Below are 115,343 nucleotides of genomic sequence, written 5' to 3' on the forward strand. Positions count from 1 at the left end.
GGTAATTCATATTTCTGCCTGCAAAGATACGAAGAAGCAGTATATGCATACGACAAAGCCACAGACATCGACCCGGAATCTGAGTTCGTTTGGTCCAATAAAAGTAATGCTTACACCCATCTGAAAAAATATGAGGATGCAATAAAAGCATACACCAAAGCACTGGAATTAAAGCCAAATGACAAGAATGCCTGGGCCAACAAAGGAAATGCATATTCACACCTGAAAGCATACGATGATGCTATCGTAGCTTACGAGAAAGCATTGCAGATCGATCCCGAGGATGAAAAAACCTGGATCAATAAAGGAAACGCATATTCTCAGGTGAAAAAATATGAGAATGCGATCGAGGCATATGAGAAAGCTCTTCAATTGAACTCTAAAGATGCGAATGTGTGGATTAGCAAAGGAAACGTCTACCATCATTTGAAAAAATACGAGAAAGCGATAGAAGTCTACAATAGAGCCCTTGAACTGAATCCGGATGCTGAAGACATATGGACCAATAAAGGAAAAGTATTTTCCCATATGAAAAAATTCGAGGAATCGAGTGAAGCTTACAATAAAGCTCTGAAGATAAACCCAGAGAATGTGGCTGTACACCTTAATTATGCAAACACGCTAAGGGAAAACAAAAAGTTCAGTGAAGCTGAAACTGAAGTAATGCTTGTACTTCAGATGAATCCATCAAATTCATTCGCATTGGGAGCTTATGGAGATATTCTCTCAGATGAAGGCTATTTCGAAAAAGCGATTGAGGAATATGAAAAAGCACTTTTCAATTCAGAGGAGATGCACCCATCCTCGATCTCGGAGATCTATAACAATATGGGTAGAGCATATGGACAACTGGAAGATTACGAGAAAGCTGAGAAATATTTCCGGAAGGCTCTGTCAGAAGATGAATATAATGTAAAAGCAATAAGGAATAGTCGAATTCTTGAGAAGATGAAAGATTCCCGGGGCTTGTTGAAGAAGATGTTCAAAATTAAGCGTTCAAATGAAGCAAAACCTGAGTTTGAGCTGAGCAGCAGTTATGGCCTTATCGAGACAAAGAACCAGATCCATGAGAATACTCTTGAAATTGAATACTGATACTCGCACGTATTCAAAGAGTTATTTGAGACATATTACACAAGATAGTTGTCAGATATGTTCGGAAGGTCTCTTAACCGAGATCTTCTAAATATCCCTGAAAATGAGATTCTTTCAGGACAGCATTTTTTTGAACATTCTCCTGAGCAGAGTCTTCTTTAGAAGAAAATAGTCCTGAGTGGCATTCATGATCGCACGTTTCTCCAGCATTTTACGATCCTCAGGCCACTGGGACATTACCTTTTCCAGAGTTTCAATCAGAAGAACTCTTTTTTCTTTTGGAAGTTTAGTCAGAAGATCGATACGAGTAGTTACTATCTTGAACATATCCTCTTCGGATAATCCACCCTCAGCGTCGAGCATTTCACTTATTGCTTCTAGTCTTTCATCATCCGGCATGCCGTAAAACTCATCCAGATTTTTGCATATTGCATCACACCGCTCCTCCTCAGACTTTGAAGCAATGTTCTTTATTGTTTCTGTAATACAATAGACAGTTTCAGCCTGCTCTTTGTAAAGCTTACAGACAGGACATTTTTCAAAATGATCATCTATAGAACCAGAGTCCTCACCAATACATTCCTCACAAGCTTTTGCAAGCTTCTCCAACTTCTCTTCTGCGATCATAATTCAGTATCTCCAATAATAGATTTAGATGCGCTTTTATATATATTTGAGCTTTTGATCTTCTGGCCGATACCCTTACAGAGAACTGCTATTCGATTTAAATTTTTAAAGTGTAGCTCAACCTTCATACAATAGATATCTGTTCAATTTAGACCAGTTCAAGTTTGTTATTCTGAATTCAATTAATATATCCAGAAACGTCAGCAAATTTAAAAAGTATCTCGTTTAGATAATAACCAGTGCAAATATCGAAAGGCTTATATGAAGATATTTTAATTGGGTACAAAATTCAAAGAATTATATTTAAAAGATATAAACTCCAAGCATAAATTTTGATCTCTGGGAGCGCAATGCATGACTACTAACCTTAAAAAGCATATATCTACTTTTGAAAAAGAACTATCACTAAAAAACCAGGCTATCGAATCAAGTATTAATGCTATTGCTTTAACAGATCTAGAGGGAGAGATTCTCTATATAAACAGTTTTTTTTTGAAAATGTTCGGATTTGATAATAAAAATGATTTTTTGAGTACAAATGCAACCAATTTCTGGAATAAACAGACTAAAGCAACAGAAATAATAAAAATTGTTCAGGAAATGGGTCATTGGTCTGGTGAGCTCACAGTTAAAAAGAAGAATGGTTCAAAGCTCATAACACTTTTTTCTGCTAGTATCATAAGGGACAATTCTAAGAAGCCAGTTGCTATGATGATATCTTTCATAGATATTTCCAAGCAGAGGGAGTTGGAAAACGATCTTGAAACGATATTTAATTCCATTAACGATGAAATTGCTATATTTAACCTTGAAGGACAGTTCTTAGAAGCAAACCAGATCACGTTTGATAAATTGGGATACACAAAGGATGAATTAATGCAAATGACGGTGATGGATATAACACCACCTGAATTTAGAGAAACACTGCGTGAACAAGTTTTTGAAAAATTAGAACAGGGAGGCGGAATCGTCGAAACTGTCAGTAAGCACAAAGATGGTTCTTTGGCATCAATTGAACTTAACATTCGTCCGATCGAATACAAAGGAAATCCTGCAGTCATAACCATTGCCAGGGATACAACCGAAAGAAAGAAAACAGAAACTGCATTGAAAGCGAGTGAAAAGAAATACTCAACTCTGGTTGAAAATGGAAATGATGGAATTTTTATAATTCAAGATAATTTACTTAAATTTGTAAATCAAAAATTCATAGATATATCCGGGTTTTCAAAGAACGAATTGATCGGAAGCCCATTTTTTAATCTCGTTTCAACTGAATATAAAGAACTCTCACTGAAAAGACATACACAGAGATTTAGCAGTGATAATGTTCCAAACAATTATGAGATCGAAATCTTGTCAGAGAATGGTAGCCTTGTTCCAGTGGAGATCAGTGGGTCTGTTATCGAGTATGAAGGCAAACCCGCAAATATGGCAATAATCCGTGACATTACTGAACGCAAAACAATGGAAAAAAAGCTGAGAGAAACTGACTTGAAAAACCAGGCAATTTTGAACGCTTTACCTGATTTAATATTCCAATGTACTATAGATGGAATCATTATTGATTATCGCCCATCACCTGAAATAAATACATATGCCCAACCTAAAGACTTTTTAGGTAAAAAAGTTAATGAAGTCCTTCCTAAAGAGATTGCAGACAGGATAATTTACTCAATTAAACAAGTAATCCAATCAAAAGAATTGCAACGTTTTGATTACCAGCTTCCAATAAATGGAAAAATAAACGATTTTGAAGTTCGTATGGTTGTTAGCGGAGACGATTCTATATTGGCCATCGTTTCAGATATTACAGAACGTAAGCTAGCAGAGAATGAATTGAGAATCAGTGAGGAGAAATACTCAACTCTGGTAGAAAAAGGAAATGATGGAATTGTTATTACCCAAGATGGCTTGTTTAAATTTGCAAATTCTAAAATTTTGGAAATTATGGGATATAGACCAGAAGAATTAATTGGAAAACCATTTTTAGATCATGTCTGCGAAGGACAGCGAGACTTGGTTCTTACGAGACATAATGATAGAATGAATGGTAAGAATGTTCCATCCAGATATGAATTCGATATTCTTTCTAAAGATGGAAATCGGATCTCATTAGACATCAGTGCTTCCAATATTGAATACGAAAATAGACCTGCAGTTATGTCAATACTGCGTGATATAACCAAGAGTAAAGATATGCTAAATAAACTGAAATCATCAGAGAAGAAATTCAGAAATGTTTTTAACAACTCCAATGATGCAATTGCTATATATGACCTGACCGGTAACGTCCTTGAAGTAAATAAAATTGCTTGCGAATTCACTGGTCACGATCGAAATGAAATATTACAAAACCCAATTACTGATCTGGTTTCGCCCGGATATAGAGCAAAGTTGACTGAAGATCTAAAGCAACTTTATAAAGACAAATACTCAATATTTGAAACATCTATTCTTTCCAAAGATGGAGTAAGCATCCCTGTAGAACTGAGCAATCGTATTATTGAGTATGAAAACCAAACAGTTGTATTGAGCATCGCCAGAGATATAACTGAGCGCAATAGGTTAAACGAAGAACTGAAGAGGAAAAATAAATTACTTCAGGTGAAACTCGATTATATATCTTCATCTGAAAGTGACTTGGATGACCTATCACTACTAGACATAATAGACTTTGAACATCTTCAAAAGATACAGGATGCCTTTTCAAAGGCCCATGGAGTAGCTTCCATAATTACCGAAACTGATGGTAATCCTATAACCAACCCAAGTAATTTCTGCAAAATCTGTCAGATAGTGCGTAGCACAAAAGATGGAGAAAAGAACTGTCAAAAATCCGACATGATATTGGGAGAAAAGGCGAATAAATTTAGAAAACCCATCTATGAAAGATGCCATAGCCTTGGATTGACGGATTCTAGTGCACCTATAATCGTAGGTGGAAAACATATTGCCAACTGGCTTATCGGACAAGTCAATGTGGGAAAAATTGATTCTAAATCGATAGAGAAATATGCCAGGAAAATTGGTGCTGATGTGGGTGAAATGCTGGATGCATATAATGATGTCCAACAGATGCCTCCGGAAAAATTCGAGAATGTGCTACATTTGTTGTCACTCTTTGCAAAAGAGATATCCACGCTAGGATATAACAATCTGAAACTGATAAAAGAAGTAAATGAACGTAAGCTGGCAGAAAACAAAGTAAAAGAAAGTGAAACGAAATACAGGGAAGTAGTTTCATCTATTGATGCCCTCTTCTGGAAAGCTGATATAGCACCAGATGGCAGCTTCATTAATACATATGTATCTCCTTTTATAGATAAGCTGCTAGGAGTAGAAACAGGAACTAATGACACTAAATGGCAAACTCTTTTAAGCCATATTCACCCAGATGACATCCAAAGTGTATTACAAAAACTAGACGAAACCATCAAAGAAAGATATTCTCTTAATTATTACAAATATAGGATCATAAGACCCGATGGGACTCAATTGTGGGTATATGAAAAAGCAATATCACACATCAATTCAGAAGGTACCGTGCAGATATTCGGGACTACAGTCGATATAACAGAACTTAAAAGTGTACAGGATAAAGTTATAGCCGAAAGAGATCGGTCACAAAAGTATTTTGACGTTGCTAAAGTTATGATGTTAGTCCTTGATATTAATAGTGAAGTTGTTCAAATTAATAAAAAGGGTTGTGAGATCCTTGGTTATGAAGAAGAAGATATTGTTGGAAAGAATTGGGGTGAGAACTTCCTTCCAGAATACTTCCGTGAACAAGTTGAAAAACAAATGGAATATTTACTGTCAAATAGTAAGACAAAAATAGAATACCATGAAAATCCAATTTTGAATTCTGTTGGTGAAGAAAGGTGGATAGCATGGAACATTTCTATATTAAGTAACAAAAATCGTGATATTGAAGGAATTCTATGCTCGGGACAGGATATTACAGAGCGAAAGCTATTCGAAGAGAATTTAGTGGATGCGAAAATAACTTCTGAGCTTGCAAATCGCTCCAAGAGTGAGTTCCTGGCAAATATGAGCCATGAACTAAGAACTCCGCTTAATTCTGTAATTGGTTTTTCGGATGTTTTGTGCAATGAGACTTTCGGAGAGCTTAATGAAAAACAAAGGAAATATACAGAAAATATCCATAAAAGCGGACAGAATCTTTTGAAGATAATAAATAACATACTTGACCTCTCGGCCATAGAAGCAAGATCAACTGAGATAAACTGTGAGAAGTTCCTGCTATCCGACGTTCTCAAAGAGATCAGGAAAAATGTTATTTCACTTGCAACACCGAAGAACATATCCATTGATATCGATATTGACGATCTGATCTTGATTGATGCTGACAGAAACAAAGTTAATCAGATAATGAACAATCTGGTCAGCAATGCAATTAAGTTTAACAATAATGGTGGTTCGATTCTTATCAAAGCACGAAACATTGATAATGAGATAAACATCTCGGTTAAAGATACAGGAATTGGCATCCCTGAAAAAGAGATAGGGAAACTGTTCGACCCATTCTATCAGATAGATGGTTCATCATCCCGTGACTATGGAGGAAATGGAATTGGTCTTGCTCTCGTGAAACATTTCGTTGAAATGCATAAAGGAGATGTCTGGATAGAAAGTCAAGAAGGAATGGGAACTGAAGTTCATATTAAACTTCCTGCTGAACAAAGGATTTGATTCATGAAAATACATATTTGATTTCACTTGTCGATCTACTCACTTATTGATGGGATATAGAGATTATTTTGAAATTAATAACAATCATTCAAAAATAAAAAAGAACCCTGACAGGCTAGTTTGTCAGGGTTATTCTTCTTTAGCCAAAACTTTTTAGATAAAAGCCATCTATTCAGTTCTCTTGTTTCTTCCGATAGATAACAAAGAGTATAGCCAGAGCAGCAATTAATGATACACCTAGGACCATCATGAAATTGCCACCTTCTTCACTATTAATGTTTGTACTGTCACTATATTCCGAGCCATCGAAATCAGCGTCAACTTTATCCTGTGAATCTGAAAGATCATTGACCTCAGAAGTAATCGGAACTTCAAGGTATTCCTCATCTACAGTAGCTTCTGCCCCTTCTTTGAACATCAACCATTTGAGATATGCTGGAAGACCATCATCAGAACTTGATGTTGAAGCCGATGGATAATCATAGTCACAGGTCACTGCAAATGGGGAGAATCCGGAAATATTTCTGACAATGAAATATGAATAGGTTCCATCGTTGTCAATAAGCTCAGGTGTGTAGGACTCCCATGTTGAGCTGTTCAAGTGTCGGAGTTTCACGGTTTTTATCACCAATGTACCGCCGTTGAGGTCATTTCGAACCTTGAACTCTATACTTCTATTCCCACTGCCTTCGTTTGCCAGGGTTTCGTTGTTGAAGCTAATATCAAGGTACTGATATACTAAATCCTTAGAGAAATCTATTGCGGACTCATTCAATGAAGATACATTAAGCACTTCGACCTTGATCTGGACACCAGCCGTCTCGTTCGTTGTATTGAATGATACAAAACTTATGCTGCATTCAATTTCATTGTCCCCTGAGTTCTCATCATCGGTTGTGTTAAACCGCACATGCTTTTCTCCACTACCATCTTCCGTTACCTCAGGAGTTTTATTGATCACGAGATCGACCTCTTCACCATCATTTGCAGATGAGTTTGTGACAGTCCATTCCCATGAGAATGTATCCGTCCGCCCAATGCTCTCATTACTGACATTTAGTACAACATGGTACACGTCCATAAAGAAGTCATCCTGAACAATATACTGACTTGTGTTTATATTACAGTATGAAATTCTGGAGGAATCATCTGTGTTGTTGAACATATCAAATCCGGAACCAGTAACAGTATTGCCATTAATGAACCATTCATAGCTTGAGAATAGGGTAGAATTTACACTGAAATTCATTTCTTCGCCATAAACGGAAATCAACATAACATCTTCTGGCAACAATGTATATACCGGCTCCTCTGCAGCCCTTACTTTGAGGTATTTGGTTGAAGTACCATTGACATTTGATACTGTCAGGTTCACAGTGAAATTGCCTGCACCAAACTCATGGACCGGACTTTGCTCTTCAGATGTATTTCCATCTCCGAAATCCCAGTGCCAGTTGTCTACAAGTCCTGATGAGTTGTCCGTGAAGTTCACTGTCAATGGAACAGTACCCCTTGTTGCATTTGCTGAGAAGTCTGCAATTGGAAGAATTGTTACATCGACACAGACATTGTCAGTACTGTTTGTGTTGCCTGCAAGATCACTGAAAGTACAGTTATAGATAATTGAACTTACAAGAGTGCCGGAATCACTTGCAGGAATTGATATGTTGTATGAATAGCTTCCCGAATCTTCGTTCATCTGGTATTCATCACCATCAGCTGTGATGTTACATGAAGCCAGCTCAATATTATCAAGAACATTGAGTTCTATGGTAATATTATCACCTGTGTTTGCTTTTGTAGGACCCTTTACCCACTCATAAGTAGGTTCCTCATTGTCAAATTTGAAAACATTTGAGATGGAATAGTTTACGTTGGTTGTATTGTCAGTAGCTTTTACATGAAGATACCAGTCACCATTAACAGAATCTTTTGTGAGAATATCCCCACTATTGAATAAAGTCCATGAATCCACAGAACCTTCCGTGTTACTCTGACTCCAGGAATATTCAAGGCTTTGAAGGCCTGAAGGAGTATCTGTAACAGTTACTGTTGTACTGTGGCTGTTTGAATATGTACTGTTAACATTTTCAGTGAGTTCAATTACTGGGACTGAATTGTCCAGTTTAAAAACATTTGAAACTGAATAATTTACATTGCTTGCATTGTCAGTTGCTTTCACATGAAGATACCAGTCCCCACTTACAGAATCCTTTGTTAGTGCATCTCCGCTGGTGAATCCAGTCCAGGAAACCACAGATCCTTCGGCATAATCCTGGCTCCATGAATATTCAAGTGTCTGAATTCCTGAAAGTGCGTCTGTAGCAGTTACTATCGTACCTTGAGCTTTTAAATATGTGCTGTTTCCATTTGTTTCAAAATTGACCTCAGGAGATGTCAGATCAACAAGAAATTGAAGTGTTTCTTCCTCAACAGCCCCCTCAGAGTCCAATGTATAGACTGTTATATTGTGTTGCCCTTCAACAAGTTGAGGTAATGTAGTTTTCAGAGAGGTTGTATTGGTTTGATTAGTTCCATTAATTCCATCCAGAACATACCATGTAAGAGATGCTTTTTCGAAAAAACTTGCCTCTAAGAGAGGAGTACTGTCGTTAGTAATAGTGAGTGGTGAACTGATCTTTATTGGGTTTGCTACATAGTTCACACAATTAAGCCAGAGGTTGATCATATCATCATTGATATCGGGGTCATCTGCCGCGTCGAAGAATATAAGGACAACACCTCCCGAACCGCTAATATCGGAAGGATAACTTAACAGGGATCCTTTTTCAGCTATTGCGATCGCAGGCCATGTACCTCCATGTCCAGTGTATTCCGCAACCACATCCAATCTGGGATCAAGTTCTTGTGATGAATAAAAATATTCTGTTGCACCCTGACCGACAAAACCATCTGTTACGTTCTCAAATATCGGATGTTCGTTGTCCAGGATATCAATGGGTGTATTTCTAGCAACACTTCTACCATGATCAGCCATTCCTTCAAACAATCCCCATTGTCCATTGACGTAATAAATATTTGGGCCAGTTTCATTTAGGAGTACAGCTGAAGATGACCATTCGGCAACCATTCCCCCACCATTACCAAGGAATGTTTTTACAGCTTCTTCAAAGGCCGGGGAGTTTGCCCCCGAATCGTGAGCATATATAAAGACATCATATTGTAATAAGTATCCAGCTTCGATCTGGGTTACAGTGAGATAGTCTGCCTGATATCCATTAGACTGTAACATATTTTGGATACTATACCTATTAGGATAGATGGCCACTTTTGGAATGTTGGACTCTGCACCAGATGCTGTAAAAGAAACAGAGGATAAAACAATGTTCGTTTCTGATAATGTACTATATTCATCGTTATTTTCTGATGTAGGATTTGTGACAGGTATTTCCATAACTGAACTATCACTTTCAGCTAATGCCGTAGAAGATAGTAGTGAAACTAGCAAAACCAATGTGCAGCAGATGCTAAGGAAGCCCCAGCCTACTTTTTTAAAGCCAATAGCCTGTTTATCAATCATAATTTATCAGCAACCAATAACATATATATAAATAAATATAATTATAGTATGTTTTTTATTGATTTCAATTCAACGTATAATCATTTATCAGTATCAATAAAATGAACAGTCATCATATAAACTTCAAATATATAAATAGATGTATTTTAAAATATTTTTTGCCTTATATTGATATCGTTAAATTAGCTTTAACTTAGTTTAGAGAAAAAAAGTCTGCAACGCCAAATAAATTATATAGTTGAAAATAACTAGATTATAACAGTGATTATATATGATGCAATATTCAGGGGAATCGAGCATCATTGAAAACAAATAAGGTATAGATTCCAACCAAATTGCCGATAAATTACAAAGTTCTACCTTCTTATAAAGGGATTCGGCAGCATGTTGAAGATAAATTCTCAAGACCGCATACAAAAATAGATGTAATGAAAGAGAGATGAAATAATTAATAAAGCCTCAAACTGAGGTTTTCACCCCCATTTCTTCAAAGTGACCCAGAAAATACTTCCCCGGCCTTCAGGATTATCCTCAACCCTAACACTTCCACCATGAAGATCAACTATCTTCTTAACAATGGCAAGCCCAAGCCCCGTTCCCTTGATACCTTTTTTCGTGACACGCTTGAAACGCTCGAACAATTCGGTCTTGTTCTCGTCAGGAACACCTTCACCACGATCCGTTACCGAGACTTTCCATTCATCATCGGCATCGGAGATGTTAATGATGATCCTTTCATTTTCAGGACTGTATTTAATCGCATTCGAAAGAAGGTTTGAAAACACATCTTCGATCATCGGATTCGCCTTTACAGGATAACTTCCTTCGTGATCAAATTCAACTTTCATCTGATTCTCATCAATGTTAGGCCTGAAGTTGCCGACGACACTTTCAATCACAAGAGCGAGATCCATTTCCTGAAACTCGATGTCTTCAAAGGAATCCAGTTTTGCAAACCTTGCAGCGCTCTCTATCATGTCGATCAGTTTTTTGTTGTTGCGATCGATGGTGCGGACCATATCCTGCTTCTTCCCATCAGTCTCCATCTCAAGAAGCAGCTCGGCATAACCCTTGACAATACCTGCAGGATTTAAAAGATCATGACGCATGATATCGGTAAAAAGCTCTTTCAGTTCGTTCGAATGTTCAAGATCTTCCGCATACTTTTTGAGTTTCTCAAGAGATTCCCGGCGCTGGACAAGCCTCCACAAGCCCTGCATCAGCAATGTCAACTGGCGAACATCGGAAGCATCATAGTCGCCTTCTTTGTTGCTGACCCCTGCGGTTGCAACGATCCTGTCACCTTCAAAGACAGGAACTGCCATGTAGTTACTGAGTTCTACATGACCTTCCGGATAACCTTTTTTAAGAGGATCCGGGGCATTGTAATCATTGATAATAACAGGTTGTCTCTGCCTTATCGGCTCACCCCACAGGCCGATCTTGTCCACCTCGTAGATGAACTTTCGATCCGGCACAGTGCACCCTTTCATGACACTGTTCGACCAGGTATGCATTATGAGAGACGACTCATCTTCGTTCAAAAAAGCGAGGTAACCGATATTGCTGCCGGTAAGCCTGACAGCTTCTTCATGAACAAAGTCTGCTATCTCCTGCATAGGCGCATCCATCATCTGTTCAAGTTCTAACAGCGCCTCAAGGCGGGATTCATCAATTTTCAATGTATCTTCAAGGCTTCTTCTCAGTGAGATATCCTCGATAATGCATATCCCGCCCAGAAGTGAGCCGTCTTCCGATACATCAGGACTGCAATGCACCTCCATCTGAACAGATTGAGCTTCTGGAGAAGATAAATGCTCACCCTCATACTGAACAGGTGTTCCTGAAAGCACTGCTTTAATAGCAAAAGCCATTTGCTCGTCACTAAAAATAGACAGTATGTCTGATCCGATGATATATTCCTTCTTTTTGTCAATGATCGCAGAAGACCGTTCATTACAAAGAGTAACGATACCATCACGGTCAAAATAGATGATCCCCAGAGGAGATTGTTCAAATATCATACGATATTCTTTTTCAGATCCCATTGAAGCACTCCATTCTTCATATGATAGAACTTTCAGCAAATGTTCCCTGTTAATATATTAGCTGGATACAATTTAAACGTTTTTAGAACTTGCATTAGACATTTAAAGTTCTAGTAAAGGAAGGAATTAATAGATCATTATAAGGTTTTGAGCACTTCATACATCGTTAGTATTGCAATTTGGACCTTGAATTAAAAACATTGAGGGGAGAATGCTCTTCAGCTGTGTATTTTCCATTCGATCTCTCCTTCTCTAAAAATCATATCTGCCTCAATAAGCATTTATGCTTTCTTCACTGTCACCCAGAACACACTGCCATGTCCTTCCGGATTGTCTTCCACACCCACATCTCCATTATCAGATCCATATTTCAAGGCATTTGATATGTAATTGGCAAATACTTCCTCGACCATTGGTTTCACGAGTACAGGAAATGTAAACAGATTTATATTTTTGTAATGAGATATCTTGAACCAATATCCATAACTACTGTAAAAATAATATTTTGTGGGAACAGAAGACCCAATACGTGACGAACATAGATTCAGGAAATTATGCGCATATCATTTGATCTTTTGAAATATGGTAGGTATCTACATGGGCAAATATTCAAAGTTAAGGATGTATCTTGGCGATCAGAACGAAACTCGAATTCAACTTACTTTTTCAGAAATTGGTGAAATTTTGGGTTTTCCATTACCACCTGCTGCCAGGAATCACCCTGCATGGTGGACCAATGATGAAAATAGAACTCATGCAATGGATGGATGGCTTGCCCAGGGATGGAAAGCCAAAGTAAACTTTGAATTGCAGCAAGTTAGTTTCCTCAATACGGGAAATACCGTATCTACAAAAGATAAAATGGGAGACATAAGGACATCTGCAACAATAAATGCATCTGATTTTGAAAATAAAGTGCGTACTGTAATGTCTGATTTTTATTCAAAAGAATTGGTTACAGGCCAATTCCCGGGATTTTCAAAGTCTTTTTATATGATATCTGATGAAAACGAAATCGTTGGTGATATTAAGTACTTCACGATGACCAATGAAGGATCCCTACCACCAGCAGAGTTCTCGGTCATTGCTGAACATGTGTGGTTGTTAGAAAAAACTACTGCTTTGCATAAGTTTTTGGTCTTCGGAAATGAACGCCGCGTTCCTGAGGAATGGTTAAAGATATATGGAAATCTCGTACATGATGTTGATTTTTTCTTTTATAACTATGAAGATGATAGGTTAGAAAAATTTGTTTTAAAATGAATCAACAAATTTAGATACATTTCAACTTCCCTATAAATTTCTCATCCAAAAAAGAGATGGGAAATTAATTAAAAAGGGGTTATGATAAAAATAAAAATGCGTATGTAAAGCCGTCGGGGGAACTTATACCCCTCCATAAGAGGGTAAAAACGTCACCTAATAACGAAATTCATAAATTGAAAATCAAGATTGAAGTGAATTTAGTTTCGTAATTCCTTAAGAATTATATGATTCTTTATTTCTTCAAGAAACTTACTTTCAGAAGCTTTTTAACTATAAATTATTAATTCTTCCTTTGCTCTGATTACTGCGTACGCCTGAGTGGGATAGTTGAAATCACTTTCAGGTGATACCATATATCAGCATGGTTTTCAAATGTGCATATCCTAAATACAGAGCATAGGAAGCGGGATAAATGTCGAATTTCTTTAAGGATTAAATATGCTTGTCCAGTTCTGGTGAAGCGTTTGCCACTCCATTTGTATAAGTCATGTACAATGGTAAGCCCCTCTTATAATGAAACTCTCTTACCATTCCCATAAATGTATTGAAGAGCTGCATCCTTTTATATCGTCATTGGCAGCACCCATCGTCCTCGCCACAACAACACGCATCGCTATCCATATCCTTACCTTTGAGTGCTGCACTGATCATTGCCCACGCACATCCCACACCACTCTCTACTTCAATTGCCTGCACAGGACAATTGCCTGCACAAGCTCCACATTCCATACATGAAGCAGGACTTTTGAGTTCTACGTGTTCCTTTCCTCCGGTAAACACTCCATGAGGACAGACCTGTATACACATGAGGCAGTTGATGCATTTCTCAGGATAATATTGAAGGGTGTTCTCAAGATATGAGTTGAACATCAGATCACCTCTATTAAAGATATACCCAGAATGATAAGAACCAGTAGCCCCAGACCTCCCATAAGTGCCATGAGCGGTACATATCTGAATATCTCTTTTTTGACACCGGTTCTTGAAGTGTAGGTTGTGCATCCTGTAAAATTAAGGGCAATATATGCAATCACTGCGGTCGGTATGAGGAAGGCAGACAATGCTGTAAGTATATTCTCCAGGGGCGACATCGCAGAGTTAATCATAGAATTCGTTGCAACAACGACTGCAAATGGAATCGTTACAATTCCTCCCAGTATCAGCCCCTTTGTACTGAAGTCATGTGTCGGTATGAAAGGAAGTAGAGCAGGGAACAGTACGGTTCCTGTAAATGCTGTGACGACCGCAATGAGTGCTGCAAAAGGACCTACTAACAGGTAGAGGATGATTGCAGCAAGTAATGTTGGTTTGATCACATGAACCAATTCCACAGGAGTTAACACCAGCCTATCCTTGAATGTGAATCGGATCCTGCGCATTTCAGCTGTTGCGGTATGAGTCCGGAGATATTGCGGCAGGTCTTCGGCACGAACAGGTCCGTATTCTACCTTAAAACCAGACCTGCGTTTGACATCATGTGCAGAAACTCCCGGTGCACTGAGTTGTGGTAAAATGAGATTTCGATGGTTGATGATCTGGTCAAGTCCTGACCATTTGATGCGGTAGATTATTTCATCAGTACCGAATGTTCCTTTGCCAGCAGCACACCAGACGTTGATACCTTTGGTATCTATGACAAGGATATAACAGTCGATACCTGCGAGTGAATTGCGGAGTGCATCGAAACTGAGTGTATAGTTCGCCGAGACAAAGACAGAAGAATCTGGAGTAGGATTTCCCAGTTCATAGATTCCCGGACTTACAATGTGTTTTTCTCGTTTGACACCACACCGGGCAAGAATATGATCAAACCTGTCACTGAAGGTGATCACACTTGTGGTCTTGCGGATCTCAGGAGGAGAGATGTTTCGGTCCAGACCTACCATTGTGATGAAACAGGATGTGTCCTTTCCGCTATCAGATGAGCAGCATGAACCTGTATCCCTGTCATTATTCATGTTATTTCTCCTTGTGATGATGGGGCATCAAATTGATTTGAACAAGATTAGTATAACAGGAAGCTGCACATATATCTATCCGATAGATGAGTGAAAAGGTGTTATTTTTTTGTTCAAAGCAGATAGTGATTTTTCTATCTTTTGGAGAGGGTAACTGGATGATGTGAGATCAGAATGAACATTTTTACTTAGTTTGTTATCATATTATCTCTTAAACCATACTTTCTACATAAAAACATAAAGTTCCGTTTTTTCTTGCTTTCCTATATCCCCCATTCTATGTGCGGGGGAGTAAGATTTGAACTCAAAGTAAGTATAAGACAAATAAAAATAAGAAGGGGCTTACAACCCCGTATTCCATAGCCGTCGGGGGGACTTGAACCCCCGGCCTGCTGATTACGAATCAGCCGCTATACCACTAAGCCACGACGGCACATTGAACTTACACCTAATAAGGATTTAATGATTTAATCGTTTCGCCCAGAATTCAGTCTATCCGGACCTCGATACATACATTATACTGATGCGGTGCATACGAACGAACTGTTCTGCACTCCACCACTTCAACACTCCGACCCACCTTTTTTGCTGCTGCTTCTATCAGACCTATGGAACTGTCAAAAAGATCATCTTCGTGGGTCATTCCATAGTAATGGATAATCCCTTGCGGAGCCGTCACAAAAATTGCAGCGTCCAGAAATGCATCGGCACTGTGAGGGAGATTCATGATAACATGATCTGCAATTCCCTCGAAATTTAGGGCAATCTCGTTCGCATCGCCTTCGAAAACCTCGATATTTTCGATGGAATTGAGATCCACGTTCTCTTTCAGGAAATGGATAGCATCAGGGTTCTTGTCCATGGCAATGACCTTTTTGCATTTTTTGGCGATCGGAATGCTGTAGGGACCGACGCCTGCGAACATGTCGAGAACAACATCATCTTCACCGATCTGTAAAACAATGCGCTGGCGCTCTGTTGAAAGACGTGGAGTGAAATATGCGCGTTCGAGATCTACCTTGTACTTGAAACCGTGATCCTTATGAACTGTTTCCGTCCTATCCTCGCCAGCAAGTACTTTGAACCTGCGAGTTCGGAACTCTCCTTCCACAGCTGACACTGCACCAAGCACGGTCTGCACATTCTTGTGTATCTGAAGGAGTGCATCTGCGATCTTTTTTGCATCCGGTTCGTCAGCTTCGATAAGTGCAATATCACCTACGACCTCGTAGCCCGGGGTGAAACCCAGGATGTCCTCAAGTGTAAGGATTTTTTCATGGGATTCGAACTCACGTTCCACCTGTTTTGCACCTTTGGGAAGCTCATCGAGCTCTTCCGGAGTCAGCTCCCTTTCAATAGGAAGATATAACTCACCATCCTCACTGGAGATCTTCAGGGTCTTGTCAAGGATGGCAAGTTCCAGAAGGAACTTTCTGGCAGGTTCGCCTTTCTTTATCGGGATTGCAATACAGGGACACTTCAAAATACATCTCTCCTTGAAAATATCGGCATATTGGCTGTCAGGATCATCCTATGGCGAACCATGAGCCGAACAATATCAGGAATAGTCCGCATGATACAAGAATATGCCTGTAGGTCTTCGGGGAGAACATACCCCTGCCACGGCTGAAAGATAGCGATACAGCAGTGAACCAGCCAAGGTCCGCAAGCCAGTGACCGACTATGAAGAACACCACAGCAACCATTCCGAGTTTCATGCTCTCAAGCACAAGAGCACTACCTGCTGCCAGCCACCAGAGCCAGAAATAGGGATTTGAAGCAGAGGTCACAATTCCTGCGATCAGCGAATTGGAAACCACTTTGTCCTGTCCGTGAAGTTCTGCGGCTGAAGATTTTGCCCCCCGTATCGTCATGATACCAAAAATTATCAGGACTATGCCGCCAGCCATCGAGATGAAGGACATCTCACGCTCACCCACAAGTGTGTTCATACCTAAAAGTATCAGCACAAGCACCGCGCTTTCGATGATAGCATGGCCCAGGAACACTTCAGGTCCTGCCGTCCAGCCTTTCTTCAGTGTGCCGTCAATGGTCACAAATAGCATGGGACCAGGTACAAGGGCACCGGTCAGGCCTACTATGAAACCAATGAACAACATCTCGAACAGTTCTAACATGGTCACTAGAAAATTACGTTACTATATAATGTGATCGATTAGGTCCAATAGGTCTATCAGGTAAACTAAATCGATAGATCAATTAATAAGTCAGTCAGAAAAGCTATAAATTAAAAAATTATGGAACGCAAAGACAGAATTTGTCTTTGCAGTCCTTTATTTTTGTTCTTATTTTCAATACAAGATCAGAGAATGATCTCGATGTCCAATTCTTCTGCGAGCTCTTTGTACCTGTTACGGATAGTGACCTCGGTCACACCTGCAACATCAGCGACCTCACGCTGGGTCCTGCGCTCACCGCAGAGAATTGATGCAATATAGATCGCAGCTGCTGCCACACCGGTTGGACCACGGCCACTTGTGAGTTCCTTTTCAGATGCCTGACGAAGGATCTCGACTCCTCTGGACTGTACCTCACCTTTAAGGTTCAGACCTGAGCAGAACCTTGGGACATAGTCTATTGGGGAAGTTGGCATAAGCTTGAGTGCAAGCTCACGGGAAATGAAACGGTATGTTCTTCCGATCTCTTTCCTGCTTACCCTTGAAACTTCTCCGATCTCATCCAGGGTTCGTGGAACACTGCACTGGCGACATGCTGCATAGAGTGCTGCTGCTGCCACACCTTCAATACTCCTTCCACGGATGAGGTTCTTGTCAACTGCTTTCCTGTAGACCACCGCAGCAGTCTCACGTACAGTACGTGGAAGACCTAATGCGGATGCCATACGGTCAAGTTCTGACAAAGCGAATGCAAGGTTCCTTTCGGTAGCATTGCTTACGCGTATCCTACGCTGCCATTTTCTCAACCTGTATAACTGAGCACGGTTCTTGGAGGAAATTGACTTTCCGTAGGAATCACGGTTCCTCCAGTCGATCATAGTAGAAAGACCTTTATCGTGTATGGTGTACGTCATTGGTGCACCCACACGAGAACGCTTCATACGCTGGTCATGGTCAAAAGCACGCCACTCCGGACCTTCGTCAACGAATTCAGCATCCACTACGAGACCACAATCTGCACATACCAGTTCGGCACGTTCATAGTCCTGCTCAAGATTTCGGCTTCCACATTCCGGACACTCGATAACCTTGTTCTCGACTTCAGCGGTCTTTTCTTTCTCTTTACGTGCCTTGATCATTGCACGTATCTTTTCTCTCTCTGAAGTATCAGAATATCTTACTCTTTCAACTTCCACCATATTATCATTGCCTCGATTTTCCCAAAATTGCTAATTGTCGATCCACTTAAAATAAATGTACAAATGTACTAATAAATGTGATAAATGGACTTATTTGATGTACACTTTCTCATTGAGGTACTTCTTCAATTCAGATCCCGAAACATCTCCAAAGACCTTAATAGTAATATAAGGAGAATTGACAGGACCGATAACACCATTCACTTTACCGATGCGTTTAACAGATTTGTCAACAACAAACGTATTGATACGAGGAAGATCCCTCAAAGATGTATCTGGTCGTATGTTGTCCCCTCTAACAAGCAAACCCTGATGTGCAACTACTTGCACTACCGTTCCAAGTCGTTTCATGTATCTCTTGCCATCAATATATAAGTTAAATTGTTGATATATATACATACCATACGTAGTATATAAAGTTATCGCAATCTCTTTAATAATCCATAAAAGTCCATTACAAAAAGATAATCACATCCAAATCATAAATATGGCAAAAAATGCTAACTAATGACACATATTTACAGGAATAAATTAAATCGTGCGTATATCAGGCATGTCAATGCCTCACACGGTTATATATCATTTTCTGACAATATTTAGCATCACAAAATGCCGCAAATTTTGAAATAAGAAATATTATAATTGACAAAGTTTAAAGAAAGCATATATAGATTTTGGTTAAGCATTCATAAAATTTACACATATCTTGAACATTACCATAAATTAACAAAAAACAACGATAACACTTAATACCAATCACACAATAAACGGCAATGTCGTCTGGATATGTCCAATAAGACAGAATCTAGAAGACCATGGATATTGAAACTGATTTCAGCCATATATCCGGATCATTAAATACATAATAACGCTAGCCTAACCCATAATCAAAATATCTTCCCGTGGGAGGAAAACTTAGTGGCAGATAATAAATTTGTGTACCTTTTCGGAAACGACGAAACTGAAGGCAAAAATAGTATGAAAGACCTGCTTGGGGGCAAAGGAGCCAACCTCGCAGAAATGTCAAATCTGGGAATACCAGTTCCGGTTGGGTTTACGATCACGACCGAGGTCTGTACTCTTTATCTTAAGGACGAACATTATCCTTCAGGTCTTGAAGAGCAGATCAATAATGCCATAAAGGAGCTGGAAAACACTACAGGGAAGAGATTTGGAGATCTTAACAATCCATTACTTGTTTCTGTACGCTCAGGTGCCCGCGTGTCCATGCCTGGTATGATGGACACTGTACTGAACCTGGGACTTAACGATAGCTCAGTAATAGGCCTTGCCAATAAGACCGGCAATGACAGGTTTGCTTACGACAGCTACAGAAGATTCCTCACAATGTTCGCAGACGTGGTGCTTGGCATCGAACACGAGAAGTTCGAGTCCACACTCACTGCTAAAAAGAAGGATAAAGGCGTCAAACAGGATACCGACCTTGATGTAGATGACCTAAAGGAACTTGTTGAAAACTTCAAGGGAATTATAAAGGAAGAAACCGGAAAGGACTTCCCCCAGGGAGCAAGAGAACAGCTCCAGATGGCCATTGATGCAGTGTTCGGTTCATGGAACAACCAGCGCGCAATCACATACAGGCGCCTGAACGGCATCCCCGGCAAATGGGGAACTGCAGTTAACGTTCAAAGCATGGTCTATGGTAACATGGGAGAAAGCTCCGGAACAGGAGTAGCATTCACAAGAGACCCTGCAACAGGTGAAAAGAGATTCTTCGGAGAATACCTCATCAATGCACAGGGAGAAGATGTCGTTGCAGGTATCAGGACACCTCAACCGATCAAAACCCTGAAGAACAACATGCCCGAGGTCTACGAGCAGCTTGTGGACATCTACATGAAACTGGAGGATCACTTCAAAGACATGCAGGATATCGAGTTCACCATTGAGAAAGGCAAGCTTTTCATGCTGCAGACAAGGACCGGAAAGAGAACTGCAGCTGCAGCCATAAAGATCGCGACCGATATGGTCGAAGAAGGACTTATCGACAAGGAAACAGCCCTTACAAGGGTAGAACCTGCACAGGTTGACAGGCTCCTGCATCCAAATATTGACCCTGACGCAACACCGGACGTAATTGCTAACGGTCTCCCTGCATCCCCGGGAGCTGCTGTGGGTGAAGTAGTTTTCACAGCAGAACATGCCGAAGAAAGAGCAAAGAAGGGCGAAAAGACCATCCTTGTACGTGCTGAGACATCTCCTGAGGACATCGGCGGTATGAATGCTGCAGAAGGTATCCTCACAGTACGCGGAGGAATGACCTCACATGCAGCAGTCGTTGCAAGAGGCATGGGGAAGCCATGTGTTGCAGGCTGTGGCGAAATTGTAATTGATATGAAAGAGAAGGTTTTCCACATTGGAGAACATTCCATCAACGAAGGTGACATGATCTCCATTGACGGATCCACAGGAGACGTCATTCTTGGAGAGGTTGACCTTATCCTGCCGGGTGTTACCGGTGAACTTGAACAGATACTCTCATGGGCTGATGAGGTCCGAACCCTCAAGGTCAGGACAAACGCAGACACTCCACACGATGCACAGGTCGCACGCGACTTTGGTGCAGAAGGTATTGGACTCTGCAGAACAGAGCACATGTTCTTCGGAGAGGACAGGATCCCTGCTGTACGTGAAATGATCATGGCAGAAGAGATCGATGTAAGAAAAGCAGCATTAAAGAAACTTCTCCCAATGCAGAGAGAGGACTTTATCGGAATATTCAGGGCAATGGAAGGATTCCCCGTGACCATCAGGCTGCTTGATCCACCACTCCACGAATTCCTGCCAAACCACGAGGAAGCAATTGAAAAGCTGGCAGAACTGAATGCCAATGATGCCACACAAACCGAAATTGACAGGGTGAAGAAGGTCATCGAGCGTATTGAATATCTCAAAGAGATGAACCCAATGCTCGGTCACAGAGGATGCCGCTTAGGGATAACATATCCTGAGATATATGAGATGCAGGCACAGGCCATCATTGAAGCAGCATGTGAGCTCACAAAAGAAGGTATGACGATCGTACCTGAGATCATGATTCCCCTGATAAGCAACATCGAGGAACTTGAGTTTGTCAAAAAGCATGTGATCGGAGCCGTAGAAGCAGCTATGGAAAAGGAAGGCATCAAACTTGACTACATGGTCGGAACAATGATAGAACTGCCAAGAGCAGCACTCACAGCCGACAAGATCGCAAAGGAAGCCGAGTTCTTCTCCTTTGGTACCAACGACCTGACCCAGACAACCTTTGGGTTCAGCAGGGATGATGCAGGCAAGTTCTTACCATTCTACTTAGAGAGTGGCATACTCGAGGACGATCCATTTGCAGTGCTTGACCAGGAAGGTGTGGGACAGCTTGTCAAGATCGGTATCGAGAAAGGACGTGCTACAAGACCGGACATCAAGATCGGCATCTGTGGAGAACATGGAGGAGAGCCTAAATCAGTGAAGTTCGGACACAACGTCGGACTGAACTATGTAAGCTGTTCACCATTCCGTGTGCCAATTGCAAGACTTGCAGCAGCACACGCTGTGATCGAGAACAAGCAGTAAACGTATTACACAATATCGTGTGGAAACACACGGTATTGGAAATCTTTTTTTACTTACATTTATCAGTTCACTTAGTTGGAACTAATTAATACCAGCTGAACTTAGCTACCGCTGATCAACTTAGTCAATACTAACCACTTCAGCTCCACTTTAGGTTAAATAAAAAAGAGAAGAACATTCACCCATCGAGTGATGGGAATGCTCCGAATTTACCTTCGTACCTGGAAACCATATCATCCCATGTGGGAAGGTCTGTCTGACAACCAACGGATTGCACCGCAAACGATGCCACCGTAGCACCGGCCTTGCCACAGACATCCAGCGGATATCCACGGGTGTATGCCACAAGGAATCCTGCACGATATGCATCTCCTGCACCTGTTGGATCCACTGCTTTTACAGGAACAACGGGGATTGAGTGTTCCTCATCGGATGTGAATATCTTACTGCCTTCCGCATCGTAGGTAACGATCACGATCGGCACCTTTTCCTTAATATCCTCAAAAGTGCTTTCGGTCATCTCACAAACACGCTTGATCTCATGCTTGTTAGTGAAAAGAACATCAGTGTTCTCAAGGATGACTTCCAGATTCTCTCTTGAATAAGTGATAAGATCCTGCCCGGGATCAAATGACACGAACTTTGCTTTCTGTGCGATCTTAGCATTAAAGTTTGGCTCAGATGTTGCAAGGTGAACAAAATCAACTTCCGGAGGTTCTAGCTCCTTCATTTTTGCAGATGCTCCCCAATAGAAGTAAGTTGACTGGTTGTGAAAAGGATCTGTGAAAACATAAGCTGCAGTTCCTTTCTCGCCTTCGAATCTGAAAAGCAGGGAAAGGTCTACTCCAAGCCCTTCAAGGTGCTCTTCATACCCGGAGGTAACAAAATCATCACCAACCGCAGAGATCAGCTGAGAGTTTCCACCAAGAATGGAGATCGCTGCAACGATATTTGCAGCCCCGCCTCCGAAGAACCTCTGGTAATCGACTATCGGATATGATTCGTTCTGTGTTGCAATGCCTTCCACATCAAAGAGAAGATCGATCGCAGCATGTCCTACTACAGATATCACATCAGACATCCAGACACCTTTTTATTCAAAATCTTCAACATCCACTACATGGAGTGGTACATCACGTAATGCCTTGCCTATTACGGACTTTGCGATCCTTGAGGCGTGCTCTGCACTCTCTGCATCGAAAACCTTCATTTCAAGGACAAGACCGACAATTGCGGTATTCGCTGCAATAAAAACGCTGCCAAAAGGCTCATTGCAAGCAGGACAGAAAGTAGTTCCGACATCGACCTCTACAAAATCGAGTTGTGGGTTCAGTCTTTTTCCAGCTTCTGCAATGGCAACTCCAATAGCATCGTCTGCAGTATTTACGTCTCTTACCAACCAGGCAGCTTCAAGTGTAACATGATAATTTGTCATCGTTTAATTCTCTCCAGATATATCTTATCTTAAACCTTCATTGTCTTCTTTAATCTAATTTATTGAATGATGATCATATGGTGAACAGCACATCGTCGTCAACATCGAAAACACCCAGGCGTGCACCTGCATCCAGCCAGGCATGACCATAGCTGAAACAGATAAGTGCATTTACCGGATCCTCAGACCTAATGAAATGTATCCCGTCCTCATAGTAGGAACGTGCCATATTCTTATAATCCTCGGCAACCTTACGCATGTGGGATCGCTCAATTGGACTTATGTCCGCCTTTTCAAGTGCTTCTCTCAACAAACGTTCGTATCTTTCAACCTTTTCGTTCAGATCTGCTGCCACAATTACACCATCTACATATAATATATTAATAAACCCATCCGTTGAAAAGTCACTTTTCGGAACCAAAGATCTTCTTGAAAAGTCCTCCACCCTCAGCCTTAGGCTGTCTATCAGCTTGCCTGCTGGGCTGCCTTTTCGGAGGTGGACTACCTGATTCAGTAGATCCTTCCGCCTGCACAGGTGTCGAAATTGCCGGTGGCTGGCTGACAGGTTTAGGAACACTTTTCACAGGAGCCGGAGACGATGTCTGGGCACTTTTAAGAACGTTCACAGACTCACCACCATGCTTTGATTTCCTTACCCTGACATCAATAAGAACAGGCCTCTCGATATCGTTGCTTACAAGCATGGCAACACCCGGAGGCAGGCGCATAAGTTCATCCTCCACAAAGGAGTTAACACCTTCAAGTCCTTTACTGATGGATTTAAGGTCGTTGGGGTTGGTCACCTTCATGATCACCTGAGTCCCGCACTGGGAAAGCACATTCTTGTCGATCCTTGCAGGACGCTGGGATATTACCAGCATACCAAGACCGAACTTACGCCCCTCTGATGCAATGGTACGCAGGACCTCAGAACTTGCAGTCTTACTGAACCCACGCTCCGGAGCAAAGTTATGTGCTTCCTCCACAACAAGCATACCCGGCGGTATCGCATTCATTTTACGTGCTTCAAAGAGCGCACTGCAAAGTTGTGCTACGATCATGCTCTGGAGATCCGGAGCCACGCCTTTAAAATCGATAACTGCGGCCTTGCCTTTCTGCATAAGCTCTTCCAGGGATGTTGGAGAAGAGGACAGGAGATCTGAATCCCGAATATCCTCAAGGAGGCTCATAACATTCCAGCGGGCTTTGCTCTCATTATTACTTACTTCGAATATTATGTCGTCAAGAGTATAGGTTTCCATTTCCGCACGGAGCTTCTGTATCGATTCGTACAAGATACCAATATGAGTGCTGTTGAAGTTCTCCGGGAAGATGGAAGCAAGGTCCTTTGCGGTCAGATTGTTACCGTTCAACCTGAACAGCTCATCAGCATTCGGATTTATTGCCTTGTTAGCAGGAGTATATATTGTTACATTGGAACCGTAACCTTTTGGAGATACACCGAACTTTTTGAAATCAGCCGATGAGGATGCAGGTTTTTTCATAGAAGCATATTCGCTATGAGGATCAAGTATTAAAAGAGGAACCTTGCGGTCAAGCAGCTCCTCCAGCAACACTGCTGCTGTGTATGATTTCCCACTTCCGGTCTTCGCAAGGATACTGCAATGTTTCTGTACAAGGCTATTCACGCTCAGGTGCACCGGAATAGTAGTGCCATCAAGCAGACCTATGTACATCTCATTACCAGACAGGCCCAGCACAGAGCTTATCAGGTCATTGTCTGCCTTAAAAACATCATCCCCGGGACTGAAAGGAGTTTTAGGAGCTCTTAAAAGCCCGGAAGGATCACGACTTCCTATAACAGTAGCCTCTGCAACTATACGGTCGGAACTCTTCCTGTCCTTACCATCCTTCTTCAATTCCTCAAAGGCTTTCTTAGCTTCATCAAAGGACTTTTTTACACTAACCTTATCACTGAACCTTTTGATCGAAAGCACCTGGCAAAGCACCCATCCATCGCCCTCATGCCAGGCCTTTACATATTCCCCTCGATGTACAGCCGTGCTGTCAGAAATCAAGAACTTAAAATCAAACGATCCGGTCTCACCTGAAATTATACCTACTGAGCCGCGCATCATATCCTCTCACCAAAAAAAGGGACTTCAGACTTATATCTATTGTGCTTTATGCCATTGCTATTGTTTACGAGAAGAAAAAAGGAAAGACTGAAAGTCGACCCCCTGATTTACTTACTATCGCAGAGGCTCCCAGGCACCATAAAGCCTGTTCATCACCAATGATCAGTCCACATCTTCAAGGATCGTTTCAGGTGCACCTGCAAGCTTCACAAGGGCTTCAGCCTCAACAAAGTGCAGTGATGCAGGAATTATCAATATGTGTAAAGGTTCACCAAAATCAAAACTTTTTAAAGACTGGGCATAGTCCGCCTTCACCACAGGTGACGGGGAACCTGCACGTGCTATACCGACAGAGATACGATCGGTCATTACACCTTCACCGCGTTTACCTTCCACCTCGAGCAGGATCTCAAGAGCTTCATTCACTGTCATGTAGCCCTTATCTTTATCAATATCAAGGAACACCGCCGTATGAAGGCCGTTATCCATGTTCATCTTTATAGTATCATACGGTGTTTCGGACACCACCCTGCTGCCACGGCTGGTGACATAAGGATGAGGAACAGTTGCCGCTTTTCCGAAGCGATAGTTCTGGAGACCTGAGAGACCGCATATTGCAGATGCTATGGAAGCACCGTGAACAAGGGAAGTCTCAATACCCATATCAAGTGCACGAAGACGTAAGTCCACATGAGTTGTGGATACCATGGTGTCACCGCCGGTCAGGAACACGACATTCATATCTTTTGCATCGGCAATCCATTCCTCAGCATGCTGTTCCACATCTTCCCTTGAAAGGACTGTGATCTTTTTCTGGTAGAGCTCTTCCATCTTTTCAAGGTCAGTCCCCATAAGAATGGAAGTATAGAATTCCACATAGACCTTATCCGCATTATGGATCTTCTCAAGTCCTTTTAGTGAGATGTCTTTTTCATCAAAAAGTCCGAGTCCTACAAAGTTGAGCATAAATACGCTTAAAACCAGCTTGTATGTTAAAGTTTTTGAGTATCAAATATAAAGCCAGTATAATCGTTCGAAATGCTTTTATAGAACCATACACAGTTAGTTTCAATCAACTTTAATAAAATCACTATACCAGTTCATATATTAGATCATCAGGAGGTTCATATCCAATGGTAGGTCAGCCAGCAATTATAACAGATCCAAGGAAAGAACATACGCAGGGCAAGCAGGCTCTCTTCGCAAACATCGGTGCAGCAAAAGCAATTGCAAATATCGTAAAAACAACACTTGGTCCAAAAGGAATGGACAAGATGCTTGTAAATGCGGTCGGAGATATTGTACTCACCAACGACGGTGCAATGATCCTTAAGGGTATGGAGATCGAGCACCCAGCTGCAAAAATGATAGTGGAGATCGCAAAGACACAGGAAGACATCGCAGGTGATGGTACAACCAGCGCAGCTGTCCTTGCAGGATCACTTCTTGAGAAAGCAGAAGAATTGGTCATTTCCGGAGTTCACCCTACAATAATAATCAAAGGTTTCCTTGCAGCTGCAGGTAAAGCTTCAGAACTTCTTGACAACTATGCCATAGATGTCACAAAAGAGAACAAGGATGTCCTTTTAAAGATCGCAAAGACCGCAATAGCAGGCAAATCCGCAGAAGCTTACGGTGACCACATTGCACAATTATGTGTAGAAGCAGCACTGGAAGTCGCAGTTAACGGAAAGGTCAATGTAAAGGAAAATATCCTGATCACACAGGACCCTGGTCACAAGATCAGTGATACCGAACTTCTTGAAGGTATCGTCATCAACAAAGCACGTCTTCATTCTGCAATGCCAGCTATCGTCGAGAATCCAAAGATCGCACTTCTGGCTTCAGACGTTTTAGTTCAGAAAACAAGGAATAAATCAACTTTCCAGATCAGTTCCCCAGAGCAGTTGACACAGTTCGCTGCCCAGGAAGAAGCAGATTATAAAAAGATGCTCGACACGATCATAGACACCGGTGCTACTGTAGTGGTCGGAACAAAGAACATCGACCAGCATGCTGCAGACTATTTCCAGAAGAAGGGGATATTTGCTATCAGACGTGTCAATGAAGATGACATGAAGAACATCTCAAAAGCAACAGGTGCACACATCGTCAACAACATCACTGACATCACCGAAAAGGACCTTGGAACCGCAGGCATCATTGAGCAGATCGGAGCATTCGATCTCGGTAAGACATACATCAGAGATTGCCACAACTCAAAGACTGTAACCCTTTTCCTTAAAGGCGCTACAGAGCACGTTACTGACAACCTCGAACGTACAGTTGATGATGTATTACAGGTGCTCAAGGATGTTATTGAGGATGAAAAGATCGTCCCTGGCGGCGGTGCATCCGAGATAGAAGTTGCACAGGGACTCCGCAACTTTGCAGCCAGTATCGGTGGTCGTGAACAGCTTGCAATCACAGCATTTGCAGAAGCAATGGAAGTAATACCAAGAGAAATTGCAGTAAATGCAGGAATGGATGGTATTGACACGATCCTCGCACTTCGTGCAAAACATGCTGAGATCAAGAATGCAGGTCTTGATGTTTACACAGGTGACATCAGTGACGCTCTCGAAAAGGGAATCATCGATCCTCTCAGGGTAAAGAAACAGGCTATCAAATCAGCTTCAGAAGTTGCCAACATGGTACTTCGTGTTGACGACATGCTCAAAGCACAGAGAAGAGAAATGATGGACGTCAACCCAGAGCACAACATTCACAACTACGACGCTCTTGGATTGTAATTTGAAATAAAATGGATTGTAAGGGAAACCTTACAACCCATAGAACTTTTTATAATCTTCTATCGCTTTTTTTGCTACTTCAGGATAATGTCCCATCATATATCCAATGAAACCATCCCTTGAATTGCAGTCTTTTACAATATCGATCATCCCTGAAGCAAATTCCTGCGACCGAAGGTTGTCCTTTTCAATCTCAAAGGTCAGGCAGAGAGCTTCGACAGGAAAATGTTCTCTCCGGATATGAGGCGATACCGACCCCATCAGCACACCACTTTCAAGAGTACTGAAACCAGGGACACCCACATTGCTTAACCTGTCTTTAGAGATCAGTTTGCAGAAATTCTCTTTAGAATAGGAATGTAGTTCCACATAGATGTCTGGCCTGTACTTCTCAACAACGTCAACAATTGCTTTCCCGACCCCGGAATAGTAATCAATGTCAAGTGTAGAAATGTATTGCCCCCTGTTAACTACCAGCAGGAGTGCTAGAGTACCTGAAACGGGTCTTTCGAGGTTTAGCAGGACAGATGATGTATCACGCCACTCCGAGCCATGCAGACCTGCAACGAAAAGCCGGAAAGGGCGCCCCTTTCCATATAGCTTCAAAAGCATTGATAACCTTTCCCTGGCGAATGAATTTAATCCATAGCTTCCCGGACACCTGTCTTCTGGCCAACAACATAGATCTCCTGCTTATGGGATTCCAGAACATGCAAGATCTCGATCCCAAGTTCTTCCACCTTTGAAAGCAGTGGTGTTCTGTCACATTTCTTTGTCACCTTGATGACCTGAAGAACTTTACCCCCATCCTTCAGCAGTGGAAGCACCCGTTCAAGAGCTGACAAGGAGACCATAGGTTCCAGTGTCATATCACTCAGAATTACATCCACAGGTTCCTCTGAAAGCTCCGCAAGAGGAACACTAAAGACATCATCGAAAATTACGGATACGTTCTCATTCTCATGAGCAAGCTGGCCAAGCTCGGACCTGAAGTCATGACTGAACTCCAGACCATGTATCTTACCGGCGATCTCTGATGCGAACGTGATGAAACCGCCTGCACTTGACCCAAGATCAATGATACTGTCACCTTCACTGATGAGTCCTGTTTCTTCCTGGATCCTCTTTAACTTGAAATAACCTTTTGGCATATCGAGACCTTCATCGACCTCGATATTATCATCTATAGAAACATCCTTTGAAGGTTTTGTTACAATATTACCATCCATCCTCACATGACCGCCCTTAATAGCCTGTTTGGAGCGAGCACGGGACTTGAAATGACCCATTTCAACGAGATATGCATCCAGTCTCATGAATTAATGAAGGTAAAGAAACTATAAATAGATACGACCAACCAACCAAAAAATTAAAAAAAGGGATTAGGCGGAATTACCAAAATCATAATTGCAGCGAATTCCATTGTGATCAAAACATCTGTTGCAGGACACACATCTTACCCTGTCAGATATGCCATCCCTTAACTTTACCACAAGATCAGGCTCACTTATGAACGGCCTGCTGAACGAGACCATATCAGCATATCCATTTAAGATAGATTCCATAACTTTCTTCGACCTGATACCCCCAACCAGGATCACCGGGATGCTTACGGTATCACTTATCATCTTCGAATAACGCTTGAAGTATGCCTCTTTTTCCTCAGAATCAATATTCGGCTGGGACATCACATCCCCTGCTTCAAATATACCGCCACTTACCTCAATGGCACAGATCCCGGCCTTCTCGAGAAGGCTTGCGATCTCTACGCATTCCGGGGCATCAAGCCCGAACTTACCTGAAGATACATCAAATCCGTCCGTTGCGTTCAGCTTCACCATGATCGGGAAATCCTCGCCAACCTTCTCACGAATAAGCCTTGTTATCTCTGCTATTATTCTGGTACGGTTCTCAACAGAACCACCCCATTTGTCAGTTCTGTGATTCGTATAAGGAGATATGAAACTGCTCAAAAGGAAGCCATGTGCACAATGTATCTGCACACCATCAAAACCTGCCTCCTTTGCACGCCTGGCAGCTTCCACAAAGTCCTCAATGGTGTTGAGAATATCATCCTCAGTCATTTCTACAGGCTTTTTCCCGGATGAAGCATCTTCAACAGCTGAAGGTGCGAGAAGAGGAAGTCCTTCCTGTACCACAGACTGACGACCACCGTGCACGATCTGTATGAAGATCTTGCTGTCATACTTGTGCACCCTTGATGTGATCTCACTGTAAGGACCGATGAACCTGTCATCGTATATGCCCTGCTGCTTATCGTTGCTCTTTCCCTGCACATTCACATAGGAATAGCCGGTGATTATCAAACCCACATCATTGCGTGCAAGTTCCTCATACATATCACCAATGGCAGTAGTAGGGGTGCCATCTTCCTCTGCAAGCCATTCATTGGTAGCTGAACGCACAAAACGATTCTTCACAGTAAGATCTGCTATGGAAATTGGTTCGAAAAGCATGCTACCTAATCGGCACCTATTCGTTTATATTTTTTGCCATATGAAGAAGAGAAGAAGATAAAGAGGAATGCAAAGAAAACAAGAAATTAAAAATAATTAATGAAGAATAAAATGTGAAAAATGAAATATACAAAAAAAGAAGGGAAAGAAGGATGATATTATCACCTGAAAGATGATCTCAATGAACTGACTTCCTCTTCAAGGTTCTCATTACCTATCTTGTATGAGACTATAGCTGCAAAAAGAAGGATGAATGCAATTATGTTAACAAGCAATGTCAACTGAAGAGATGTGCCTTCAAGCCCGCCGCCTGATCCGGAAGCAGCTTCACCGAACATTAAAGGATGAGCTGAACGCCACAAACGTATAGACAAAAAGCTCAGGGGCACCGAAACAAAACCGAGTATGCCAAACACGGCTGCAAGGCGTGCACGCTTATCCGGAACATCGACTGCCTGACGTAACAACAGGTAAGCTACATAGACAAGGAAAAGTGCAAGGGAAGTGGTCAGGCGTGGCTCCCATATCCAGTACCATCCCCATGTTGCCTTTGCCCAGATGGAACCTGTTACCAGCACAAGTAAAGCAAAGATAACACCCACCTCTGCAGCAGAGCGTGAAATAATATCCCATTTATAGTTACCATTCTTCAAATAGAGAACACTGGACACAAAAACAACTGCGAATGCAAGATAGGATGTTATTGCAATAGGCATATGGAAATAGAATATCCTGAAACTGCTATCCAGGACCTCGCCTGACTCGCCTTTCATCTCAGGCAGGTAGAAGAATATCATACCAATGGCCAGCAACATTGTTGCAGCAGCCACCAATGGCAAGACCTTACCTGTTAAACTCTTATCCGACATTTGGAGACCTCAATAATATGATTAAATGATGTAGGTAGTACTAACTCTCCGCTATATAAGCCTTAATCCTGTTAGCATTGATCCTGCATTCATCCATTGGCAAAGAATATGCAAGTCTTAATCCTGTATCACGTATTCGAAGACAAGCTGCCCCACAAGGAAGAATACAACATCATAAACAAGCAACAGCCTCAGCTCCTGTGATATATCTCCCACAGATGCACCAGAAAGTGCACTACCCGTTGCCATCACAGCAGGTATCAAGACCGGAAGTACCAATGGTAAGAGCAATACGGGAAGCAGTATCTCACGAGTGCGAGTATTTACCGTCAGTGCTGAGAGTAGTGTGCCCACACAAACAAAACCGATAGTTCCCAGAGCGATCACCAGGCCCGGTAAAAGAAGTCCACCGAGGTTATAGTTGAACAGGATTACGAAGAGAGGGATAGTAACAATTTCAACTATCAGCATCAGGATGATGTTTGCAATGGCTTTTCCTGTATAGATAGCAGACCTGCTCACAGGACATAGCTTCAAAGCTTCGAGACATCCATTTTCCAGCTCAGCCACAAAGGAACGGGACAGACCTATAGACCCTGCAAAGATGAATGCGATCCACAGAACACCCGGGGCGATCATCTCCACATTTTCTGAAGAACCAAGTATCGAGCCGAAGGAAATACTAAAGATCACAATAACAAGCAGCGAGAAAATCACCATGGAATTGAGCATCTGCTTGGTACGAAATTCCTCTTTAAGGTCCTTTGCTGCGATGTCAAAGATGCGTATCATTGAAAACTCCAGATCATATAGAATTATGGCTGCTTACATGAGATAGGTAGATCTCTTTTAGGTCTTCTGCTGAACTCAAATCAGATATAGGACTGTCGAATACGACCTTTCCGTTATCCAGTATTAGAACACGGCTGCACATTTTGAACGTGTTTGTAATATCATGAGTGACCATCACCCTTGTAGTATCCTCGGGATCCAGGTCCCGAAGAACATTCTCAAATGTCCGGCTTGCATGCTGGTCCAGCCCTGTATATGGCTCATCAAGGAAGAGAAGTTGCGGTTCATGTATCAGTGCCCTTGCAATGGAAAGACGCTGTTTCATACCTCTGGAAAAAGTGGCAACTCTGTCATCAGACCTGCCGGTAAGTTCTACCTGCTCCAGAAGTTCATTTATGCGATCTTCGAGATCTCCTGCACTTATGCCATACATCTTTCCGAAGAAACGTAAGTTTTCCTCTGCTGAGAGGTCGTTGTACAGATGTGTTTCATGAGAGATCATACCGATCATGCTTCTTACTGAAACCGGATCATCTGCAACGTCATGTCCATTGATCTCAACTGACCCTTCCGAAGGAGAGGAAAGTGTCGACATGATCTTAACAAGAGTTGTCTTGCCTGCCCCATTGGACCCGAGTATCGCAAGGAATTCTCCTTTTTTTATGTCAAGATCAATGCCTTTGAGAACAGGAACATTGCCGTAACTTTTAGAGACATTGCTGAGTGACAGTATGCTATCCATCGGAATAAGATTACATTATGTGTAAATTAACGTTTTGATGTGGAACCAACGAAATGGTTACAAATATGACTATAATAAATATATCGAGATCACCCTTCAAACCCCAAAGTTCTAATATCATCGTTTCTTTTGAGAAAGAAAGGAGCTCTACCCAATGCCCATTAAATGCATGAAATGTAACAAGGATGCCATTATTTTCCAGAAATACTCCGGCATGCACCTTTGCAAGAAACATTTCATTGAAGATGTGGAACGCAAGATCAAGCTGACTATCAGAAAGCAATACAATGTCGAAAAAGGTGACATCGTTGCCGTTGCACTTAGCGGAGGAAAGGACAGTGTTGTCCTGTTACACATACTTCATAAGATCTTTAGCAAGAGGCGGGATGTGGAGATCGTTGCGATCACTATTGATGAAGGCATTGAGGGCTACAGGGAAGTTACTCTTGAAAAAGCAAGAAAGCTAACATCCGAGCTTGGCATCAGGCATATTGTGCGTTCTTTTAAGGATGAATATGACAAAACGCTTGATGAGCTGGTCGCACAGGAGAGAAAACTTGGAGCATGCAGTTACTGTGGTGTCCTGAGAAAATCCCTGATGAACAAGATAGCAAATGAAATCGGTGCTACAAAGCTTGCCACCGGCCACAATCTGGATGATGAGGCCCAGACCATAATGATGAACCATCTCGGAGGAGATGTGGACCGTATGATACGCCTTTCTCCACCACGAGCGCTGGAAGGTCTCGTGCTTCGTGCGAAACCTTTACGCAAGGTTCCTGAGAAAGAGGTCGCTTTGTATGCCATCGTTAACGACCTTCCATTCGATATGAGCGAATGCCCATATGCCCATGAAGCCCTCAGGGGAGAGGTAAGGGATATGATCAACGAATTTGAGGTAAACCATCCAGGAACCAAGTACTCTATTATGAGAGGGTTTGACAAGATGGTAGGAATACTTGGAAAGGAGTTCCCACAGGCCAGCCTCACGGAGTGCAGGGTGTGTGGCGAACCATGTACAGCTGAGCTTTGCCAGGCGTGCAAGCTCCTTGGCCGAAACTAACTCATTTTGACATAAATAGCTCTGATAGCTTGATAGAGAAATATTAAGGATGGAACATTTCAAGAGTGATCCATCTTGGAGACCACACGTTAAGTGCGGTCCACTTTAAGGATAGTCCAGCAACTCGCTGATATCATACAGTTCTTTTTCTGACCTGGACATGTAAAGGCGAGTCCACCAGACTGTAATCAGTGGTTGGATCACGGCGAAGGACAGAATGAAACTGATAAAAGCCCAAATCGCCCCTAATGCTTCTATGGTAGACATAACTTCGCTGAGAAGATTGTTCAGGACAGATATGCTGATCATTACAATGAAAAGCAGGAATACGTCCATCTTGTTTTCCATGAAAAACCCATAGGCTTTTTTGAGAGCTGACATTGGGTCAAGATTGTCCACCACCAGGCAGAACTCCAGAGGACTGAGTACCAGACCAACGATTATGGCATAAATTACCCACAAGAGAAAACCGAAAAGCAGCATCATACTTGTGATGACAGCATTCTCGGGATTGGACATCAATGTCCCAAAGTCGTTCGTAACAAGTGCCCCGGGCACAATAAAAATTACGCCTGCAAGGCTTATGAGGAACACCATGATCTTTGCCATTAGCAAGCTGATCACATTATCATTCCCATAACGGAACATATCGGAAAGAGTTGTGTGTCCGGACTCTGATGCTACTTTTGCCATTCCTACAGCACCAGCAGTGAAATATGACTGGATAAATGCCAGTACCAGCATTGTCAGAAGACCAAATATTATGACAACACCAATGCTTTCACTGAACAGAGGCATTATCATCTCCATTGCATCTTCCGGAGAAAGGGTAGAAGGATCAGCTATTTCTGAAACAGAAGGAGCTATGACAAGGAAGGAAAGGATAATGACAGCCATTACCAGAACGAGCATGCTTAGAAGCATGTTAAAGATGAACGGGACGGCTATTCCAAGATTACGCTTCCATGTTCCAAATCCCTTATTGAGAACTTTGCCCAGATCTTCATGCATGTTTTTTATCTCCTCGAGATAGATTTAAACCGTTTCTGACACTATATAAATATTGCTTAGATATGACAGTCATACCTGAACATTTTATGAAGCATGTGAAGAATATTAGATAAAAGACATAGGTTAGTGAGGAGTTCGTATCATGCAAGAAAAGAATGGAAAAGAGATACTGGTTATTGGGCATTGCCTGGCAAATGTATATTCCCGTCTCAAAGGCATCAAAGCCCCACCTAAAATGGAGATATGCAGCAGGAACGTGATCCAGCTTCCATGTCCTGAAATGATCTACCTTGGAAGTGCACGAAGGGAAATAACAAAAGACCAGCTTGAGACCCCGAACTACAGACGCTTTTGTCGATCTCTTTTCGAACCCTTTGCAGATATGCTCGAGCAATTCTACCAGGAAGGCTATTCCATAAAGATACTCGGAGTTCCAAAGAGCCCATCATGCGGTGCACAGACCACGACCATAGGAGGACCTGCCGGACGTGTCGATGAATTTGCACACGAGACTGTGGAAGGACTGGGAGTTTTCTATGAGGAGATCGTGCAGGAACTTGAAGAGAGAGGAGTTTTCTTCGACATGTGTGATGCATGACCCAATTGATTTTGCATGCTGACAGAATTATCTCATAAGACATCCAGATCATTGGAAAAAGCTGTCATTTACCAGTCCTGATTACCACAAAAGAGCCTTGCCCATGACCAGGCAGCACAGGCTCGAGATCTTTCATGTCCTTCATGTCCCTGAAGATCGTCTGGGTGAAGAACAGACCATCAAAACCGGATGCATTGAGAAGGGACACAGCATCTTCCACAGAATAGAAAGTTGCCAGGCCATAGAAACATTATTCCCCTTTTTTCCTCGCGTGAACAAAAATAGCAAATTTGCAAAAAGATAGCAACGAAGCAAGAAAAAGAACGGAAAAAACGTATATTAAAAAAGAAAAGAAGTGATCCGGTCAATACCGGATCGATTTTTTAAATTCAGAACAGGCCTTTTCCGATGAACAGGGAAGAGAACAGGATCGCGATCATGTTAACTACCTTGATCAGTGCATTAAGAGCTGGACCTGATGTGTCCTTGAATGGGTCACCGACTGTGTCACCGACAATTGCTGCCTTGTGAGCATCGGAACCTTTTCCTCCGAATTTTCCGTCTTCGATGAGCTTCTTTGCGTTATCCCATGCTCCTCCACCATTGTTCATGGTCATAGCAAGGAGAAGACCTGCAACGATGATACCGATAAGCAATCCACCAAGGGCTTCCGGACCAAGCACGAGTCCAACTAAAAGTGGAACGAAGATAGCAAGGATACCTGGAATTGCCATTTCACGAATAGCTGCTGCTGTAACGATGTCCACACACTTACCGTATTCCGGCTTTGCAGTGCCTTCCATGATACCAGGGATCTCCCTGAACTGGCGGCGAACTTCGTTAACAATAGCGAATGCTGCAGTTCCTACTGCCCTCATTGTGACAGCAGTGAAAAGGAACGGAAGCAAAGCACCGATAAGGAGACCAACAAGGACGATAGGATTGTCAAGACTGAGTGAACCTGCTTCGAGGTTAACCTTGTGCCTGTAATCTGCGAAAAGTGCCAGTGCACCGAGTGCAGCAGAACCTATTGCGTAACCCTTTGTCACAGCCTTCGTCGTGTTTCCGACTGCATCAAGTTCATCGGTGATCTTGCGTACTTCCGCAGGCATCTTTGCCATTTCAGCGATACCACCAGCATTGTCGGTGATAGGACCATATGAGTCAAGAGCCACGATCATACCGGTCGTTGACAACATTGCTGCTGCAGCAATAGCAATACCGTAAACACCCATTGCAGGATCAGTTGCACCGCCTACTACGAAGTAGGATGCAAGGATACCGGCAACGATGATGATGAGTGGAAGTGCAGTACTCTCAAATCCAATTGCAAGACCGGAGATGACATTTGTACCAGCACCGGTTTCGGATGCTTTGGCAATTGTCTTGACCGGACGGAAGCTTGTGGAAGTGTAGTACTCTGTAAATACTACCATCAATACCATTATGATGATACCCACAATGGATGCGTAGTATAATCTCATGTCGCCCATGAGGGAATCGGTCACGAAATAGAATGCGATCAGACTAAGAATTGCTGATACTGCAACACCCTTATAGAGCGCTTTCATTATCTTTCCATCGTTGCCTACTTTCACGAAGAAGATAGAGATAATGGAAGCAAAGATAGCCACTGAACCGAGGATCAATGGGTAAAGGATAGCGTTTGGATATGATTCGAGGATCAGGGAACCAAGAAGCATTGATGCGAGGACAGTAACGACATATGTCTCGAACAGATCTGCACCCATTCCAGCACAGTCGCCAACATTGTCACCTACGTTGTCAGCAATGACACCAGCGTTCCTTGGATCATCCTCAGGAATACCAGCCTCGATCTTACCCACAAGATCAGCACCGACATCTGCAGCCTTTGTGAAGATACCTCCACCGACCCTTGCGAAAAGGCTGATAAGACTTGCACCGAAACCGAATCCGACTACAAGATCAACATCGCCGAAAAGGATGTAGAAACCACTGGTACCCAGCAGTGCAAGACCTACTACTGCAAGTCCTGTTACAGCTCCACCGCGGAATGCGACAGACATTGCTTCCTGCAAGCTTTTTGAAGCTGCGTGTGCTGTCCTGACATTAGCCCTGACAGATACGTTCATTCCAACATATCCAGCAAGCGCGGATGCAGCTGCACCAACGATGAATCCGATTGCGATCTTGCCACTATCATCTCCCAGAAGGAAGAACATAAGCGCAGCAAGAATAATTGCTACTACAGCTACGGTCTTATACTGACGGTTCAGATAAGCCATAGCACCCTCCTGGATCGCAAGTGATATCTCCTGCATCTCCTTTGTACCGGTTCCTTCCTTAAGGACACGGGAAGCAAAGAATGCAGCGAATACCAAGCTTACGATACCTGCCAGAGGGGCAAGGTAAATTAAACTCTCCATAATCATACTCCTCTTTGTTTAGATCTAATTAATGATCAATATGATATTTTTATAATAGTAACCACATACAAATCCATTGAAGGATTGCTTTGTTTACTTATATATTAATGCTAAAAGCAGGTTGAAATAGAACACACTAAATATGAATGTATCGATTGGAAAATGTTAAACTGTTATTAAATAGCTTCGATATGTACAATTCGGATTGTTTTAACTCCAATTATATCATTCTTCCAAAGAAAATGCGTTAGTAATATCTACATGTAGTACAATCCTGTTAATATGAAAGTGCTTTCTTTTCTTGTGTTATTCATATTATTTTCCTCTATTTCGATGCCTGCGTTAGCGCAGGAAGTCAAAGAAGAAAATGATTTTATGCATTTTGACAGGATGGTCATGCGCTTTGATGAAACTAATGCATATGTAACAGTGACCTATGACATTGATATGTTCGCCAGAATGTACGTGCTGGCATTCGGCACACGCCACCTTGAATCATCCTTCGATAGCATCTTTTCTGAATATGAAGAAGCAGAAATTCAAGAGATCGGTTACGATACTGCAGTTATTACATTAAAAGATGTTTCCAGATTAAGTGACAGTTACTACCTGCACGACAGCCGCAACCTGGGAACAAATATTGATTCCCTGCAAGTTATATATCCCGGTGGAACTACAAAGACACTTACAGATGTCAAAGTAACACCAAATATCTTCTATAATAAAAGCTGATACGTATAATGTACTATATTATATTACAGCCTTAGGCAATTGAATAAGGCTCTTGAGACCTAGCTTGAAGAGATAATTGATATTCAATCATGAATCGATCAGTGTTTTTATTAAAAGTAAGTTTATTATAAAAATATCATGATTAATAATTATACATTTATATGATTGAAACATATTATTAATTAGAGCGCAGGCTTTACATACGTACCACCACTCCCTGCCAGGTGATCCCCCAATCATGCTCTTGCCTGCGCTTCCCCTCACCTGGTAATCTTTAAGTGCCTAATGGAAGATGGAACATAATCTAAAAATAGAATGGTAGAGAGTTTCGTAATAAGCCCTAGCTTTCCTAAAGGAATCTTCTTTATCCCATTGCAAGAGGATTAACTCCACCAATATGTTTGCGATCTAACCCACAAACATATTTAGACATATTTTTGTTAAACGTTCCAACATCCACACATATATCCATCTTATAGCAGTACCAATTCTAAGATTTCATGATAAAATTACATCCTTTCTATTCTTGTTATTTTTCCATCCTCCAGATAAGCTATCCTGTTGCATACTTTCCTCAGGACATCAATGTCATGGGATATCAGAAGGTACGAGATGCCCTTTTCCTGCTGAATTTTCTCCATGATCTTCAACACCTGTGCCTGCACCGAAACATCCAGCATAGAAGTGGGTTCATCAGCCACAATGAACTCCGGATTGATAGAAAGGATGCGAGCCAGCACAATTCTCTGGATCTCACCGCCACTAAGATGTGCAGGATAGCGTTTCAGATGTTCACTTCTCAACCCCACCATATCAAGCAACTCGTCAACTTTATTCGAAAGGGAAGAACTGTCATAGCAGCCATGAATTTTCATGGGTTCAACAAGGCTATCAAACGCCTTAAGTCTCGGATTCAAGGAAATTTCCGGATGCTGAAAGATCATCTGGATCTTTGGGCGCACACTTTTTCTCTCTCTGCGACCCATGGTCAGAATATCATTTCCTTCAAAAAGGATTTTACCCGAGTCCGGTTTTTCCAGACCTACAATACACCTGCCGACCGTTGTCTTACCTGAACCACTACTCCCGAAAAGTCCCAGAGTTTCTCCTTTTTCAACATCAAGATCAATGCCATTAAGTACCCTGTGGCCTTCGAACGTTTTTACAAGATTATTTATAGTCAATAAAGATGACATTTGACAATTCCTCCATCAATTCTTTTGATATCCGGCTGATCAATATGACACCTATCCGAACATAAAACACATCTTCCGGAAAAAAGACAGCCTTCGGGAAGATCGATCCTGCTGGGAGTCTGACCATGCAGAGGTACAAGACCATTGCGTGGCAGAGCATTCAAAAGACCCTTTGTGTATGGATGGGAAGGATTACGTAATACTTTTGTAGCTGATCCGATCTCCACAATTTCTCCTGCATACATCACCGCGACCCTATCGCATATCTCCAGCGCAAAATCAAGATCATGGGTAATTACAAGCATAGAACTTCCATGATCGTTCTTCACATGCCTGAAAAGATCGACAGAACCTGCCCTTGAACGTGAATCAAGTCCCTTTGTAGGCTCATCCGCAATGAGAAGTTCAGGATTATAAGAAAGACACATCGCTGCCAAAAGCCTTTGCTTCATTCCTCCTGAAAGCTCATGAGGATAATTTTCAAGCATTCCTAGAGGGTCTTTTAAAAACATCTTTTTCATCATCCGGAGTGCTACCTTCAAACCCTTCTTTTTGTCAATCCCCATAACTTCAAAGACTTCGCTTACTTGTATCCTGTTTTTAAGTAAAGGATTTAAGGAACCAGAGGGATTCTGAGGGATCAACGAAATCTTCTTGCCCCGGATCTGCCTCATCTGGCTGTTACTACAGGAAAGGAGATCTACTCCTCCAAAAAAGAGGTCCCCTTTCACGGTAGCATTGGAAGGAAGTAAACGTAAAATAGCCTGTCCAATAACAGATTTACCTGAACCACTTTCACCTATAATCCCAAAGGTTTCACCTTTTTTTACTTCAAAAGAAACGTTATTTACCGCTTTTACAGTTCCGTTCTCAGTCACGAAGCCCACACTAAGGTTACTTACATTAAGAATATCCATCAGAAATCATCACCTCTTTCATTGGGGTCAAGAATATCCCGCAAGCCTTCACCGATTATACTAAAAATTATAACAACCAGTGTAATTGTAAGACCCGGGAATATTGTCTGGTAAGGAGATGTCCGCATAAACTCCTTCCCTGCACTTAGCATGGCACCCCATTCAGGGACATCTGTAGGGAGACCGATACCAAGAAAATTAAGAGCTGCAATGGAAAGAATTACATGACCTATATCTATTGTTGCAAGGACAAAGACCGTTGCAATGGAGTTTGGAATCAGGTGCTTTCTCATTATATGGAAGTCACCCGCACCAATGGTCTTTGCCGATAATACGTATTCATTCTCTTTTATTGAAAGCACCTGCCCCCGCATAAGACGGGCGTATTTGGCCCAGTGGACTACAGACAGGGCAAGTATGAGGTTAGATACGCTGCTTCCCAGAAAACCCATAATAGCCAGAGCAAAAATAATGCCGGGGAACGATAGGAACACATCTATCAGGCGGGAAAGGCTCTCATCAACAAAACCCCCATAATATCCGGAAATGCAGCCAATACCAATTCCTATGACAAGAGATATGGCAGTTACTCCGGCTGCGATGGAAAGGGAAGTCGTCGTGCCTGCAACCAGCCTGTCAAAAATATCCCTGCCAAGGTAATCTGTCCCCAGTAGATGTTGTTGCGATGGGGCAAGGTTCTTGTTTTTAAGGTCAATAGCATTGGGATCTGACGAAGATAGCAAGGGATTTAAAACCGCAACCAACACTAATGCCACAAGCAATACCATGGCCAGGGTCATGTCTTTTCTTCGGAGGATCTTTCCTGTAATGCTGCCTTTTTCCTTAAACTGCAACCAAAAATCCCTTTTTTGTGAAAAATTAAAAACCAATTGGATCACCTATACTTTATTCTCGGGTCAAGGTAGACATAAATCAGGTCAACCATGAAATTTACAACAAGGAACAGGAACACTATTACTATGATACATGCCTGTACCACCGGCAGATCACGTGCAAATATAGAGTCCACCAGCAAACTACCGATTCCGGGCCATGCAAACACTTTTTCTATTACTACGGACCCACCTAGCATTGCCCCTATCTGAAAACCAAGTACCGTAACCACCGGCAACATGGAATTCTTTAGAGCATGCCTGCTTATGATCTTGTTTACAGGCAATCCTTTTGCAGTTGCAAACTTTATGTAATCCTCTCCGAGTGTTTCAAGCATGCTTGTCCTTGTCACCCTCATTATGGATGCAAGGGAGTGAATGGAGAGGGCAAGTGCAGGCAGTATCAGGTTTTCAATACTTCCGTATCCTGCAACGGGTACTAACTTCAAGTAAACCGAAAATAACAGGATCAATATCAAACCGATCCAAAACCCGGGCATTGAAACTCCAAAAAGTGTAAGAAAACGCAGCAGATGATCTGCGAATTTGTTTTCCCGCAATGCCGCATATATACCCAGTGAAACGCCCCCAATAACTGCAATCGTCATACTTGATAATGCAAGAATTATGGTAGCAGGAAGCCGTAGCATTAAGAGGTGTAACACGGGTTTGTGGTACACAAAGGATGTCCCCAGGTCACCTTCAAGAAAACCGCTTTTTATCCATTCAATGAACTGAATGTAGAGAGGGGCATTGAGATTGTAACGATCTGATATCTGTGCCAGCTGTTCTTCAGTAGCAGATTCCTCAAGACCTATGAACGTATGTTTCAATATCAGTTCAGACGTCCCGCCGGGTATTACATTCATGAGGAAAAATGTCAACGCAATTACTGCAAAAAGGGTAATGAGCACAAAAGCCATTCTTTTGAGAACATATCTGTACATTATGACACATCCAACTCCGTATAAAAAGGAAGGAGAAGGCTTGCACCCTCTCCTGACGGAGGACTTTCATTCTTCGATATACATCCCTGCATTGACACTGTAATCGTGTGCTGTAGGGTCGAAGACATAGCCTTTCACCGAATCTTTCTTAACTATGGCACAGCCGTAGTAAGCGACTAGGATCTTTGGTTGCTCTTCATACACGATCGCTTCAACTTCGTTGAATTTCTGGTACCTCAGATCAAGGTCTTTGATGGTCTTTGCTTCTTCCACCAGTGCATCGACTTCAGGATTGGAGTATCCGGGAGTATTGTCAGGTCCCTCGGTCGTGTACCAGTTACCCAGGACATATTCCGGATCAGGCACCATTGCAATATTAAAAGCTGCAAGAACGAGGTCCCAGTCACCATTTTCCCTTTTATCTGATATTGCACCCCATTCAAGTACCTGGGATGAAACAGAGATCCCTGCTTCCTTGAGCTGGGCAGCAATTGCTTCAGACATAGGAGGAAGTCCGGGTCTTGCAGCATAGGTTAACAGCTCAAGTTCAAGGGGCTCCCCGTTCTTGTCGCGAATACCATCTCCGTCTGTATCTGTCCAGCCGGCTTGTGTAAGCAGCTCATCTGCTTTCTCAAGGTCCTGTTCATATGGCTTCAGGTCCTTGTTAGCCCAGCTCATTGAAGGTAAGAAAGGACCGGCAGCCGGGGTACCTACGTTGTAAAGCACGTGTTCTACAATATCTTCTCTGTTTATTGCATACGATATTGCCTGCCTGACCCTTACATCAGCCAGAGCTTCATCTTCAAGGTTGGTATCTATCTTGTAAACCCGGGGAGTAGAATATTTTTCCACACTGAGCCCATCTATGGCATCTATGCGGTCTGTTTCACTGTATGGTACATCAACTGTAAAATCGAGTTCCCCATTTTCGATAGCCATTGCTCTTGTATTGGGATCAGGCATACCTTTTAGCACCAGTTTTTCAAGACCGACATCTCCGCCCCACCAGTATTCATTTCTTACAACTGTAAGTACGCGTGTTTGTTCATTGAAAGATTCAAAGGAATAAGGGCCGGTTCCCACAGGTTTGACAAAATTGTCATTTTCATCTATCGAGCTTTCACTAATGATCGAGGTATCGGGATAATGAAGAATACCTGCAAGGATGGGGTTTATTTCTTTTGTTTTTATCTCAAGTGTGTGATCATCAACAACATTTATCGAACCAATATTCAGCATTGATTCTACCCTGGGGTTTTCAGCCATAGTTCTTTCCAGGGAATACTTCACGTCCTCAGCTGTCATTGTAGATCCATCATGGAATTCTACACCTTTCCTGAGATCAAAGATCCAGGTTAGATCATCCACCTGTTCCCAGGAGGTCGCAAGTACCGGTTTAAGTGAGAAGTCAGGATTTGCACCCACAAGGGTTTCAGTTACAGCTGCTTTTTCACAAATTACAGTACCTGCTGATGCGGGATCAATATTTTCAATGTCCCACATTTCCCCCAGTACAAGCGTTTGCCCCGCAGCTGAAGGATCTGCAACAGCCTGTTCACCACTCTCAACAGATTGTTCATTGCTGCTGATACATCCTGACATAAAGACAGGAACAGCAAGCAGTGACATTATCAACAATATCGACAGAAATCTATTTTTCATTCGAATTCTCCTTTTCATTTTTTACCGTGAATTAGATAATAGTCATAATTGTAGCAAATACGCTGCCTAACAGGCATGTATTTCTTCTGAATATCACGAATGTGTCGAAGATTTACACAATTTATTTCCCCAAATCCCGCTGAATCAAGATAGCCATGTGCTCTCTCTGAAGGGGTCCCACCCACATTTGGAAGATGTTCTTTGATCTGTTCAGAATAATAATGCTCCCAGGGATTTTTTCGTTCAAGCAACATTGTTGCAACGTTGCTTATGAATCTCCTTGTTCTTGTGTCAAGAGACCTGTCATCCCACACACCATCAACTATCACAGCGTACCCACCTTCTTTCAGGATTCTTTGCCATGAACTCAAAGCACGTTCGGGGTTTGGAAGTGTCCACAAAAGATGTCTGTTGAAAACAACATCAAATGAGCCATCTTCAAAAGAAGGATCTTCAGCATCGCCTTTCAGAAAAGTTATATCGAGCCCTTTGGATCGTGCCTTTAATTTTCCCTTTTCCATCATCTTTTCAGAAAGGTCAATGCCTGTTACGTGATGACCCATCTGTGATAAGAGAATGCTCAACTCACCTGTACCACAACCAACGTCAAGGATCTCAAGCTTGCCTTTTGGAAAATTGTTTTTGAACAGCTTTTTCCATGCTTCCGCCTCTACCCCACTTTTGATAGCATGACCATGGTGTGAATCATAGGTCTGTGATGAGATGTCCCATTTTCCGGCAATTTCTTCCTTAACACTTTTCTTAACAAACGTCATACTAAGTAGTAATTCATAGTAGTATTAATAATTTGTGTATTCGTAATACTTATGTTGCTCATATATTTTAAAAATAATACCAAATAAGTTATAATCAAATAGAAATATTAAGTTGAAAGAAGTAGAAAAGATGTAAAATACCTTAATAAAGCATTATTTTTGTTCAATAGAACAAAAATGATTCATGCCAGAATATTGAAAAGTGCATAAAGTCCATATAGTCATCAAATAAATATTTTTGACCACTACATATATTACCTAATTAATCATTATAATTATTGAACAGTTTTAGACAATCCACAGGTCTTGTTAACAAATGACAGAAACAATCGAATCTTTACTTAAGGAACAGAAGAAGTACTATCCACCGGAAGAATTTGTCAGGCAGGCTAACATGAAAGACCCCCTGATATATGAAAAAGCGGAAGAGGACTTTGAGGGCTTCTGGGAAGATCTTGCCCACAACATCGACTGGTTCGAAAAGTGGGATACGGTCCTTGACTGGCAGCCACCTCACGCAAAGTGGTTCACCGGTGCAAAACTGAATGCTTCCTACAACTGCCTGGACCGCCATATTTCAAAACATGGTGACAAGACAGCCCTTATATGGGAAGGAGAGATGGAAAATTCAGAGACCTACACATATAAGGAACTGTTAGATGAAACTGCTCGTTTTGCTGCCGCATTAAAAGAAATGGGAGTGAAGAAAGGCGACGTTGTAACGATCTACCTGCCCATGATACCTGAAGCAGTGATATCCATGCTTGCATGCTCCAGGATCGGTGCACCCCACAGCGTTGTATTTGCAGGATTCTCCGCAGAAGCTCTTGCACAGCGTGTGACTGATGCGAACAGCCGATATGTCATTACATGCGACGGTTATTTCCACAAAGGAAAACTGGTGGAACAGAAAGAGAAGGCTGATCGGGGACTTGAGAATACAACATGTGTGGAAAAGGTTATTGTAACAAACCATGCTGCCAATGCCATCGCCATGAAAGAGGAAAGGGACATCTGGTGGGATGAACTCATACACAATGTCGATTCAGTATGTGAACCTGAACAAATGGATGCTGAAGACATATTGTTCCTGATGTACACCAGCGGGACTACAGGAAAACCAAAGGGTGTTGTCCATACAACCGGTGGCTATATGGTAGGCACAAATGTGACTTCTAAATGGATATTCGACCTGAAGGATGATGATATATTCTGGTGTACAGCCGATGTTGGATGGATAACAGGACATTCCTACCTGGTATATGGGCCTCTCTCTAACGGGGCAACCATTGTAATGCATGAAGGTGCACCGGACTATCCGGACAAGGGCAGGTTCTGGGATATCGTGGAAAAATACGGCGTAACTATCTTCTACACAGCACCTACCGCAATACGGACATTCATGAAGTGGGGAGATGACATTCCTGCAAAGTACGACCTCTCATCCCTGCGACTGCTTGGAAGTGTTGGAGAGCCAATCAACCCGAAAGCCTGGCTATGGTACTACGAGATCATCGGCAACTCCAACTGCCCCATTGTGGATACATGGTGGCAGACCGAAACAGGAATGATCATGATAAGTCCCCTACCCGGACTCACAACAATGAAACCAGGTACTGCAACCAGACCATTCCCCGGAATAAAGGCTTCTATACTTGATGAGGAAGGTAATGAAGTACCTGAGGGTGAAGGTGGATACCTTGCCATTGAGAGACCATGGCCCAGTATGATCAGAACAATAAACGGGGATGAACAGAGATTCCTTGATACCTACTGGAGCAAGTGGGGTACAGATCGATACCTTGCAGGAGATGGTGCACGCAGAGACAAGGACGGGTACTTCTGGGTACTTGGACGTCTGGACGATGTCATCAAGGTTTCCGGCCACAGGCTCGGTACAATGGAGATCGAAAGCTCACTTGTATCACATAAGGCAGTTGCAGAAGCTGCAGTTGATGGAAAGACCGATGAGATAAAGGGAGAGGTAGTCGTTGCTTACGTGATCCTTGAATCAGATGCACAGGCCAGTGATGAGCTTAAACAGGAATTAAAGGAACATGTCGTGGATGAGATCGGTGCCATAGCACGTCCGAAACAGATCATATTCACAGATGAAGTTCCAAAGACAAGAAGCGGTAAGATCATGAGGCGTGTCCTGAAAGCAATTACCAATGACACAGAGGTAGGAGATATTACAACCCTCCAGAACCCTGCTGTGGTCGAGGAACTTAAAAGAAAGGTTAATGAGCTAAGGGAACATTGAAGCCGTTAGTAACCTAATACTTGTTCCAAAACCAGGATACAGGAGATGCCCTATGGAAAAGAAAAATTGCTTGATCCTTGCCCTCGATGTCACAGACAGGGAAAATGCCCTGCGTATCGCTAATGAAGTATCTGAATATGTGGATTCCATAAAGGTCGGATATCCACTTGTACTTGGAGAAGGACTGGGCATCGTTAAAGAATTAGCCGAGCTTGCCCCTGTTATTGCTGATTTTAAAGTTGCTGACATCCCCAATACCGACCGCCTTATCTGCGAACAGGTATTCAAAGCCGGAGCTGACGCGGTCATTACACACGGATTTACAGGGCGTGACAGCCTGGACTCCTGTGTAAAGGTCGCAGAGGAATATGGCAGGGACGTCTACGTCGTAACAGAAATGAGCCACCCCGGTGGTGTGGAATTCTTCCGCCCTGTTGCAGAGACCATTGCCCAGATGGCCGCAGATGCCGGAGCTACAGGTGTTGTTGCACCAGCCACAAGACCTGAAAGGGTCAGGGATATCCGCAAGATCATCGGTAATGATCTGCATATAATCTCACCTGGCGTAGGTGCACAGGGTGGCAGTGCTGCCGATGTTATCAATGCAGGTGCTGACTGGGTGATCGTAGGACGTAGTATCTATAACTCAGATTCACCTGCTGATGCTGCCATGAAAATATGCAATGATATGAAATGCTGATCTGTTATTGCCTATGATGATTAACTTTTCTGAGCAATGATGAACCCTATGAGTACTGAGGCAAAACAGATCTGTCTGATATAAAGTCAATATATTCAGAACCAGCCATTAATAGATAACAAACATAAGCAATTACTGAAATTGTTGCACAAAGAGTAGTGGTTAGACGGAACACAAAATACTTTTTGAAACCTCTGCAGGGGAACTTGCATACCTGCAGGATAATTCTTTGGTAGTAAAACTTCCAGAAGGAAGAAGGACACTCACAACTTCGTGGCTCAACGGAGGATACAGTGAGGAGATGGAAGCGGTCTTCAATCACATGATACCACACCGAAGCCATGGTGCTGGTGACCTTGAGGGCGGAAGTGTTCCCGAATACCTCAGGATAGTTGCAGGCAGACTTGGACTTGAGCCCAACAAGGCATCAGGGATGCTTACAACAGCAAGAATGGAGAATGCCGTTGTTGTTTCTGATTCATTCAGGGGTCTTGAGGTCACAGCAATTATAACAGGCGGAGTTGAAATAAACGGTGGCCGTGCTGGAGATCCTTCATCTTATTATCAGGAAGATGAAAGGTTCGAACCAGTTGGCGGTACGATAAACATTATTTTGTTAATAGGAGCAGACCTGCCAGCATATTCAATGGCAAGGTCACTGATGACCGCAACCGAAGCAAAGAGTGCAGCATTGCAGCAGCTTATGGCACCCAGTCGTTATTCAAGCGGAATAGCAACAGGGACAGGAACTGATATGATAACTGTTGTTGCAGACACCACCAGTAAGTTAAAGCTTACAGATTCCGGAAAGCACTCTAAATTAGGAGAACTGATCGGAAAATGTGTTCTTGAAGCCGTAACAAAAGCTGTTGGGATCCAATCGGACATAAAACCGATCACCCAGCGTGATATGCTGGTAAGACTTGACCGTTTCGGTATCGATGAAGCAAGATACTGGAAAGTAGCATCAACTCTGGAGGGGGAGAACAAGAAGCCCGGATTCATAGACCAACTTCGTAAGACATCACGAAACCCGGCACTTGTAGCTGCAACTGTTTCCGTGCTCCATATCATCGATGAAATATCATGGGGACTCATTCCGGAAAATGCCGGCAGAAAGGCTGCTTTTGCTATCATGAGAGAACTCCCAAAGGTACTGGACATGGATCTAGAGGTCCCTGCAGATGAACTTTTGAATGAGTACGATAGCATTCTTGATAACTGGATAGTTGTCACCTCCTGGATCGTGAAGAATAACATTTCCTGATCATCTTTTATGGAAATCTGTGTGGTCTTGGTAGCTCAGGCTTTATCTATACGAAACCTTTATCCATAGAATACCATCCAGTATAACAAAAACATACACATCAAATATGGAGTCCTTATCATGAAAATACGAGAGCTTATAATCCAACACTGTGACAACACTGAGAATAAAGGAAATGGACTTCTGATCCATACAGGACATCCTGCCGAACCCATCGAAACCCCCGAACTGTTCAGCTATCTGGATTTCCTTTCTGATGAACCTTCAAGGAAGATCTGGTACAGCGATGATTATCGGATGATAGTAACTGAGATCGATGGGGAGCTTACAGTCTACGAGCATGTAAGACTGTCAAACTACAGGATACAGTTACTTGACCTACGTGAAAAATACGGAGAAAAGGAAGAGAAAGACCTTACAGAACTTGCGGATATATTCTCTTTCGTTAGCTATGAACATAGAAATAGTACAAGGAAATCAGGAGTTCCATATATAACTCATCCAATGGACGTAGCATCCATACTGATAAAAGAGAATGCACCATCGGAACTTATTTTTGCAGGATTGCTCCATGACATCGTTGAAGATACGGAAGTTAACATTGTAACCATAAGAAGAAGATATGGACCTGTAGTAGGTGATTATGTGGAAGCTGTTACCGAACCGGAAGAGCTCAGGCAAGCTGCAGGAGGGGACAGAGCACAGACCTGGAAAGAAAGAAAAGAGTATACCATCAAAAGGATAAGCAGAGCAAATTCCGAGATAAGACTTCTAGCATGTGCGGACAAGCTTGCCAACATCAGGGACCTTATCAGTGATATAAAGCAGGAAGGAGAGGAGTTCTGGGATAAGTTCAATGCACCAAAGAGCGAGCAGGAATGGTACTACCGTTCAATGCTGGAAGTTTTTGCTACCGGTCCGCAAAATATCACAGACACCCGTGCATACCGTGATTACAAAGATTGTGTAGATGAGCTGTTCTGAACAGCTTCCTTATAAAAATAGACTCTTTTTAATGCCAGGCTGCCTTTTCAGGCAGTTCTGGCACTTTGGTCCAATGCCATCAGGAACTCATGGACCTTTTGTGAACCAATGAGCAAGTGTTTCCCGTTAGTGAACTCGAGCATGACGCCATCGTTACCGCTTATGTTGTAAGCTTTACCATTTTTTCCATAGCGTATGCCCCAGCCACCATAATCCCGAAGTGCACTGTAATGAACTGCTTTATAGCTGGCAATGTCGGTGTAGCCAAATTTTTTGAATGACAGGTGGAATGGGAAGAAACGAACATAAACACCATCGCTGCGCACTTCAGTCACCAGCTTCATGGAGAATATGAATACAGGGAACAGGAAACCAAAGATGATAGTCAGAAAGATCATGGTGGTATCCGATGCAGGATTACTGCCAAAGGGATGACCAAGTACCAGTTGCTGGTAAGCCCCATAGAGTGCCATAACTGCGGGGATAAGTACCAGCGAGGTTACCCAGAATTGCCTGAACTTCTGTACTTCCCTGAATGTAGGACTGTTGTTAAGCATATTAATTCCCGCGTGTGACTATATTTATATTAGCATTTCTAAATATAGTCAATCGCATAAATATTTATTGTATGATAGGAGCGAGAATGATAAAAGACTCCTAAAAGACGGCTTAACTAAAATATTTCAAGCCCAATAAAAACAAGAAATTATTATATCGTACCACACTGAGTAAGAACAAAAACCTTCGAACAGGCGGATGCGAGAAATTGCACCTATTCTAAAAAACGATACTTAGAAAGAACTAAAATGCCCTCAGACATTACCATCCCGATGTTGCTACTGTCGGTGCTCATCGGATATGTACTCGGTATATTCTCAGGACTTGTCCCGGGAATACACACGAACAACTTTGCCCTGATGTTGGTAGCACTCTCCCCCATGCTTATGGACAGCGGAATCCTGCCAACATACATAGCCACAGCAATCCTGGCAAACTCCCTGTCACATACATTTCATGACATTATACCCGCTGTATATCTTGGAGCACCAAATGACGATATGGCGCTGGCAGTACTTCCCGGACACAGGTTGCTGCTCGAAGGTTTCGGCTCGGAGGCCATAAGCCTCTCAGCGCTGGGAAGCGCAGGTTCAGTAGCATTCTCATTAATCATTGCAGTTCCCCTTGCATTTGCTTTCAGCAAGATCTACCCGACACTACAGAACTACCTTGGATTGCTCCTCCTGCTCATATCCATAAGCCTTATACTGAGCGAGAAAGGTGAATACATCATCAACCAGGGCTCCTTTGTAAAATACAAGTACAAAGCATACGCACTCATCCTCTTCGTTCTGACCGGATTCCTTGGCCTGTTCGCATTCCGGATGGAAGCCTCAATGCATCCACTGATCGACTTCGGAGCTCCATCAATACTTCTCCCGCTTCTCAGCGGACTTTTTGGTGCATCCCAGTTGCTCATAAGCCTGTTGTCAGGCTCACACATCCCACCCCAGAGATATTCAAGGATCGAGCTGCCTGCAAAAAGAATTGTTCGGGGAGTGATCACCGGCAGTGCAGCCGGTTCCATCGTTGCGTGGTTACCAGGAATATCTTCATCCATTGCAGCAGTACTTGCAAGACTGTTCATCAAAAGCGATTTTGACAGGAAAAAGGACAGTAAGGATAGGGATAACGAGTATGAGGATGAAGATGCCTGTGAAGGATACTACCGATATGACGATGATGAGTTCTACCGGGATGAGACCATGGAAAGCTCAAAGGAATTCATCGTTTCGGTTTCCGGCGTCAACACTGCCAATGCGATCTTCGGTCTGTTCGCCCTCGCAGTGATAGGTAAAACAAGAAGCGGAGCAATGGTTGCCGTAGACGAGCTTCTGGATGCTGCCAGCCTGACCGCCCAGGACCTCATCCTGTTCCTGCTGGTCATCGCCACCACAGCACTATTGTCATACATCTCAACAATAGCCATCGGAAACAACATTCACAGATTGCTTGCAAAACTCGATTATTCAATGATCTGCATCACCGTGCTTCTGGGTCTCGCACTGATGAGCCTGCTGTTCACCGGCTTCTTTGGTCTGCTCATCTTTGTGATCGCGATCCCCCTTGGCATGTCTGCCTCATTCATGAAGATCAGGAAGTCGCATGCGATGGGAGTGATACTGTTGCCGGTGATCTTGTACTTTTTGTGAGCTACAGGAGAAACTATTGAGCTTCAATGGCAGATCTCACAATTGGCAGTGTGACAGAGTTGCCTTCAATGAGAGGTTTTTCGGAGAAAGGGTAGACAAATTTATGTCAAATAGTAGGCTGCCACTTTGGATCATAAAAAGGAAAAATCAGGAAACATCACATGATGCCCCTGTAACACAAATTTGATGTGAATTAGCAGCTCACACACAACGGACAGCCAAAGTGCTTGTAGATCTTTTCTTCGTATTCGCGAGTAGATATATCAGGCCATTTATCTTCTGAAAAACCCGGTGCATTCTCCAGTGTGGAACTAGCAACATCCAGAATAAAACTGTGCTTTTCCCCTAATTTGAAAACTCCCCAGGGAATACCAACGTATCCATCTCTACTTTTAAGCGACACAATGACGTATGGAATACAATTTTGTTCCAGGTCTATCATAAAGTCTACGAAATTCCCAATTTCTTTTCCTTCTGCATCCTTAATAGGATCTCTGGCTATGGTCTCTACAGATAACATCTTAGGTTTTGCCATACTCGAATTACCCCCGTTAACAATTCAGCGGGCATTTATCATGCCCAGAATAATAATGTGAGATAAAACTATTTAGGTGTTGCTACAATATCTAAAAATACAAGGAGTGGTTTAACATGGTCACTAAAGAAGACGTAATGGAAGTTCTTAAGAGCTGCTATGATCCAGAGATTCCGATCAATATCGTGGACCTTGGGCTGATTTACAACGTAGATGTTGAAGACGAGGAAGTCCATATCAAAATGACCCTGACAACACCCGGCTGCCCGATGGGTGCAATGATCCTGGATAATGTCAGGCAGAAGGTTGAATCGATTGACGGTATAAAGAAGGCAGAAGTCGAATTAGTATGGGAACCTCCATGGACACCTGATCGGATATCAAAAAAGTGAAGAACGACTGAGAATGAAATATTGAAATAATATTACTTAGTTGCTGTATGGTGCGATTTCCGACTTGTATCATATTCTTGAAGCAGCTGCTCTGCCATAGAAGCAGATGTAAGCAGATGATACCAGGAATTGGTATTGCAAATCGGACTGTTTAATTATTTCAAACACTAATATATTCCTCTTCGAGTACTCCAGATGGACATATTTATATACTTGTGTAGTGTTTAGTCGATTCAGCGAGTTCTTTAAGGGCTGTACCCCCACCCCCCACAACTAACTTTTTTGCTCTTTTAGAACTCATTTCAATCTTCTGTTTCTTCATAATCTTGTACCTTTATTCCAATCATTAACATGTCAAATATATTTTTTTTAAGTGCTCAAATATAAATAAAAACACATACATTGATATTGTAGAGTTCTTTAAGAAACATTCCTCTTAATATACCACGCCTGGTGTACTATTCTTAAAGAGCTCGGTGGTAGTATCCTGTTTTTTTGTGACCGTTCTAATCAAGACGTAACCATGCTACCAGTATTCTCGAAATTCAGGGAGCGCTCAACCATAAAAAGCATATACCCCGATCAATGATAACTATTGAAGAATAAATAATGAAAGGAGTGAAATTTTTGATTTTTGGAGATTTAGTCAAAGGAAAGGACATTGAAGCAGAAAGCGCAATGAAGGAGAAACATGTACCTACAATCGAGATCCTTGAAGGTCATGGGGGAACAGATGCAGACCTTGTTCGAGTGATCGTAGGTAAAGAGACCGCACATCCAAACACCGTTGAACATCACATTGCATGGGTAGAGCTTTATGGCAAGAAAGATGGCGGCGAAGTCGTTAACCTCGGAAGAGTCAACTTCAGCCCGGGAAACACAAAACCTGACTGCTGGTTCAAGCTTGAGAACATTGGTGAATACAGGGGATTCTGTGCTCTTGGATATTGTAACATCCACGGCCTGTGGGAAAATTGTGTTGAAGTATGATCGGGTTTAATGCCTGATCAACATTTTTTACTTCAAATTTTCAGCTTCATTTAATTTATTCAATTTTAAGCGCATCCACAGGACATTTTTGAACACACTTCATGCAACTGATGCAGGCAGTATCCCTGACAACATCTTTTTTTGAAACATCGATCCACATCGGACACACACTATCACATATCCCGCATGAATTACAGAGAGAGTTATCACGACTGATCTTCCTGATCTTGACAAGGTTCGTTAATGAAGCTGTTGCGCCTTCTTTGCAGAAATACCTGCATGCGGCCCTGTCCACAAAAAAAGAAAGAAGTATCGAAACCGACATGATCAGTAGCAGACCATCTACAACCACAGATTCCATTATGGAATCATTAATGAACTGAAATTCATGCAGCAACACCGCAGTCACCAGGAAAAGCAATACTACATATCGGAAATATAAAAGCGAACCATGGAACCTTTTCGGGACCAAAGTGTTGTATCTTTTACCAAGGACCTTTTTCCCCATGGAGCCGATGATGTTCTGGAACATGCCCCTTGGGCACATCCAGCCACAATAGACCGGACCGAATAGCAGAGCAATAGGAACGGATAGGAGAACAACATAGAATGTTGACTGCGAACCAAAATAGATGAAGATCGCAAGACCAATAAGCTGAAGGCTCAGCCTGAACCTCTCAACCTTTTCTGAATTCTGCAACCTTGATATGATATTTCCTGTGGATCTCAATAGTATTGCTCCGGGCGATCGTTAGGGATGTGTCGAACAATTACGCAAAAAACGCCTATTCAATATATAGTTTATTAAAGAACCAAGCAAATGTAGGATAGGGGTAATTGAAATGCGTACATTTATGAATATCGTTGCATTAGCTGCAATAATACTGATCATAGCAATATCAGGCTGTACAACCACAGATACTGAACCGGAACCGATACCCGATATCATTGAGAACGATATCGAGAATTCATTCACAATCTCTACCAGCGCCTTTGAGAACAACGGAGAGATCCCCTCACGCTACACCTGCGAAGGGGATAATATAAATCCGGAACTTATTCCCGGCATCCTGCCTGAAGATGCCAAAAGCCTTGTGCTGATAGTTGATGATCCCGATGCTCCGAGAGGGACATTCACTCACTGGATAATATGGAACATTGAACCGGGGTCGATCATCAACGAGGACACAATTCCAGGAGTACAGGGACTTAACGACTTTAAGACCACGGACTATGCCGGACCATGCCCACCTTCAGGAACACACAGGTACTTTTTCAGGATCTATGCACTTGACACCATGCTTGACCTGGAATCAGGTTCCACAAGACCAACTCTGGAACAGGCAATGCAGGATCATATCATTGCAGAAGCTGAGCTAATGGGAACTTACTCCAGAGAATACTGAAGAAGAAAAAAAGGACAAGATGGAGGATTAAAGAGGGGAACAAAATTGTATTGAACCGTGAGTGGTTATTCCAGCAGTTCAGTATCCTCATGAGAATAAGCCGGGGAGCAGCAACACAGGATCTTCATATCCTCAGCTCCGGTATTTTCGATCTTGTGAGCAACACCCGGATCGATCATTATGGTGTCACCGACACCAACCCCGAACACCTCATTTCCCAGAGTCATGAGACCGCTTCCAGTTGTTATATGGTAGATCTCCTCAGATTCGTGGTGTTGGTGTTCAAGCGTCTTGCATCCCACAGGAACGATTGCCTCTGCAAGGCTCTGCTTTTGGCTGCCACCGATATTTGGATGCATCAATTCACGTATTGTCGAGCCATCCTTTGTGATGAATGGTTCGACCTGTGAGTACTCAGTTCTCTTCATCCTTGCTGAAGTTTGCGATCATTTCAAGCATCTTTTCCTTAATTTCCACAAAGGAAGCAATGCTCTCGCTGCCTGCATCAATTGGAGACTTGCCTTCAAAATCAGCATTCATAAGGTCAGGAGAGAACGGAATCTCGCCAAGGACAGGAATTCCGAGCTCAGCAAGTTTTGGCTTGACATCAGCAGAAGTTCCTTTGTTGACAACCGCAGCAAGGTTCTTCACACCGATACCTCCTGCAAGTTCCTTGATCCTTCCGGCAGTCTCAATGGACCGCATGCCGGGCTCCACCACGATGATCATTAGATCGATACCGCGTGTCGTTCCGCGACCAAGGTGCTCTATACCAGCTTCCATGTCCATGATCAGTGCACTGCTATCCTTCAATACAACATGGCGAAGCAGTGCTCTCAAAAATGCAGATGCAGGACACATACAACCGCTTCCCCCACGCTCTACTGTACCCATTACCAGCATCCTGACGCCATCGGGACCGATTACGCCGAACTTGTCCACAATATCGTCCACTTTTGGATTGTACTTGAACATGCCACCAACCTCACCGGCACGCTCGTCGATAATCTCCTTGTACTCCGTGAGCGGACGTGGTGGTTCAGCTATACCCAGTGAAGATGCAAGGTTCATATCCGAATCAGCGTCAATGGCAAGTACCTCGTAACCGTCTCTGGCAAGCAGCCTCGCCAGAGTTCCGGATAGAGTTGTCTTGCCAACACCCCCTTTACCTGTAACCGCGATTTTTACCATTAATAAACCCTCATTGATATTCCATAATATTACTGCACATCATCTTTTTATCTTGATTTTTTCTGTTTGTCGTTTGTATATTGTATAAATTACATATGTGATATAATTATTTAAACAGGTCTGAAAGTTCAACATAACTATATATGCCACGTCAAAGATATTGTTGGAAAGATTGCCATGGATGAACGTTCGAAGAAGATACAGCAGATACTGGTAATTATATTAGTCCTGAATCTGATAGTAGCTTTTGCAAAGATAATCTATGGTACATTCACTGACACGCTCAGCATGAAATCCGATGGTTACCATTCCCTTTTTGACGGGATATCGAACATCGTCGGAATCGTTGCTATTTTTGTTGCAGCAAAACCTCCTGACAGGACACATCCTTACGGACACCAGAAGTTCGAAACCCTTGCGTCTATCGTCATTGCAGTGCTGATAATCTTCGTCGGGTTCGAGATAATCCATAATTCCATATCAAGGTTCACATCAGACATACAACCCACAGTAACCGGCCTGAGCTTTATTGTCATGATAAGCACAATGGCTGTTAATCTGATGGTAACCGAATATGAAAGGAGAAAAGGCGAATCACTTAACAGCGAAATACTGCTGGCCGATTCCATCCACACCAGAAGTGACATATTCGTTTCACTATCAGTACTCGTAGCACTTGTAGCAATAGAAGCAGGCTATCCGATAATCGACCCACTTATATCACTGATAATAGCAGCCGTTATCGTCAGGGCCGGTATCAAAATAATAATGACAAGTTCCAATACATTATGTGACGCAGCCCAGCTTGAAGAAGAAGTGATCTGTTCACTTGCCTATGAGATAGACGGAGTTCGTGATTGCCACAAGATCAGGACCAGAGGGTGTAAAGGCGATATACATATCGACCTTCACATCATGGTATTACCTGAAATGACCGTTTCCGAAGCTCATGCGATCTCACATCGGGTCATGGACTATCTTAAAGAAGAACTGGAAGGTGTAACCGAAGTATTGGTTCACATCGACCCATTTAAGGAAAAAAAATAAAATAACATCAAATGGAATTGATCAACATGCCCGGAAACACCTTTGGACACTCATTCAGGATCACAACCTGGGGAGAATCACATGGAAAAGCATTGGGAGTCGTTGTAGACGGAGTTCCCGCAGGACTTCCCCTTGAGCCGCAGATGATCCAGAAAGAACTGGACAGGCGACGCCCCGGACAGAGCCAGGTATCCACCCCGCGCTCCGAAACGGATAGCGTTGAGATACTTTCAGGTATTTTCGAAGGCAAGACTACCGGCACACCAATTTCCATGATGGTATGGAACAAGGATGCAAGATCAAGTTCTTACGACAATATCAAAAACCTTGCAAGGCCGGGACATGCTGATTACCCATACATGAAAAAGTACGGCATTCGCGACTACCGTGGTGGCGGACGTTCATCGGCTCGTGAGACCATTGGCAGAGTAGCCGCCGGTGCTATCGCAAAACAAATACTTGCAAAATACGGGATAGAGATAATTGCCCACGTCATATCACTTGGCACAGTATGTGCAAGACCAATGCCCCTGGATGCTATCAGGGAAGACCTGGAAAAGACACCTGTAAGGTGTGCAGACCTGGAAGCTGCAGCGAAGATGCTAAAAGAGGTCGAAGCAGCAAGAGAAGAGCATGACAGCATTGGAGGCGTGGTTGAGATCATTGCAACCGGCGTTCCGGCAGGCATAGGTGAGCCGGTCTTTGACAAGCTGGATGCCGATATTGCAAAAGCCATGATGAGCATCGGTGCGGTCAAAGCTGTTGAGATAGGTGCAGGCTATGAAGCCTCACAGATGAAAGGTAGCCAGATGAACGATCCTTTTGTCATGGAAGATGCAATGGTAGAGACTAAGACCAACAATGCAGGCGGAATCCTCGGTGGATTATCGACGGGAATGCCAATTGTCTGTCGCACTAGTGTCAAACCAACACCATCCATTTCACAGCCGCAGCAAACCGTGGACATGAAAGAAATGAAGGACACTGAGATCAACATCCAGGGACGACATGATCCGACGATTCCACCAAGAATGGTACCTGTTGCAGAAGCCATGATGGCACTGGTTATCGTTGACCATATGATCAGAAGTGGTCACATTCATCCAAATTCGATGTTGAAGTGATAAGTATTTTAGTTAACCAAAAAATAAACCCCAATTAATTAAACATTAAATTGATCAAACGATCATAAACTGATCATCAAACGAATCAATACGCCAACCAAACCTTTGGTTGGTCCAAAGTTCATAAACAACTAAAAAGGAAGAAATGATGCCACCGACTTCGGCGGCATTACTCATTTTGATATAGCTTTGATCTGACCTTAAATGGTCAGTTTTTCCATTCTTCCAACAGCTTCTTCGAGGCGGTCAGCGGACTGTGTAAGAGCAAATCTCACATAGCCTTCCCCGTATTCACCAAAGCCGACACCAGGTGTTGCTACAATTCCTGCTTCCTCGAGCAAGAGCTTGGAGAATCCGATGGAATCATACCCATCAGGCACTGGTACCCACATGTAGAATGTTGCCTTTGGTGCCTTTGCATCAAGACCAATGCCCCTTAAGCCTTTAAGGAGTACATCGCGTCTCTCCTCATACATAGTGTTCATATCTGCGACACACTGCTGTGAGCTTGAGAGTGCTGTGATGCCTGCCCTCTGGATAGCATCGAATGCACCTGAATCGATATTGGACTTAGCCTTTCCAAATCCTGTGATGAGGTCCTTGTTACCAACAGCGAATGCAAGTCTCCAGCCAGTCATGTTGTAGGTCTTGGACATGGAATAAAGTTCCATTCCCACATCCATTGCACCATCTACGCTAAGGAAGCTTGGTGCCTTGTAATCATCATAGACCATCTCAGAGTAAGCATTGTCGTGAACTACAACAACATCGTTCTCTTTCGCGAATTCCACGACCTCTTCAAAGAACTTGACATCAGCAGTTGCAGATGTTGGGTTGTTCGGGTAGTTCAGGAACATGAGCTTAGCCCTTGCAAGTTTGTCCTTAGGAATTGCCTCAAGGTCAGGAAGGAAACCATTCTCCTCAAGGAGAGGCATGATGTGTGCTTCACCGCCTGCGAACTGTGTTCCGATCTTGTAAACAGGGTATGCAGGATCAGGGACAAGTGCCACATCACCAGGGTTGATGAATGCAAGAGGAATGTGTGCAACACCTTCCTTTGAACCGATAAGTGTGAGGGTCTCTGTTGCAGCATCAAGCTCAAGGCCGCGGGATTCCTTGCACCAGTCTGCCACTGCTTCCCTGAACTCCATCATACCGGTGTATGAAGGATACCTGTGGGTTGCAGGATCTTTTACTGCATCACACATTGAATCGACAATGTGGGATGGGGTTGGCTGGTCAGGGTCGCCCACTCCGAGGTCGATAACATCGACACCTTTTGCTTTCTGTGCTGCCTTTGCTTCATCGATAGTTGCAAATAAATAAGGAGGTAATGCGTTGATTCTGTCTGCGTACATATGTTCACCTTGGTTTAAATTAATATGATCTCTTAGGTATTGTAGCGCTTCTATTGCTACAAACCTATTTAAAAATCATGGGTGACCGGAAAATAGGGTCACCTTCATTGATCATCTTTTTCCACAGTGTGCAGCTCATCCCCTTTATCGCGTAAAAGGTCCACATCCATAAACTCAGCTGATTCCGGAAGTGACAGTTCAAACCCTGCAGTCTGGTCGATATAGACAGTCCCATTAAGAATAGTATAATCAAGTACATGCCCACCTTTTTCCCGGTCAGTGTCAATGAAATGGAAATGGTAACCCGGCACATTTATACCTTCAACATAATAAGGCAGCCAGAAACCTACAATGCTACCCTCAACATCCTCAAGCTCGAATACAGCTTGTTCTACAGCAATCACATCGACCAGCAGAGGATATGGCTCTTCCTGGGCAGGAACACTGCGGACTTTCATATGCTCAAAAGTGCCGTCAATTCGGATGGCGTACATCAGGTTCTTTGAAGGAAGTGATTCACCTACCAATAAAGCAACTTCAGAAGAGTTGGAGGGACCATTCAGTACGATGGCCTCATCCGTCTCAAAATAAGTTACAGCGGCAAAGGGCGTAGTGACCGAATCATCCACAGAATAAGCATAGCCATCGGTCTTCATCTGGTAGACCTCACCATCAATAACGATCATCTCTCCATCTAAAGCGTCGAATGTTCCAAGACCAAGGTCCCCTTGTTCTTTCAGTTCACCCATGCTCAACTGCCCATCATATAAACCTTCAAGCAAGGCATCAATGGTCGATACCTGATAAAGGACATCATTATGCAATTCGCTTTGGTTAATATTCGGAGTGTCTGGAGTATTCGATGTAGCCGGAGCATCATCAACACAGCCGGATAAAGCTAACATTCCGGATACAAGCAATAAACAAATAAATAATTGAAATGGCTTTTTCATTTTTTTACCTCATTGACTATAACATAATTAATATGTTTATAAATAATTGATCAAAACGTAATAGTTGTTTGGGTCTTGAAGCCTGAATAATGAACTGAAACATATGAAAGTGCATCACAAAATAACTTCTGATTCTAAAAAATGGATTTACAATATCAAAAACAATTGTAGAGAGGAAAGTTGGAGTGTGGCAAAATTATTAGATCAAAAATACAACATGATCAGTGGAAATGCGTAATGTATATAAAGAATATGCATTCATTAATAAAATGAAAAGAGCTAAAACTACTTGTTTGGTATAGCACCAAACTATATAAGAACAAAAAAAGCCGAAACGATCCCCACTTCAAGAGGATAGCATGAACAAAAATATCAAACTCATATTAAGTATCTTCACTTTATTGGTAGCCGTATCCACATCAGGTTGCATCGACCAGACAGAAGAGAACTCCAGCCAGGACAATGCTATCGTTGTTGCAGTAAGCATACTGCCGCAGCAGGAATTTGTAGAAAAAATCGCAGGAGACAGGGTAAATGTCGTTGTCCTGATACCCCCGGGAGCAAGTCCTGCCACCCACGAACCAACCACCGGCCAACTGAGGGATGTAGCAGATGCAAGAGCATATTTTACAGTGGGATCAGGATTACCTTTTGAGAACGTCTGGCTTGAGAAGATAGAAACGATAAATGAGGACATGCTGATAGTGGATTGCTCAGAAGGGATCCAGATCATTGAAATGCATGAAGAAGAGCATGAAGAAGAACAAAACGCTGAGGAAAACGAAGCAGAAGCCGGCCACGATCATGGAGGAGTTGACCCTCACGTATGGACATCTCCGATGAATGCTAAGATAATGGTAGAGAACACATACCTTGGCCTTATCGAGATCGATCCTGATAACAGCGAATTCTACTTGCAGAACAAAGAAGCTTACCTTAAAGAACTGGACGAAGCTGATGCCACAATAAGGGACACCCTTGGCGAAGAAGGTGGCAGTTTCATGACATATCACCCTTCCTGGAACTATTTTGCAACTGAATATGGACTCGATATGATAACTATCGAAGAAGAAGGGAAGGAGCCAAGCCCAAGGGATATGCAAAGGCTTATCGATGAAGCCGAAGAGAAAAATATCAAAGTGATATTTGTGCAGGCACAGTTCAGCACACAGAGCGCTGAGGCAATAGCATCCGAAATTGGTGGCGAAGTTGTAACTGTGGATCCGCTGGCAAAAGATTACATCGACAATCTTGCCATTATCACCGAAGCATTTTCGCATGGCATTACAAAGGAATGAGGGATCAAATGGCAGAAGTGATCAGTCTTAAGGATGTATGGGTAAAATATGACAAGCTCACCGTACTGGAAAATGTAAACCTGACCGTTGATGAAGGGGACTTCCTGGGAATCATAGGACCTAACGGCGGTGGGAAAAGTACCTTGTTAAAGGTCATCCTGGGATTGATAAAGCCACAAAAAGGAGAAGTGAAAGTTCTCGGGAAAAGTCCGAAGAAGGAACATCAGTTGATAGGATATGTGCCACAGTATGGCCCCTCTAACATTGATTTTCCCATCAGTGTATGGGAAGTCGTACTTATGGGACGCATGGGAACAAAAAGATTGTTCCAGCATTACAATGACGAGGACCTCAAAGCAACACATAAAGCACTCGAAATTGTTGACATGTTGGAATTTCGCGACAGACAGATAGGAGAGCTTTCAGGTGGTCAGCGCCAGAGAGTATTCATCGCACGTTCTCTTGTAAGCGACCCAAAAGTCCTTCTTTTAGATGAACCGGTAACAGGCATCGATACCCGCATGCAGAAAGAGTTCTACGAACTACTGGAGAAGCTTAAGTCAGAAGTGACCATTATCATGGTATCCCACGACCTGAGCGCAGTGTCGGTACTTGTTGATAAGATCGCCTGCCTTAACGGGAAACTACACTACCACGGCTCAAAGGAGCTTATCCCTGACGATATTGAACAATCATATGGGTGTCCAGTGGAACTTATCGCACACGGAGTACCACACAGGGTATTACATAAACATTGAGAGGAACTTCAATGATAGAGCTTTTACAATACGAGTTCATGACAAATGCCATCTTTGCAGGATTGCTGGCAAGTATCGCATGTGGCATAATCGGTGTTTATGTTGTGGTAAAGAAGATCGTGTTCATCAGTGGCGGTATCGCACACGCCTCCTTTGGAGGTATTGGTATCAGCTACTTCCTCGGGATCAACCCAATATTCGGTGTTCTCCCCTTCAGCCTTTTCTCAGCCCTGACAATGGGAACCATCAGTAAAAGATCGGATGTTCCGGAAGACACTATTATTGGAATTCTCTGGTCTCTTGGAATGGCGATAGGGATCATATTCATCGGATGGACGCCTGGTTATGCACCTGACCTTATGACATACCTGTTCGGGAATATATTGACCGTTCCAGGTTCGGATATCTATCTGATGCTGGCACTCGATGCAGTGATCATAGGTACTGTATATGTACTTTATAAAGAGTTCATGGCACTGTGTTATGATGAGGAGTTCTCAAAAGTATCAGGAGTTCCTACGGAAAAATTATACCTTTTGTTACTATGCCTCATTGCACTAACAGTAGTAGTGATGATACGCGTGGTCGGACTTATACTTGTAATAGCCCTTCTTACGATCCCTGCAGCATTGAGCCGACAATATACCAGCAACATGAAGATCATGATGTACCTCTCCATACTGTTCGGTGCTACATTCACCATAACCGGATTATTATTATCATACTATTTTGATATCGCATCAGGAGCTACAATAATCATTGTAATGGCTACTGCATACCTTTTGAACATATTATTGCAAAAATGGAAACGCATTTCAGGGAATCAGTTTGATAGCTGATACCAAATGATCAAAGGAATGTCGAATACAGATAGACGATCTTGGAACTATTGCAAATATATTTGAAACACATGGTTTAAAAATTGTAAAAATTTATCAAGGGGGTCGAAAAACATCATTCACACCACCATTGTACCAGTTACTACAATATAGCATAGTCCATCAAATTTTTAATTATATAGCAAATTTTTATTATAACATCGTTTTTGCTTACTATCATATATGTTAAAATTGCTAACTTAAAGTAGCTAAAATAAAAATATGTGTGACAATGTGTGGCTAAATATCACAAAAGTGAATATACAGTTTAGAAACGTTAATATTGCATTATCCGCTTTTAAGAATGGAGTCACATGAATTGGATGCAGATCCCATTAAGATCTAAACTTGTTCTTGCTGCTGTTGCAGGAGTTCTTCTTGTAATGGTACTGGCAACTTCTATCACGATCACAACTCAGATCTTAGTACAGGAAGAGCTTACACACAAACAAGCTACTGAGATCACAAAGAGCTATGCGAACAAGTTCGATGGGGATATGCGGTCCGATCTTGCAATTGCTCGTTCTATCAGTCTTACATTGGGTGAATACAATTCATCTGATAGGGATGAGATCGACAGGGTTTTACATTCGATCCTGGAAAACAACCCACACCTTTTGGGAACTTATGTATGCTATGAGCCAAATGCTTTTGATGGCAGGGACAATGAATTTGCGAGCATTGAAGGTTACGACAGAGAGGGCAGATTCGCAACATACTGGAACAAGATCAACGGAAATATTCAAAAGGACCACTTGATAGATTGCGAAAGTTATGATTACTACATTTATCCAAAGGTCTTCAAAGACGATATTATCAGTGACCCATACTACTACGAAGGCGTATTCATAATCAGCTATAGTTCACCCATAATAAAAGATGGAGAGTTCATAGGAATAGCCGGAGTTGATGTCTCATTGGACTATATGGATGAGATTGTAAGCCAGGTCACAGCATTCGATACAGGATATGCCATCATGACCGGCAGTTCAGGACTTATACTCTCCCAGCCTTATAACAAGGACTGGATAGGAAATAAGACGATCTATGATTATGAGAACGAGGGTTTCTCTAAAGCAGCAGACGATATAAAGTATAAGAAAAGTGGTTATGTCAATACGATCGACCCGGTTACAGGGAAAGAGGTCGTCGTATTCTACGAACCTATCGAGTCAAAGAACTACGGATTCTTCCTCATAATTCCAAAAGATGAAATGCTTGAAGGTACTTTTGCATTAAGGGATAAACTGATCGGCATCGGCATCCTTTCAATATTCTTCACCAGTATTGCAGCATACCTTACTTCACGAACTGTAACCGGATCCATAGACGATATTGTAAACGATTTCAAAGAAATGGCTGATTCTATCGCTGATGGAGAATTGAACATCAGAGCCAATACAAATATTGACGAGGATTTCAAGAAGATACCTGACGGTCTCAACAATATCCTCGACGGAGTTGTGGTTCCCATACATGAAACTACGAGGGTTGCAGTTGAACTTTCAAAAGGTCATTTGGATGCTCGATTCGAAGGTGATACCGAAGGAGAATTCAAGCAACTTGCGCAATCGATCAATTATTTTGCCAAACTATTGGATGTTATCATAACCGAATCCAATGAAGTCCTTGTAGCGATGGAAAAAGAAGACTTTTCACGAAGAGTACATTTCCACGGACATGGTGACCTGAAAGTACTTACAGAAGGTATCGACCAAACACGCCTGGCACTACAGCAAGCAAGCATCGATCGCCAGATAGCTGAACAGGAACTTAAGGAGTATGCACGGAAACTGGAACAGTCCAATGAGCTTAAAGACATGTTCACCGACATTATGCGCCACGATCTGTTAAACCCTGCAAGTGTCATAAAAGGATTCACTGAGCTTCTTCTTATGACCGAGGAGGACGATCAGACAAAACGATTGCTTGGGAGAATTTTGGATAGCAATAATAATCTCATTGAAATGATACAATCTGCAGCAGAGTTTGCCAAGGTGGAAAGCTCCGATGAGCTTGAACTCAAGGTACAGGATATAACCAGCATCATCGAGCATTCAATTGACATACTGACAACACAGGCCGGCAACAAGGAAATAGTTATCGAGTTCAATGAAAAGAAACCACATCATGTACTGGCCAACCCAATTATTGAAACTGTGTTCACCAACCTGATCTCAAATGCGATCAAGTACAGTCCTGAGAAAACCGAAGTTATCGTAGAGATCAAAGAAAGCGATGATCTCACAGAAATTACGATCACTGATTTTGGAGAGGGAATTAAGGATGAGCATAAAACAACTGTCTTTGATCGCTTTAAGAGAGTGAATAAAACAGGAGTAAGGGGATCAGGACTTGGGCTTGCCATCGTCAAAAGGACCATTGAGCTTCATGAAGGAGATGTTGGTGTGAGAGATAACCCTTCAGGAAAAGGTTCCGTATTCTTTGTGAAGTTAAAAAGATACGACGATGAGCACGAAGAACATAGAGATAAAACTGCCAAAACTTATTAATTCGAGCAAGATCAACTTAATTATGGGATAAGTTGTAGCTATTCAAGCGGATCTCCACATAATTTGATCATCCTTTCTACGAAGATCGATGTCCTGTAACCACTAGCATTAGCTTCAACAGATAATTGACGATATGCGGGGAGATGTTATGAAAGGTTTGCCAGACAAACTGCTCAACAACATGTATAAGGGAATATGGGCTGTTGACATCAACAACAAATTCATCTATTTCAATGAAGGAATGGAAGAAATAACCGGCCTTCCACGCGATAAGATCATTGGAGCAGATCTAAACTACTTCATGGAACTGGCACACCTCAGTGTAGGAGATGAAGGACACTTCAGGGAATTGGCACTTCGTGTAAAAGATACACTGAAACCTTCCCGTTACCACTCATTACAATTTCTGACACCAGAAGGGAAGCTTAGTATACAGAGCGGGCATATTTTTCCAATGGTAAACGAAGATGGCAAATATTCAGGAATAATATGTACTGTGGAAAGCTTTTCAGAGCAAAAGATCCGGGAAAAGACCTTCAAAGATATGTTAAGCTCAAAGAAAAAACTTGAAGACATCTACAAGAACAGCCCTGTAATAGCATTCCTCTGGACAGCAGAAAAGGACTGGCCGGTCGAATTCGTTTCAGATAACATATCACAGTTCGGGTACACCCCCGAAGACTTTACTTCCGGCAAGCTGATATACGGAGATATAATACACCCGGATGATCTTGATTTTGTGCGTAATGACGTGACACAGCTTGAAATTGAAGGAAGGCAGTTCTTTTCAAAGGAATACAGAATACTAACCAAATCCGGCGAAGTAAGATGGGTAGCTGAAAGGTCACTGCTTGTATTTGATGAGGAAAATAAACCATCTTATTACCAGGGCATCATGATCGACATCACCGAGCGTAAACTCGCCGAGGAAGCCCTTCTTAAAAGCGAGAAAAAGTACAGGTTCATTTTCGAGAACTCACCACTTGGAATCTTTAATTTCGATGAAGACGCGAACATAACCCATTGTAATGACAATATTGCAAAGATCATGGGTGTGCCAAAGGACAAGATCATTGGGATGAACATGATAAGTGACATCGATGACGAGGAGATGAAAGAAGCTGTCAGGGCGATCTTCTCTAGAAAGTCCGGGCATTATGAGGGAAAGTACAGGAACCCGTTAAGCAGAAAGACCACACCAATAAAAGCAGATTATAGCCCGAACATCTCAGATGACGGAAAACTGCTTGGTGGCGTCGGTATCGTCGAAGATATCACCGCCCGTGTAGAAGCAGAAGAAGCAATGATAAAATATGCAGAAGACCTTGCAGCTGCCAATGAGGAACTCAAGTCCCTGGACAAAATGAAGGATGAGTTCCTGTCCAACGTAAGTCATGAGCTTAAAACACCTCTTACCTCGATCAAAGGTTACACCGAACTTATCTCCGAAGAATCTCTGGGGCCATTGACAGATAAGCAGAAAGAAGTGGAAACCACCGTACTTCGAAATGCTGAAAGACTGAAGAGACTGGTAGATTCACTACTGTACATAAGCAAAGTACACTCAGGTACCGTGAAGTACATTTTCGAACCAACGTCGATTGCCGAGATCATTGAGATGACACTTCAGGATCTGAAAATACAGATCGAGCAGAAAGGGCTTACAGTGGAGAAGAAGATCCCGGATAAACTACCCCTGATAAATGGCGATAAGGACAAGCTCACAGATACGTTCACCAATATTGTTGACAATGCCATCAAGTTCACACCCGAAGGAGGAACACTGACCTTCGCCGTGCAAGAGGAAGAGAGATACCTGCACATCATCCTGAAGGACACCGGCATAGGCATCCCACCAGACCTTATCCCAATGCTCTTCAGGCGTTTCTACCAGATCGATGCTACAAGGAAACGCAAATACGGAGGTACCGGTCTGGGGCTGTACATCTGCAGAGAGATCGTCGCAGCCCACGACGGTAAGATATGGGCAGAGAGCGAAGGAGAGAACAAGGGAACGAGGATACATATCCAACTGCCTAAATGATCACAATTTTCAGCCTTAAGCTTATGATTCTTCTTATTTTACATAATCCCATTTTACCATATTTTGTTTAATATATTCTGATCAGTGGACTCCGGAATGTATGAGGGAAACCGATTCGTTTTTAAGTCTTTGTGGCATACCACGCTACATAACCTGACAAATATATAGATAATAGATCATCCCGAGGTATTTAATGAGCGATATTTTAAGAAGAGGACGACTGGCGTCCGTCCCTGATGAAGAGATCATAGAGTACACCTCATCAATGAGCGCTGACAAATGGATATTCAATTCTGATGTCCTTGTAGACCTTGCACACACGGTCATGCTCAAAGAGAGAAATGTGATAAAAGCAGAGGACTGCCAGAAAATACTGGAAGGACTTCTGAAAATAAGAGAGGAAGGTATCGAGAAACTCGACCACACTTATGAGGATATTCACATCTCCCTTGAATCAAGGCTCATTGACATGGCAGGAGAAGATGTCGGCGGACGTATGCACTCCGGAAGGTCACGCAACGATGAGGTTGCTACCTGCATCAGACTTACGCTCAGGGATGAACTGCTGTTGATCATGGAAGACCTGATCAACCTTCGCAACACACTGATAGATGTATCTTCAGAAAATGTCGATACTCTTATGCCGGGTTTCACCCACCTGCAGCACGCACAGCCAACCACTCTGGCACACCACCTGACAGCGCATGCAAATGCCATAGGTCGTGATTTCGAGCGTACAAGGGACTGCTACTCACGTGTGAACATGAGCCCGCTTGGTGCTGCAGCTTTTGCATCCACAGGCTTTGATCTGGACAGAGAAAGAACAAGAATGCTCCTCGGTTTTGACGGTATCGTTGAGAACTCCATGGATGCCGTCAGCTCACGCGATTTCCTGATAGAGACAGCAGCAGTTTTCGCAAATCTCATGATAAACCTGAGCAAGATGGCCGAGGAACTTGTGATATGGTCCACCTCCGAATTCGCATTCATTGAACTGGATGACAGGTATGCATCCACTTCATCCATCATGCCACAGAAAAAGAACCCAGACACTGCCGAACTGCTGAGAGGAAAGAGCGGTGTTGCCATCGGTTCACTCATGTCACTGTTATCAATCTGCAAAGCATTGCCGTTAAGCTATAACCGCGACCTGCAGGAAGCAACACCGAACATCTGGCGCTCCCTGAAGACAACAAGAACATCCGTCAGAGTCATGGCCGGAATGATAGCAACCATGAAGATCAACAAGGAGAACATGGCAGGCCTGGCAACAGCAGGTTTCACAACTGCAACCGAGCTTGCAGATACCATGGTGCGTGTCTGTGACATCCCGTTCAGAACCGCACATCAGATAGTTGGCGTGCTTGCACGGGGAAATGGTGAACCTACACTTGGAGAGATCGATGCTGTCGCCCACAATGTCATTGGAGAAAGCTTAAGCGGAAGAGGACTTACCGAGCAGATGGTAAACGAGGCACTCGACCCGATAATGAACGTCAGCAAGCGAACTGTAACAGGTGGACCATCACCGGACGCCATGCAGCAGTTAATCAGCAATTGCAGGACAAGATCAACAGAGGATGAGAACAGCCTCAACGAACTGAAGGCTAGTGTTGACAGCGCCATGGAAGCACTTTTCAGCGTCGTAGATGACTGCATGAGTGACTGAGGAATTAGCTGAAAATTACGAACGATCATATTGATGAGGGATGATGATGGAATTTGAACTTGGTGACAGAATAAGGATAGAGAAGGACGGAAATATTTACGAGGGTATCGTAATGCCAACCACTACAGATCATGTCGTGGTCAAGATGGTCAGTGGGTACAATGCAGGCATTGACCCTGAAGGCGCAACGATAACACTGCTTGAGAAAGCTGACCCGAATAAAGCAGTGAAGAAAGAGAAAGCTACAAAAGCAAAGCCATCAAAGAAACTCCCAAAGGTCACCATCCTCTCCACCGGCGGAACGATTGCCAGCAAAGTGGACTACCGCACAGGCGCGGTCACCGCACAGTTCTCTGCTGACGATATCGTGGATGCCATCCCGGAGATCACAGAGATCGCAAACATCAGCGGAAGGGTCGTTTACAACATCCTGTCCGAGAACATGAAGACCGAATACTGGACCGAACTCGCCCAGGCTGTCGCCGAAGAGATAGAGAACGGTGCTGACGGTATCATCGTTGCCCACGGAACCGACACCATGATGTACTCCGCAGCAGCCCTGTCATTCATGCTCAAGACCCCGGTACCAATCGTCTTCGTGGGTTCCCAGCGCAGTGCTGACAGACCCAGCAGTGATAATGCAATGAATGCCATCTGTGCCACAAAGGTCGCAGTCAGTGACATCGCCGAAGTATGCGTGGTCATGCACGACACCGCCTGCGATGACCGCTGTGCGATCCATTACGGCACTAAGGTAAGGAAGATGCACACATCCAGAAGGGATGCATTCCAGTCCATCAATTCCAATCCTATCGGCTATGTGGACTATTCTACAAAGAAGATCGAGACGGTCATGCCATACACTAAACGCGGCACCCACGAGATCGAAGTTAAAGCCACCCTTGAACCAAAATGCGCCCTGGTGAAGTTCGTACCCGGTGCCGACTCAGATATTCTCTCATACTACATTAACTCCGGCTACAAGGGTATCGTCATCGAAGGAACCGGGCTGGGCCATGTTTCCACGGACTGGATCCCGAACATCGAGCGTGCCACAGAAGCAGGCATCCCGGTCGTCATGACATCACAGTGTCTCAACGGACGTGTGTGTGACCGTGTCTACGATACAGGAAGAGATATCCTTAAAGCCGGTGCAATCGAAGGCGAAGACATGCTTCCAGAGGTCGCTCTGGTGAAGCTTATGTGGGCACTTGGACAGGGCGGAGATCTGGAAGAGATTGATTCTGTTATGGCCACAAGTGTTGAGAACGAGATAACGGAGTGTACGTTGAAGTGAGGGAATTGCTTCAACTGCTTATTTTTTAATGTAAATTTAATTTAAAAAGAGTATATTTGGTGCAGTTATGCACCATCCTTTTCTTAATTTTAGAATCTGACATCGAGGTCAGCAATAATCTGCTGTGTGGCAACGTCAATGAACTTAACATCTCTGGACTCACCAGAAAAGATGTCACTCACATCCCCAGCGGTAATTTCAGCATCCAGGATTTCAGTTGTTCCAACTGCAAAACCGCCAATGTCAGCTTCATTGAAAATGCATATGGTTTCACCGGATTTGAACTTCAAATCCTCATCAGTTGTCAGCAATGATACATCAACTACTTCACCGCCAACCATCATTTTGGTGTTTGTGGCAGCCAGACTAAGTTCATCTCCACCCTGATGTTTGAGCATGATAACGTTGTATCCAGTTGCTGAATCTTCAATTGCATTGACATTTGACACTGGTACTGCAGCAGGTGCTCCCATCCCAAGTGCATACGCTGCAAGAACGGCAGCAATGATTATACCGATTGCAACCATCATGATTTCGGCAATAACTGGTGATACTGCATCTTCATTTACTTTTATGTTAAACATATGAATAACCCCATTTTGACATAATAAAAATGATTATGTTGCTCCAATTGAAGACTTGATAGAAATAAAAGAAAAAAGAATGGTGCGATTAAGCACCATGATTATTGAATTTAGAATCTTACATCAAGGTCGCCGACCATCTGCTGGCTGGCAACGTCGATGAACTTAACGGCAAGTGTATCTCCCTGTGAAACACCTTTGACATTTTCGTCAAGTGTAGCAGCTGTCATGTTATCGCCAGTACCAAGGTAAGTAGTATTACTGTAAGTGTACAAGTACAGGACCTCTCCAGCTTCAAACCTCAAAGAACCTTCATCTGACGTACCGAGGGTAACAGCATCGCCATTAGCGGTAATTTTTGAGGTTGTTGCATCAAGTATAACTTCATCTCCACCCTGGTGTTCAATCATTACGACACTATATGTGCTATCAGTAGTTGCACTTGCCCTAAGACTAGCCTGTGGTGCCATCTCGGACGGTCCCATTCCAAACACGAATGCTGCGATAACAGCAGCAAGGATCACAGTGATTGCGACCATCAGGATTACACCGATGACCGGAGACACTGCATCTTCATTTCTGTTCATTTTAAACAAATTATATTCCTCCACATTTATATAGACTAGGTTTAATTAATACTTTTCTGTTGCTTCTTCTGTACTACTTTCTCTAGCTTGTGAGTCCACATCTCATCACTCATTTCAGTGTACTCGCACTCAAGATAGTGCTGAACCGCTGTACTCAGGGCATCCTTTGTAGAGGGTTCTTTGGTCTTCTTTTTAAGTGCATCAAGCTGTTCCTCAGTAAGTACAGTTTGTGCATGTACTATTTTCATGAGAACTGTCTCCTGATAAGATAATCATGAGAACATACACAAAACCGTTCCCATCATAATAATTATTATAATGACATGATATATAAAACCGTTTCGCCGAAAAATATCAGAAAAATAATGCCCAATTAATAGATATGAAGAATAAATATAATAACTATTGCATATTGCCAAACCGGCAGATAAACAAAAACAAAATCAGAAGAACAATATAAAGAGCAGGATCAAATTAGTGGGAAAACTGCAACAAAATTAGATGCAACAAAATAAAAAATAAAAAACTCCTTTGGAAGGAGTTTTTGATCTGATATAAAGGACTTATGTGATGATCTTGTCGAGCTGACCGGACTCTATCGCACGGCGGACCTCGAGTGCTACGCGTCTTCCGGTACTCATTGGCTTGCGCCAGAGAGTGTTGCCGTATGGGTGCCCTACGGACATGTGAACGTTAGTGCCGCCACCTACCCTTGGGGCAACATCATATATGTAGAAGTTCAGGTCCTTGTCAATGCAGGTCTGGAGACAGAATGGACCGATAACTCCAGGGTCATAATATTCCTTGGATGCCTTAATGTATGCCTCTGAGAGCTTGAAAACTTCCTCAAGGAGAGATTCACGAAGTGTTGCGGAATTGTGTCCACAGACTGTGTACTCAGGAGTAAGCTGGTGCTCTGCAAGGGTCATCTGCTGTGGTGCAGGAAGCCTTACATGACCATCAAGGCTTGTCTCGAACCTCCAGTCGATACCGAGGAGCTCGGTCTTGTTCATCTCTTCTTCTATAGGAGAGTAGAACAGATCGAAGTTGAACACAGGACCAATTATGTAGCGCTCGATCCTTGCATCTTTAAGAGCTTCTCTTGTGATAACGCCCTGCCTGATAAGTGACTCGGATTTTTCCACGTATTCGCTGTAGGTTCCTGCTGTGAAGAAACCTCGCTCGAGCGTCTTGACCGCATGAGGGAGCTTTACCATTACGAGCTCATCGATGTCTTCCGGATCGGCGATACGCTCAGGGAAGGGAAGACCTGCCTTTTCCAGAAGCCAGTAGTAGTCCTGGTCAAGACCTCTTTCCTCACTGCGGAGCATGTTCCTGCTACCGACCATCGGGACACGGAAGTCGTTCTCTACCGCATCGATGTCACAGTATGAGGTAAAAGACCTGTTAGGAACGAAAAGAATGTTGTCGTCAATGAGCTTCTGCTGGTTCTCCGGGCGCAGGATCTCATCGAACCTGTCATAAACAGCATAGTCATCAACGATACCGCGTACAACATTGTTGTCAGCGTCCCTCTTGGACTTGAAGTACTCGGTGTAGGTCTTTTCACGTCCGGCCTGGCATATCGCAAAGGTCTCAAAACCTTCCTCGATAGCGCCGTCATAAACATCCAGACCTGAATGGGAAGCAACCGCTCCGATCTTGATATTATCAGTGTAATAGCTTTCAGCAATCTCAATAATCTCTTTCCTGTCGATCATCCTTTGTTCTCCGGGTTTTTGTGATACAATAGTTAAGTGGTTATAAAAGACTTATTATCGCATATCAGATAAGTTCCTTCATTGCAATGGCAAAAACAGCGAAATTGATGAAAACAAATAAAGAAAAAGAAAAAAATTTCAAAAATGCAATAAGTTGCAAAACAGCTCACTACGAAAAACGCCCGGAAAGCAACTCAAGATATGATCAGATGATTCCTGTGTACAGACCGATAATCACAGGCGTAATAAATGTCTCAATTCCAGCTGCCAGCAAAAGCATAGGCATGATAAAGCGGAAGAACACATTTATCCCCTTCTTGAATTCACCTTTAATATCTACATACCTGCCTGCAAGGGCATTCAGGACATTGATACCCATCCTCACACCCATGGCTGCTGAGATCAGTATCATCGGAAGCTCAATGATGCCATGAGGCAGGATACCCAGGAATATATAGGTGAACCCGTTCTCCTGAGATTCAAGGTAGGTCACAACTCCAAGAATGTAGCCATTGGAGACCACGAACAACAGGGGAATCAGACCAAAGGCCAGTCCCAGGACAAATGCCATCAGGCTCTTGATCGCATTGTTAAAGAAAATGAACAGCATGATCTCTAACGGAGTCATGCTCATGATAAGTTCAACAAGCCCTTCCAGGCCCTCCAGAGCAATATCAGATGATGCAGGATTCAATGCGGTGTAGAAATAACCGGCAATGCCAGATAATATGAAAAGCACGACAACTAAGGAGATCTCAGGTATCAATCCGGAAATGTAGTTGTGCACATTGCACAAGCCACTTTCACAGACAGGTGCACCCTTACTTTCAAAGACCGGATCATCGGAATCATCCAGTACAGTATCGTTCATCGAAGTCTCATCAGTTGTAGCATCATCCATCGAAGTCCCATCAGTTGTAGTATCATCCATTACCATCATATTCCAAGAGTCATACGGATAGTGTTCCTGCATGCAGGGGACAGACCCAGTATTATGATCACCATCTTTACAAATGTCCTAAGATTCCTTGACTCTTCATCTGCAGTGAACTGGGTATCCAGGAGATATATCACAGGCAGGAATATAGCCAGTTTCAGAGGATACATCACCAGAGCAGTGCCTGTCAGATCAATAAGATAGGCAGGTACAACATGTTTTTCATAATAACCAAGGGTATCAACTCCAATAAAGGTTGAGGATGCATCAAGCAGATGTGCCCAGATGATCATCAGATTGAGATGGTCATTTATGTAAGGCCAGCCGACCTTTTCCAGCAGGAAATAGATAGCACCTGCAAATAGTGTTCCTGAGGAAACAATCGCAATAAGACTGAACGGACGCTCTATATCTTCCACAACAAGAAGAGCTATTATGTTCAGTACGAACCAGCCAAGTCCCAGTAATGCAAAGGACCGGTTCCAGTCAGTGACCTTGCCTGATGAATAAAGCCATCTTGAGAAAAGAAGGCATATTACAGTACCAACGAACACCACAAAATAGATGTTAGGGGTTATGAACAGATAACTAAGAGGAGGGTCAAAGATACCGGCATCCTCCATAACTCTCAGGGAAGAACCTGCCAGCACAAAGGGAATAATAGAGAAAACAAATCTTTCATCCACCTTAACATTCCACTTGTCGAGCATTTTTGCCACTGCAAATACACAGATACCAAGGATCAGTGCCCATGTGAGAGTATTTACAGGATTATATCCACTATCCTGGAAAATAGGATCGAGATAGTACTCATTAACAAATTGCAAAATTTTATCTACGAACGGACACATTGATTATCACTTGACAGAGTTATAGGAACAACCTAATAACACTAATACTTATTAATATATGGTTTCAGGAATATCAGAAAAACCATACACATATGGACGTGACGCAGGATATGAACGCACAGAAGAAATGGATGCAACTCCCAAGAGATGTCGTGGTCGGACATGGCGTCATCGATGATGTTAAGAATGTCTGCGCAGATCTCAAACTTGTTGACAATGCATTGATAGTCACAGGTAAGAGCACAAGGAAGATAGCTGGCGACATTGTCCATGATTCACTGGTTGACAGTGGCCAGAACGTGGAAATGATCGTTTCTGAAGCTGCTTCCATGAAAGAGGTTGACAGGGTAAGAAGACAGGCGGTCGATTCAGACGTGGAATACCTGCTTGGGGTCGGCAGCGGGAAATCCATAGATGTTGCAAAGCTTGCAGCAACCGAGATCGAAGTACCATTCATAAGTGTGCCAACAGCTGCATCACATGATGGTATAGTCTCATCCAGAGCGTCCATAAAAGATGGTACAAAAACAGCATCCATCCAGGCAAATGCACCCATGGCAGTAGTAGCTGATACCGAGATCATTGCAAATGCACCTTACCGGCTGCTTGCATCCGGCTGTGGAGATATAATTTCCAACTGTACTGCAGTTCTGGACTGGCAACTTGCAAATCGCCTGCAGAATGTGCCATTCAGCGAATATGCTGCAGCGCTTTCAAGCATGACAGCACAAATACTGATCGATTCTGCAGATACTATAAAACCGGAACTGGAAAGTTCTGTGCGTATGGTGGTCAAGGCACTTGTATCAAGTGGTGTTGCAATGAGCATTGCAGGCTCATCAAGACCGGCATCAGGATCCGAGCACATGTTCAGTCATGCACTTAATAAGGTAGCACCCATACCGGCACTTCACGGTGAACAGTGCGGTGTTGGAACAATAATGATGATGTACCTGCATGGCGGTGACTGGAAGAGGATACGCGATGCACTCAAGATCATAAACGCTCCGGTAACAGCAGAGGAGATGGGAATTGAAGATAAGTATATATTAGAAGCACTTGTACTCTCACATACCATCCGTCCCGAAAGATATACAATACTTGCCACAGGCCTGACACCTGATGCTGCCGAGATAGTTGCGAGGAAAACAAAAGTAATATCCTAAAAAGCTACAAAAAGCAGAGCAGATAGGATAAGCAATATTATCGGAACATGGGGACACAATACTTACAATAAATACTTACATACATTATTACAGTTTCATAATACACAAGGTGATTAGATGGAGGACATGGATACCGCTATAACACTCATTGGAACCAGGCTTGCAAAGGAAGGCGAAGAGTTCTTTTTCGAAGGTGAAGCACCCGAATGCGAACAGTGCAAGTTGAAGAACACATGCATGGGTCTTGAAAAAGGAAGAAAGTACAGGATAGTCAAGGTCAGGAACCAGACCACTCATGAGTGCTTTGTCCATGATACCGGCGCATTGGTAGTAGACGTTATCAAAGCACCTATAATTGCAGCGATTGATTCCAAAAAGGCGATCAAAGGCGCAACTATCCGATATCAGGTTCCTAATTGCGATGGTGAACTGGATTCTGAGACATATGACCTCTGTCATCCAAAAGGCCTCCGTAATGGGGACAAATGCACCATCAACAAAGTGATGGAGAATGTGGATATCGAATCAGAACAACCAGGTTCACTTAAAAAAGTAGAACTACTGCTCTGAAACGGTTCGAATGTCTTTTATATGAATACTGGAAACATGTCCTAAATAAACCTAAAAATGACAATAAAACGAGGTATCAAGATGCCAGAATCTCATGAAAAGATCGAACATGAATTTTATACAACCGACCGCTGGAACAACTGGCTTAAACAGGTAAAGGAAAGCGGGTTCGAATTTAAGGAAGAAGAAAGCTCTGAAAAGGAAGGGGCTGTTTTTGTGAATATGACAGATGATGTCATTCTCGCATGCCTCAAGGTAATTGCAAAGTATGAGAGCAATGCACTTCCTGCAGAAGACGCCATGGCAATTCTTGATGATATCAAGGAGATAGCACTGACAGAGGTCGAACCAATATCCGAAGATATTGACCTAATGATCGAATCCCTTCAGACATCACTCATGGGAAGTTTTGCTGGATTTGAATGTTACATTAGCAAAGACTTCGACAAGGAAACAGATATCGGCGAACTTATCAACGCAGCAGTTGAATCAGAAGAAGCAGAAGAGATTGATTCTGCAATTTTCTGCGTAGCCCAGGTAGGAGCACTTGTGCTTGACGGCAAAAAACTTCCTGAATCTTCAATGGAAGAACTCCCATACGGACTTGTTGCAGAATGGCTCGATGGCATTGATTCTATCGAAGCCGCAATGATAGGGTCTGACAGCTATAAAGAAGATGATGGCGAATACGACGACGCCTGATCTTTTTAATCTTTTATTTTTCATGTTTTTTAAGTGATCATTCTGTTGGTTGTTTCTTTTATCGTTGTTTACTTATTATTGCATAGTTATTTTTCGTTCAGTTTAACAGTTGGACAATAATCGATAAGTAGATCGATCATTACTAAGCCAGTCACCCAGATGGCCAACGGATGGAATCCGAATTGTTTTTATGTAATTAAATTATCTATGGAGTAACACAAATGGTGTACAAACGTATGAACACCGTTAACATCAAAATTAAAATATCAGAGGTAATAAAAATGAGCGAAAAGATCGGAATCTTGGCTATTGGACACGGAAGCAGACTGCCTTACAACAAGGAAGTTGTTACAGAGATCGCAGACACCATTGCAAAAAAACACCCAGAATATGTTATCAAAACAGGCTTCATGGAGAACTGCGGTCCATCCGTAGAAGAAGGACTCGCATCTTTTGAAGGCACAGGTGTTACAAAGATCGCAGCAGTTCCAGTATTCCTTGCCTCCGGCGTACATATCACAGAAGATATCCCTGAGATCCTCAAGCTTGACCCTGAGACAAGCGAGGGTAAATTTACAGTAGATGGAAAGGAAGTTCCTGTCGTCTATGGTAAACCACTGGGTCACCACGAACTCCTTGCAGAACTTGTGTTCGAAAGAGCAGCAGAAGTACTGTAAATAATAAACTCACAGAATATGACTGCAGGTCAGAGGGATGCTGTCGTGCTCGACCTGACGCACGCCGGCATACCAATTGCAAAAGAAATGGTGCGACTTGGATACAATGTTCGTGCCATTGATGTCTACGACACACTGGAAAGATCAACAATTTCTGACCTGCAGCAGATATTCCCTGTTCTTTCTTCAAATGAAACTTTTGAACTTAATCCTGCAGAAATAGTAGTTGCACCTGTGCACCTAAATCCCGAATACCATGTACTGAAAAGTGCAAAGGAAAAAGGGAACAATGTCGTCACCCATCATACGATGGTAGGAAAGCTTATTCTGGAAAGCGGCAGGCTGTCGGGTTCAAAGGTCATCGAGCTTACCGGTACAAAAGCCAAGACCAGTACAGCTTCGATCCTTGCAGACATCCTTTCACGAAGTATGGATGTTGTGCTCCACACATCAAGAGGACTGGAACACTGGAACGACGGTGTTGCAACCATCATTCACAAAGGCCTAAGCATAGCTCCCGGGAGCATTCTTTCTGCCATCGGGAAAATAGAAGAGGCGAAGATAAAACCGGAAGTGTTCATCTTTGAGACATCCATAGGCGGCACAGGATGTGCTGATATTGGTGTTATAACATCCCTTGAACAGGATTATGGAATCGCAAATAATACTGGCCTTGCAAGCGATGCCAAACTACAAATGCTGAACAACGCAAAGGATGGAAGCCTTGCAGCCATCAACCTCAGCGCTGAAAAAGCACTCCAAAGAGCTGCAGATAAGGATCTTAAAGTGATCACATTTAGTGATGAAAAACGACCCAGTGATGCTAATAAGATAAATGCAGATGTGAATCTTGAGATAAAGGGCAATAGTGTTGTCATTTCCACAACGGATCGAACAATAGAAGCGATCATGGAGGATGGATTCGACATCTCTGCATATACAACTGCACTATGCGCTGCTGCTGCCATATCACTTTCAATGGGAATTGAGAAAAACGATATCATTGATACATTCCGGAATTTCAGAGGCCTTACAGGAAGAATGGTAAAAGGAGAACTTGAAGACAGGATATTGATAGACAATTCAAATTCAGGCATGGATATCCGATCTGTAAAAAGAGCTCTTGATTATGCTTCCGGTATCCCCTCAGATAATAACGATAGAAACATTGTCATGGTTCTGGGAGAAGAAGCTGAACAGGTGTGTGAAGGCCTTCCACCTGAAGATGTATCTGACTTCTTACTGAAAAACGGAAAATCTCTGGACAGAGTTGTATTGGTAGGAACCCGAATGCTTGATATAAAATATGATGACGCATATTATGCAGGATCATTTGAGGACGGGCTATCCACAGCTTTGCAATATACCAGTTTTGGCGATATAATTATATTATGTGTTAAATGTTTCAGATAAAACGAATCAATGAAAAATGAGGAACTGTCATGGACAACAAGAATATTTCGATCATACACCCACGACCAAGCTCCATCGTGGCCGCATTGTATACTTTGAGGGACCTGAACGTTGACGTTGCAATACTTCACGGCCCACCAGGATGCTCTTTCAAGCATGCAAGACTGCTGGAAGAGGACGGCATACATGTTGTAACAACGGCCCTTGATGAAAGCGGTTTCGTTTTCGGAGGACACGATGCACTTGTCAACATACTCCACAAGGTAAATGACATGTTCCACCCCAAGCTCATAGGCGTTGTGGGAACCTGTGCAAGCATGATCATAGGCGAGGAAATGCGCGAGCCTGTGATGGAAGCAAATCTTGATGTACCAGTCATTGAAGTGGAAGTTCATGCAGGATACAGGAACAACACCAAAGGTGTGCTCTTCGCACTGGAATCTGCCCTTGATGCAGGAATCATCGACAGGGAAGAATTCAGCAGACAACAGCATCTTCTGGAAGAAGCAACCAATGTAGAACTTCGCCACGGTGCTGCAAGTAAGGAATACCTTGCACCATCCCGCGGAGATGTGAAGTACAAAGTTGCACAGAGGATCATCGAGCTGCTTAAGGAAGGAAAGCGCGGGATCACCATCATGAACGCCAAGAAAGAGACAGGATACATGTTCGCAGATATCACACTTGCTGTGAACGAGGTCGCTGAAAAACTTGGCAAAGCTGACAATATAATCAATATGTCCAACACCGATGTTGGTCTTGGACTTCCAAGGGTACGCCACCATGCAGAATGCATCATGAAGGACTTTGAGGAAAAGGGTCTGAATGTCCATGAGATCATTGGCGGGCTGGACGAGTATCCAGTAGCAGGGGCTACCATCGACAAACTAATAGAAGAGAAGTACAGCGACTATGACTTTGCTGTAATCAGCGGAGTCCCACACGCCATACCAATGGACCACCTCGCCGGCATGGAGATCATTTCCGTCACCAACGGACCAAGGCAGGTACTTCCTCTCAAGGAACTTGGACATGAACATGTGCTCGTGGAGATCGACCTGCATCCAAAGACACTTGGTGTCAATCATATCGTCGAGTCAGAGTTTGGAGCCACATTAAGGGAAGTTGCAAAAGAATCACTTTAAACGGAGCATTCACAGATGAACGTACATAAAAGAATAGCCATCTATGGAAAAGGCGGTATCGGTAAGTCCAGCACCGCATCCAACGTTGCAGCTGCCTGTGCAGATGAAGGATACAAGGTAATGATCATCGGCTGTGACCCAAAGAGCGACTCATCCATCACATTGCTGGGAGGCAAACGCATCCCAACCATTCTTGACCTTCTGCGTGACGGGGTCGATGTGAAAGAAGAAGATGTTGTCTTCAAAGGCTATAAAGGCGTACAATGTGTCGAGGTCGGCGGTCCTGAACCAGGTATCGGATGTGCCGGACGCGGTATTATCGTTGCCATACAGACACTTAAAAAGATATCAAGATCACTTAACGAAATGGACCTCATAATCTATGACGTCCCCGGAGATATCGTATGTGGCGGCTTTGTCGCACCTATACGCAAAGGACTTGTGAAGGAAGCCTACGTCCTGACATCCGGCGAATACATGCCACTCTATGCAGCGAACAATATCTGCAGGGGACTTGCAAAGATCAACACCCCACTTAGCGGTATCATCTGCAACTCCCGCAGTGTCAGCCGTGAAGAGGAGATCGTCACAAAGTTCGCAGCAGAGATCGGAAGCGAGCTTATGGCATTCATTCCAAAGGAGCAGATCGTGCAGGACTGTGAGAGAGATGGTTTCTCGGTAATGGAAAAAGCACCTGATTCCAATGTAGCACAGGTCTATCGCAAACTCGCAAGGACCATCATGGAAAGGGACAGCTCGGTCATGCCTGAAGCCCTTGACGATGATCGCCTACGAGAACTTACGAAGTAAAAAGAGAACATCTCATGCCAACAGAAACAGCGGACAGAAAGATGGACATACCAAGGATCCTACTGGCAGCCGACAGGTCATCTTCAGGCAAGACCACCATCACAGCAGGACTGCTTGCAGCCCTTACTTCCAGAGGCTATAGTGTACAACCATTCAAGGTTGCCCTTGACTATATTGATCCCAGCTACCACTCGGAGATCACAGGTCGAAGGGCACGCAACCTTGACGGCTACCTCATGGAAGAGGAAGGGGTCCTTGACGTATTCACACATGCCTGTGAGTTCGACGGGAAAGCCGATATTGCTGTTATCGAAGGTGTGAGAGGACTTTTCGAAGGACTGGAAAGCCTTGGAGATACGGGAAGCACTGCCCAGATAGCCAAGATGCTAAAGTGCCCGGTCATACTGATAATCAATGCCCGCAGTATCACACGTTCTGCAGCCGCCCTTGTGAACGGCTACAAGAACTTCGACCCTGACGTCAACATCGTTGGTGTGATACTGAACAACATCGGCGGCATGAGGCATGCCAGCAAAGCAAAGGAAGCTGTGGAACACTTCACAGGCCTCCCTGTGCTGGGAATAATCCCAAGGGACAATGCAATGCAGATATCCATGCGTCATCTGGGACTTGTTCCGGCCATTGAGGAGAGGCGACGGATAAATGATCTTGATGAGCGTATCGCTGCCATTGAGAAGAGGGTATCTGAAGGCATAGACATTGATAAAGTGCTTGAGCTTGCAAGACAGGCTGAGGCTGTGGAAAAACCGGAAAGTACCGTGTTCACATCACGCAAACTTAAAGGTGAAGCTCCCATAGTCGGAATTGCACTTGATGAGGCATTCAATTTCTACTATCACAATAATATTGAACTCCTGGAACTTGCAGGAGCCAGGATCGAGTATTTCAGCCCCATTCATGATAAGCACCTGCCTGATATCGATGCCCTGTATCTTGGAGGCGGATATCCCGAACTTTTCGCTTCCGAGCTGGAAGCCAACGAGAGCATGAGACAGGATATCAAACAGGCATCCGAGAACGGACTCCCAATATACGGGGAGTGCGGTGGTCTGATGTATCTTACAGAACGTATTACCACCGGCGTCAAGGGCAAGGGAACATACCACATGGCAGAAATGCCTGAGTCCACACATGAAATGGTGGGAGCACTACCAGGACATTCACTTATGGGCCACAAACGTGTGGTCAGCTACAATATCGGAGCACTTGATGTGGATACGATCATCGGCAAGTGCGGAAATTCTTTCATCGGCCATGAGTTCCACCATTCAGAGGTAACTGAGCTGCCATCCGATGCAAAGTTCGCGATAAAGCTTTCACGCGGAACCGGGATCAAGGACGGATGGGATGGCCTTATCAAAAATAATACATTTGGAGCATATGCCCATCTGGAAGCATCATCATACAGGGAATTTGCCACATCTTTTGTGGACTCAGCAGCAAAATACAGGAGTGAAAAAGCTTGAGAGCAGAGATAATCAAAGACCGTGTACTTGTAGAGAAAAAGGCAATAAACGAACTTTACAATACAGGATACTACGGCAGGCCCAAGGACAACGGGCTGGAACTTACACTTATTGAAGCTGCATATCTTGCATACCGCGGGAAGATCGAAGTTGAGAATGATGGCAAAGTGCTTGATTTTGCCGGATTTTTCAAAAAGGCTTCAACCCTGCAGCCAGCATTCGAGCTAAAGTACATTGTTTACAAGGACATAAGGGAAAGAGGATTCTACGTCCAGCCCGGAGTTACTGATTTCCGAGTCTACCCACGTGGAAGCCATCCCGGAAAAGGCGCTGCAAAACAGTTCGTCTATGTCAGGTCTGAAAGGGTGCCAATGCCACTCAAGGACCTACTCCGATCACTGAACGCAGCTGAAAATGTCCGCAAGCAGATGATACTCGCAATAGTGGATGAAGAGAGTGACATCACCTTCTATGAGGTAAAGAGACCAAGAATAAAAGGAGGAATGGGAGATACACTTTACCCGGACATCAATACAGATGCCACGTTCCTCGAGGACAGGGTCATTGTATGGGACGAGGATGCATCCACAACACTCTTTGAAAATGGTTTCTACGGCAAGCCGCTTGATAAACAAAGACTCCAGCTTTCACTTGTGGAATCACGCTACCTGATGGAGAACGGCGTGATCAATATCACAGACCGTCAGGATACGGAACTGGATAGCGAGTCATTCACAGAGATCGCTTCGAAGATCGAGCCGGAGTTTCTCCTGAAGAACAGTGTGTACACCGACCTTCGTGAGAAGGGAGTTGTTCCAAAAACAGGATTCAAGTTCGGTAGCCATTTCCGTGTTTATGCACAGGTTGAATCCCCTGCAAAGATACCTCACTCGGAATATCTGGTACATTCAATTCCTTCAGACCATGAGTTCAGACTTCCTGTAATGTCAAGAGCTGTACGCCTTGCCAACAGTGTCAGGAAAAGCATGCTGTATGCGATCCCTACCGATGAAGGCATTGACTACATCGATATTGGAAGAGTGAAGATGTGATCCTACCCAGGATCACTTTTCCAAAATAACATTTATTAACTACCTCTTTGAATTATTTAGCATGGAAGTACTTTATCTGAAAGACTGTTACATCAGGGAATTCGAAGCAACTGTGGCGAGTGTGAAGGATGATAAATTCGTGACCCTTGACACAACTGCATTCTATCCAAAATCCGGAGGTCAACCGAATGATGCCGGAGTTCTAATCAGCGATGGAAAGGAATACAATGTCGTTTTCGTCGGGAAGTTCGATGGTCAGATCAGCCACGAGGTCAGTGAGCCAGGACTCAAAGAAGGAGATAAAGTAAAGGGAGTCATCGACTGGGACAGGCGCACCCTTTTCATGAACTACCATACCGCATCCCATATCCTCAGCGCCATCATTCACAATGAGACCGGTGCAAAGATCTCAGGAAACCAGATCGCAGAGGAGAAGACACGAGTGGACTTCAACTTGGAGAACTTTGACAGAGAGCAGATCGGTTCATACGAAGCAAAGGTCAATGAGGTCATCGACAGAGCAATTGATGTGAAGATAGACATCCTTCCGAGAGAGGAAGCACTTACTATCCCCTCAGTTGTTAAGCTCAAGGACGCATTCCCTCCGGAGATAGAAGAGATACGCGTGATCAGAATTCCTGATGTTGATGACCAGGCATGTGGAGGAACACACGTGAAAAATACGGGAGAGATCCCGCATATAGAGATCTTCAAGGCAGAGAATAAAGGAAAGAACAACAGGCGAATCTACTTCAGATTCACCTGATCTTATTTTTAAGCGACCTTATTTCTTTTTTAAATTTACATTCCCGATCGTATTGACATTAAGACTCGTTTTCCTCGAAGTACCTTCTCACAAGCAGCACAAGACTTGAACCAAGCAGTACCAGCAGGAAGATCGCAATAACCATACCTTCGAGAGTAAAGTCCTGCCACGAATGCACCGAGACCCACATCCCACTGCGGGTAACGAATGTTGCGAATATGACCAGTATGAAAGATGCAACTGCGAGCATCGGAGCAAGGAACCTGTATTCCCCGTGCTTGACCCTTGTCTGAGAATGCAGATAAGCAGTCGCTGTTATCCAGGGAATCAGTGACGATGTCTCAACAGGGTCCCATGTCCAGTACCATGCACCCCATCCGAGGACCTCATATGCCCAGAAACCGCCAAGTCCAATACCTGCTGTAAGGAAAAGCCATGCCAGACGCATCCAGTCACGTGATATCTTTACCCATTTCTCATCGTCGATGAGCAACGTAGCAAGAGCAGCGGCAAATGGAATGGTGAAAGCTGCATAGCCAAGGAACAACACAGGAGGATGGACTGCCATCCATGGATTTCTCAGAAGCGGGTTCATACCCTGCCCGTCCACAAGCGGGTATGCTGAGACAAATGGGTTCCAGTTGGAAATGTCAACGTATGCACCTACGCCCCCATAATACATGGAGAACGGATTCTTCAATACCAGCAACATCAGGAAGACTGTAACGATGCACAGACATATTGCACGTGTGATGTTCATTAGCCTGGTGTCTGACAGCTCTTTTGTGTGGCCTGTATACTGCATTGCCAGAAGCATCAGCAGGGTGAACCATGTCCAAAGCAGGAATGAACCTTCCTGGCCTGCCCACAATGCGGAAAGACGATAGACAAATTCAAGGTCGATACTTGAATGCATGTAAACATAAACGTAGGATGCTGATACCGTTAGCAGATAGTAGGTAAGCATCAGGATAGCGAGTGTGATGGCGGATGCACATCCAATTTCAAGCTTTCTGGAAAGTGAACCGGCATGAGCACTATTTGTACGCAGGTGGATGACTGAATATATCGCCGAGCCGGCACCAAGAATAAAGGCAATCCATATGAGGATCATTCCAAAGTTCATTTCTTACCCCCCTTAGGGCGTTCTGAACCCTTGTTTCTTTTTCCTTTTATCTTAGCCACAGAAGTTGTGGCCTTTCCATCAACTGAATAATCGATAAGTCCAAGAACAGCTATGCCTGCGAGCATCAGGAAGAGGCCACCCCAGATGAATGTGATGAATGGCACGGTCCTCACATATATGCTGACCTCACCACTGGTCTCGTTTACCGCTTTGGGGGCGATGAAAAGTTCCTCGAATACGCCACGATCCACATAGGTGCTTGTGTACGTCTGGCCCCATTTGAAATCAGTGATATATTTGATCTGTCCGCTATCAAAATAAGCGCCTTTTTTGTAAACATCGAAATCCACATAGGTTGCATAGGAAGAACCCGGATACTGCTTATACTGTGAGCCTTCGAAAGCGGAATCCATTCCGGTAACCGATATCATATAGTTCTGCCCTTCGAACTAGCCGGCAGAATCCATGGAAACCACAGCAGAACCATCTACCTTCAAATTGCTGCTGGCAACGATCCCTATGAGTATCAGAATTATCCCAAGATGGATAACATGTGCACTGACACCTCGCAGTTTCATTGCACGTGAGTCACTCTGGAGAGACATATATATCTTATAAAATGTAGCGACCAGAGCCATGCTTACCACAGGCACGGCAACATCAAGAGGAAGGTTTCCGAAAGGAGATAGAAAAGCAAATGCTATGGAGATTGCAACTGTGAAACCACCAACGAACAAAGTTCTCTTCGCATCGAAATAACCATAAAGCAAGCCCATCGTAAGCAGTACTACCAACGCTGCTGTGGGAAGAGCACTCCTGTTGTTAAAATATTCAGCACTCATGCCCATCTCGACGCCTGTGGTCAGCCTGACTATCAGTGGTGTTAACATGCCCACAGTTATAAGAGCAGCAAGGAGCAGCATGGTCAATACCGCTGCCAGCATTATATTACTGCTGTTTACGAGGTCTTTGCTTTTTTTCATGAAATTCACAATCGTTACGTCTGTTCAAATATGTATCGGTACTGACATTAAAAAAACAGGATCAATAATGATAAAATCGTGATGATATTTTGATAGGGGGCTGATAGAATATTGATAACATGCTGATCTCTGAAAAAGAAATGTTGAAAGGCGGTATGACCCCGCCTCATAGAAAATGCATGTTCTTTAATCCACTTTACTGAACTTTGAATGTACAGCTCCGCAGATCGGACACCTTTCAGGTGCTTCACCTTCTACGGTATATCCGCAGACCTCACAGACATAGTAATCAGTATCTTCGTTGTCATCCATATTGTCCAGTGCTTTCTGATATAGCTCAGCATGGACCTTCTCGACCTGATTCGCCAGATCAAAGCTACGGACAGCTTTCTTGTTGCCTTCTTTCTCTGCTTCCTCAATAAAGGCAGGATACATTTCGCTGAATTCCATAGTCTCACCAGCTATTGCTTCCTGAAGATTTTCCTCAGTGCTCTTTACATCGCCCAGAACCCTCAGATGATTGTGAGCATGTACTGTTTCTGCAGCAGCTGCAGCCCTGAACAGTTTGGCGATCTTCGTGAAGCCTTCTTTATCAGCCATTTTTGCAAAAGCAAGGTACTTCCTGTTTGCCATTGATTCACCGGCAAACGCTTCTTTCAGATTTTCGATGGTACTCATGAGATTACTCCTTTTTTTACTATATTGAAAGATAACTGTGCACATATCAAATATATGATTAATGGAAGGAAGAATGTAAAGAAGAGTAGATGAGTGAGGGAAAGTAAAGGGAAGAAGAGAGGAAAGAGAAAAGAGAGGAATAAAAGTAGATCGAGAAGAAATAAAAGTGGATATTATAGTTGGTTTTATATATCAATGAAGCAGATTAGAGCAAAATATAATGAGTTGATAACACGATCGAGCTAATTGTTCTTGCAATATGGTTAATGCTTCCTGCATATCTTCCGAATCCTTTTGCAGCTGTCTTTGGAGGCGGCAGGCCTATCGACGGAGGAAAAACAATGTCTGATGGCAGGCGCATCCTTGGAGATGGAAAGACCTTCCGCGGTTTCTTTGCAGGCCTTATATGCGGTACTCTTGCAGGACTATTACAGATGCGACTGATCGAAAGCTATCCTGTAATATTGGGAGCACAACTACCAACATTCGGAACAGGTGGACTGAACTCGACCATCGTTGTATTCGCGCTTGCTTTTGGCTCCCTTTTCGGAGATATGTTCATGAGCTTCTTCAAGCGCCGTATGGGATTAAAACGTGGAGCTCCGCTACCTGTTGTAGACCAGCTTGATTTCGTCATGGGAGCATTGTTATTTGCCTACCTTGCATCCCCATACTGGTTCTCCGAACAGTTCACATTCACGATCATATTGGTTATACTGATCATCACACCCCTGCTTCACCTTGTGACGAATGTTATAGGATATTTTATGGGTGTCAAGAAAGAACCATGGTAAATACCAGAAAAAGGAAAGGATCACAATGACAACATCATCAAATGACAAAGAAGAGCTTATAGATGCACTCAAAGCCTGTGGGGCTGTTAAGTTCGGAGACTTTACCCTTGCATCAGGAAAGAAGAGCAAATATTATATCGACATCAAAAAGGCCAGTTCCGACCCCGGCACATTGAAGATCATTGCAAAACAGGCAGCTTCACTGATCAAGGCAATGGACATCGATATCGTCGGAGGTGTTGCACTGGGAGGCGTTCCAATCGCCACAGCCGTATCCCTTGAGACAAATATGCCACTCCTGCTAATACGTAAATCTGCCAAAGAGTATGGTACCGGCGGCAGGTTCGTAGGAGATGTTACAGAAGGCGACAGGATCATCCTGCTAGAAGACGTGACCACCAGCGGCGGTTCCGTTCTTGAGGCAATTGGTGCTGTACGTGAAGCCGGATGCATCATTGACAAAGTGATCACTGTAGTGGACCGTGAAGATGGTGCAACAGAGAACCTCAATGAGATTGATGTTGAGCTAATCCCTCTTGTGCGTGCAAGTGACCTGCTTGCTGGCAATTAAAACGATATAATGCAGCAGTAAAGTTGTGCTGCTGCAACGAACTTTTTTTACTTACATTATAAATACCTTAATCCACATAGCCTATAGAGGAGTGGGCTTAGAAGTATTCATTTTGAAGTATCAAAGTGGAAACTACCTCTATAAATATCAGTATCTCAAATATATCGGCACCGACCACAATTTTGAGTTAATGAGCATCACTACATACGTACCTACCGACCTACAAAAATCAAGGTGATAAAATGTTCTGTTACCAGTGTGAAGAAACAATGAACGGAGAAGGCTGCACAAAGAACGGCATGTGCGGTAAAAAAGGTGAGGTCTCTGACCTTCAGGACGATCTTATCTATGTGCTTAAGAGTGTTGCATTCTACAACCAGAAAGCAAGAAAGGCAAAGATATCTGAAGAGAGCACTGATGATTTCATGCTCGATGCGCTGTTCTCCACCATAACGAATACCGATTTCAGGGCGACCGGAATTCAGGACCGCATTGACAGAGGATTCGAGCTTCAGGCTGAGATCAGACAGAAACTTCTGGATAACAATGCACTTGATGAGAGCGATCTTCCCGAGATCGCAACATTAAGCCCGGAAAACCTCAAGGACAGGGATACCGGCATACTTGCAACAGAGAACGAAGATATCCGATCATTAAGAGAACTGTTGATCTTTGGTATCAAAGGAATTGCAGCATATGCACATCATGCGATGATGCTTGAGCAGACCAATAAAAAAGTTAATTCATTCATAGAAGAGGGGCTTTTGGCAACTATGGATGACAGCCTGACCGATAAGAACCTCGTCTCACTTGTCCTGAGATGCGGAGAAAAAGGGTTTGATGCAATGGCGGCACTTGACACGGCAAACACCAATGCATTCGGAAATCCGGAACCTACAGAGGTCAATATCGGAACAAGAGACAAGCCGGGAATTCTCATCAGCGGACATGATCTGAATGACCTGAAACAACTATTGGATCAAACCGAGGGAACAGGCGTCGATGTCTATACTCACGGCGAGATGCTGCCTGCAAACTCATATCCTGAATTTAAGAAATACGAACACCTTGTCGGAAACTATGGAGGCTCATGGTGGCACCAGAAGCAGGAGTTCGAGAGCTTCAACGGACCTATACTGCTGACAAGTAACTGTATAGTCCCTCCAAAGAAGACCTACATTGACAGAATATACACTACCGGTTCTGTTGGTTTTGATGGTGTCAAACACCTCGTGGCTGAAGACGGTAAGAAGGATTTTTCAGCGATAATCGAACAGGCAAAGACCTGTGAACCTCCGGTACAACTGGAAGAAGGTACCATCATGGGCGGCTTTGCTTACAATTCCGTATTGTCTAATGCAGACAAGATCGTTGATGCCGTCAAAGCAGGCAAGATAAAGAAGTTCATTGTCATGGCAGGATGTGACGGTCGCCACAAGGACAGGCAGTACTACACTGACTTTGCAGAAGCACTACCAAAGGATACGGTCATACTTACCGCCGGATGTGCAAAATATCGATACAATAAGCTTAACCTTGGAGACATTGACGGCATTCCAAGGGTACTGGATGCAGGACAGTGTAATGATTCATTTTCACTGGTCATCATTGCACAGGGGCTTATGGCCAGACTTGGATTTATAGATGTTAACGAAGCACCGATCTCGTACAATATCGCATGGTACGAACAAAAGGCGGTCCTTGTGTTGCTTGCCCTCCTGAGGATGGGAATACAGGATATTGTCCTTGGCCCAAAACTACCTGCATTTGTCTCACCTAATGTTCTCAAGGTGCTAGTGGATGAGTTCAACATATCACCCAACACCACCGTAGAAGAGGACATGGAGAGACTCTTAAAATAAACATTCATCAATGGAGACGAGGAAATTATGAAAATTATAGATCTAGAGAAAGCACCTGAGAAAGAGAACCCCCACAACGTACTTGCTAAAGGACTCTTTGATACCGATCAGGTACAGGTCGTACACCTTGAGCTTAAACCCGGAGAGTCACTGAAGTTACACAAGACACCAATGAACGTGTTCTTCTATGTACTCGAAGGAACCGGCATTGTTGTGATCGGCGATGAGGAAGAAACTGTTTCAAAGGACATGCTTATCGAAAGTCCAAAAGCCATCCCTCACTTGCTGAGGAATGAAAGTGACAGCCTTTTCCGATTCCTCGTTGTGAAACTGAAAGAGTGAACGAACTACAGTAAAGAGGTTGCATCCACAACAAGGATGCTTCCTGCAACCACTTTTTCTTCTTTTTTACCTGTTTATTATCAGACCGTGATCTCGCCTATGCTTAGAGTGCCATCATATATCTCGATACTCGGATCGTTCCAAAGATGATAATTTATCGTCATGTTTTTAGTGACATTATTATCCAATGTAGCATACACCGTGTATCTGTCCTCAGCCCATGCAAAAACTGAACGGGGTACCATATACAGTGGCTTTGGATGTGACCAGTGTTCATCCGGATCCAGATTCCTTGAATCATTAAAGATAGAAGTATTGTCAGGGCCGATGATCTCAACAGCTACTGTATGTGAAACATTATCATAATTAGAAACTGAGAACAAAGGAGTTGGAGAACCGGCAATAAAAAAGGTGAACCAGAAAGGGAATGATATGACAACTAAAAAAAGCAGAATAAAGATCACCAATGTTTTGCGGGAAATCATTTTATCATCACTCCATAATCAATAGAAAGTAATTGTATGTCAAAGTATAAAAATATATAAAGAAACGGTCGGTTTTTTAGAATTGCACAGGAATCAAATCTAAAAAATATAAGATTTCATTGTTTAGTACGAAACCATGTCGGAAACTATTTATTTAATACAAAGAAAACTAGCTCCCTTAACATATCTAAATAAACAGATCAACATTATTTTTCAATAATATAATAAAATAAATTTATTATTAATATCAATACATTTTTTGATCAAATGAGGTTATACAGATGAATGTTCTAATCGTTGGTGGCGGCGGCAGAGAAAATGCTATCGCAGATGCTGTTGCAAGAAGTGAACGCAATCCCACTATGTTCTCAGTTATGGCAAAGAAGAATCCGGGAATTGCCAGCTTGTGCGAAGATGTCCTTTTAGTTAAAGAGACAGAAGTGGAAAAGGTAGTCGAGTACGCAATATCAAAGAACATCGAAGTCGCTTTTATCGGACCGGAAGCACCTCTTGCAGCCGGTCTTGCCGATGCCCTTGAGAATGCAGGGATCGGAGCGGTCGGACCCAGAAAGGATGTCGCACGCATCGAGTTCGACAAGGCATGGGCACGCAATTTTATGAGGGATAACAACATCGATGGCTGTCCTGCATTCAAGGTATTCTCCAGTGAAGAAGGACTTGAGGAATACATTGAGGAATTGGGCAACGTTGCTATCAAGCCAGCAGGACTTACAGGCGGCAAGGGTGTCAAGGTCATGGGCGACCAGTTACCTGACACAAAGGCTGCTTTTGAATATTCAAAGTCATTGCTCGATGGTGACAATGTCGTTGTGGAAGAGAACCTGATAGGCGAGGAGTTCACATTACAGGCATTTGTTGACGGAAAGAACCTTGCATTCACACCATGTGTGCAGGACCACAAACGTGCCTTTGAGAACGACCTCGGACCAAACACCGGTGGAATGGGATCCTATTCCAGCGCTGATGAGCTTCTTCCTTTCATGAACGTCGATGATATCGAGCCTGCAAGGGAGATCATGAAGGCAACCGTGAAAGCCCTTCATGAAGCAACAGGCACACCATTCAAGGGAATCCTTTACGGCCAGTTCATCCTTACAAAGGACGGACCAAAGGTAATCGAGTTCAATGCCAGATTTGGTGACCCTGAAGCAATGAACGTGCTTCCACTGCTCGATACCGACATGGTTGATGTCATGTCTGCAGTTGCCAATGGAACACTTGATGAGCTGGATGTGAAATTCGCTCACAAGGCAACAGTTTGCAAGTATGCAGTACCTGCAGGATATCCTGATGAGCCAACAAAGGACAAGGAAGTTATCGTTGGCGATATCGGTGATGCGATATTATTCTATTCAAGCGTATATGAAAAGGATGGAAAAGTTTACACCACCGGCTCCAGAGCTGTAGCTGTCGTGGGTATCGAAGACACCATCGACAAAGCTGAGAAGATCGCACAGAATGCACTTGAGAACATTATTGGAGACCTTCATTTCAGAAGTGATATTGGAAAGCCTGAGCTTATCCAGAGAAGAATAGACCACATGGAAGAAATCCGTGGTTAACTCTCGAAACTGAGTTGATAACATGAAACATTTACTATCAATGACCGACCTGACATCCGATGAGATCATCGAGATCCTTGATATGGCAGAAGACCTCAAGGAGAAGAGGGTACGCGGAAAGGTCACAGACCTGCTTAAGAACAAAAGCCTTGCGATGATATTCGAAAAGTCATCCACAAGGACAAGAGTATCATTCGAAGTTGCAATGAGCGACCTTGGAGGACACTCCATTTACCTTAATTCAAGGGATATACAGATCGGACGCGGCGAAACCGTTTCAGATACTGCCCAGGTGCTTTCCCGCTATGTTGCAGGGATCACTGCAAGGGTGAACAGCCACAAGACCGTCGAGGATCTTGCTGCTCATTCACAGGTACCGGTCATTAACGCACTTTCCGACCTTGAACACCCATGCCAGATACTGGCGGATTTCCTGACCATCCGTGAATACAAGAACAGCCTTAAAGGATTGAAGTTCGCATGGATCGGTGACGGTAACAACGTATGTAATTCACTTATTCTCGGCTGTGCTCTCGTTGGCATGGAGATCGCTGTTGCATGTCCTGAAGGCTACGAGCCAAATGCAGACATCGTAGCAAAGGGAAGAGAACTTGGTGGAAATATCAACGTCACGAACGATCCGCAGGAAGCCGCAAGGGATGCAGATGTATTGTATACCGATGTGTGGGTTTCCATGGGTGATGAGGAAGAAAGGGATAAAAGGCTCAGCGACCTTGCAGACTATCAGATCAATTCCGAACTGGTCGGTCTCTCAAAACACAATGTGATCGTAATGCATTGCCTGCCTGCACACAGAGGCGAGGAGATCTCAGCAGAGGTCATGGAAGGACCTCATTCCGTGGTATTTGACCAGGCAGAGAACCGCCTGCACGCACAGAAGGCTCTTATACTGAAACTGATGGCATAATATGCCATCCACATTTTATTTTTTCTTCCATTGAGAAGGCTTCGTCCAATTTTAAAGCCGTTGTCCATTTTGAGACCTTATTCAATTTTACGCATCAGTCGCCGATTAAAAGTGGATTATACTATATATGAATGACAACAATCTATAAATTAGATCAAGAGTCCTGTTTCTTCTTCTCTTGATCGACTCCTTTATTGACTCTTTTGAAGACCGGGGTATTCAAGACAACCTCCAAAGCTCTTTTGAAAACTCCCCCCGGATCTTTTTTCAATACAATAATAAATAATTTATAATCTACCTGATATAGACCAACAAATTTCATAACATCCTAAATCGAGGAAAATACATATTATCAATGTTGCTCATATATGTATATTGGTGATCAAGATGTGGACATTCTCAAAATTAAGTAAAGAAAATATGGATGCAATTAGTGCTGCAGAAGGAAAACTTGGTATAACACTTATCGCTTTCTCTGATGAAGATATCAAGTATGCAGAACTCGATGACGAAGGTGTCAAAGAAGTAAAAGAACTGGAAAAGAAATTGGGTCTTTCTCTTGTAGCTCTTGAAACAGACTAAAAGTGGACGTAACACCCTACACTCCCTCTTTTTCTTTTTTTCTCAATATCAAAGGTCTAATTCTTTAAAAAAAACTCTATTTCTAGAAATCATAAAGAAAAGAACAGTTGTTCTACATTCTATTACTGATTGCAGGCAATCAAATCAAGCCAACAGGTTTCCATAACCACAACGCTTAATAATGAAAAACACTACTATTGGCTAACCACGTTGCGAGGGTTGCCCAGCCAGGCCAAAGGCGCTAGGTTCAGAGCCTAGTCTCGTAGGAGTACAAGGGTTCGAATCCCTTCTCTCGCACCAATTCTTTTAAGCTGTTTTATTGCCAATAGTATATTTGTCAGATGTTTTACCTATCCAAGAGATCTTTCTGCTTTTTTGGAACAAGCTGATAAAAAAAGATATAAAAATTGATGTTCTAAAAATAGTGGCTAGAGTATTGAATGATTTTTTTTCTATGGAAGGTCACAAATGAAGCTAGAGTGGAGCAGAAACAATATTATCTTTAACTATTGTAATGAAGCAGACCTAAAAGAGATAGCAGAAATGCTTTCAAAAGAAAGTGTGTGCAAGTACATGTTCTTCGGACCAAATACAGAAGAAGATACAATTTCCTATTTTTCACCACTTATCAACTCAATAGAGGAATCTTTAAAAGAAGACAAGATACCGCACATCAATGTCTTCACGATCAGGGAAAAGGATACTGGTAATTTCATAGGTCAATGTGCCTTGTTCCCGATAGAGTTCACCAATGGGAATTACCTCATTGGATACCAGATTGACGATATCCAATGGAGGAAAGGGTATGGAAGTGCTGCCTGTGAGTTTCTGGTATATTATGCATTAAATGTACTAGATGCATTCAGGATTACAGGAGATTGTACAGAAGGGAACGTTGCCTCTGAAAAAACAATGAGAAGATCAGGTTTTCAGTCGGAAGGAAGACAAAGAAAATACTGGTCGCATAAGGGTAAATGGTATGACAGACTCCTTTTTGGTTTATTGAAAGAAGATGTTTCCAAAGAGAGAATGGAAGCATTGAAAGCCAAATACAAATGATCGTGAGTAACATGGAATCAAAAGTATCCTGAGATCAAGCCGAGCCAAAGACAATACTTCAGGGACATGCCAAAACCAGCAAAAAACCGATATTACTATTAGTAATTAAATGCAATTGTTTTATATAGCATTAGGAATAACTTATAGTTACAGGTGATAATACAATGAGTCGTGTAACTGGTCTAAATCCCCCTTCGTTTACGGTTGTCGCAGGAAAGCTTGCAGAAAGGGTCTTTAATGCTATTTTTGTTAGTGGGGAACATTCCATGTCCAAGGGTCTCTACAGTTGCTCGGCCGGTTCCTGTAAATCTTCAGTTGCAGAGAACATAGTTGATGGAAATTAAGGGATACAAAGCCCACCATCGAAATTATGCCCAGGAGTTTTCACATATTGCATTATTTCTTGCTCAATGGCCTGAAATAATGAGAGCACTCCTTGAGCCCACCAGTTTCAGTATCAATGAACTTCTGAGAAGAAGCCCTTCAGAAGATCGCATGATAGAACAAGATCTTGTCCTTTACATCCAGCCTACTCGTGTGGAATGACTAAAGAAAATACTCTCGATGAAGCCGTTGCTCCATAGGTGTACCTTTTTACCGTTTTCAAGATCCGGAATATGCATATGATTATATAAAGGTGGATAGTACTAGTGGATTCTTCAAAAACGAAAATGAGTGAATTAAATGGTAAAAATAAAAGGACACGAGATCGATACCATCATAATAAAGAGTGCTGGCAATCGAAGAGCTATGCAATTTAAGAATAATATTATTACTGTTTTAAGAAAGATCGGCATTAACGAAAATGATATTGATATTCCTCTCGAACGTCTTGCGATGAAAAAAGCTAAAGCTTCTGCAACCTGGTATCTATCAGACCATCGGATGCATTACAGTCATAACCTGCAAAATAAATATGTAGAAAATCTTCATATTCTATCCAGGGTCATTGAGATCGAAGTAAATCGGGTCCTTTCTGAAGAAAAAACACTTTCTGATTTTATATTAGAATTTAAAGAAGATTCCGATGTTTATAATAAGCGGATAGAGGCACGAGAATTTTTTGATTGTGACCATGATGAAACCGATTTTGAGATCATTAATAAAAAATACAAGTTGATGGCAAAAGAATTGCACCCGGATATGCCGACTGGGGACACTGAGAAATTCAAGAAGCTAAATATTGCACACAAGATACTGAAGAGAGAATTGACATAAGATCTCTTCAACTTCAAATTATTCACAAATGTTTCAATTATTATTGTTTAATTATGCGGCTATCTCCAATCTTGCCACTTCAACGGATATAAAGTAGATCAATGCCCTTCTTTCTCAAAAGCTCGGCCTTGATATCTTCCAATAATTATATATTAAATCACACACATTTTTTTTAGCGGGGAAATGCAATTCGGGGTATTGCAGATTTTCTGGATCAATACAGTATTGACGTTAATCTTTATGCTGAAATTCATACTGAGATCTATGCTGAAATATTGACGAATGGACATGATACAGAAATCGCAACCTATCAGAAAGGTAATGACCAGCACATTTGCTATTACCGGCCTATTGCACCCTGCAAGCAAACTGGACAAGCAGCTTCAATAAGGTACTAATTAAGATCTGAATATTTCATAGATAACAATGGGAGTGAAGATAAATGGACAAGATGAAGAAAATGGGTCTGTTAGGAGCAACAGCTTTGATAGGTGCAGGACTGGCAGCACTATCTGAAGAGAAGATCAAGGAATTAGTCAAAGAAAAGATCGAAGAAGGCACAATGAGCAAAGAAGAAGGAAAGATGCTCGTTGAAGACCTTGTGAGTGAAACAAAAAAGCAGAAGATTAATCTGGAAAAGAACATCATTGAAAAGCTACACTGTACGATCAAAATGGCTGATCAGGAACTGGAAAGCCTTTCAGATAAGATCCAGGAAATGAAGATCAAGGAACTTGAATCTGAGCTTGACAAGATGAAAAGCATGAGGAAGGCTAAAAATTAAATTATCCACTGATAGTAGATCGGCATTAAAGCCACTTACTCTTTCTTTTTTTAATTTATCCCTATTTAGCATTGATATTGTTCGTATCATACTACTAATTCGATCTATTTCAGAAAACCGGAGGAATATAATGAAAGTTGTAGCATTCAACGGAAGTCCCAGAAAAGAAGGGAACACATCACACCTTGTCGGACATGTACTGGAAGAACTTGAAAAAGAAGGAATTGAAACTGAAATGGTACAGATTGGTGGTAATGCTGTTCGTGGCTGTACCGCCTGCATGAAATGTTTTGATAAAAAGGACAAGCGTTGTGTCATTGAGAATGACATTGTCAATGAGTGTATTGAAAAGATGATCGAAGCCGATGGTATAATAATTGCAAGCCCCACATATTTTGCAGACCTGAGTGCAGAAACAAAAGCACTGATCGAAAGAGCCGGATTTGTTGGTAAAGCAAACGGAGAGCTTTTCAAACGTAAGGTCGGAGCAGCGGTCGTGGCTGTAAGAAGAGCAGGCGCACTCCATGCTTTTGATTCTATCAACCATTTCTTCACGATATCTGAAATGATAATCCCGGGTTCTAGCTACTGGAATGTAGGAATAGGCCTCACACCGGGAGATGTGGAGTCAGACGAAGAAGGAGTTCAGACCATGGAGACTCTTGGTAAGAACATGTCATGGCTAATGGAAAAGATAAGAGATTGAAAGTCTACAAAACAGATGTTCTTTTTATGGCATCATGGGGAATGTTTTCCCATCGTCTTTTTTAAGTAATATATTGAAATTTATACATACAGTCATCATGTTTATATGTTGTCAAATATATAAAAATGTGTAGCATATATTCTTTTGACAGGGAATAAAGCAGGAGGAAAATATTATGGGATGGTTTGATGTCGTTGCAGGTGTTTGTACAGGCGGATTATATACTCTTGGAAAAGCTGCTTACCAGGCAGGTAATGCTGCAGAGTCTGCCGGAGATGCAGCAGAACAAGCAGGACTGGCAATCGCGGTCATTGGTTCAACAATTGAAGCTGTGGGAGAACAGCTGGAATCAACACTTAAAGAAGCAGAAGAGCTGCTGACAATAAAAAGAATGACCCCAAGGGATGAAGATGATCTCTGGGATGAAGAAAAGGACAGGCTGAGTGCACTTCGACAGGAAGAGACACGTCTTGTGAACAAGCTTACCGAAATGGGAGTCGAAGACACAAACGATTTCAGCTTTGATTTCTGGGACATGATCAGTGATATGCAGAATGTCATTAAGAAGTTCCAGATAATGGCAAGACTTGCAACTGTCAGGAAAGAGATCCATGACATATTCTATCAGGAACCGGGCGTCCTTGCCAACAGTATTTATAATGCCAAAGAAGCACTTGAGCGCTTCAATACCATTGAACAGCCAATGATCGAGGACATACTGGATTCCCTTGATGACAACCTGGAGGTCAGCGAGGAAGTGCTTCAGGAAGTCAAAAAACTTTTTATTACGAAAAAGAAGGTTCCGGTTGCGATCACAGAACTCAGCCCCAGCATACAGGCCCATCTGGAAATGCTCCAGAAGGACAAGCAGTATTATCAAGGCCTGATCACCAGAAAGGACACGGTCACTGCCCAGCTTTCAAATGTCATCGAGCAGTTCCCGGAGAAGAAGTTCGATATAAACATGGGGTCCATTGGTATCGCCGGAGCACACATCCATGCAGGAGATATTGTACATGAAGGGACTCATGTAGGAAACCTCGGAGACATAGTAGCAGAAAAGCCATACAAGGATGATATTGTCAGGGAAGAAGATCGAAACGATATTAGAAGTGCAGGTACGGATATCAGGCACGAAAGAATAAGTGACGAGGAACTCATCGAAGAGGAAGAACCACACCGATCCGACATTGAAAGAGCAGGTACAGCGATCAGGCATGAAAGGATAACTGACAATCATTTCATCAGAAGAGCAGAGAGAACCTCCGGAACAGACATTGACAGGGAAATTTCAAGAGACATGGCCGTAGAAGAACGTGAAATGCGTTCAGCAGCAGCCACTTACACTCCCGAGGCAGCAAAAGCCACAATGGAGAACATGCATAAATTCAACATGGCTGTTGCGAAATCTCCTAAATACTCAATGCTCACCATGCAGCCACACGGTGCTAGGATATCTGCATCCCTTAGCACAAAATTCGATGGATACCAGAGAAATTACGACCTCCTAAAGGCTCAAAAGACCTTCTACTACAGGCAGTCCCTGAAGCTTGAGAGGAAATATGAACTACTGGCAAACAAGTGGGTGGAAGAGCCCGGAATAATCCCGAAGACGCTGGACGAACTTCACGGAGTGCTGGAAAATGTCAGGACAGAAGAGCAACCACGCATAGATCAGCTCCTTGACAACCTGAACGCGAACCTGACAGAGTCCCAAGAGACCCTTTCAAAAGCAAATGACACAATGGATTCCGTCCAGAATGCTCTGTCATTCCTGGATATGGATACCAGAAAGATCAAGCTGGGTGTCATGGTCATTGGCGGACTGGTCGTGCTCAACCTTTTAGTTGGACTGATAGTGCTGATCCGTATGGCACTTGGGTTCTAAGACTTTTTGTGGATTAATGCCGGGTGGTTTTTAGCCATCCGCTTTTCCATAAGGGCACACGAGGTTGCAGATGGTGCATGATACAGAACCAAAATTGGAAATCTGTTGAAAGTGTTTTGCCCACTTATCTTCGAGATCCTTGTCAAATTTATGCGCCACCACGCACCTATCGCGGATCACCTTCTCCCCGGGAGCTACTCCCTGAGAAGGACCTGGAATTATAGCCTGATATGGACAACTTTTGACACATATTGACCTTTCCTGACAGCGTGGTTGCTCTGCACAGAGATCATGAACATATGGCTCGTCCGGCTCGAGTTCTGCATCGGTCAATACTGCTATCCATCGAACTCTTGGACCATACTCAGAAGTTATTACCTGAGTATTGTGTCCGATAAAACCTAATCCTGCAAGGTGTGCTGCTACCTTTATGTGTACATCATGGCTTGGTGTGGCATTATAGCCCATATCTTTAAGCCAGGATACGAGCCTCCAGGCACGAGCTTCGGTTACTTCATAATAAAGGATGTGACATTCAGCATTTTCAGCCGATGATGACCCAGCATTCTATATGGCAGCATTCATCCCGTTATCATTTATAGCCATACCCAGAACAAACAGAGATCTTGCATCCGACATGACCTCAGATGGTCGCATAAGTCCGCGCCCGGATGGAAATTCAACTTTTTCCAGCTTATTGATGTCTGAAACACCAAAGAGCTGGAAACCCTCGGATAAAGCCTTTTTTGAAATCGATCCCTTGAGGTCCATGAGTTTGATAGAAGGGATTCAAAATTATAAATGTGTTCATTATAGAATTTGTTTGGGTTGTTGTAAATTAGATGTCTAATTTAGAGTATTAAATACATTCTAATCAACTGAGATCTTGTCCTTGTTGCCATCCTGTTTCTCATTACATCTCTTGTGATTATCGTTCTCTGAATGAAGTATATAATAATAAGGGAAGAGGGGGAAGAAAAACAGGAGCTTGAAGCTGTTTTATCTGAGTAGATATTAGAAAAAAAGTATATTTACATAGCTAAATTGTTAGCAATGTATATATATAAGCAAATCGTTAGCCCACCAAAGTTCATATTTGCTAAAAATCATAAAATCCGAGTTTATTGAAATGGAATCGAGTAATATATCGCTGGGGAAAAAAGTATTTTTATATGTGACGTTAGGTGCTTTTTTAGTCCTATCTGTATCTGCAATAGTTAGTATTTCTACAGTAACAGATCAACAGGAGGAAATGGCATATCAGCAATCCATAGAAATGACCAAGAACTATGCGAATTATTTCGATGGCAATGCAAGAACAAACCAAGGTATTGTTAAAACGATCTCAACATCAATGAGCAATTACGATTCAGCTGAAAGGGATGAGGTGAACGATATGCTAAAAGGCATACTTCTGGAAAACCCCCAGCTGGTTGGAGTTTATGTTGGCTATGAACCCAATGCCTTTGATGGAAGAGATTCTGAATTTATAGGAACGGAAGGCCATGATGAAACCGGAAGGTTTGTACCATACTGGAACACGATAAACGGCTCGATCGGTGTTGAGCCTCTTGAAGATTATGAGATATTAGAATATTACCAGCTTCCAAAGAAACTCAAACAAACCGTGGCAATAGAACCTTACTTTTATCAGGGAATACTGATGGTGAGCTATGATTCTCCGATTATCAGAAATGGTGAGTTCGTTGGAATTGGCGGGGTTGATGTGTCGCTAGAATATTTTGATGAGATCGTTTCTAATGTTACTGCTTTTGAGACCGGTTATACTTTTGTTACAAGTAACAGCGGTACACTGTTGTCTCATCCGGAGCATAAGGAATGGATCGGGACAAAGACGCTAAATGACTTTGGTATTCCAGAGATATCAGAGATGGCAACCGACATCAAAGAAGGGAAAAGTGGATACATCGAAACAATGGACCCTGACACCGGCAGAGAAATTGTGATGTTCTATGAACCTATTAATGAAGGGACCTATAGTTTTGTACTCTGTGCTCCAAAAGATGAGATGCTTGCAGGAGTAACGATTTTGAGGAATCGCCTCATATTTATGTCGCTATTTTCAATTATTCTAGTGGGCGGGATCGCTTATATGATCTCACGGTCAACAGACCAGACCATAAAAAAGATGCTAAATGATTTTAAATTGATATCCGATAATGCATTAACTGGAAATTTTGATACAAGGGCTGATACCGATGTACAGGTTGATTTTAAGAAGATTCCCCTGGGCCTCAATCAAATGTTGGATAATATGAGCAAGCTTACAAATAGCAATGAAAAAGCAATGCTTGCTTTGCAGAGATCGGAATCTAAATTCAAATCATTTTTTAATAATTCTAATGATCCAATTATAATATACGATTCAGAAGGTACCATATTGGAAGTGAACGAAGTTGCTTGTGAATTCACAGGTTACAGCCGGGATGAAATGCTGAGTATGACATTAAAGGATCTGGATTCATCTGAATATGCATCAAAAGTATCCGATAGTATCAAACAATTGCACGAGGATGGACATGCTATATTTGAAAGCATGGCTATCCGTAAGGACGGTACCCCCATCCCTATAGAAACAAGCAACCGTATTATTGAGTATGCTGGCAAGCCAGCCATAATCTCCACTGCAAGAGATATTAGAGAGCATCAGAATGCAGTGGAAGCAATGCTAAAAGCAAAACTCGCTGCCGAAGATGCAAGCCGGGCCAAGTCGGAGTTCATATCTAATATAAGCCATGAGCTAAGAACTCCTCTTACTTTGATCATCGGATTCTCGGACATACTCTCCAGTGAAAATTACGGCTCTTTGAATGAAGATCAGAAGAAATACATATCTAATGTTCTTAGACATGGAAACCACCTTTTGGAGCTGATCAATGATCTACTGGACCTCTCAAATATCGAAAGCGGAAAGATGGAATTTGATATTAATGAATTCTTTGTATCCGATGCTATTGATGAAGTAGAAGCATTGATGATACCCATTGCATCAAAGAAGGACATTAACCTGACATGTAACATCGACATTGAAATGCCTGCCATAAAAGCAGACATACTAAAATTCAAACAGATCCTTTACAACCTCGTGAGCAATGCCATTAAGTTCACAGATGAAAAAGGATCAGTGACAATTGAAGGAAAAATGTCAGAGGACTTTGTGCATATTTCTGTAAAGGACAGTGGTATCGGTATTTCACCAGAGGATCAGGATAAACTGTTCAACCATTTCTATCAGGTGGATTCTTCAACTACCAGAGACTATGAGGGCACCGGCCTTGGCCTTGCACTTGTCAAGAAGTTTGTTGAAATGCATGATGGTGAGATCTGGGTCGAAAGTGAAGTTGGAAATGGAAGTACCTTCACATTCGCAATTCCTATTGAGAGCAAAGTGCAATAAGATCCTATTCAGAAGTATTAGTGATATTATCACCGGTTATAAAAAAACTCTCATATTGATATCAGTAATATCACTAGATCTTCTATTGCTACCGATAGCCTTTAGCTATGCAAAACCTGTTGATGCCATTGATCTTACCGTGTAAGTTATACATTTACACTAATCCTGTTACTCCATCCTTCCAATATCCCCCGGACATGAGTATTCAAATTAAGCGGATGATCACTTTTGGCATTCTGCTTCATATAATCTAACGTACCCTTAGAGAACCCCATATTCTTCCATTCAGTATAAAGCATGTCAATGACCTTCTTCCTCAACAGATCCACCTTGAGGACGTCCAATAAATATATATTAAATTGAACACATTTTTTTATTGGGGAAATGCAATTTGGGGTATTGCAGATTTTCTGGACCAATACAATATTGATGTTTTACTTATGCTGAAATATTGACGAAGATAAATGATTCAGAAGATCAGTATCTGGCAGAAAGGTTATGCCCATTTCATGTGCTATGCCCAACCTATTGCACCCCTGCAAGCAAACCGGACAAGTAGCTTCAATAAAGCATTGCGTGGAACATAAATATTTCATATGTGATAAAGGGAGGGAAACAAATGAAAAAAATAGATTTCAAAGGGCCAAGAGATATGCACAAATCAAAATGTACTAACTGCGGTCAGGAAACACACGTACCTTTCGTACCGGACCCAGAAAGACCGGTATACTGCAAGGAATGCTTCCAGAAACACAAACCACCTAAAAAAGACTAAGTGGATGTGAATGACAATCTTTTTTAGAAGCTCAAAGTGAAATGTGCGATTAGATAGAACATTTCTAAAAGCAACATAAATCTTCTTTTTTTTGATTTTCTGCATCACAAACATCCATAAAATAAAATCAAAAGTTTTATCAACATTATGCATTATAATGCATAACTATGGGACGCCCGAGAAAAAGAAGAATGGTTAATTTCGACCACAATGTAAGGCATTTCAAACCATCAGGCACTTGCCTGAAAGATCTGGAAGAGGTCAACATAACTATTGATGAACTGGAAACCCTTAGGCTGAGCTATCTTGAAAAGATGAAGCAGGACAGTGCTGCCCAAACTATGGAAATACACCAGTCCACCTTTCAAAGGACGCTCCAGAGAACACTGCAAAAGATCGCAGATGCTCTTGTACATGGAAAATCAATTCGAGTAGAAGGAGGAGACTATACAATGCCAGGAAAGGACGGAACAGGATCGATGGGCCAGGGACCAGTCGGAGGACAGAATCAAGGTCAGGGTCGGGGACAAAGAGGCTTCCGCGGTGGAAAGGGAGCAGGAACTGCCGGACCCGGAGGAGAATGCAAGTGCCCGAGCTGTGGTTATGAACAAACTCACCAGCCAGGGGTTCCCTGTGCACAGATGACCTGTCCGGAATGTGGAAAGCCCATGGTCAGGAAATGATCAGGCAGAGAAACAAACTGAAGGACCTCACAGGAAAACCGGGATGAAATCAACAAATGTGATCAAAATGAAGTCAAGGATCATCTACGGCCCGATCCTTTCAAGGAGGCTTGGAAGGTCGCTTGGGATCGATATTATCAAAAAGGGCGAGTTCAGGAAGAACTGCAATTTTGACTGTGTCTACTGTCAGCTTGGACATGTGGAATGGAAGATATCGACCCTTTCAGACGTTACCGATTCTGTAACAACTGAAGAAGTGATCGATGGCATCACTAACTACCACAAGAAAGTGGATGATCTTGACTACATCACATTTTCAGGAACATGTGAACCTACACTGAACCTGGAACTGGGAAACATGATCGAGCAGATCAGACAGATCAGCGATGTTCCCATTTCTGTGATCACGAACTCTTCCCTCGTTAGCAGGGAGGAGGTCAGAAAAAATCTTTCGAAAGCAGACCTTGTGGTCGCTACCCTGGCCTCAGGAAATGAAGATACATTTCAGGCGATCAACAGGCCAGCGGGAGGGATCGAACTTCAGGACATCATCGAAGGACTCCGGAAACTGCAGAAGATGAAGGGGCCGAAACTCTCCATCGAGGTCATGCTTCTGGACTCAGATAACGACTATCCTGTCAATTCAAGCGACGAGGAGGTCGGTAAGCTCATCGAGGTCCTAAAGTACATCGATCCGGACGAGATCGAAGTGCTGACCACAACCCGACCTCCGGCTGAAGATTTTATCGTACCTGTTCCTGAGATAAGGCTCAAGGAGATCGCAAAAAGGTTTGATGAGGAGCTGGGAAGGGAAAGAGTAAGACTTGTGCTTAAGGGACTCAAGAGAAAGCGGTCGAACATACAGCATGAGAACCTCGTAGATGAGGTCTATGATCTTATACTCCGCAGGCCCTGTACATTTGAGCAGGTGGTGCAGTCGCTGGATATTGATAAGGAGGAACTTGCCCCGATAATTGAAGGACTGGTCGGGGAACAGAAGATCATTGAGATCTTATCTGAGAACGGGACTTACTATCGCCCAACATAACTTACTCAGCTTTTTATAATTTTTCGGAAGATATTGTTTTCCTCCGAGTATTTGCATTCTACACACTCCATGCACTGAACCTTTTAGTCACAATATCCTCTTTTCCTTCTAAAATATGTAAATAAAACAAATCGCTCCATGACTCGGAGGTCGTATACTATTACTCCAACTAATTTGCTCCAATCCATAGGACTAAATATCCCAACACTCCACAAATATAATAGAACGATTTGATCAGGTGAGAAAAATGCTATTAAAATTCAAGGACAAGGAACCAATCGTTGCTGAAACTGCATTCATCGCAAAATCCGCAGACATCATCGGAGACGTGGTTATAGGTGAGAACTCAAGCATCTGGTTCAATGCGGTCCTCCGGGCAGACATGGATAAAATAAAGATAGGAAACCGCACAAGCATCCAGGACAATTCAGTTATCCACACCGACCCCGCAACTCCAACCGAGATAGGGGACGATGTGACCGTGGGTCACGGGGCAGTCCTGCATAGCTGTAAGATCGGAGACAATGTTCTCATAGGCATGAACTCCACAGTGCTTGACGGTGTCGAGATCGGAGAGAATTCCATCGTTGGTGCCAATGCACTTGTTCCACCAGGCAAGAAATTCCCGCCTAACAGCGTTATCACAGGAGTTCCCGGGAAAGTAAGAAGGGAAGCCACACCTGAGGATGCTGTAATGATAAGGGAAAATGCAGCAGAATATGTGAAGCTGGCAGCGGAATATAGGAAGCAGAAGAAGAACTGATCGATCATCACATCTCCATTAATTGATTAAAAGGATTGAGGTTACATGGAAAAACAACAATTGAAAGAAGTCCTTCTGGAAAAATGCAGGGAAATGGAGATCCCGCTGGTCGGGGTGGCCAATGTTGAGCGCTGGGAAAAGCCCCTGTTCCATCCATGGATACCTGAAGAATTCCATCCTCAGTCCATCTACCCTGAAGCAAGATCTGCGATAGTCATAGGACTACCAGTGACACTCCCGGTGCTGGAGACATCTCCATCGATATACTACCGCGAGCTCTACAAGACAGTGAACAGCCTGCTGGACCAGTACACCTACCGACTGTCAAACTTCCTTACTGAGAAAGGCTATTCTTCTATCTTCGTTCCAAGGGATGGATACGGCTCTATCAAGGTACTTCTGGATAATCCCGTTGCTTTCTTTTCACACCGACATGCTGCAGTCCTTGCAGGTCTTGGAAACTTCGGAGTCAACAATACCATCCTGACTCCAGAATACGGCCCCAGGATACGATTCGGTACTATTTTCACCACTGCTGAACTTGAACCGGACAACATCATGGAAAAGCAGCTATGCAACCATTGCATGCGTTGTGTCAGGATGTGTCCGTCAAATGCACTTGCGGAAAAGAACTATCCCGAAGGGATCACTGACAAGAAAGCATGTGCATCCTTTAGCGATGAGCTGAATAAACGAGAGATTTCACCTTGCGGGATATGTATAAAGGTCTGTCCGATCGGAGAGGATCGCAAAACCTACGGAAGGGAAAATGCTTCAATGTATAAAAAGAAGGATGAGTTCAAGAAGTATCACAATGCATGGGAACATGTACGTTCTTATGGTGGAAAATAACCGGCAACATGTGCTCCGGGTGAGAAACAAAACATAAAAAAATAGAAGTTAAAAGTTAAAAATCAAAAGCTAAAAAGGATTAAAGGACGTCCTTTAAAGCATTTGCAGCGGTATAGACACTTCCCACACCGCAGATGTAATGGGTGATCTTTACTGCCTGCATAACCTCTTCTTTTGTAGCTCCTGCTTCCATTGCCTGTACTGCAAGGGATGTTACGCCGTTCACAGCGCCTTTTGATGCATCAAGTGCCATTGCCATAAGGAGCTTGTATTTTAATGGGATGCCATCTTCTTCAAAAGAAGTTATACGTGTATCCTCAAGAAGCTGGAAAAAGTCTGCATCGGAATCTATTATGACCTGAAGTGGATTTTCTGACATTTTATGATCACCTTCATTTTAAGACTGACAGGAATATATATGAATTTGTTCATAATCAAAATGGATGAAAAAGTTTCCCTTTACTGAAAAGACGGAGAACATCCACCGGAATAACGGAGAAAGCGGTTCCTTCTGGGAGGATAGGAAAGACCGTCACCATTGCGGTATCGACATTTATGCACCTGAAGGTGAACCTGTTATTGCTATTGAGAGTGGGGAAGTAATTGACGTCGGTATAATGACATCACCCGAAAGGATATCTTACTGGAATGAAACACATTACATCATCATCAGAAACCATTCCGGACTTTTCTGCAAATATGGAGAACTTGGTTCTTCGAACGTAAAGGTAGGAGATACTGTTGAAGCCGGGCAGCTGATCGGATATGTCGGTACTGTGCTGAACAGTGACAAAATTGACGGGAATGCTCCCGAATACATTCAGAAGCTAAAAGATAAAAATCCCAGCATGCTCCACTTTGAGCTGTGGGAAAATGATCCTGTCGTTGAAGACAAGGATTATCTAGGAGGTAACTGGTTCGGAGACGAACGGCCAAAAAAGCTTCTCGACCCTACTGAATACCTTAGGTCTATTGAAAGCCATTAAAATATAAAATAAGGTGAAATCTCAATAAATGATCACAGAACCCTGACCGTAAGGTCAAGGGTCTGCTCATATCCTGTAAGGTTCACTTCTGGTTGCATGTATATGGCAGAAATATTCTGATCACCAGCTGCAATGGCCTCTATTTCCCATTCATGCTGTCCATAAAGGGAACCTTCAGATTGCGGGATGAACTCATCCCCTCTTACCTGGAGACCGTCCGTCAAGGTCATGTTCCAAGCATATGTGTCTGCTGTTGATTCGAACAGCCTGATAAGCATCCATTCGCCTTCTTTTATCTCGATCGCATCTCCGAAATAGTAGCCATCCACGATGAAGGACGGATAAAGTTCATTATCCCCTTGCACGATCAGGGTCATCTCGAAATTATCCGGAACATCAGACTCACCACTCCAGGAATTGTATTCGGCCATGATGGATTTCTCACCAATGGACAATGTCTCAAGGGTCCATCCATATGTAGAATCATCATCTACAGGACTGTATGTTGATGAGTATCCATATCCTTCTTCCATTATGGAGAGGTCATCACGATCTGAAAGAGACCAGTAGCCTTCCGATGGTGCATCAACATCAATGCGTACTATACTTCCAGCTTTGACAGATACTGTAGTGCCATTGTCCTCTTCTGTGAAAACATAGTCCGCCGGTATTTTCTCGACCTCAGGGAAAATGAATTGGCCATCCTCTGCCGGAGCCATTCCCACAGAAAGTGCAGCTATCACCACTCCAACGAGCATTATTGGTAGAAGATAGCGTTTTACAGACCTCTTAGTAGAACTGCTGGCATTGTCATAGTAGCGTCCTTTTATTACCATCAGCAGGACAGCAAAAAGACATCCCAGGAAAAACCAGAGACCGATATTATCAGAGAAGTTCGAGAAGAACGCATGAACGCTGTCCATGAGCTGGGGAGCAGCTTCTTCAGGAACTGCTTTTGCAACTTCTCCTACAGCCTCATCAGCAGCAAGCTGAGGGGCCATGTCCATAGGTGCTTCACGCAGGACTTCCTCTTCCATATCATAAGCCATCATGGCAGGTGCTGAAAGCATCTCCCCATTCTCGATAGCAACAGGCCTTGACAGGTACTGAAGCCCTGCAGCACCAAGGAATGCAGCACCGATAACACCGATATACTGCTGTAGCATGCTGATTATGGAAGCTCTGTTGACGTTCATGTTCCCGGGAGCCACTACGATCAGTTTCTGCACAGGCTCGTAGATCTTGACCTCACGACCTTTCTCACTCCATTTGATCCTGTGAACTTTGATAAGATCAGCTTCCAGCAAGCTGTCAATGTTGTACTTGATAGTGGTAATTGAAAGACCGAGCTTTTTAGAGATATCCGTTGCAGACATCGGCTCTTCGGAAAGAAGGTCCAGAATCTTCAGGGACTTCTCATTGGAAAGCGTCTGTGTTATCTTCTTTGAATCCTCGTTGAGCGGAAGTACAACTACATTGTCCGAACTTTCCTGATTTGGATCTTCATTTTCAGCCATGTTCTTATTTTCAACGTCTTTAGTGACCATGTTCGCACCAGAGATTGAACTCATACAACCATGCTTTTGTCTTCAGAAGAGAATGCTACAAATCTATTAGCAGGTCCGTAGATATCTTCTTTCCCCTCCTGACCGGAGGATGTGTTCTTTACCTCTACAAGATCGGACTCCATCAGGGCCATGACCTTAGCTTCAACATCCACAAAGGGAAGACCGGTCTTCCGGGAAATTTCCCTGACAGAAAGCAAATCTTCAGAAAGCACTTCCAATATCCTGAAAGAGCCTTCTCTTGAAAGCACTTCAGTTACGGTTCTTGACCCTTCAGAAATAGGAAGGATCAGGAATTTATCAACGTTTACAGGATTTGATACACAGTCCATAACGATAGTCCCCTTTTTTCTTTAGACGTTATTATCAGATCATTTCCACATGAACATCCAGATCATGTACTCCGGGATCTGTAGGTACAGGGTTGTGCCAGGTGCTATAATAGTCACCATTTGAAAGTCTTTCATCTCCATCCACATCCACATGTACTGAAAGTGAATAGGTCATTCTTTCCTCAAGATCAGGATGATTTATCATGTATGGCACTGGCTCAATGTTACCAGCATCCATGGAAACATCATCAATGGTATCTTCTGAAATAACAACTGATGCAACATCCTGAAGACTTACATCCTCGACCTTCAGGTAGATAGTCGCATTAGAGAATGACTCAACAGGTTCGTCAAATATGATCATTCCCTGAACACCATTTTCTTCTGAAACCTGATCATCAGTATCTTCACCTGCTTCATGATCTGCTCCTTCATCAGTTTCACTAACGTCATCTGCTGGCCCATCTGAACCGGTTTCCGTGCAGCCCATTGAAAATGCAGCGGCCATTACCAACAAAAGCGTCAGCCCTAATACGAATTTTTTTTTCATGTTGATCATTCCTCACTAGTAACTAAATGAACAAATGATCCGTAGATATAAATCATTTATTTAAGCTACAAAATAATTCGTAGTCTTCTAAGCCAGATAAATTAGTAGAAAAAGGAAGCCAATGGAAGAAGAAAAAAGAAAGGAAAATGCAAACCAGATCAGGCACGTGTTGACTTGAAAACATCTTCTTTAAGGATACCATAATCATCGAAACTTGAACGCATGGTCATAAATATACCAATGGCAACCGTCATCACGGTAGAAACATAGATCCCAATCATTATGGCCATCTGATATTTGATAGCGAGGATCGGACTGGAACCTGCTATTATCTGACCGGTCATCATCCCCGGCAGTGAGACGATACCAATTGTGGACATGCTTGCGATCGAGGGCTTCAATGCAAGGTTAAGACTTTTTCTGGCATAGGGAAGAATAGCTTCATGTTTTTTCGCACCCAGAGACAGACTGTACAGATAACGATTCTCATTCCTCCGTATCGCATCATAGAAGTTGCTGATGCTTACGATATTTCCTCTCAGGGAATTTCCAAGGAACATGCCGAATATTGGTATCAGGTACCGGGCATCAAAGAGATTCTCAAGATCTACAACAAACGCATTGAAGTAAACGATTATCAGGAAGTTTCCTACTACAAATGAAGCAAGTGTCGGCAGTAGCAATTTCTTCAGGTCAAGATCAACATCATTTATGGTGGAATGGGTTGCTGCAAGGACCATTAACATTAGCCACAAAAAATTCACGACTGAATTGTTCAGGTCAAAAAGTACTGTAAGGAAAAAACCCACAAAAGCAAGTTGTAAGACCATTCTTGAAGCCGAAACAACTGTGTCAGGGATTATCCCGAGCTTAAGATAATGACTTACAAACAGAGGAATTGCAAGTAAAAGGAAACATGCTATGAGGGATAGATAGCTAATATCAACAGCTTCCATTCAAACACCCACCGGTACTATTCTTACATTTTCTTTTTCCCAGACATCATCATGGGAAATCACTACAAGTGTCCATTCTTTGCGTTCCAGGAAATAATTAGCGACCTTTTCCTTCAGTGCAGCATCAAGAGAAGAGGTGATCTCATCGAGCAGGTAGACATCCTTTCCAATCAGCACTGACATGATTATGCCTATTCTCTGCTTCTCGCCCCCGGATAGATCCTCGAAATCCATTTCAAGAACGTCTTTCTCAAATCCCAGATAAACAAGAAGCCTTCTGAGCTTGGTCCTGTCCAGTTTTCCTTCATTAAAAGAGTAGGAAAACACTTCCTCGATAAATTCGTTCACCGAACCTTCGTAGATATCAAGGTCCTGTGAAACATAAGCGATCCTTTTCCTTGCATCCCATACAGTATTGCTATCAAGCAGCCGGTTGTTAAAATAGAGGCTTCCGCTTGTAGGATGGGCAAAGCCCATTGGCATCTTTAAAAGTGTAGACTTACCTGAACCGGACCTGCCTTTCAGCAGAATACGATCCCCTTTCTTAATATCAAGGTTGAAGTGAGATAATACTTCCTTCTCACCATAACGGATAGAGATATCCTTATACTTCAAAAGTTCCGGACTCATTAGCTTTTGTTCACCTTATCATTTGGAGATTTATATTAGAATCCATAGTACTCAACAGAGTAACATATGACTCGCTGTTGGCAAAGGACTTAAAAGTTAGTGCACATGAATCTTATATGAAAGTATTTATCCAAAAATTGCTCTTTTTACACATCCATTAATACATATTTCGCATTTCATGTTATTTTAGTTAAATCAGGATTATAGTAACAACATTAGCTCATCAGCTTGTTATTTGACAGAAATGAAGAACAATGACCTTATCCAAATCCTGCTGAAAGATAAATTTATCAGTATTTTTGAAATGAATTTACCCTGAC

Annotated in this window: 114 protein-coding genes and 2 tRNA genes (1 of these 116 running past the window's edge); 58 read left to right on the forward strand and 58 right to left on the reverse strand. The window is 42.9% G+C overall.

Annotated features, from left to right (window positions below):
• Positions 1-1,095, forward strand: the 3' portion of a protein-coding gene (locus tag J7W08_RS06040) for a tetratricopeptide repeat protein (protein WP_233083658.1). It extends 2,397 nt beyond the left edge of the window; the window shows 1,095 of its 3,492 coding nt (coding positions 2,398-3,492); the start codon falls outside the window, past its left edge; the stop codon is at positions 1,093-1,095.
• 114 nt (positions 1,096-1,209) lie between these two features.
• Here the strand turns inward: J7W08_RS06040 and J7W08_RS06045 are convergent, their stop codons facing one another.
• Positions 1,210-1,722, reverse strand: coding sequence for a hypothetical protein (locus J7W08_RS06045; protein WP_233083659.1), 513 nt, complete (start codon positions 1,720-1,722; stop codon positions 1,210-1,212).
• Between the two features lie 354 nt (positions 1,723-2,076).
• On the opposite strand from J7W08_RS06045, the gene J7W08_RS06050 reads away from it, so the two are divergent.
• Positions 2,077-6,438 carry a PAS domain S-box protein gene (locus J7W08_RS06050; RefSeq protein WP_233083660.1) on the forward strand — a complete coding sequence of 1,454 codons (4,362 nt, stop codon included), beginning with the start codon at positions 2,077-2,079 and terminating at the stop codon, positions 6,436-6,438.
• 172 nt (positions 6,439-6,610) lie between these two features.
• Here J7W08_RS06050 and J7W08_RS06055 read toward each other — a convergent pair whose 3' ends face one another.
• Positions 6,611-9,691, reverse strand: coding sequence for a PKD domain-containing protein (locus tag J7W08_RS06055; protein WP_233083661.1), 3,081 nt, complete (start codon positions 9,689-9,691; stop codon positions 6,611-6,613).
• Between the two features lie 28 nt (positions 9,692-9,719).
• Here J7W08_RS06055 and J7W08_RS06060 point away from each other — a divergent pair, with 28 nt between their 5' ends.
• Positions 9,720-10,010, forward strand: a complete 291-nt coding sequence (locus J7W08_RS06060; protein ID WP_233083662.1) for a hypothetical protein — start codon at positions 9,720-9,722, stop codon at positions 10,008-10,010.
• A gap of 442 nt (positions 10,011-10,452) precedes the next feature.
• Here the strand turns inward: J7W08_RS06060 and J7W08_RS06065 are convergent, their stop codons facing one another.
• On the reverse strand, positions 10,453-12,027 hold the full coding sequence (locus tag J7W08_RS06065; RefSeq protein ID WP_233083663.1) for a sensor histidine kinase: 1,575 nt from the start codon (positions 12,025-12,027) through the stop codon (positions 10,453-10,455).
• A gap of 281 nt (positions 12,028-12,308) precedes the next feature.
• A complete protein-coding gene (locus J7W08_RS12230) occupies positions 12,309-12,440 on the reverse strand; it encodes a hypothetical protein (protein WP_259370101.1) in 132 nt (43 codons plus the stop codon).
• Between the two features lie 169 nt (positions 12,441-12,609).
• Here J7W08_RS12230 and J7W08_RS06070 point away from each other — a divergent pair, with 169 nt between their 5' ends.
• Positions 12,610-13,290: a DUF7662 domain-containing protein gene (locus J7W08_RS06070; RefSeq protein ID WP_233083664.1), complete on the forward strand. Its 681-nt coding sequence runs from the start codon at positions 12,610-12,612 to the stop codon at positions 13,288-13,290.
• A gap of 573 nt (positions 13,291-13,863) precedes the next feature.
• On the opposite strand, the gene hgcB is transcribed toward J7W08_RS06070, so the two are convergent.
• From hgcB to J7W08_RS06105, 7 genes are all read right to left on the reverse strand, one after another.
• Entirely contained in the window at positions 13,864-14,163 is a 300-nt protein-coding gene (hgcB, locus tag J7W08_RS06075; protein WP_233083665.1) for a mercury methylation ferredoxin HgcB, read from the reverse strand.
• A complete protein-coding gene (hgcA, locus tag J7W08_RS06080) occupies positions 14,163-15,251 on the reverse strand; it encodes a mercury methylation corrinoid protein HgcA (RefSeq protein ID WP_233083666.1) in 1,089 nt (362 codons plus the stop codon). The genes hgcB and hgcA overlap by 1 nt, the downstream gene beginning before the upstream one ends.
• A 361-nt stretch (positions 15,252-15,612) precedes the next feature.
• A tRNA-Thr gene (locus J7W08_RS06085) sits at positions 15,613-15,684 on the reverse strand.
• Between the two features lie 54 nt (positions 15,685-15,738).
• The gene (locus J7W08_RS06090; RefSeq protein ID WP_233083667.1) at positions 15,739-16,734 is read right to left on the reverse strand and encodes a class I SAM-dependent methyltransferase; all 996 of its coding nucleotides are present in this window, start codon (positions 16,732-16,734) and stop codon (positions 15,739-15,741) included.
• Between the two features lie 43 nt (positions 16,735-16,777).
• On the reverse strand, positions 16,778-17,389 hold the full coding sequence (locus tag J7W08_RS06095) for a LysE family transporter (RefSeq protein WP_233083668.1): 612 nt from the start codon (positions 17,387-17,389) through the stop codon (positions 16,778-16,780).
• A 185-nt stretch (positions 17,390-17,574) separates the two neighbouring features.
• Positions 17,575-18,588, reverse strand: a complete 1,014-nt coding sequence (locus J7W08_RS06100) for a transcription initiation factor IIB (RefSeq protein ID WP_048194848.1) — start codon at positions 18,586-18,588, stop codon at positions 17,575-17,577.
• Positions 18,589-18,678: 90 nt separating this feature from the next.
• On the reverse strand, positions 18,679-18,939 hold the full coding sequence (locus J7W08_RS06105; protein WP_233083669.1) for an H/ACA ribonucleoprotein complex subunit GAR1: 261 nt from the start codon (positions 18,937-18,939) through the stop codon (positions 18,679-18,681).
• 567 nt (positions 18,940-19,506) lie between these two features.
• On the opposite strand from J7W08_RS06105, the gene ppdK reads away from it, so the two are divergent.
• Positions 19,507-22,161: a pyruvate, phosphate dikinase gene (gene ppdK, locus J7W08_RS06110; RefSeq protein ID WP_233083670.1), complete on the forward strand. Its 2,655-nt coding sequence runs from the start codon at positions 19,507-19,509 to the stop codon at positions 22,159-22,161.
• A gap of 178 nt (positions 22,162-22,339) precedes the next feature.
• On the opposite strand, the gene J7W08_RS06115 is transcribed toward ppdK, so the two are convergent.
• The 5 genes from J7W08_RS06115 to dph5 form a co-directional block, all read right to left on the reverse strand.
• Positions 22,340-23,242 (reverse strand): carbohydrate kinase family protein, encoded by a 903-nt coding sequence (locus tag J7W08_RS06115; RefSeq protein ID WP_233083671.1) that lies wholly within the window; start codon positions 23,240-23,242, stop codon positions 22,340-22,342.
• 12 nt (positions 23,243-23,254) lie between these two features.
• Positions 23,255-23,596 carry a DUF555 domain-containing protein gene (locus tag J7W08_RS06120; protein WP_048194852.1) on the reverse strand — a complete coding sequence of 114 codons (342 nt, stop codon included), beginning with the start codon at positions 23,594-23,596 and terminating at the stop codon, positions 23,255-23,257.
• 73 nt (positions 23,597-23,669) lie between these two features.
• Positions 23,670-23,951, reverse strand: coding sequence for a DUF357 domain-containing protein (locus tag J7W08_RS06125; protein WP_233083672.1), 282 nt, complete (start codon positions 23,949-23,951; stop codon positions 23,670-23,672).
• Positions 23,952-24,000: 49 nt separating this feature from the next.
• A complete protein-coding gene (locus J7W08_RS06130) occupies positions 24,001-25,695 on the reverse strand; it encodes a helicase HerA domain-containing protein (RefSeq protein WP_233083673.1) in 1,695 nt (564 codons plus the stop codon).
• 162 nt (positions 25,696-25,857) lie between these two features.
• Complete coding sequence (gene dph5 / locus J7W08_RS06135; RefSeq protein ID WP_233083674.1) at positions 25,858-26,661, reverse strand: diphthine synthase; 804 nt, start codon at positions 26,659-26,661, stop codon at positions 25,858-25,860.
• A gap of 167 nt (positions 26,662-26,828) precedes the next feature.
• Here dph5 and thsA point away from each other — a divergent pair, with 167 nt between their 5' ends.
• Positions 26,829-28,448 (forward strand): thermosome subunit alpha, encoded by a 1,620-nt coding sequence (gene thsA, locus J7W08_RS06140; protein WP_233083675.1) that lies wholly within the window; start codon positions 26,829-26,831, stop codon positions 28,446-28,448.
• A gap of 30 nt (positions 28,449-28,478) precedes the next feature.
• Here thsA and J7W08_RS06145 read toward each other — a convergent pair whose 3' ends face one another.
• The 6 genes from J7W08_RS06145 to J7W08_RS06170 form a co-directional block, all read right to left on the reverse strand.
• Positions 28,479-29,060 carry a DUF2119 domain-containing protein gene (locus J7W08_RS06145; RefSeq protein WP_233083676.1) on the reverse strand — a complete coding sequence of 194 codons (582 nt, stop codon included), beginning with the start codon at positions 29,058-29,060 and terminating at the stop codon, positions 28,479-28,481.
• A 26-nt stretch (positions 29,061-29,086) separates the two neighbouring features.
• The gene (locus J7W08_RS06150) at positions 29,087-29,764 is read right to left on the reverse strand and encodes a S4 domain-containing protein (protein ID WP_233083677.1); all 678 of its coding nucleotides are present in this window, start codon (positions 29,762-29,764) and stop codon (positions 29,087-29,089) included.
• Between the two features lie 66 nt (positions 29,765-29,830).
• Entirely contained in the window at positions 29,831-30,925 is a 1,095-nt protein-coding gene (locus tag J7W08_RS06155) for an oxidoreductase (protein WP_233083678.1), read from the reverse strand.
• A 161-nt stretch (positions 30,926-31,086) separates the two neighbouring features.
• On the reverse strand, positions 31,087-31,794 hold the full coding sequence (locus J7W08_RS06160) for a cytochrome c biogenesis protein (protein ID WP_233083679.1): 708 nt from the start codon (positions 31,792-31,794) through the stop codon (positions 31,087-31,089).
• Between the two features lie 117 nt (positions 31,795-31,911).
• Complete coding sequence (locus J7W08_RS06165; RefSeq protein WP_233083680.1) at positions 31,912-32,586, reverse strand: heme exporter protein CcmB; 675 nt, start codon at positions 32,584-32,586, stop codon at positions 31,912-31,914.
• A 13-nt stretch (positions 32,587-32,599) separates the two neighbouring features.
• Positions 32,600-33,328, reverse strand: a complete 729-nt coding sequence (locus J7W08_RS06170) for an ABC transporter ATP-binding protein (protein WP_233083681.1) — start codon at positions 33,326-33,328, stop codon at positions 32,600-32,602.
• 154 nt (positions 33,329-33,482) lie between these two features.
• On the opposite strand from J7W08_RS06170, the gene J7W08_RS06175 reads away from it, so the two are divergent.
• A complete protein-coding gene (locus J7W08_RS06175) occupies positions 33,483-34,391 on the forward strand; it encodes a TIGR00269 family protein (protein WP_233083682.1) in 909 nt (302 codons plus the stop codon).
• Positions 34,392-34,496: 105 nt separating this feature from the next.
• Here J7W08_RS06175 and J7W08_RS06180 read toward each other — a convergent pair whose 3' ends face one another.
• Entirely contained in the window at positions 34,497-35,402 is a 906-nt protein-coding gene (locus J7W08_RS06180; protein ID WP_233083683.1) for a DUF7847 domain-containing protein, read from the reverse strand.
• A 142-nt stretch (positions 35,403-35,544) separates the two neighbouring features.
• Between J7W08_RS06180 and J7W08_RS06185 the strand changes: the two genes are divergently transcribed.
• Positions 35,545-36,000, forward strand: coding sequence for a hypothetical protein (locus tag J7W08_RS06185; protein WP_233083684.1), 456 nt, complete (start codon positions 35,545-35,547; stop codon positions 35,998-36,000).
• A 64-nt stretch (positions 36,001-36,064) separates the two neighbouring features.
• Here the strand turns inward: J7W08_RS06185 and J7W08_RS06190 are convergent, their stop codons facing one another.
• On the reverse strand, positions 36,065-36,220 hold the full coding sequence (locus J7W08_RS06190) for a hypothetical protein (protein ID WP_233083685.1): 156 nt from the start codon (positions 36,218-36,220) through the stop codon (positions 36,065-36,067).
• 169 nt (positions 36,221-36,389) lie between these two features.
• Positions 36,390-38,408, reverse strand: a complete 2,019-nt coding sequence (locus J7W08_RS06195; RefSeq protein WP_233083686.1) for a sodium-translocating pyrophosphatase — start codon at positions 38,406-38,408, stop codon at positions 36,390-36,392.
• A gap of 333 nt (positions 38,409-38,741) precedes the next feature.
• Between J7W08_RS06195 and J7W08_RS06200 the strand changes: the two genes are divergently transcribed.
• On the forward strand, positions 38,742-39,140 hold the full coding sequence (locus J7W08_RS06200; RefSeq protein ID WP_233083687.1) for a hypothetical protein: 399 nt from the start codon (positions 38,742-38,744) through the stop codon (positions 39,138-39,140).
• A gap of 509 nt (positions 39,141-39,649) precedes the next feature.
• Here the strand turns inward: J7W08_RS06200 and J7W08_RS06205 are convergent.
• The 6 genes from J7W08_RS06205 to J7W08_RS06230 form a co-directional block, all read right to left on the reverse strand.
• Positions 39,650-40,336 carry an ABC transporter ATP-binding protein gene (locus tag J7W08_RS06205; protein WP_233083688.1) on the reverse strand — a complete coding sequence of 229 codons (687 nt, stop codon included), beginning with the start codon at positions 40,334-40,336 and terminating at the stop codon, positions 39,650-39,652.
• Positions 40,321-41,253: an ABC transporter ATP-binding protein gene (locus J7W08_RS06210; protein WP_233083689.1), complete on the reverse strand. Its 933-nt coding sequence runs from the start codon at positions 41,251-41,253 to the stop codon at positions 40,321-40,323. Before J7W08_RS06210 ends, J7W08_RS06205 begins: the two co-directional genes overlap by 16 nt.
• Positions 41,253-42,107, reverse strand: coding sequence for an ABC transporter permease (locus tag J7W08_RS06215; protein ID WP_233083690.1), 855 nt, complete (start codon positions 42,105-42,107; stop codon positions 41,253-41,255). Before J7W08_RS06215 ends, J7W08_RS06210 begins: the two co-directional genes overlap by 1 nt.
• Before the next feature lie 41 nt (positions 42,108-42,148).
• The gene (locus J7W08_RS06220; protein ID WP_233083691.1) at positions 42,149-43,093 is read right to left on the reverse strand and encodes an ABC transporter permease; all 945 of its coding nucleotides are present in this window, start codon (positions 43,091-43,093) and stop codon (positions 42,149-42,151) included.
• 66 nt (positions 43,094-43,159) lie between these two features.
• Positions 43,160-44,755 (reverse strand): ABC transporter substrate-binding protein, encoded by a 1,596-nt coding sequence (locus J7W08_RS06225; RefSeq protein WP_233083692.1) that lies wholly within the window; start codon positions 44,753-44,755, stop codon positions 43,160-43,162.
• A 14-nt stretch (positions 44,756-44,769) separates the two neighbouring features.
• Positions 44,770-45,531, reverse strand: coding sequence for a class I SAM-dependent methyltransferase (locus tag J7W08_RS06230; RefSeq protein ID WP_233083693.1), 762 nt, complete (start codon positions 45,529-45,531; stop codon positions 44,770-44,772).
• A gap of 316 nt (positions 45,532-45,847) precedes the next feature.
• On the opposite strand from J7W08_RS06230, the gene acs reads away from it, so the two are divergent.
• The 4 genes from acs (at position 45,848) to J7W08_RS06250 (ending at position 50,745) form a co-directional block, all read left to right on the forward strand.
• Positions 45,848-47,794, forward strand: a complete 1,947-nt coding sequence (gene acs / locus J7W08_RS06235) for an acetate--CoA ligase (protein ID WP_233083694.1) — start codon at positions 45,848-45,850, stop codon at positions 47,792-47,794.
• Between the two features lie 52 nt (positions 47,795-47,846).
• Positions 47,847-48,494 carry an orotidine-5'-phosphate decarboxylase gene (gene pyrF, locus J7W08_RS06240; protein WP_048194883.1) on the forward strand — a complete coding sequence of 216 codons (648 nt, stop codon included), beginning with the start codon at positions 47,847-47,849 and terminating at the stop codon, positions 48,492-48,494.
• A gap of 229 nt (positions 48,495-48,723) precedes the next feature.
• Positions 48,724-49,761: an adenosylcobinamide amidohydrolase gene (locus tag J7W08_RS06245; protein WP_233083695.1), complete on the forward strand. Its 1,038-nt coding sequence runs from the start codon at positions 48,724-48,726 to the stop codon at positions 49,759-49,761.
• A gap of 120 nt (positions 49,762-49,881) precedes the next feature.
• Entirely contained in the window at positions 49,882-50,745 is an 864-nt protein-coding gene (locus J7W08_RS06250) for an HD domain-containing protein (protein WP_233083696.1), read from the forward strand.
• Between the two features lie 47 nt (positions 50,746-50,792).
• Here J7W08_RS06250 and J7W08_RS06255 read toward each other — a convergent pair whose 3' ends face one another.
• On the reverse strand, positions 50,793-51,302 hold the full coding sequence (locus J7W08_RS06255) for a DUF6141 family protein (RefSeq protein ID WP_233083697.1): 510 nt from the start codon (positions 51,300-51,302) through the stop codon (positions 50,793-50,795).
• Positions 51,303-51,551: 249 nt separating this feature from the next.
• Here J7W08_RS06255 and J7W08_RS06260 point away from each other — a divergent pair, with 249 nt between their 5' ends.
• Positions 51,552-52,955: a tripartite tricarboxylate transporter permease gene (locus tag J7W08_RS06260; protein ID WP_233083698.1), complete on the forward strand. Its 1,404-nt coding sequence runs from the start codon at positions 51,552-51,554 to the stop codon at positions 52,953-52,955.
• Between the two features lie 193 nt (positions 52,956-53,148).
• Here J7W08_RS06260 and J7W08_RS06265 read toward each other — a convergent pair whose 3' ends face one another.
• Positions 53,149-53,490 carry a PRC-barrel domain-containing protein gene (locus tag J7W08_RS06265; RefSeq protein ID WP_233083699.1) on the reverse strand — a complete coding sequence of 114 codons (342 nt, stop codon included), beginning with the start codon at positions 53,488-53,490 and terminating at the stop codon, positions 53,149-53,151.
• Between the two features lie 116 nt (positions 53,491-53,606).
• Between J7W08_RS06265 and J7W08_RS06270 the strand changes: the two genes are divergently transcribed.
• Both J7W08_RS06270 and J7W08_RS06275 read left to right on the forward strand, forming a co-directional pair.
• Complete coding sequence (locus J7W08_RS06270) at positions 53,607-53,882, forward strand: metal-sulfur cluster assembly factor (RefSeq protein WP_233083700.1); 276 nt, start codon at positions 53,607-53,609, stop codon at positions 53,880-53,882.
• A 618-nt stretch (positions 53,883-54,500) separates the two neighbouring features.
• On the forward strand, positions 54,501-54,872 hold the full coding sequence (locus tag J7W08_RS06275) for a class II SORL domain-containing protein (RefSeq protein WP_310742521.1): 372 nt from the start codon (positions 54,501-54,503) through the stop codon (positions 54,870-54,872).
• Between the two features lie 55 nt (positions 54,873-54,927).
• Here J7W08_RS06275 and J7W08_RS06280 read toward each other — a convergent pair whose 3' ends face one another.
• Complete coding sequence (locus J7W08_RS06280) at positions 54,928-55,602, reverse strand: 4Fe-4S binding protein (protein ID WP_233083702.1); 675 nt, start codon at positions 55,600-55,602, stop codon at positions 54,928-54,930.
• A gap of 112 nt (positions 55,603-55,714) precedes the next feature.
• Here J7W08_RS06280 and J7W08_RS06285 point away from each other — a divergent pair, with 112 nt between their 5' ends.
• Positions 55,715-56,278, forward strand: a complete 564-nt coding sequence (locus J7W08_RS06285) for a YbhB/YbcL family Raf kinase inhibitor-like protein (RefSeq protein WP_233083703.1) — start codon at positions 55,715-55,717, stop codon at positions 56,276-56,278.
• A 65-nt stretch (positions 56,279-56,343) separates the two neighbouring features.
• Here the strand turns inward: J7W08_RS06285 and J7W08_RS06290 are convergent, their stop codons facing one another.
• Together J7W08_RS06290 and J7W08_RS06295 are read right to left on the reverse strand one after the other, a co-directional pair.
• Positions 56,344-56,706: a cupin domain-containing protein gene (locus tag J7W08_RS06290; protein ID WP_233083704.1), complete on the reverse strand. Its 363-nt coding sequence runs from the start codon at positions 56,704-56,706 to the stop codon at positions 56,344-56,346.
• The gene (locus J7W08_RS06295) at positions 56,693-57,469 is read right to left on the reverse strand and encodes an ATP-binding protein (protein WP_233083705.1); all 777 of its coding nucleotides are present in this window, start codon (positions 57,467-57,469) and stop codon (positions 56,693-56,695) included. The genes J7W08_RS06290 and J7W08_RS06295 overlap by 14 nt, the downstream gene beginning before the upstream one ends.
• Positions 57,470-57,646: 177 nt before the next feature.
• Between J7W08_RS06295 and J7W08_RS06300 the strand changes: the two genes are divergently transcribed.
• Both J7W08_RS06300 and aroC read left to right on the forward strand, forming a co-directional pair.
• On the forward strand, positions 57,647-58,516 hold the full coding sequence (locus J7W08_RS06300; protein ID WP_233083706.1) for a cation diffusion facilitator family transporter: 870 nt from the start codon (positions 57,647-57,649) through the stop codon (positions 58,514-58,516).
• A 26-nt stretch (positions 58,517-58,542) separates the two neighbouring features.
• On the forward strand, positions 58,543-59,640 hold the full coding sequence (aroC, locus tag J7W08_RS06305) for a chorismate synthase (RefSeq protein ID WP_233085735.1): 1,098 nt from the start codon (positions 58,543-58,545) through the stop codon (positions 59,638-59,640).
• A 200-nt stretch (positions 59,641-59,840) separates the two neighbouring features.
• Here aroC and J7W08_RS06310 read toward each other — a convergent pair whose 3' ends face one another.
• Both J7W08_RS06310 and budA read right to left on the reverse strand, forming a co-directional pair.
• A complete protein-coding gene (locus tag J7W08_RS06310) occupies positions 59,841-60,998 on the reverse strand; it encodes an LL-diaminopimelate aminotransferase (protein WP_048194899.1) in 1,158 nt (385 codons plus the stop codon).
• Positions 60,999-61,102: 104 nt separating this feature from the next.
• Complete coding sequence (gene budA / locus J7W08_RS06315) at positions 61,103-61,951, reverse strand: acetolactate decarboxylase (RefSeq protein WP_233083707.1); 849 nt, start codon at positions 61,949-61,951, stop codon at positions 61,103-61,105.
• A gap of 359 nt (positions 61,952-62,310) precedes the next feature.
• Here budA and J7W08_RS06320 point away from each other — a divergent pair, with 359 nt between their 5' ends.
• The 7 genes from J7W08_RS06320 to gatD all read left to right on the forward strand — a co-directional run bounded on the left by J7W08_RS06320 (position 62,311) and on the right by gatD (position 72,408).
• Entirely contained in the window at positions 62,311-63,249 is a 939-nt protein-coding gene (locus tag J7W08_RS06320; protein ID WP_233083708.1) for a metal ABC transporter solute-binding protein, Zn/Mn family, read from the forward strand.
• Between the two features lie 8 nt (positions 63,250-63,257).
• Complete coding sequence (locus tag J7W08_RS06325) at positions 63,258-64,007, forward strand: metal ABC transporter ATP-binding protein (protein WP_233083709.1); 750 nt, start codon at positions 63,258-63,260, stop codon at positions 64,005-64,007.
• 11 nt (positions 64,008-64,018) lie between these two features.
• Positions 64,019-64,846: a metal ABC transporter permease gene (locus tag J7W08_RS06330; RefSeq protein ID WP_233083710.1), complete on the forward strand. Its 828-nt coding sequence runs from the start codon at positions 64,019-64,021 to the stop codon at positions 64,844-64,846.
• A gap of 362 nt (positions 64,847-65,208) precedes the next feature.
• Positions 65,209-67,398, forward strand: a complete 2,190-nt coding sequence (locus J7W08_RS06335) for an ATP-binding protein (protein ID WP_233083711.1) — start codon at positions 65,209-65,211, stop codon at positions 67,396-67,398.
• A gap of 148 nt (positions 67,399-67,546) precedes the next feature.
• Positions 67,547-69,442 carry a PAS domain S-box protein gene (locus J7W08_RS06340; protein WP_233083712.1) on the forward strand — a complete coding sequence of 632 codons (1,896 nt, stop codon included), beginning with the start codon at positions 67,547-67,549 and terminating at the stop codon, positions 69,440-69,442.
• A 193-nt stretch (positions 69,443-69,635) separates the two neighbouring features.
• Complete coding sequence (gene argH, locus J7W08_RS06345) at positions 69,636-71,111, forward strand: argininosuccinate lyase (RefSeq protein ID WP_233083713.1); 1,476 nt, start codon at positions 69,636-69,638, stop codon at positions 71,109-71,111.
• 46 nt (positions 71,112-71,157) lie between these two features.
• A complete protein-coding gene (gatD, locus tag J7W08_RS06350) occupies positions 71,158-72,408 on the forward strand; it encodes a Glu-tRNA(Gln) amidotransferase subunit GatD (protein WP_233085736.1) in 1,251 nt (416 codons plus the stop codon).
• 89 nt (positions 72,409-72,497) lie between these two features.
• Here gatD and J7W08_RS06355 read toward each other — a convergent pair whose 3' ends face one another.
• The 6 genes from J7W08_RS06355 to J7W08_RS06380 all read right to left on the reverse strand — a co-directional run bounded on the left by J7W08_RS06355 (position 72,498) and on the right by J7W08_RS06380 (position 77,088).
• Positions 72,498-72,992 (reverse strand): type IV pilin domain-containing protein, encoded by a 495-nt coding sequence (locus J7W08_RS06355; RefSeq protein ID WP_233083714.1) that lies wholly within the window; start codon positions 72,990-72,992, stop codon positions 72,498-72,500.
• Between the two features lie 110 nt (positions 72,993-73,102).
• Positions 73,103-73,579: a type IV pilin domain-containing protein gene (locus J7W08_RS06360; protein WP_233083715.1), complete on the reverse strand. Its 477-nt coding sequence runs from the start codon at positions 73,577-73,579 to the stop codon at positions 73,103-73,105.
• A gap of 41 nt (positions 73,580-73,620) precedes the next feature.
• The gene (locus J7W08_RS06365) at positions 73,621-73,827 is read right to left on the reverse strand and encodes a DUF5371 family protein (protein WP_233083716.1); all 207 of its coding nucleotides are present in this window, start codon (positions 73,825-73,827) and stop codon (positions 73,621-73,623) included.
• A 315-nt stretch (positions 73,828-74,142) separates the two neighbouring features.
• On the reverse strand, positions 74,143-75,300 hold the full coding sequence (locus J7W08_RS06370; protein ID WP_048194917.1) for a formate--phosphoribosylaminoimidazolecarboxamide ligase family protein: 1,158 nt from the start codon (positions 75,298-75,300) through the stop codon (positions 74,143-74,145).
• Between the two features lie 205 nt (positions 75,301-75,505).
• A complete protein-coding gene (locus J7W08_RS06375; protein ID WP_233083717.1) occupies positions 75,506-76,231 on the reverse strand; it encodes a stage II sporulation protein M in 726 nt (241 codons plus the stop codon).
• Positions 76,232-76,236: 5 nt separating this feature from the next.
• A complete protein-coding gene (locus J7W08_RS06380; RefSeq protein WP_233083718.1) occupies positions 76,237-77,088 on the reverse strand; it encodes a DUF63 family protein in 852 nt (283 codons plus the stop codon).
• A 92-nt stretch (positions 77,089-77,180) separates the two neighbouring features.
• On the opposite strand from J7W08_RS06380, the gene J7W08_RS06385 reads away from it, so the two are divergent.
• From J7W08_RS06385 to alaXM, 10 genes are all read left to right on the forward strand, one after another.
• Positions 77,181-78,254, forward strand: coding sequence for an NAD(P)-dependent glycerol-1-phosphate dehydrogenase (locus tag J7W08_RS06385; protein WP_233083719.1), 1,074 nt, complete (start codon positions 77,181-77,183; stop codon positions 78,252-78,254).
• A gap of 117 nt (positions 78,255-78,371) precedes the next feature.
• Positions 78,372-78,824 (forward strand): UPF0179 family protein, encoded by a 453-nt coding sequence (locus J7W08_RS06390; protein ID WP_233083720.1) that lies wholly within the window; start codon positions 78,372-78,374, stop codon positions 78,822-78,824.
• Between the two features lie 57 nt (positions 78,825-78,881).
• Positions 78,882-79,526 (forward strand): DUF2150 family protein, encoded by a 645-nt coding sequence (locus J7W08_RS06395; RefSeq protein WP_310742482.1) that lies wholly within the window; start codon positions 78,882-78,884, stop codon positions 79,524-79,526.
• A gap of 281 nt (positions 79,527-79,807) precedes the next feature.
• Positions 79,808-80,203: a sirohydrochlorin nickelochelatase gene (gene cfbA / locus J7W08_RS06400; protein ID WP_233083721.1), complete on the forward strand. Its 396-nt coding sequence runs from the start codon at positions 79,808-79,810 to the stop codon at positions 80,201-80,203.
• An 18-nt stretch (positions 80,204-80,221) separates the two neighbouring features.
• The gene (gene cfbE / locus J7W08_RS06405; RefSeq protein WP_233083722.1) at positions 80,222-81,616 is read left to right on the forward strand and encodes a coenzyme F430 synthase; all 1,395 of its coding nucleotides are present in this window, start codon (positions 80,222-80,224) and stop codon (positions 81,614-81,616) included.
• Positions 81,617-81,645: 29 nt separating this feature from the next.
• Complete coding sequence (gene cfbD / locus J7W08_RS06410) at positions 81,646-82,761, forward strand: Ni-sirohydrochlorin a,c-diamide reductive cyclase catalytic subunit (protein WP_233083723.1); 1,116 nt, start codon at positions 81,646-81,648, stop codon at positions 82,759-82,761.
• Positions 82,762-82,776: 15 nt separating this feature from the next.
• Positions 82,777-83,571, forward strand: coding sequence for a Ni-sirohydrochlorin a,c-diamide reductive cyclase ATP-dependent reductase subunit (gene cfbC / locus J7W08_RS06415; protein WP_048194930.1), 795 nt, complete (start codon positions 82,777-82,779; stop codon positions 83,569-83,571).
• 14 nt (positions 83,572-83,585) lie between these two features.
• Positions 83,586-85,058, forward strand: coding sequence for a Ni-sirohydrochlorin a,c-diamide synthase (gene cfbB, locus J7W08_RS06420; RefSeq protein ID WP_233083724.1), 1,473 nt, complete (start codon positions 83,586-83,588; stop codon positions 85,056-85,058).
• Positions 85,055-86,110 carry a tRNA-intron lyase gene (endA, locus tag J7W08_RS06425; protein WP_048194934.1) on the forward strand — a complete coding sequence of 352 codons (1,056 nt, stop codon included), beginning with the start codon at positions 85,055-85,057 and terminating at the stop codon, positions 86,108-86,110. Before cfbB ends, endA begins: the two co-directional genes overlap by 4 nt.
• Before the next feature lie 61 nt (positions 86,111-86,171).
• Positions 86,172-86,876, forward strand: a complete 705-nt coding sequence (gene alaXM, locus J7W08_RS06430; RefSeq protein ID WP_233083725.1) for an alanyl-tRNA editing protein AlaXM — start codon at positions 86,172-86,174, stop codon at positions 86,874-86,876.
• 58 nt (positions 86,877-86,934) lie between these two features.
• Here alaXM and ccsA read toward each other — a convergent pair whose 3' ends face one another.
• The 4 genes from ccsA to J7W08_RS06450 all read right to left on the reverse strand — a co-directional run bounded on the left by ccsA (position 86,935) and on the right by J7W08_RS06450 (position 89,663).
• Positions 86,935-88,002: a cytochrome c biogenesis protein CcsA gene (gene ccsA, locus J7W08_RS06435; protein WP_233083726.1), complete on the reverse strand. Its 1,068-nt coding sequence runs from the start codon at positions 88,000-88,002 to the stop codon at positions 86,935-86,937.
• The gene (locus J7W08_RS06440) at positions 87,999-88,433 is read right to left on the reverse strand and encodes a hypothetical protein (RefSeq protein WP_233083727.1); all 435 of its coding nucleotides are present in this window, start codon (positions 88,431-88,433) and stop codon (positions 87,999-88,001) included. The genes ccsA and J7W08_RS06440 overlap by 4 nt, the downstream gene beginning before the upstream one ends.
• Before the next feature lie 18 nt (positions 88,434-88,451).
• Entirely contained in the window at positions 88,452-88,985 is a 534-nt protein-coding gene (locus J7W08_RS06445) for a cytochrome c-type biogenesis CcmF C-terminal domain-containing protein (protein ID WP_233083728.1), read from the reverse strand.
• 186 nt (positions 88,986-89,171) lie between these two features.
• On the reverse strand, positions 89,172-89,663 hold the full coding sequence (locus J7W08_RS06450; protein WP_233083729.1) for a rubrerythrin family protein: 492 nt from the start codon (positions 89,661-89,663) through the stop codon (positions 89,172-89,174).
• Between the two features lie 266 nt (positions 89,664-89,929).
• Between J7W08_RS06450 and J7W08_RS06455 the strand changes: the two genes are divergently transcribed.
• The 4 genes from J7W08_RS06455 to J7W08_RS06470 all read left to right on the forward strand — a co-directional run bounded on the left by J7W08_RS06455 (position 89,930) and on the right by J7W08_RS06470 (position 93,232).
• Positions 89,930-90,457 (forward strand): CDP-2,3-bis-(O-geranylgeranyl)-sn-glycerol synthase, encoded by a 528-nt coding sequence (locus J7W08_RS06455; RefSeq protein WP_233083730.1) that lies wholly within the window; start codon positions 89,930-89,932, stop codon positions 90,455-90,457.
• Positions 90,458-90,482: 25 nt separating this feature from the next.
• The gene (gene pyrE, locus J7W08_RS06460; protein ID WP_233085738.1) at positions 90,483-91,028 is read left to right on the forward strand and encodes an orotate phosphoribosyltransferase; all 546 of its coding nucleotides are present in this window, start codon (positions 90,483-90,485) and stop codon (positions 91,026-91,028) included.
• 242 nt (positions 91,029-91,270) lie between these two features.
• A complete protein-coding gene (gene hcp, locus J7W08_RS06465) occupies positions 91,271-92,890 on the forward strand; it encodes a hydroxylamine reductase (protein ID WP_233083731.1) in 1,620 nt (539 codons plus the stop codon).
• Between the two features lie 27 nt (positions 92,891-92,917).
• On the forward strand, positions 92,918-93,232 hold the full coding sequence (locus tag J7W08_RS06470; protein ID WP_233083732.1) for a cupin domain-containing protein: 315 nt from the start codon (positions 92,918-92,920) through the stop codon (positions 93,230-93,232).
• Positions 93,233-93,312: 80 nt separating this feature from the next.
• Here J7W08_RS06470 and J7W08_RS06475 read toward each other — a convergent pair whose 3' ends face one another.
• Positions 93,313-93,717: a hypothetical protein gene (locus J7W08_RS06475; protein ID WP_233083733.1), complete on the reverse strand. Its 405-nt coding sequence runs from the start codon at positions 93,715-93,717 to the stop codon at positions 93,313-93,315.
• Positions 93,718-93,998: 281 nt separating this feature from the next.
• On the opposite strand from J7W08_RS06475, the gene purD reads away from it, so the two are divergent.
• Both purD and argF read left to right on the forward strand, forming a co-directional pair.
• A complete protein-coding gene (purD, locus tag J7W08_RS06480; RefSeq protein ID WP_233083734.1) occupies positions 93,999-95,300 on the forward strand; it encodes a phosphoribosylamine--glycine ligase in 1,302 nt (433 codons plus the stop codon).
• A 22-nt stretch (positions 95,301-95,322) separates the two neighbouring features.
• Positions 95,323-96,228, forward strand: coding sequence for an ornithine carbamoyltransferase (argF, locus tag J7W08_RS06485; RefSeq protein WP_233083735.1), 906 nt, complete (start codon positions 95,323-95,325; stop codon positions 96,226-96,228).
• 154 nt (positions 96,229-96,382) lie between these two features.
• On the opposite strand, the gene J7W08_RS06490 is transcribed toward argF, so the two are convergent.
• Entirely contained in the window at positions 96,383-96,550 is a 168-nt protein-coding gene (locus J7W08_RS06490; protein WP_233083736.1) for a hypothetical protein, read from the reverse strand.
• A gap of 65 nt (positions 96,551-96,615) precedes the next feature.
• On the opposite strand from J7W08_RS06490, the gene J7W08_RS06495 reads away from it, so the two are divergent.
• The 9 genes from J7W08_RS06495 (at position 96,616) to J7W08_RS06535 (ending at position 102,465) form a co-directional block, all read left to right on the forward strand.
• On the forward strand, positions 96,616-96,810 hold the full coding sequence (locus tag J7W08_RS06495) for a hypothetical protein (protein WP_048194953.1): 195 nt from the start codon (positions 96,616-96,618) through the stop codon (positions 96,808-96,810).
• Positions 96,811-97,022: 212 nt separating this feature from the next.
• Positions 97,023-97,110 (forward strand) — tRNA-Leu (locus tag J7W08_RS06500).
• A gap of 168 nt (positions 97,111-97,278) precedes the next feature.
• Positions 97,279-97,869 carry a GNAT family N-acetyltransferase gene (locus tag J7W08_RS06505; RefSeq protein WP_233083737.1) on the forward strand — a complete coding sequence of 197 codons (591 nt, stop codon included), beginning with the start codon at positions 97,279-97,281 and terminating at the stop codon, positions 97,867-97,869.
• Between the two features lie 164 nt (positions 97,870-98,033).
• A complete protein-coding gene (locus tag J7W08_RS06510; protein WP_233083738.1) occupies positions 98,034-98,213 on the forward strand; it encodes a hypothetical protein in 180 nt (59 codons plus the stop codon).
• The gene (locus J7W08_RS06515; protein ID WP_233083739.1) at positions 98,203-98,415 is read left to right on the forward strand and encodes a hypothetical protein; all 213 of its coding nucleotides are present in this window, start codon (positions 98,203-98,205) and stop codon (positions 98,413-98,415) included. Before J7W08_RS06510 ends, J7W08_RS06515 begins: the two co-directional genes overlap by 11 nt.
• Before the next feature lie 138 nt (positions 98,416-98,553).
• Positions 98,554-99,087 carry a J domain-containing protein gene (locus J7W08_RS06520; protein ID WP_233083740.1) on the forward strand — a complete coding sequence of 178 codons (534 nt, stop codon included), beginning with the start codon at positions 98,554-98,556 and terminating at the stop codon, positions 99,085-99,087.
• 442 nt (positions 99,088-99,529) lie between these two features.
• Positions 99,530-99,871, forward strand: coding sequence for a hypothetical protein (locus J7W08_RS06525; RefSeq protein ID WP_233083741.1), 342 nt, complete (start codon positions 99,530-99,532; stop codon positions 99,869-99,871).
• Between the two features lie 130 nt (positions 99,872-100,001).
• Positions 100,002-100,577: a flavodoxin family protein gene (locus J7W08_RS06530; RefSeq protein ID WP_233083742.1), complete on the forward strand. Its 576-nt coding sequence runs from the start codon at positions 100,002-100,004 to the stop codon at positions 100,575-100,577.
• Positions 100,578-100,752: 175 nt separating this feature from the next.
• Positions 100,753-102,465, forward strand: a complete 1,713-nt coding sequence (locus J7W08_RS06535; RefSeq protein ID WP_233083743.1) for a hypothetical protein — start codon at positions 100,753-100,755, stop codon at positions 102,463-102,465.
• Between the two features lie 30 nt (positions 102,466-102,495).
• Here J7W08_RS06535 and J7W08_RS06540 read toward each other — a convergent pair whose 3' ends face one another.
• Together J7W08_RS06540 and J7W08_RS06545 are read right to left on the reverse strand one after the other, a co-directional pair.
• Positions 102,496-102,933, reverse strand: a complete 438-nt coding sequence (locus tag J7W08_RS06540; RefSeq protein ID WP_233083744.1) for a 4Fe-4S double cluster binding domain-containing protein — start codon at positions 102,931-102,933, stop codon at positions 102,496-102,498.
• Positions 102,934-103,032: 99 nt separating this feature from the next.
• A complete protein-coding gene (locus J7W08_RS06545; protein ID WP_233083745.1) occupies positions 103,033-103,236 on the reverse strand; it encodes a hypothetical protein in 204 nt (67 codons plus the stop codon).
• 481 nt (positions 103,237-103,717) lie between these two features.
• Here J7W08_RS06545 and J7W08_RS06550 point away from each other — a divergent pair, with 481 nt between their 5' ends.
• The 6 genes from J7W08_RS06550 to J7W08_RS06575 all read left to right on the forward strand — a co-directional run bounded on the left by J7W08_RS06550 (position 103,718) and on the right by J7W08_RS06575 (position 110,004).
• Positions 103,718-105,883, forward strand: a complete 2,166-nt coding sequence (locus J7W08_RS06550; RefSeq protein WP_233083746.1) for an ATP-binding protein — start codon at positions 103,718-103,720, stop codon at positions 105,881-105,883.
• A gap of 619 nt (positions 105,884-106,502) precedes the next feature.
• Positions 106,503-106,658 carry a CxxC-x17-CxxC domain-containing protein gene (locus tag J7W08_RS06555; protein ID WP_233083747.1) on the forward strand — a complete coding sequence of 52 codons (156 nt, stop codon included), beginning with the start codon at positions 106,503-106,505 and terminating at the stop codon, positions 106,656-106,658.
• A gap of 167 nt (positions 106,659-106,825) precedes the next feature.
• On the forward strand, positions 106,826-107,341 hold the full coding sequence (locus J7W08_RS06560) for a DUF134 domain-containing protein (protein ID WP_233083748.1): 516 nt from the start codon (positions 106,826-106,828) through the stop codon (positions 107,339-107,341).
• A 43-nt stretch (positions 107,342-107,384) separates the two neighbouring features.
• A complete protein-coding gene (locus J7W08_RS06565; RefSeq protein WP_445668778.1) occupies positions 107,385-108,389 on the forward strand; it encodes a radical SAM protein in 1,005 nt (334 codons plus the stop codon).
• A gap of 247 nt (positions 108,390-108,636) precedes the next feature.
• Positions 108,637-109,152: a gamma carbonic anhydrase family protein gene (locus J7W08_RS06570; RefSeq protein WP_233083749.1), complete on the forward strand. Its 516-nt coding sequence runs from the start codon at positions 108,637-108,639 to the stop codon at positions 109,150-109,152.
• Between the two features lie 45 nt (positions 109,153-109,197).
• Positions 109,198-110,004, forward strand: a complete 807-nt coding sequence (locus J7W08_RS06575) for a 4Fe-4S binding protein (RefSeq protein ID WP_233083750.1) — start codon at positions 109,198-109,200, stop codon at positions 110,002-110,004.
• Between the two features lie 79 nt (positions 110,005-110,083).
• Here the strand turns inward: J7W08_RS06575 and J7W08_RS06580 are convergent, their stop codons facing one another.
• Positions 110,084-110,383, reverse strand: coding sequence for a carboxymuconolactone decarboxylase family protein (locus tag J7W08_RS06580; RefSeq protein ID WP_233083751.1), 300 nt, complete (start codon positions 110,381-110,383; stop codon positions 110,084-110,086).
• 64 nt (positions 110,384-110,447) lie between these two features.
• Between J7W08_RS06580 and J7W08_RS06585 the strand changes: the two genes are divergently transcribed.
• Positions 110,448-110,990, forward strand: a complete 543-nt coding sequence (locus J7W08_RS06585) for a M23 family metallopeptidase (protein WP_233083752.1) — start codon at positions 110,448-110,450, stop codon at positions 110,988-110,990.
• 32 nt (positions 110,991-111,022) lie between these two features.
• On the opposite strand, the gene J7W08_RS06590 is transcribed toward J7W08_RS06585, so the two are convergent.
• From J7W08_RS06590 to J7W08_RS06610, 5 genes are all read right to left on the reverse strand, one after another.
• Positions 111,023-112,561, reverse strand: coding sequence for a protease inhibitor I42 family protein (locus J7W08_RS06590; RefSeq protein ID WP_233083753.1), 1,539 nt, complete (start codon positions 112,559-112,561; stop codon positions 111,023-111,025).
• A complete protein-coding gene (locus J7W08_RS06595) occupies positions 112,558-112,887 on the reverse strand; it encodes a hypothetical protein (protein WP_233083754.1) in 330 nt (109 codons plus the stop codon). The genes J7W08_RS06590 and J7W08_RS06595 overlap by 4 nt, the downstream gene beginning before the upstream one ends.
• A gap of 34 nt (positions 112,888-112,921) precedes the next feature.
• Positions 112,922-113,437, reverse strand: coding sequence for a YbaY family lipoprotein (locus tag J7W08_RS06600; RefSeq protein WP_233083755.1), 516 nt, complete (start codon positions 113,435-113,437; stop codon positions 112,922-112,924).
• 158 nt (positions 113,438-113,595) lie between these two features.
• On the reverse strand, positions 113,596-114,393 hold the full coding sequence (locus tag J7W08_RS06605; protein WP_233083756.1) for an ABC transporter permease: 798 nt from the start codon (positions 114,391-114,393) through the stop codon (positions 113,596-113,598).
• Positions 114,394-115,023: an ABC transporter ATP-binding protein gene (locus J7W08_RS06610; RefSeq protein ID WP_233083757.1), complete on the reverse strand. Its 630-nt coding sequence runs from the start codon at positions 115,021-115,023 to the stop codon at positions 114,394-114,396. It lies immediately after the preceding gene.
• Positions 115,024-115,343: the final 320 nt, after the last annotated feature.

The organism is Methanococcoides orientis, assembly GCF_021184045.1.
Classification (GTDB): domain Archaea; phylum Halobacteriota; class Methanosarcinia; order Methanosarcinales; family Methanosarcinaceae; genus Methanococcoides; species Methanococcoides orientis.

What these genes read in the sequence shown, in the direction of transcription:
- J7W08_RS06045 (WP_233083659.1), bottom strand. Translation starts at nt 1,722, where the DNA reads ATGATCGCAGAAGAGAAGTTGGAGAAGCTTGCAAAAGCTTGTGAGGAA.
- J7W08_RS06050 (WP_233083660.1), top strand. Translation starts at nt 2,077, where the DNA reads ATGACTACTAACCTTAAAAAGCATATATCTACTTTTGAAAAAGAACTA.
- J7W08_RS06055 (WP_233083661.1), bottom strand. Translation starts at nt 9,691, where the DNA reads ATGTTACAGTCTAATGGATATCAGGCAGACTATCTCACTGTAACCCAG.
- J7W08_RS06060 (WP_233083662.1), top strand. Translation starts at nt 9,720, where the DNA reads ATGGCCACTTTTGGAATGTTGGACTCTGCACCAGATGCTGTAAAAGAA.
- J7W08_RS06065 (WP_233083663.1), bottom strand. Translation starts at nt 12,027, where the DNA reads ATGGGATCTGAAAAAGAATATCGTATGATATTTGAACAATCTCCTCTG.
- J7W08_RS12230 (WP_259370101.1), bottom strand. Translation starts at nt 12,440, where the DNA reads ATGGTCGAGGAAGTATTTGCCAATTACATATCAAATGCCTTGAAATAT.
- J7W08_RS06070 (WP_233083664.1), top strand. Translation starts at nt 12,610, where the DNA reads ATGGTAGGTATCTACATGGGCAAATATTCAAAGTTAAGGATGTATCTT.
- hgcB (WP_233083665.1), bottom strand. Translation starts at nt 14,163, where the DNA reads ATGTTCAACTCATATCTTGAGAACACCCTTCAATATTATCCTGAGAAA.
- hgcA (WP_233083666.1), bottom strand. Translation starts at nt 15,251, where the DNA reads ATGAATAATGACAGGGATACAGGTTCATGCTGCTCATCTGATAGCGGA.
- J7W08_RS06095 (WP_233083668.1), bottom strand. Translation starts at nt 17,389, where the DNA reads ATGTTAGAACTGTTCGAGATGTTGTTCATTGGTTTCATAGTAGGCCTG.
- J7W08_RS06100 (WP_048194848.1), bottom strand. Translation starts at nt 18,588, where the DNA reads ATGGTGGAAGTTGAAAGAGTAAGATATTCTGATACTTCAGAGAGAGAA.
- J7W08_RS06105 (WP_233083669.1), bottom strand. Translation starts at nt 18,939, where the DNA reads ATGAAACGACTTGGAACGGTAGTGCAAGTAGTTGCACATCAGGGTTTG.
- J7W08_RS06115 (WP_233083671.1), bottom strand. Translation starts at nt 23,242, where the DNA reads ATGTCTGATGTGATATCTGTAGTAGGACATGCTGCGATCGATCTTCTC.
- J7W08_RS06120 (WP_048194852.1), bottom strand. Translation starts at nt 23,596, where the DNA reads ATGACAAATTATCATGTTACACTTGAAGCTGCCTGGTTGGTAAGAGAC.
- J7W08_RS06130 (WP_233083673.1), bottom strand. Translation starts at nt 25,695, where the DNA reads ATGATGCGCGGCTCAGTAGGTATAATTTCAGGTGAGACCGGATCGTTT.
- dph5 (WP_233083674.1), bottom strand. Translation starts at nt 26,661, where the DNA reads ATGCTCAACTTTGTAGGACTCGGACTTTTTGATGAAAAAGACATCTCA.
- thsA (WP_233083675.1), top strand. Translation starts at nt 26,829, where the DNA reads ATGGTAGGTCAGCCAGCAATTATAACAGATCCAAGGAAAGAACATACG.
- J7W08_RS06145 (WP_233083676.1), bottom strand. Translation starts at nt 29,060, where the DNA reads ATGCTTTTGAAGCTATATGGAAAGGGGCGCCCTTTCCGGCTTTTCGTT.
- J7W08_RS06150 (WP_233083677.1), bottom strand. Translation starts at nt 29,764, where the DNA reads ATGAGACTGGATGCATATCTCGTTGAAATGGGTCATTTCAAGTCCCGT.
- J7W08_RS06155 (WP_233083678.1), bottom strand. Translation starts at nt 30,925, where the DNA reads ATGCTTTTCGAACCAATTTCCATAGCAGATCTTACTGTGAAGAATCGT.
- J7W08_RS06160 (WP_233083679.1), bottom strand. Translation starts at nt 31,794, where the DNA reads ATGTCGGATAAGAGTTTAACAGGTAAGGTCTTGCCATTGGTGGCTGCT.
- J7W08_RS06165 (WP_233083680.1), bottom strand. Translation starts at nt 32,586, where the DNA reads ATGATACGCATCTTTGACATCGCAGCAAAGGACCTTAAAGAGGAATTT.
- J7W08_RS06170 (WP_233083681.1), bottom strand. Translation starts at nt 33,328, where the DNA reads ATGGATAGCATACTGTCACTCAGCAATGTCTCTAAAAGTTACGGCAAT.
- J7W08_RS06175 (WP_233083682.1), top strand. Translation starts at nt 33,483, where the DNA reads ATGCCCATTAAATGCATGAAATGTAACAAGGATGCCATTATTTTCCAG.
- J7W08_RS06180 (WP_233083683.1), bottom strand. Translation starts at nt 35,402, where the DNA reads ATGCATGAAGATCTGGGCAAAGTTCTCAATAAGGGATTTGGAACATGG.
- J7W08_RS06185 (WP_233083684.1), top strand. Translation starts at nt 35,545, where the DNA reads ATGCAAGAAAAGAATGGAAAAGAGATACTGGTTATTGGGCATTGCCTG.
- J7W08_RS06195 (WP_233083686.1), bottom strand. Translation starts at nt 38,408, where the DNA reads ATGGAGAGTTTAATTTACCTTGCCCCTCTGGCAGGTATCGTAAGCTTG.
- J7W08_RS06200 (WP_233083687.1), top strand. Translation starts at nt 38,742, where the DNA reads ATGCCTGCGTTAGCGCAGGAAGTCAAAGAAGAAAATGATTTTATGCAT.
- J7W08_RS06205 (WP_233083688.1), bottom strand. Translation starts at nt 40,336, where the DNA reads ATGTCATCTTTATTGACTATAAATAATCTTGTAAAAACGTTCGAAGGC.
- J7W08_RS06210 (WP_233083689.1), bottom strand. Translation starts at nt 41,253, where the DNA reads ATGGATATTCTTAATGTAAGTAACCTTAGTGTGGGCTTCGTGACTGAG.
- J7W08_RS06220 (WP_233083691.1), bottom strand. Translation starts at nt 43,093, where the DNA reads ATGTACAGATATGTTCTCAAAAGAATGGCTTTTGTGCTCATTACCCTT.
- J7W08_RS06225 (WP_233083692.1), bottom strand. Translation starts at nt 44,755, where the DNA reads ATGAAAAATAGATTTCTGTCGATATTGTTGATAATGTCACTGCTTGCT.
- J7W08_RS06230 (WP_233083693.1), bottom strand. Translation starts at nt 45,531, where the DNA reads ATGACGTTTGTTAAGAAAAGTGTTAAGGAAGAAATTGCCGGAAAATGG.
- acs (WP_233083694.1), top strand. Translation starts at nt 45,848, where the DNA reads ATGACAGAAACAATCGAATCTTTACTTAAGGAACAGAAGAAGTACTAT.
- pyrF (WP_048194883.1), top strand. Translation starts at nt 47,847, where the DNA reads ATGGAAAAGAAAAATTGCTTGATCCTTGCCCTCGATGTCACAGACAGG.
- J7W08_RS06250 (WP_233083696.1), top strand. Translation starts at nt 49,882, where the DNA reads ATGAAAATACGAGAGCTTATAATCCAACACTGTGACAACACTGAGAAT.
- J7W08_RS06255 (WP_233083697.1), bottom strand. Translation starts at nt 51,302, where the DNA reads ATGCTTAACAACAGTCCTACATTCAGGGAAGTACAGAAGTTCAGGCAA.
- J7W08_RS06260 (WP_233083698.1), top strand. Translation starts at nt 51,552, where the DNA reads ATGCCCTCAGACATTACCATCCCGATGTTGCTACTGTCGGTGCTCATC.
- J7W08_RS06265 (WP_233083699.1), bottom strand. Translation starts at nt 53,490, where the DNA reads ATGGCAAAACCTAAGATGTTATCTGTAGAGACCATAGCCAGAGATCCT.
- J7W08_RS06270 (WP_233083700.1), top strand. Translation starts at nt 53,607, where the DNA reads ATGGTCACTAAAGAAGACGTAATGGAAGTTCTTAAGAGCTGCTATGAT.
- J7W08_RS06285 (WP_233083703.1), top strand. Translation starts at nt 55,715, where the DNA reads ATGCGTACATTTATGAATATCGTTGCATTAGCTGCAATAATACTGATC.
- J7W08_RS06290 (WP_233083704.1), bottom strand. Translation starts at nt 56,706, where the DNA reads ATGAAGAGAACTGAGTACTCACAGGTCGAACCATTCATCACAAAGGAT.
- J7W08_RS06295 (WP_233083705.1), bottom strand. Translation starts at nt 57,469, where the DNA reads ATGGTAAAAATCGCGGTTACAGGTAAAGGGGGTGTTGGCAAGACAACT.
- J7W08_RS06300 (WP_233083706.1), top strand. Translation starts at nt 57,647, where the DNA reads ATGGATGAACGTTCGAAGAAGATACAGCAGATACTGGTAATTATATTA.
- aroC (WP_233085735.1), top strand. Translation starts at nt 58,543, where the DNA reads ATGCCCGGAAACACCTTTGGACACTCATTCAGGATCACAACCTGGGGA.
- J7W08_RS06310 (WP_048194899.1), bottom strand. Translation starts at nt 60,998, where the DNA reads ATGTACGCAGACAGAATCAACGCATTACCTCCTTATTTATTTGCAACT.
- budA (WP_233083707.1), bottom strand. Translation starts at nt 61,951, where the DNA reads ATGAAAAAGCCATTTCAATTATTTATTTGTTTATTGCTTGTATCCGGA.
- J7W08_RS06320 (WP_233083708.1), top strand. Translation starts at nt 62,311, where the DNA reads ATGAACAAAAATATCAAACTCATATTAAGTATCTTCACTTTATTGGTA.
- J7W08_RS06325 (WP_233083709.1), top strand. Translation starts at nt 63,258, where the DNA reads ATGGCAGAAGTGATCAGTCTTAAGGATGTATGGGTAAAATATGACAAG.
- J7W08_RS06330 (WP_233083710.1), top strand. Translation starts at nt 64,019, where the DNA reads ATGATAGAGCTTTTACAATACGAGTTCATGACAAATGCCATCTTTGCA.
- J7W08_RS06335 (WP_233083711.1), top strand. Translation starts at nt 65,209, where the DNA reads ATGCAGATCCCATTAAGATCTAAACTTGTTCTTGCTGCTGTTGCAGGA.
- J7W08_RS06340 (WP_233083712.1), top strand. Translation starts at nt 67,547, where the DNA reads ATGAAAGGTTTGCCAGACAAACTGCTCAACAACATGTATAAGGGAATA.
- argH (WP_233083713.1), top strand. Translation starts at nt 69,636, where the DNA reads ATGAGCGATATTTTAAGAAGAGGACGACTGGCGTCCGTCCCTGATGAA.
- gatD (WP_233085736.1), top strand. Translation starts at nt 71,158, where the DNA reads ATGGAATTTGAACTTGGTGACAGAATAAGGATAGAGAAGGACGGAAAT.
- J7W08_RS06355 (WP_233083714.1), bottom strand. Translation starts at nt 72,992, where the DNA reads ATGTTTAACATAAAAGTAAATGAAGATGCAGTATCACCAGTTATTGCC.
- J7W08_RS06360 (WP_233083715.1), bottom strand. Translation starts at nt 73,579, where the DNA reads ATGAACAGAAATGAAGATGCAGTGTCTCCGGTCATCGGTGTAATCCTG.
- J7W08_RS06365 (WP_233083716.1), bottom strand. Translation starts at nt 73,827, where the DNA reads ATGAAAATAGTACATGCACAAACTGTACTTACTGAGGAACAGCTTGAT.
- J7W08_RS06370 (WP_048194917.1), bottom strand. Translation starts at nt 75,300, where the DNA reads ATGATCGACAGGAAAGAGATTATTGAGATTGCTGAAAGCTATTACACT.
- J7W08_RS06375 (WP_233083717.1), bottom strand. Translation starts at nt 76,231, where the DNA reads ATGGATGATACTACAACTGATGGGACTTCGATGGATGATGCTACAACT.
- J7W08_RS06380 (WP_233083718.1), bottom strand. Translation starts at nt 77,088, where the DNA reads ATGTGTCCGTTCGTAGATAAAATTTTGCAATTTGTTAATGAGTACTAT.
- J7W08_RS06385 (WP_233083719.1), top strand. Translation starts at nt 77,181, where the DNA reads ATGGACGTGACGCAGGATATGAACGCACAGAAGAAATGGATGCAACTC.
- J7W08_RS06390 (WP_233083720.1), top strand. Translation starts at nt 78,372, where the DNA reads ATGGAGGACATGGATACCGCTATAACACTCATTGGAACCAGGCTTGCA.
- J7W08_RS06395 (WP_310742482.1), top strand. Translation starts at nt 78,882, where the DNA reads ATGACAATAAAACGAGGTATCAAGATGCCAGAATCTCATGAAAAGATC.
- cfbA (WP_233083721.1), top strand. Translation starts at nt 79,808, where the DNA reads ATGAGCGAAAAGATCGGAATCTTGGCTATTGGACACGGAAGCAGACTG.
- cfbE (WP_233083722.1), top strand. Translation starts at nt 80,222, where the DNA reads ATGACTGCAGGTCAGAGGGATGCTGTCGTGCTCGACCTGACGCACGCC.
- cfbD (WP_233083723.1), top strand. Translation starts at nt 81,646, where the DNA reads ATGGACAACAAGAATATTTCGATCATACACCCACGACCAAGCTCCATC.
- cfbC (WP_048194930.1), top strand. Translation starts at nt 82,777, where the DNA reads ATGAACGTACATAAAAGAATAGCCATCTATGGAAAAGGCGGTATCGGT.
- cfbB (WP_233083724.1), top strand. Translation starts at nt 83,586, where the DNA reads ATGCCAACAGAAACAGCGGACAGAAAGATGGACATACCAAGGATCCTA.
- alaXM (WP_233083725.1), top strand. Translation starts at nt 86,172, where the DNA reads ATGGAAGTACTTTATCTGAAAGACTGTTACATCAGGGAATTCGAAGCA.
- ccsA (WP_233083726.1), bottom strand. Translation starts at nt 88,002, where the DNA reads ATGAACTTTGGAATGATCCTCATATGGATTGCCTTTATTCTTGGTGCC.
- J7W08_RS06440 (WP_233083727.1), bottom strand. Translation starts at nt 88,433, where the DNA reads ATGATATCGGTTACCGGAATGGATTCCGCTTTCGAAGGCTCACAGTAT.
- J7W08_RS06445 (WP_233083728.1), bottom strand. Translation starts at nt 88,985, where the DNA reads ATGAAAAAAAGCAAAGACCTCGTAAACAGCAGTAATATAATGCTGGCA.
- J7W08_RS06450 (WP_233083729.1), bottom strand. Translation starts at nt 89,663, where the DNA reads ATGAGTACCATCGAAAATCTGAAAGAAGCGTTTGCCGGTGAATCAATG.
- J7W08_RS06455 (WP_233083730.1), top strand. Translation starts at nt 89,930, where the DNA reads ATGCTTCCTGCATATCTTCCGAATCCTTTTGCAGCTGTCTTTGGAGGC.
- pyrE (WP_233085738.1), top strand. Translation starts at nt 90,483, where the DNA reads ATGACAACATCATCAAATGACAAAGAAGAGCTTATAGATGCACTCAAA.
- hcp (WP_233083731.1), top strand. Translation starts at nt 91,271, where the DNA reads ATGTTCTGTTACCAGTGTGAAGAAACAATGAACGGAGAAGGCTGCACA.
- J7W08_RS06470 (WP_233083732.1), top strand. Translation starts at nt 92,918, where the DNA reads ATGAAAATTATAGATCTAGAGAAAGCACCTGAGAAAGAGAACCCCCAC.
- J7W08_RS06475 (WP_233083733.1), bottom strand. Translation starts at nt 93,717, where the DNA reads ATGATTTCCCGCAAAACATTGGTGATCTTTATTCTGCTTTTTTTAGTT.
- purD (WP_233083734.1), top strand. Translation starts at nt 93,999, where the DNA reads ATGAATGTTCTAATCGTTGGTGGCGGCGGCAGAGAAAATGCTATCGCA.
- argF (WP_233083735.1), top strand. Translation starts at nt 95,323, where the DNA reads ATGAAACATTTACTATCAATGACCGACCTGACATCCGATGAGATCATC.
- J7W08_RS06490 (WP_233083736.1), bottom strand. Translation starts at nt 96,550, where the DNA reads ATGAAATTTGTTGGTCTATATCAGGTAGATTATAAATTATTTATTATT.
- J7W08_RS06495 (WP_048194953.1), top strand. Translation starts at nt 96,616, where the DNA reads ATGTGGACATTCTCAAAATTAAGTAAAGAAAATATGGATGCAATTAGT.
- J7W08_RS06505 (WP_233083737.1), top strand. Translation starts at nt 97,279, where the DNA reads ATGAAGCTAGAGTGGAGCAGAAACAATATTATCTTTAACTATTGTAAT.
- J7W08_RS06510 (WP_233083738.1), top strand. Translation starts at nt 98,034, where the DNA reads ATGAGTCGTGTAACTGGTCTAAATCCCCCTTCGTTTACGGTTGTCGCA.
- J7W08_RS06515 (WP_233083739.1), top strand. Translation starts at nt 98,203, where the DNA reads ATGGAAATTAAGGGATACAAAGCCCACCATCGAAATTATGCCCAGGAG.
- J7W08_RS06520 (WP_233083740.1), top strand. Translation starts at nt 98,554, where the DNA reads ATGGTAAAAATAAAAGGACACGAGATCGATACCATCATAATAAAGAGT.
- J7W08_RS06525 (WP_233083741.1), top strand. Translation starts at nt 99,530, where the DNA reads ATGGACAAGATGAAGAAAATGGGTCTGTTAGGAGCAACAGCTTTGATA.
- J7W08_RS06530 (WP_233083742.1), top strand. Translation starts at nt 100,002, where the DNA reads ATGAAAGTTGTAGCATTCAACGGAAGTCCCAGAAAAGAAGGGAACACA.
- J7W08_RS06535 (WP_233083743.1), top strand. Translation starts at nt 100,753, where the DNA reads ATGGGATGGTTTGATGTCGTTGCAGGTGTTTGTACAGGCGGATTATAT.
- J7W08_RS06540 (WP_233083744.1), bottom strand. Translation starts at nt 102,933, where the DNA reads ATGGGCTATAATGCCACACCAAGCCATGATGTACACATAAAGGTAGCA.
- J7W08_RS06545 (WP_233083745.1), bottom strand. Translation starts at nt 103,236, where the DNA reads ATGGACCTCAAGGGATCGATTTCAAAAAAGGCTTTATCCGAGGGTTTC.
- J7W08_RS06550 (WP_233083746.1), top strand. Translation starts at nt 103,718, where the DNA reads ATGGCATATCAGCAATCCATAGAAATGACCAAGAACTATGCGAATTAT.
- J7W08_RS06555 (WP_233083747.1), top strand. Translation starts at nt 106,503, where the DNA reads ATGAAAAAAATAGATTTCAAAGGGCCAAGAGATATGCACAAATCAAAA.
- J7W08_RS06560 (WP_233083748.1), top strand. Translation starts at nt 106,826, where the DNA reads ATGGGACGCCCGAGAAAAAGAAGAATGGTTAATTTCGACCACAATGTA.
- J7W08_RS06565 (WP_445668778.1), top strand. Translation starts at nt 107,385, where the DNA reads ATGAAATCAACAAATGTGATCAAAATGAAGTCAAGGATCATCTACGGC.
- J7W08_RS06570 (WP_233083749.1), top strand. Translation starts at nt 108,637, where the DNA reads ATGCTATTAAAATTCAAGGACAAGGAACCAATCGTTGCTGAAACTGCA.
- J7W08_RS06575 (WP_233083750.1), top strand. Translation starts at nt 109,198, where the DNA reads ATGGAAAAACAACAATTGAAAGAAGTCCTTCTGGAAAAATGCAGGGAA.
- J7W08_RS06580 (WP_233083751.1), bottom strand. Translation starts at nt 110,383, where the DNA reads ATGTCAGAAAATCCACTTCAGGTCATAATAGATTCCGATGCAGACTTT.
- J7W08_RS06585 (WP_233083752.1), top strand. Translation starts at nt 110,448, where the DNA reads ATGAAAAAGTTTCCCTTTACTGAAAAGACGGAGAACATCCACCGGAAT.
- J7W08_RS06590 (WP_233083753.1), bottom strand. Translation starts at nt 112,561, where the DNA reads ATGAGTTCAATCTCTGGTGCGAACATGGTCACTAAAGACGTTGAAAAT.
- J7W08_RS06595 (WP_233083754.1), bottom strand. Translation starts at nt 112,887, where the DNA reads ATGGACTGTGTATCAAATCCTGTAAACGTTGATAAATTCCTGATCCTT.
- J7W08_RS06600 (WP_233083755.1), bottom strand. Translation starts at nt 113,437, where the DNA reads ATGAAAAAAAAATTCGTATTAGGGCTGACGCTTTTGTTGGTAATGGCC.
- J7W08_RS06605 (WP_233083756.1), bottom strand. Translation starts at nt 114,393, where the DNA reads ATGGAAGCTGTTGATATTAGCTATCTATCCCTCATAGCATGTTTCCTT.
- J7W08_RS06610 (WP_233083757.1), bottom strand. Translation starts at nt 115,023, where the DNA reads ATGAGTCCGGAACTTTTGAAGTATAAGGATATCTCTATCCGTTATGGT.